The 93,916-nt window shown below is 69.2% G+C and carries 106 protein-coding genes, 2 tRNA genes and 1 pseudogene; 35 read left to right on the top strand and 74 right to left on the bottom strand.

Annotated elements, in window-relative coordinates:
• The 5 genes and pseudogenes from ABGB18_RS41675 to ABGB18_RS41695 all read right to left on the bottom strand — a co-directional run.
• Window positions 1–1,992, bottom strand: a pseudogene (locus tag ABGB18_RS41675) (DNA-directed RNA polymerase subunit beta); the annotation flags it as partial.
• 436 nt (window positions 1,993–2,428) lie between these two features.
• Window positions 2,429–2,926, bottom strand: a complete 498-nt coding sequence (locus tag ABGB18_RS41680; RefSeq protein WP_347701209.1) for a hypothetical protein — start codon at window positions 2,924–2,926, stop codon at window positions 2,429–2,431.
• The gene (locus tag ABGB18_RS41685; RefSeq protein WP_347701210.1) at window positions 2,923–3,423 is read right to left on the bottom strand and encodes a hypothetical protein; all 501 of its coding nucleotides are present in this window, start codon (window positions 3,421–3,423) and stop codon (window positions 2,923–2,925) included. The genes ABGB18_RS41680 and ABGB18_RS41685 overlap by 4 nt, the downstream gene beginning before the upstream one ends.
• A gap of 642 nt (window positions 3,424–4,065) precedes the next feature.
• Window positions 4,066–5,067, bottom strand: a complete 1,002-nt coding sequence (locus ABGB18_RS41690) for an ABC transporter ATP-binding protein (protein ID WP_347701211.1) — start codon at window positions 5,065–5,067, stop codon at window positions 4,066–4,068.
• Between the two features lie 118 nt (window positions 5,068–5,185).
• Window positions 5,186–5,752 carry a TetR family transcriptional regulator gene (locus ABGB18_RS41695; protein WP_347701212.1) on the bottom strand — a complete coding sequence of 189 codons (567 nt, stop codon included), beginning with the start codon at window positions 5,750–5,752 and terminating at the stop codon, window positions 5,186–5,188.
• Between the two features lie 88 nt (window positions 5,753–5,840).
• Between ABGB18_RS41695 and ABGB18_RS41700 the strand changes: the two genes are divergently transcribed.
• The gene (locus ABGB18_RS41700) at window positions 5,841–6,233 is read left to right on the top strand and encodes a nuclear transport factor 2 family protein (RefSeq protein WP_347701213.1); all 393 of its coding nucleotides are present in this window, start codon (window positions 5,841–5,843) and stop codon (window positions 6,231–6,233) included.
• 99 nt (window positions 6,234–6,332) lie between these two features.
• Here the strand turns inward: ABGB18_RS41700 and rplL are convergent, their stop codons facing one another.
• The 8 genes from rplL to ABGB18_RS41740 form a co-directional block, all read right to left on the bottom strand.
• The gene (gene rplL, locus ABGB18_RS41705) at window positions 6,333–6,728 is read right to left on the bottom strand and encodes a 50S ribosomal protein L7/L12 (RefSeq protein ID WP_347701214.1); all 396 of its coding nucleotides are present in this window, start codon (window positions 6,726–6,728) and stop codon (window positions 6,333–6,335) included.
• A gap of 73 nt (window positions 6,729–6,801) precedes the next feature.
• Window positions 6,802–7,326 carry a 50S ribosomal protein L10 gene (rplJ, locus tag ABGB18_RS41710; protein WP_347701215.1) on the bottom strand — a complete coding sequence of 175 codons (525 nt, stop codon included), beginning with the start codon at window positions 7,324–7,326 and terminating at the stop codon, window positions 6,802–6,804.
• 302 nt (window positions 7,327–7,628) lie between these two features.
• Window positions 7,629–8,447: a DUF1396 domain-containing protein gene (locus ABGB18_RS41715; RefSeq protein ID WP_347701216.1), complete on the bottom strand. Its 819-nt coding sequence runs from the start codon at window positions 8,445–8,447 to the stop codon at window positions 7,629–7,631.
• A gap of 539 nt (window positions 8,448–8,986) precedes the next feature.
• Entirely contained in the window at window positions 8,987–9,706 is a 720-nt protein-coding gene (gene rplA / locus ABGB18_RS41720; RefSeq protein WP_347701217.1) for a 50S ribosomal protein L1, read from the bottom strand.
• Window positions 9,707–9,774: 68 nt separating this feature from the next.
• Window positions 9,775–10,206, bottom strand: a complete 432-nt coding sequence (gene rplK / locus ABGB18_RS41725) for a 50S ribosomal protein L11 (RefSeq protein ID WP_347701218.1) — start codon at window positions 10,204–10,206, stop codon at window positions 9,775–9,777.
• A 215-nt stretch (window positions 10,207–10,421) separates the two neighbouring features.
• Window positions 10,422–11,186, bottom strand: a complete 765-nt coding sequence (gene nusG, locus ABGB18_RS41730) for a transcription termination/antitermination protein NusG (RefSeq protein ID WP_347701219.1) — start codon at window positions 11,184–11,186, stop codon at window positions 10,422–10,424.
• 78 nt (window positions 11,187–11,264) lie between these two features.
• On the bottom strand, window positions 11,265–11,513 hold the full coding sequence (gene secE, locus ABGB18_RS41735; RefSeq protein ID WP_347701220.1) for a preprotein translocase subunit SecE: 249 nt from the start codon (window positions 11,511–11,513) through the stop codon (window positions 11,265–11,267).
• Between the two features lie 77 nt (window positions 11,514–11,590).
• Window positions 11,591–11,663, bottom strand: a tRNA-Trp gene (locus tag ABGB18_RS41740).
• 157 nt (window positions 11,664–11,820) lie between these two features.
• On the opposite strand from ABGB18_RS41740, the gene ABGB18_RS41745 reads away from it, so the two are divergent.
• On the top strand, window positions 11,821–13,029 hold the full coding sequence (locus tag ABGB18_RS41745; protein WP_347701221.1) for a pyridoxal phosphate-dependent aminotransferase: 1,209 nt from the start codon (window positions 11,821–11,823) through the stop codon (window positions 13,027–13,029).
• 91 nt (window positions 13,030–13,120) lie between these two features.
• Here the strand turns inward: ABGB18_RS41745 and ABGB18_RS41750 are convergent, their stop codons facing one another.
• Together ABGB18_RS41750 and ABGB18_RS41755 are read right to left on the bottom strand one after the other, a co-directional pair.
• Window positions 13,121–13,630, bottom strand: a complete 510-nt coding sequence (locus ABGB18_RS41750; protein ID WP_347701222.1) for a hypothetical protein — start codon at window positions 13,628–13,630, stop codon at window positions 13,121–13,123.
• 72 nt (window positions 13,631–13,702) lie between these two features.
• The gene (locus ABGB18_RS41755; RefSeq protein ID WP_347701223.1) at window positions 13,703–14,296 is read right to left on the bottom strand and encodes a hypothetical protein; all 594 of its coding nucleotides are present in this window, start codon (window positions 14,294–14,296) and stop codon (window positions 13,703–13,705) included.
• Between the two features lie 330 nt (window positions 14,297–14,626).
• Between ABGB18_RS41755 and ABGB18_RS41760 the strand changes: the two genes are divergently transcribed.
• Window positions 14,627–15,643, top strand: a complete 1,017-nt coding sequence (locus ABGB18_RS41760) for an adenosine deaminase (protein WP_347701224.1) — start codon at window positions 14,627–14,629, stop codon at window positions 15,641–15,643.
• On the opposite strand, the gene ABGB18_RS41765 is transcribed toward ABGB18_RS41760, so the two are convergent.
• Both ABGB18_RS41765 and ABGB18_RS41770 read right to left on the bottom strand, forming a co-directional pair.
• A complete protein-coding gene (locus tag ABGB18_RS41765) occupies window positions 15,632–16,534 on the bottom strand; it encodes a hypothetical protein (RefSeq protein WP_347701225.1) in 903 nt (300 codons plus the stop codon). The genes ABGB18_RS41760 and ABGB18_RS41765 overlap by 12 nt on opposite strands.
• On the bottom strand, window positions 16,521–17,060 hold the full coding sequence (locus ABGB18_RS41770; protein ID WP_347701226.1) for an RNA polymerase sigma factor: 540 nt from the start codon (window positions 17,058–17,060) through the stop codon (window positions 16,521–16,523). The genes ABGB18_RS41765 and ABGB18_RS41770 overlap by 14 nt, the downstream gene beginning before the upstream one ends.
• A 363-nt stretch (window positions 17,061–17,423) precedes the next feature.
• On the opposite strand from ABGB18_RS41770, the gene ABGB18_RS41775 reads away from it, so the two are divergent.
• Complete coding sequence (locus tag ABGB18_RS41775) at window positions 17,424–18,158, top strand: class I SAM-dependent methyltransferase (RefSeq protein WP_347701227.1); 735 nt, start codon at window positions 17,424–17,426, stop codon at window positions 18,156–18,158.
• A 42-nt stretch (window positions 18,159–18,200) separates the two neighbouring features.
• On the opposite strand, the gene ABGB18_RS41780 is transcribed toward ABGB18_RS41775, so the two are convergent.
• From ABGB18_RS41780 to ABGB18_RS41825, 10 genes are all read right to left on the bottom strand, one after another.
• The gene (locus ABGB18_RS41780) at window positions 18,201–19,085 is read right to left on the bottom strand and encodes a carbohydrate ABC transporter permease (RefSeq protein ID WP_347701228.1); all 885 of its coding nucleotides are present in this window, start codon (window positions 19,083–19,085) and stop codon (window positions 18,201–18,203) included.
• Window positions 19,085–19,969: a sugar ABC transporter permease gene (locus tag ABGB18_RS41785; protein ID WP_347701229.1), complete on the bottom strand. Its 885-nt coding sequence runs from the start codon at window positions 19,967–19,969 to the stop codon at window positions 19,085–19,087. The genes ABGB18_RS41780 and ABGB18_RS41785 overlap by 1 nt, the downstream gene beginning before the upstream one ends.
• 61 nt (window positions 19,970–20,030) lie before the next feature.
• Window positions 20,031–21,296, bottom strand: a complete 1,266-nt coding sequence (locus ABGB18_RS41790; RefSeq protein WP_347701230.1) for an extracellular solute-binding protein — start codon at window positions 21,294–21,296, stop codon at window positions 20,031–20,033.
• 208 nt (window positions 21,297–21,504) lie between these two features.
• Window positions 21,505–23,391: an acyl-CoA dehydrogenase family protein gene (locus ABGB18_RS41795; RefSeq protein ID WP_347701231.1), complete on the bottom strand. Its 1,887-nt coding sequence runs from the start codon at window positions 23,389–23,391 to the stop codon at window positions 21,505–21,507.
• Window positions 23,392–23,815: 424 nt separating this feature from the next.
• Window positions 23,816–24,961: an acetyl-CoA C-acetyltransferase gene (locus ABGB18_RS41800; protein ID WP_347701232.1), complete on the bottom strand. Its 1,146-nt coding sequence runs from the start codon at window positions 24,959–24,961 to the stop codon at window positions 23,816–23,818.
• 68 nt (window positions 24,962–25,029) lie between these two features.
• Window positions 25,030–25,692 carry a hypothetical protein gene (locus ABGB18_RS41805; protein WP_347701233.1) on the bottom strand — a complete coding sequence of 221 codons (663 nt, stop codon included), beginning with the start codon at window positions 25,690–25,692 and terminating at the stop codon, window positions 25,030–25,032.
• A gap of 14 nt (window positions 25,693–25,706) precedes the next feature.
• On the bottom strand, window positions 25,707–26,468 hold the full coding sequence (locus ABGB18_RS41810) for a class F sortase (RefSeq protein WP_347701234.1): 762 nt from the start codon (window positions 26,466–26,468) through the stop codon (window positions 25,707–25,709).
• Between the two features lie 5 nt (window positions 26,469–26,473).
• Complete coding sequence (locus tag ABGB18_RS41815) at window positions 26,474–27,790, bottom strand: hypothetical protein (protein WP_347701235.1); 1,317 nt, start codon at window positions 27,788–27,790, stop codon at window positions 26,474–26,476.
• 133 nt (window positions 27,791–27,923) lie between these two features.
• Window positions 27,924–28,736 (bottom strand): class F sortase, encoded by an 813-nt coding sequence (locus tag ABGB18_RS41820; RefSeq protein ID WP_347701236.1) that lies wholly within the window; start codon window positions 28,734–28,736, stop codon window positions 27,924–27,926.
• A complete protein-coding gene (locus ABGB18_RS41825; RefSeq protein ID WP_347701237.1) occupies window positions 28,736–30,070 on the bottom strand; it encodes a hypothetical protein in 1,335 nt (444 codons plus the stop codon). The genes ABGB18_RS41820 and ABGB18_RS41825 overlap by 1 nt, the downstream gene beginning before the upstream one ends.
• Window positions 30,071–30,252: 182 nt before the next feature.
• Here ABGB18_RS41825 and ABGB18_RS41830 point away from each other — a divergent pair, with 182 nt between their 5' ends.
• Window positions 30,253–31,398 carry an acyl-CoA dehydrogenase family protein gene (locus ABGB18_RS41830; protein WP_347701238.1) on the top strand — a complete coding sequence of 382 codons (1,146 nt, stop codon included), beginning with the start codon at window positions 30,253–30,255 and terminating at the stop codon, window positions 31,396–31,398.
• A 74-nt stretch (window positions 31,399–31,472) separates the two neighbouring features.
• On the opposite strand, the gene ABGB18_RS41835 is transcribed toward ABGB18_RS41830, so the two are convergent.
• A complete protein-coding gene (locus tag ABGB18_RS41835; RefSeq protein ID WP_347701239.1) occupies window positions 31,473–32,669 on the bottom strand; it encodes a transposase in 1,197 nt (398 codons plus the stop codon).
• 174 nt (window positions 32,670–32,843) lie between these two features.
• Between ABGB18_RS41835 and ABGB18_RS41840 the strand changes: the two genes are divergently transcribed.
• Window positions 32,844–33,005 carry a hypothetical protein gene (locus tag ABGB18_RS41840; RefSeq protein ID WP_347701240.1) on the top strand — a complete coding sequence of 54 codons (162 nt, stop codon included), beginning with the start codon at window positions 32,844–32,846 and terminating at the stop codon, window positions 33,003–33,005.
• Here ABGB18_RS41840 and ABGB18_RS41845 read toward each other — a convergent pair.
• The 3 genes from ABGB18_RS41845 to ABGB18_RS41855 form a co-directional block, all read right to left on the bottom strand.
• Entirely contained in the window at window positions 32,980–33,774 is a 795-nt protein-coding gene (locus tag ABGB18_RS41845) for an alpha/beta fold hydrolase (RefSeq protein ID WP_347701241.1), read from the bottom strand. The two genes, ABGB18_RS41840 and ABGB18_RS41845, sit on opposite strands and share 26 nt — an antisense overlap.
• Window positions 33,775–33,790: 16 nt before the next feature.
• Window positions 33,791–36,013: a SpoIIE family protein phosphatase gene (locus tag ABGB18_RS41850; protein ID WP_347701242.1), complete on the bottom strand. Its 2,223-nt coding sequence runs from the start codon at window positions 36,011–36,013 to the stop codon at window positions 33,791–33,793.
• Window positions 36,014–36,136: 123 nt separating this feature from the next.
• Entirely contained in the window at window positions 36,137–36,841 is a 705-nt protein-coding gene (locus ABGB18_RS41855) for a metal-dependent transcriptional regulator (RefSeq protein WP_347701243.1), read from the bottom strand.
• A gap of 100 nt (window positions 36,842–36,941) precedes the next feature.
• Here ABGB18_RS41855 and ABGB18_RS41860 point away from each other — a divergent pair, with 100 nt between their 5' ends.
• Complete coding sequence (locus ABGB18_RS41860) at window positions 36,942–37,568, top strand: UdgX family uracil-DNA binding protein (protein ID WP_347701244.1); 627 nt, start codon at window positions 36,942–36,944, stop codon at window positions 37,566–37,568.
• Here ABGB18_RS41860 and ABGB18_RS41865 read toward each other — a convergent pair.
• Both ABGB18_RS41865 and pdxH read right to left on the bottom strand, forming a co-directional pair.
• Entirely contained in the window at window positions 37,534–38,781 is a 1,248-nt protein-coding gene (locus tag ABGB18_RS41865) for an MFS transporter (RefSeq protein ID WP_347701245.1), read from the bottom strand. The genes ABGB18_RS41860 and ABGB18_RS41865 overlap by 35 nt on opposite strands.
• A 10-nt stretch (window positions 38,782–38,791) precedes the next feature.
• On the bottom strand, window positions 38,792–39,445 hold the full coding sequence (gene pdxH, locus ABGB18_RS41870; protein ID WP_347701246.1) for a pyridoxamine 5'-phosphate oxidase: 654 nt from the start codon (window positions 39,443–39,445) through the stop codon (window positions 38,792–38,794).
• A gap of 181 nt (window positions 39,446–39,626) precedes the next feature.
• Between pdxH and ABGB18_RS41875 the strand changes: the two genes are divergently transcribed.
• Together ABGB18_RS41875 and serC are read left to right on the top strand one after the other, a co-directional pair.
• The gene (locus ABGB18_RS41875) at window positions 39,627–40,733 is read left to right on the top strand and encodes a citrate synthase 2 (RefSeq protein WP_347701247.1); all 1,107 of its coding nucleotides are present in this window, start codon (window positions 39,627–39,629) and stop codon (window positions 40,731–40,733) included.
• Window positions 40,734–40,941: 208 nt separating this feature from the next.
• On the top strand, window positions 40,942–42,051 hold the full coding sequence (serC, locus tag ABGB18_RS41880; protein WP_347701248.1) for a phosphoserine transaminase: 1,110 nt from the start codon (window positions 40,942–40,944) through the stop codon (window positions 42,049–42,051).
• 49 nt (window positions 42,052–42,100) lie between these two features.
• Here the strand turns inward: serC and ABGB18_RS41885 are convergent, their stop codons facing one another.
• The 8 genes from ABGB18_RS41885 to ABGB18_RS41920 form a co-directional block, all read right to left on the bottom strand.
• Window positions 42,101–42,730, bottom strand: coding sequence for a rhomboid family intramembrane serine protease (locus tag ABGB18_RS41885; protein WP_347701249.1), 630 nt, complete (start codon window positions 42,728–42,730; stop codon window positions 42,101–42,103).
• Between the two features lie 126 nt (window positions 42,731–42,856).
• Window positions 42,857–43,621, bottom strand: coding sequence for a crotonase/enoyl-CoA hydratase family protein (locus ABGB18_RS41890; RefSeq protein WP_347701250.1), 765 nt, complete (start codon window positions 43,619–43,621; stop codon window positions 42,857–42,859).
• 6 nt (window positions 43,622–43,627) lie between these two features.
• Window positions 43,628–44,401, bottom strand: coding sequence for an SDR family NAD(P)-dependent oxidoreductase (locus tag ABGB18_RS41895; protein ID WP_347701251.1), 774 nt, complete (start codon window positions 44,399–44,401; stop codon window positions 43,628–43,630).
• A 47-nt stretch (window positions 44,402–44,448) separates the two neighbouring features.
• Entirely contained in the window at window positions 44,449–44,787 is a 339-nt protein-coding gene (locus ABGB18_RS41900; RefSeq protein ID WP_090946873.1) for an STAS domain-containing protein, read from the bottom strand.
• Window positions 44,788–44,893: 106 nt separating this feature from the next.
• Window positions 44,894–45,637, bottom strand: a complete 744-nt coding sequence (locus ABGB18_RS41905) for an ABC transporter ATP-binding protein (RefSeq protein WP_347701252.1) — start codon at window positions 45,635–45,637, stop codon at window positions 44,894–44,896.
• Window positions 45,634–46,389 (bottom strand): cobalt ECF transporter T component CbiQ, encoded by a 756-nt coding sequence (gene cbiQ, locus ABGB18_RS41910; RefSeq protein WP_347701253.1) that lies wholly within the window; start codon window positions 46,387–46,389, stop codon window positions 45,634–45,636. The genes ABGB18_RS41905 and cbiQ overlap by 4 nt, the downstream gene beginning before the upstream one ends.
• Window positions 46,390–46,392: 3 nt before the next feature.
• On the bottom strand, window positions 46,393–47,400 hold the full coding sequence (locus ABGB18_RS41915; RefSeq protein WP_347701254.1) for an energy-coupling factor ABC transporter permease: 1,008 nt from the start codon (window positions 47,398–47,400) through the stop codon (window positions 46,393–46,395).
• Between the two features lie 76 nt (window positions 47,401–47,476).
• A complete protein-coding gene (locus ABGB18_RS41920) occupies window positions 47,477–49,291 on the bottom strand; it encodes a glycosyltransferase family 2 protein (protein WP_347701255.1) in 1,815 nt (604 codons plus the stop codon).
• Between the two features lie 333 nt (window positions 49,292–49,624).
• Between ABGB18_RS41920 and ABGB18_RS41925 the strand changes: the two genes are divergently transcribed.
• The 3 genes from ABGB18_RS41925 to ABGB18_RS41935 all read left to right on the top strand — a co-directional run bounded on the left by ABGB18_RS41925 (window position 49,625) and on the right by ABGB18_RS41935 (window position 51,559).
• Complete coding sequence (locus ABGB18_RS41925; RefSeq protein WP_347701256.1) at window positions 49,625–49,984, top strand: hypothetical protein; 360 nt, start codon at window positions 49,625–49,627, stop codon at window positions 49,982–49,984.
• An 18-nt stretch (window positions 49,985–50,002) separates the two neighbouring features.
• On the top strand, window positions 50,003–50,371 hold the full coding sequence (locus tag ABGB18_RS41930; RefSeq protein ID WP_347701257.1) for a ClpX C4-type zinc finger protein: 369 nt from the start codon (window positions 50,003–50,005) through the stop codon (window positions 50,369–50,371).
• A 243-nt stretch (window positions 50,372–50,614) separates the two neighbouring features.
• Window positions 50,615–51,559, top strand: a complete 945-nt coding sequence (locus ABGB18_RS41935; protein ID WP_347701258.1) for a D-2-hydroxyacid dehydrogenase family protein — start codon at window positions 50,615–50,617, stop codon at window positions 51,557–51,559.
• Window positions 51,560–51,565: 6 nt separating this feature from the next.
• On the opposite strand, the gene ABGB18_RS41940 is transcribed toward ABGB18_RS41935, so the two are convergent.
• The 3 genes from ABGB18_RS41940 to ABGB18_RS41950 form a co-directional block, all read right to left on the bottom strand.
• A complete protein-coding gene (locus tag ABGB18_RS41940; RefSeq protein WP_347701259.1) occupies window positions 51,566–51,694 on the bottom strand; it encodes a hypothetical protein in 129 nt (42 codons plus the stop codon).
• 3 nt (window positions 51,695–51,697) lie between these two features.
• Window positions 51,698–52,243, bottom strand: coding sequence for a dihydrofolate reductase family protein (locus tag ABGB18_RS41945; protein WP_347701260.1), 546 nt, complete (start codon window positions 52,241–52,243; stop codon window positions 51,698–51,700).
• A gap of 107 nt (window positions 52,244–52,350) precedes the next feature.
• Window positions 52,351–52,848, bottom strand: a complete 498-nt coding sequence (locus tag ABGB18_RS41950) for an NUDIX domain-containing protein (RefSeq protein WP_347701261.1) — start codon at window positions 52,846–52,848, stop codon at window positions 52,351–52,353.
• Between the two features lie 296 nt (window positions 52,849–53,144).
• Here ABGB18_RS41950 and ABGB18_RS41955 point away from each other — a divergent pair, with 296 nt between their 5' ends.
• Window positions 53,145–54,083 carry a TIGR01777 family oxidoreductase gene (locus ABGB18_RS41955; protein ID WP_347701262.1) on the top strand — a complete coding sequence of 313 codons (939 nt, stop codon included), beginning with the start codon at window positions 53,145–53,147 and terminating at the stop codon, window positions 54,081–54,083.
• A 2-nt stretch (window positions 54,084–54,085) separates the two neighbouring features.
• On the opposite strand, the gene ABGB18_RS41960 is transcribed toward ABGB18_RS41955, so the two are convergent.
• The gene (locus ABGB18_RS41960) at window positions 54,086–54,412 is read right to left on the bottom strand and encodes a putative quinol monooxygenase (RefSeq protein WP_347701263.1); all 327 of its coding nucleotides are present in this window, start codon (window positions 54,410–54,412) and stop codon (window positions 54,086–54,088) included.
• Window positions 54,413–54,471: 59 nt separating this feature from the next.
• Between ABGB18_RS41960 and ABGB18_RS41965 the strand changes: the two genes are divergently transcribed.
• Together ABGB18_RS41965 and ABGB18_RS41970 are read left to right on the top strand one after the other, a co-directional pair.
• Entirely contained in the window at window positions 54,472–54,825 is a 354-nt protein-coding gene (locus ABGB18_RS41965) for an ArsR family transcriptional regulator (RefSeq protein WP_347701264.1), read from the top strand.
• Between the two features lie 140 nt (window positions 54,826–54,965).
• Complete coding sequence (locus ABGB18_RS41970) at window positions 54,966–55,232, top strand: hypothetical protein (RefSeq protein WP_347701265.1); 267 nt, start codon at window positions 54,966–54,968, stop codon at window positions 55,230–55,232.
• A 32-nt stretch (window positions 55,233–55,264) separates the two neighbouring features.
• Here ABGB18_RS41970 and ABGB18_RS41975 read toward each other — a convergent pair whose 3' ends face one another.
• The 4 genes from ABGB18_RS41975 to ABGB18_RS41990 form a co-directional block, all read right to left on the bottom strand.
• Window positions 55,265–56,200: a metallophosphoesterase gene (locus ABGB18_RS41975; RefSeq protein ID WP_347701266.1), complete on the bottom strand. Its 936-nt coding sequence runs from the start codon at window positions 56,198–56,200 to the stop codon at window positions 55,265–55,267.
• Window positions 56,201–56,271: 71 nt separating this feature from the next.
• Complete coding sequence (locus ABGB18_RS41980; protein WP_347701267.1) at window positions 56,272–57,366, bottom strand: hypothetical protein; 1,095 nt, start codon at window positions 57,364–57,366, stop codon at window positions 56,272–56,274.
• Window positions 57,367–57,457: 91 nt separating this feature from the next.
• Complete coding sequence (locus ABGB18_RS41985) at window positions 57,458–57,976, bottom strand: hypothetical protein (protein WP_347701268.1); 519 nt, start codon at window positions 57,974–57,976, stop codon at window positions 57,458–57,460.
• A gap of 9 nt (window positions 57,977–57,985) precedes the next feature.
• Window positions 57,986–58,687, bottom strand: coding sequence for an HAD family hydrolase (locus tag ABGB18_RS41990; protein WP_347701269.1), 702 nt, complete (start codon window positions 58,685–58,687; stop codon window positions 57,986–57,988).
• Between ABGB18_RS41990 and ABGB18_RS41995 the strand changes: the two genes are divergently transcribed.
• Together ABGB18_RS41995 and ABGB18_RS42000 are read left to right on the top strand one after the other, a co-directional pair.
• The gene (locus tag ABGB18_RS41995) at window positions 58,596–58,934 is read left to right on the top strand and encodes a tyrosine-type recombinase/integrase (RefSeq protein ID WP_347701270.1); all 339 of its coding nucleotides are present in this window, start codon (window positions 58,596–58,598) and stop codon (window positions 58,932–58,934) included. The genes ABGB18_RS41990 and ABGB18_RS41995 overlap by 92 nt on opposite strands.
• A 272-nt stretch (window positions 58,935–59,206) precedes the next feature.
• Entirely contained in the window at window positions 59,207–60,028 is an 822-nt protein-coding gene (locus tag ABGB18_RS42000) for a histone-like nucleoid-structuring protein Lsr2 (RefSeq protein ID WP_347701271.1), read from the top strand.
• A gap of 245 nt (window positions 60,029–60,273) precedes the next feature.
• Here the strand turns inward: ABGB18_RS42000 and ABGB18_RS42005 are convergent, their stop codons facing one another.
• The gene (locus ABGB18_RS42005) at window positions 60,274–60,495 is read right to left on the bottom strand and encodes a helix-turn-helix transcriptional regulator (protein ID WP_347701272.1); all 222 of its coding nucleotides are present in this window, start codon (window positions 60,493–60,495) and stop codon (window positions 60,274–60,276) included.
• On the bottom strand, window positions 60,495–60,953 hold the full coding sequence (locus tag ABGB18_RS42010; protein ID WP_347701273.1) for a DUF2975 domain-containing protein: 459 nt from the start codon (window positions 60,951–60,953) through the stop codon (window positions 60,495–60,497). Before ABGB18_RS42010 ends, ABGB18_RS42005 begins: the two co-directional genes overlap by 1 nt.
• Window positions 60,954–61,059: 106 nt before the next feature.
• On the opposite strand from ABGB18_RS42010, the gene ABGB18_RS42015 reads away from it, so the two are divergent.
• From ABGB18_RS42015 to ABGB18_RS42025, 3 genes are all read left to right on the top strand, one after another.
• Window positions 61,060–61,311: a hypothetical protein gene (locus ABGB18_RS42015; protein WP_347701274.1), complete on the top strand. Its 252-nt coding sequence runs from the start codon at window positions 61,060–61,062 to the stop codon at window positions 61,309–61,311.
• A 408-nt stretch (window positions 61,312–61,719) separates the two neighbouring features.
• Window positions 61,720–62,106: a type II toxin-antitoxin system RelE/ParE family toxin gene (locus ABGB18_RS42020; protein WP_347701275.1), complete on the top strand. Its 387-nt coding sequence runs from the start codon at window positions 61,720–61,722 to the stop codon at window positions 62,104–62,106.
• Window positions 62,103–62,432 carry a helix-turn-helix transcriptional regulator gene (locus ABGB18_RS42025; RefSeq protein WP_347701276.1) on the top strand — a complete coding sequence of 110 codons (330 nt, stop codon included), beginning with the start codon at window positions 62,103–62,105 and terminating at the stop codon, window positions 62,430–62,432. The genes ABGB18_RS42020 and ABGB18_RS42025 overlap by 4 nt, the downstream gene beginning before the upstream one ends.
• A gap of 179 nt (window positions 62,433–62,611) precedes the next feature.
• Here the strand turns inward: ABGB18_RS42025 and ABGB18_RS42030 are convergent.
• The 7 genes from ABGB18_RS42030 to ABGB18_RS42060 all read right to left on the bottom strand — a co-directional run bounded on the left by ABGB18_RS42030 (window position 62,612) and on the right by ABGB18_RS42060 (window position 68,648).
• Window positions 62,612–62,684: transfer RNA gene (locus ABGB18_RS42030), tRNA-Thr, on the bottom strand.
• Between the two features lie 20 nt (window positions 62,685–62,704).
• The gene (rlmB, locus tag ABGB18_RS42035) at window positions 62,705–63,667 is read right to left on the bottom strand and encodes a 23S rRNA (guanosine(2251)-2'-O)-methyltransferase RlmB (RefSeq protein WP_347701277.1); all 963 of its coding nucleotides are present in this window, start codon (window positions 63,665–63,667) and stop codon (window positions 62,705–62,707) included.
• A gap of 458 nt (window positions 63,668–64,125) precedes the next feature.
• Complete coding sequence (locus tag ABGB18_RS42040) at window positions 64,126–64,419, bottom strand: DUF1330 domain-containing protein (RefSeq protein ID WP_347701278.1); 294 nt, start codon at window positions 64,417–64,419, stop codon at window positions 64,126–64,128.
• A gap of 33 nt (window positions 64,420–64,452) precedes the next feature.
• On the bottom strand, window positions 64,453–65,886 hold the full coding sequence (locus tag ABGB18_RS42045) for an MFS transporter (protein ID WP_347701279.1): 1,434 nt from the start codon (window positions 65,884–65,886) through the stop codon (window positions 64,453–64,455).
• Window positions 65,883–66,341, bottom strand: coding sequence for a MarR family transcriptional regulator (locus ABGB18_RS42050; protein WP_347701280.1), 459 nt, complete (start codon window positions 66,339–66,341; stop codon window positions 65,883–65,885). Before ABGB18_RS42050 ends, ABGB18_RS42045 begins: the two co-directional genes overlap by 4 nt.
• A 464-nt stretch (window positions 66,342–66,805) precedes the next feature.
• The gene (gene cysS, locus ABGB18_RS42055; protein WP_347701281.1) at window positions 66,806–68,197 is read right to left on the bottom strand and encodes a cysteine--tRNA ligase; all 1,392 of its coding nucleotides are present in this window, start codon (window positions 68,195–68,197) and stop codon (window positions 66,806–66,808) included.
• Between the two features lie 64 nt (window positions 68,198–68,261).
• The gene (locus ABGB18_RS42060) at window positions 68,262–68,648 is read right to left on the bottom strand and encodes a PPOX class F420-dependent oxidoreductase (RefSeq protein WP_347701282.1); all 387 of its coding nucleotides are present in this window, start codon (window positions 68,646–68,648) and stop codon (window positions 68,262–68,264) included.
• 53 nt (window positions 68,649–68,701) lie between these two features.
• Between ABGB18_RS42060 and ABGB18_RS42065 the strand changes: the two genes are divergently transcribed.
• The gene (locus ABGB18_RS42065) at window positions 68,702–69,805 is read left to right on the top strand and encodes a DUF2637 domain-containing protein (RefSeq protein ID WP_347701283.1); all 1,104 of its coding nucleotides are present in this window, start codon (window positions 68,702–68,704) and stop codon (window positions 69,803–69,805) included.
• A gap of 54 nt (window positions 69,806–69,859) precedes the next feature.
• Here the strand turns inward: ABGB18_RS42065 and ABGB18_RS42070 are convergent, their stop codons facing one another.
• From ABGB18_RS42070 to ABGB18_RS42085, 4 genes are all read right to left on the bottom strand, one after another.
• Complete coding sequence (locus ABGB18_RS42070; protein ID WP_347701284.1) at window positions 69,860–70,129, bottom strand: GlsB/YeaQ/YmgE family stress response membrane protein; 270 nt, start codon at window positions 70,127–70,129, stop codon at window positions 69,860–69,862.
• A 97-nt stretch (window positions 70,130–70,226) separates the two neighbouring features.
• Window positions 70,227–70,517, bottom strand: a complete 291-nt coding sequence (locus ABGB18_RS42075; RefSeq protein ID WP_347701285.1) for a GlsB/YeaQ/YmgE family stress response membrane protein — start codon at window positions 70,515–70,517, stop codon at window positions 70,227–70,229.
• A 179-nt stretch (window positions 70,518–70,696) separates the two neighbouring features.
• Window positions 70,697–71,179: a 2-C-methyl-D-erythritol 2,4-cyclodiphosphate synthase gene (gene ispF / locus ABGB18_RS42080; RefSeq protein WP_347701286.1), complete on the bottom strand. Its 483-nt coding sequence runs from the start codon at window positions 71,177–71,179 to the stop codon at window positions 70,697–70,699.
• Between the two features lie 17 nt (window positions 71,180–71,196).
• Window positions 71,197–71,679, bottom strand: coding sequence for a CarD family transcriptional regulator (locus tag ABGB18_RS42085; RefSeq protein ID WP_020544658.1), 483 nt, complete (start codon window positions 71,677–71,679; stop codon window positions 71,197–71,199).
• Between the two features lie 286 nt (window positions 71,680–71,965).
• Between ABGB18_RS42085 and ABGB18_RS42090 the strand changes: the two genes are divergently transcribed.
• A complete protein-coding gene (locus tag ABGB18_RS42090; protein WP_347701287.1) occupies window positions 71,966–72,550 on the top strand; it encodes a copper chaperone PCu(A)C in 585 nt (194 codons plus the stop codon).
• Window positions 72,551–72,602: 52 nt separating this feature from the next.
• Here the strand turns inward: ABGB18_RS42090 and ABGB18_RS42095 are convergent, their stop codons facing one another.
• A complete protein-coding gene (locus ABGB18_RS42095; RefSeq protein WP_080043325.1) occupies window positions 72,603–73,295 on the bottom strand; it encodes a response regulator transcription factor in 693 nt (230 codons plus the stop codon).
• Between the two features lie 67 nt (window positions 73,296–73,362).
• Complete coding sequence (locus ABGB18_RS42100; protein WP_347701288.1) at window positions 73,363–74,544, bottom strand: ATP-binding protein; 1,182 nt, start codon at window positions 74,542–74,544, stop codon at window positions 73,363–73,365.
• Window positions 74,545–74,668: 124 nt separating this feature from the next.
• Here ABGB18_RS42100 and phoU point away from each other — a divergent pair, with 124 nt between their 5' ends.
• Window positions 74,669–75,313, top strand: coding sequence for a phosphate signaling complex protein PhoU (gene phoU, locus ABGB18_RS42105; RefSeq protein WP_347701289.1), 645 nt, complete (start codon window positions 74,669–74,671; stop codon window positions 75,311–75,313).
• A 592-nt stretch (window positions 75,314–75,905) separates the two neighbouring features.
• Here phoU and ABGB18_RS42110 read toward each other — a convergent pair.
• From ABGB18_RS42110 to mshA, 3 genes are read right to left on the bottom strand one after another with little or no spacing between them, the layout of a single operon-like run.
• The gene (locus ABGB18_RS42110) at window positions 75,906–76,649 is read right to left on the bottom strand and encodes a phosphoglyceromutase (protein WP_347701290.1); all 744 of its coding nucleotides are present in this window, start codon (window positions 76,647–76,649) and stop codon (window positions 75,906–75,908) included.
• 56 nt (window positions 76,650–76,705) lie between these two features.
• A complete protein-coding gene (locus ABGB18_RS42115) occupies window positions 76,706–77,185 on the bottom strand; it encodes a YbjN domain-containing protein (RefSeq protein WP_347701291.1) in 480 nt (159 codons plus the stop codon).
• Window positions 77,186–77,206: 21 nt separating this feature from the next.
• Window positions 77,207–78,484 (bottom strand): D-inositol-3-phosphate glycosyltransferase, encoded by a 1,278-nt coding sequence (gene mshA, locus ABGB18_RS42120; RefSeq protein WP_347701292.1) that lies wholly within the window; start codon window positions 78,482–78,484, stop codon window positions 77,207–77,209.
• 151 nt (window positions 78,485–78,635) lie between these two features.
• Here mshA and ABGB18_RS42125 point away from each other — a divergent pair, with 151 nt between their 5' ends.
• Together ABGB18_RS42125 and ABGB18_RS42130 are read left to right on the top strand one after the other, a co-directional pair.
• A complete protein-coding gene (locus ABGB18_RS42125; RefSeq protein WP_347701293.1) occupies window positions 78,636–79,379 on the top strand; it encodes an SDR family NAD(P)-dependent oxidoreductase in 744 nt (247 codons plus the stop codon).
• Window positions 79,372–80,235: a class I SAM-dependent methyltransferase gene (locus ABGB18_RS42130; protein WP_347701294.1), complete on the top strand. Its 864-nt coding sequence runs from the start codon at window positions 79,372–79,374 to the stop codon at window positions 80,233–80,235. The genes ABGB18_RS42125 and ABGB18_RS42130 overlap by 8 nt, the downstream gene beginning before the upstream one ends.
• On the opposite strand, the gene ABGB18_RS42135 is transcribed toward ABGB18_RS42130, so the two are convergent.
• Entirely contained in the window at window positions 80,202–80,369 is a 168-nt protein-coding gene (locus ABGB18_RS42135; RefSeq protein WP_347701295.1) for a hypothetical protein, read from the bottom strand. The genes ABGB18_RS42130 and ABGB18_RS42135 overlap by 34 nt on opposite strands.
• A 280-nt stretch (window positions 80,370–80,649) precedes the next feature.
• On the opposite strand from ABGB18_RS42135, the gene ABGB18_RS42140 reads away from it, so the two are divergent.
• From ABGB18_RS42140 to ABGB18_RS42160, 5 genes are all read left to right on the top strand, one after another.
• Window positions 80,650–81,006, top strand: a complete 357-nt coding sequence (locus ABGB18_RS42140; RefSeq protein WP_347701296.1) for a BlaI/MecI/CopY family transcriptional regulator — start codon at window positions 80,650–80,652, stop codon at window positions 81,004–81,006.
• Window positions 81,003–81,908: a M56 family metallopeptidase gene (locus ABGB18_RS42145; protein WP_347701297.1), complete on the top strand. Its 906-nt coding sequence runs from the start codon at window positions 81,003–81,005 to the stop codon at window positions 81,906–81,908. Before ABGB18_RS42140 ends, ABGB18_RS42145 begins: the two co-directional genes overlap by 4 nt.
• Before the next feature lie 60 nt (window positions 81,909–81,968).
• Complete coding sequence (locus ABGB18_RS42150; protein WP_347701298.1) at window positions 81,969–82,460, top strand: helix-turn-helix domain-containing protein; 492 nt, start codon at window positions 81,969–81,971, stop codon at window positions 82,458–82,460.
• Window positions 82,461–82,463: 3 nt separating this feature from the next.
• Window positions 82,464–82,883: a hypothetical protein gene (locus tag ABGB18_RS42155; protein WP_347701299.1), complete on the top strand. Its 420-nt coding sequence runs from the start codon at window positions 82,464–82,466 to the stop codon at window positions 82,881–82,883.
• A 121-nt stretch (window positions 82,884–83,004) separates the two neighbouring features.
• Window positions 83,005–83,373: a DUF2516 family protein gene (locus ABGB18_RS42160; protein WP_347701300.1), complete on the top strand. Its 369-nt coding sequence runs from the start codon at window positions 83,005–83,007 to the stop codon at window positions 83,371–83,373.
• On the opposite strand, the gene ABGB18_RS42165 is transcribed toward ABGB18_RS42160, so the two are convergent.
• Window positions 83,374–84,006: an SGNH/GDSL hydrolase family protein gene (locus tag ABGB18_RS42165; RefSeq protein ID WP_347701301.1), complete on the bottom strand. Its 633-nt coding sequence runs from the start codon at window positions 84,004–84,006 to the stop codon at window positions 83,374–83,376.
• Between the two features lie 76 nt (window positions 84,007–84,082).
• On the opposite strand from ABGB18_RS42165, the gene ABGB18_RS42170 reads away from it, so the two are divergent.
• Window positions 84,083–84,817 carry an alanyl-tRNA editing protein gene (locus tag ABGB18_RS42170; protein ID WP_347701302.1) on the top strand — a complete coding sequence of 245 codons (735 nt, stop codon included), beginning with the start codon at window positions 84,083–84,085 and terminating at the stop codon, window positions 84,815–84,817.
• Window positions 84,818–84,916: 99 nt separating this feature from the next.
• Window positions 84,917–86,527, top strand: coding sequence for a DUF2207 domain-containing protein (locus tag ABGB18_RS42175; RefSeq protein ID WP_347701303.1), 1,611 nt, complete (start codon window positions 84,917–84,919; stop codon window positions 86,525–86,527).
• A gap of 88 nt (window positions 86,528–86,615) precedes the next feature.
• Here the strand turns inward: ABGB18_RS42175 and ABGB18_RS42180 are convergent, their stop codons facing one another.
• Window positions 86,616–88,013 (bottom strand): serine hydrolase domain-containing protein, encoded by a 1,398-nt coding sequence (locus ABGB18_RS42180; protein ID WP_347701304.1) that lies wholly within the window; start codon window positions 88,011–88,013, stop codon window positions 86,616–86,618.
• Window positions 88,014–88,091: 78 nt separating this feature from the next.
• On the opposite strand from ABGB18_RS42180, the gene ABGB18_RS42185 reads away from it, so the two are divergent.
• Window positions 88,092–88,619, top strand: coding sequence for a helix-turn-helix domain-containing protein (locus ABGB18_RS42185; RefSeq protein ID WP_347701305.1), 528 nt, complete (start codon window positions 88,092–88,094; stop codon window positions 88,617–88,619).
• Here ABGB18_RS42185 and ABGB18_RS42190 read toward each other — a convergent pair.
• Window positions 88,616–89,512 carry an NAD-dependent epimerase/dehydratase family protein gene (locus tag ABGB18_RS42190; protein WP_347701306.1) on the bottom strand — a complete coding sequence of 299 codons (897 nt, stop codon included), beginning with the start codon at window positions 89,510–89,512 and terminating at the stop codon, window positions 88,616–88,618. The two genes, ABGB18_RS42185 and ABGB18_RS42190, sit on opposite strands and share 4 nt — an antisense overlap.
• Before the next feature lie 71 nt (window positions 89,513–89,583).
• Between ABGB18_RS42190 and ABGB18_RS42195 the strand changes: the two genes are divergently transcribed.
• Complete coding sequence (locus tag ABGB18_RS42195; RefSeq protein ID WP_347701307.1) at window positions 89,584–90,525, top strand: helix-turn-helix domain-containing protein; 942 nt, start codon at window positions 89,584–89,586, stop codon at window positions 90,523–90,525.
• 72 nt (window positions 90,526–90,597) lie between these two features.
• Here the strand turns inward: ABGB18_RS42195 and ABGB18_RS42200 are convergent, their stop codons facing one another.
• Window positions 90,598–91,506 (bottom strand): asparaginase, encoded by a 909-nt coding sequence (locus ABGB18_RS42200; RefSeq protein ID WP_347701308.1) that lies wholly within the window; start codon window positions 91,504–91,506, stop codon window positions 90,598–90,600.
• 60 nt (window positions 91,507–91,566) lie between these two features.
• Here ABGB18_RS42200 and dtd point away from each other — a divergent pair, with 60 nt between their 5' ends.
• A complete protein-coding gene (dtd, locus tag ABGB18_RS42205) occupies window positions 91,567–91,992 on the top strand; it encodes a D-aminoacyl-tRNA deacylase (protein ID WP_347701309.1) in 426 nt (141 codons plus the stop codon).
• Between the two features lie 10 nt (window positions 91,993–92,002).
• On the opposite strand, the gene ABGB18_RS42210 is transcribed toward dtd, so the two are convergent.
• Window positions 92,003–92,941, bottom strand: a complete 939-nt coding sequence (locus tag ABGB18_RS42210; protein WP_347701310.1) for a folate-binding protein — start codon at window positions 92,939–92,941, stop codon at window positions 92,003–92,005.
• Window positions 92,942–92,950: 9 nt separating this feature from the next.
• Window positions 92,951–93,364 (bottom strand): Fur family transcriptional regulator, encoded by a 414-nt coding sequence (locus tag ABGB18_RS42215; RefSeq protein ID WP_347701311.1) that lies wholly within the window; start codon window positions 93,362–93,364, stop codon window positions 92,951–92,953.
• Window positions 93,365–93,916 lie beyond the last annotated feature (552 nt).

The raw sequence follows: 93,916 nt of genomic DNA on the forward strand, positions 1-93,916 counted from the left end.
AGCTGGTGCCCTGGTTGGACCGCTTGAACTTGGCCACCCGGTAGGTGTTGCGGGTGCCGTCGTCGTTCATGACGGGATGTAGTCGGCCGAGACCTCCTCGACCACACCGGCCTTCTCCGCGCTGATGACGTCACCGGCGTCGGTCGCGGCCCGGTATTCCATGCCGGTGCCGACCAGCGGCGCCTCGCTCTTGAGCAGCGGCACCGACTGGCGCTGCATGTTGGAGCCCATGAGCGCGCGGTTGGCGTCGTCGTGCTCCAGGAACGGGATCATCGCGGTGGCGACCGACACCATCTGGCGCGGCGACACGTCGATGTAGTCGACCTCGTCGGCCCGGGCCAGCTCGGTCTCACCGCCCTTGGTGCGGACCAGGACGCGAGCCTCGGCGAACGTGCCGTCGGCGTTGAGCGCCGTGTTGGCCTGCGCCTTGACGTAGCGGTCTTCCTCGTCGGCCGTCAGGTAGTCGATCTGTTCGGTGACCTTGCCGTCGACGACCTTGCGGTAGGGCGTCTCCACGAAACCGAAGGCGTTGAGCCGGCCGTAGGAGGCCAGCGAGCCGATGAGGCCGATGTTCGGGCCTTCCGGGGTCTCGATCGGGCACATCCGGCCGTAGTGGGACGGGTGCACGTCACGGACCTCGAAGCCGGCCCGCTCACGGGACAGACCACCGGGACCCAGCGCGTTCAGACGCCGCTTGTGCGTCAGACCCGCCAGCGGGTTGGTCTGGTCCATGAACTGCGACAACTGCGAAGTGCCGAAGAACTCCTTGATCGAGGCCACGACCGGGCGGATGTTGATCAGGGTCTGCGGCGTGATCGCCTCGACGTCCTGCGTGGTCATCCGCTCGCGGACGACGCGCTCCATCCTGGCCAGGCCCAGCCGGACCTGGTTCTGGATCAGCTCGCCGACGCTGCGCAGGCGGCGGTTGCCGAAGTGGTCGATGTCGTCGACCTCGACGATCACCTCGCGGTCATTGGCGCCCGGCATCGACTCCTCGCCCGCGTGCAGGCGGACGATGTATTCGATGGTGGCGACGATGTCCTCTTCGGTCAGAGTGCCCTGGGTGATCTCAGAGTCCACCCCGAGCTTCTTGTTGATCTTGTAGCGGCCCACCTTGGCCAGGTCGTACCGCTTGGCGTTGAAGTACAGGTTCTCCAGCAAGGTCTGCGCCGACTCCTTGGTCGGCGGCTCACCGGGCCGCAGCTTGCGGTAGATGTCCAGCAGCGCGTCATCCTGACCGGCCGTGTGGTCCTTCTCCAGGGTGGCCCGCATCGACTCGTACTGGCCGAACCGCTCGAGGATCTGCTCGCTGGTCCATCCCAGCGCCTTGAGAAGCACGGTGACGGCCTGCTTACGCTTACGGTCGATGCGCACACCGACGCTGTCGCGCTTGTCGATCTCGAACTCCAGCCAGGCCCCCCGGGACGGGATGACCTTGCAGCCGTACAGATCCTTGTCCGACGTCTTGTCGACCGTGCGCTCGAAATAGACGCCCGGCGAACGGACCAGCTGCGAGACCACGACACGCTCGGTGCCGTTGATGATGAACGTGCCCTTCGGCGTCATGAGCGGGAAGTCGCCCATGAACACCGTCTGGCTCTTGATCTCACCGGTGGTGTTATTGATGAACTCCGCCGTCACGAACATCGGGGCGGAGAAGGTCATGTCCTTGTCTTTGCACTCATCGACTGAGTACTTCGGCGGCTCGAACCGGTGGTCGCGGAACGACAAGGACATGGTCCCCGAGAAGTCCTCGATCGGACTGATCTCTTCGAAGATCTCTTCGAGGCCCGACTGGGTCGGGACGTCCTTGCGCCCGGCCTGGCGAGCCGCCTCTACCCGGCCCTTCCACTTCTCGTTGCCGAGCAACCAGTCGAACGACTCGGTCTGCAGGGCGAGAAGGTCAGGAACTTCGAGGGGCTCCTGGATGCGCGAAAATGAGACGCGACGGGGACCAGCGGGTACGGCGGAGGCGTTGCGCGAGGCTGCCAACAGATGTCCTTCCGAGGGCTCGCGGCGGACTGACTACACGCACGCCAGACAACCTCGCAACGTGAGCAAGCATCGCGGGTCGTCAAAGGGCAGCGCAAAGGGGCAGTGTAGCCGAACGGCACACGCCTGTCCACTTCGCCCTCGCTGCATGCTCCACGTTGGTCGCAGCATCGCCCGTTCAGACGGAAACGTCAAGCCCACAAGCCCGACTTTTAGCCGCCTTCGAGCCCGGACGCTGGGTTTTCTCCCCTACGTGACGGGTCGCTTACCGCCAGGCCCAAGACGATACCCGCGAACGGGGGCGGTTAACGCTCCGTCACACCGAGGGTCGAACCCATGCCGACAACCGGTGTAGCTGTGACTTGATTACCCTCGCCAAAGGCTTCGCTAAACCTGATTTTTGGTAACAATTGAAGGAAGCGGCGCGCCCGGCCGATCAGGCGGCCCCCAGCAGGGTGGACAGGTCGGCCACCAGCCAGCGGGAACCTTGCCGCACCATGACGAACCTGGCCCGATTCTGGGTGAACTGTTGCTGCGGCTCGGCCTCACCGGGGATCTCCTTGACCGTACCAGTGTTCACGAAGAGCAGAACCTCTACGCGGTCCGGCTCCGCCCGCTCGACCCCGACCCCCGCCACGGCCACGGTCTGCACGACCTTCTGGGCCTTGGCCCTGGGTGCCAGGGTGGTGGCCAGCTCCTTGTACTGCCCGGTCAGCGCGCCCGTGGTGTACTTCCCCGCCCTGGCCAGGTCCGCCTCCACCGTCCGGTAGTCGTAGGAGAGCAGGTCGGGCGCCGCCTGCCTGGCCGCGGCCATGGCCTGGGCGCCCGCCGCGTCGGCCTCCTGCAGGCGGCGCAGGTCGAACCACATCGTCGGTACGAGCACCCCCGCCGCGACCACGAGGATGCCCAGCAGCACCATCACGACTGCCCTCATCTGACCTGCACCGCCTTGGACACCAGCCAGCCGCCGCCCACCTTGGCCAGGTCCATCGACCACCGGTAGTACCGCTCCTGGGGCTTGCTGTCGGATCCGTCCCAGCGGATCTCCACGTCGGCCACGACCAGCACCTTGGCGCTGGCGCCGGCCAGGGAGACCAGCCCGGTGGCGCGCAGCACGCCGTGCTGGACGACCTTGTTCGCGATCGTGGTGGACTTGAGCTTGGCCGCGTTGGCCGCGTATTCCGCCCTGGCGGTCCCGGTCGAGGTCTGGAGTATGCGCTTCACGTCGGCGTCGGCGGTGCGGTAGTCGAGCGAGATCAGGTTCTTCGCGTGCGTGCCCGCCGCCAGCAGCGCGGCCTCCTTGTCGCCTGCCCTGCCCTGCTCGTCGCGCGCCTGCGCGGCGATCCACACGCCCGTGGCGACCAGCACCGCCAGCACCCCGCTGAGTGCCGAGATCACGATGCCGGCGGGGCGAACAGCAGGTCCAGCCACGTCCGCTCACCCCTTCCCTGGCCGGTCGCCGGATCATAACCCGCCACTCCCACGCCCAGCCCCCGAAACAACTCAGGGGGTCTGACCCGAACACAACCACCCCCAACCGCCCACACCACCGAACGGCGGCAAGAGGCCGTGCGCACCGGGGTCGCGGAGGCTGTGGATGCCTTCCACCGCGTCGAGGAGCCCTCCCAGCGAATCGGTCAAGGCCGGTCAGATCACCCGCAAATGCCTCCAGACGGCCCTCAGAGGCCCGCTGAGCGCCGAACGCGATCTCCCCCGCCCCGAAACCCGGCCCGGCCGCCACAGCCGCCTTCCGGCCCGCCCGAACAGCCCGCCGCAGACGCCCGACTGCGGCCCGCCGCTCGCCCTGTCCCTCACACCCCGCTCGCCCTGTCCCTCACACCCCGCTCGCCCTGTCCCTCACACCCCGCTCGCCCTGTCCCTCACACCCCGCTCACACCGTCCAGAACGGCCCCATGCGGCCCTCACACCGCCCGCCGAGCTCAATCAACGCCCGCCACGCTCACCGGCCTCAGAAAGGCTCAGCGGCCCCATGAACGCTTCCTGCCGACGCCACCCCACGGGTCGGCCCTCATGCCTCCGCCTTGGACCGCCACCCGCCCCGGTGGCGGTGAACTATCGCCTGCCGTGCAGGTAGGTGGTGACCAGGCGCGGGTATTCCTCCAGCCAGTTACGCCCCCGCTCGTCCACGAACGAGCCCGCCGGCGGGATCACCCCGTTGGCCGCGAGCCAGACGCCCGGCGGCTGCTGGGTGTGGCGGATCCGGTCGCCGCTCGGCATGAGCTGCGGCGGGATCGGCGGCAGCGCGCCGGGGTCGTGCCCGAGCAGCGCCTCGGCCGCCAGCTCGGACAGGTCCTTCTCCTCCGACATACCGATCGGCCCGTGCTTCCTGGCGTTGAGGAACTGCCGCACCACCGGCTCGTCGCTCGACAGCAGCATCTCCCGCGGCCCGAACATCACCAGCTCCCGCCTGAAGAGCAACCCGATGTTGTCGGGCACCGTACGGGCGGTGTTGATGTCATGCGTGACGATCAGGAACGTCGCCTCGATCTCGGCGTTGAGGTCGACGATGAGCTGGTTGAGGTATGCGGTGCGGACCGGATCGAGACCGGAGTCGGGCTCGTCGAACAGGATGATCTCCGGATCCAGGACCAGCGCGCGGGCCAGCCCCGCCCGCTTGCGCATGCCGCCGGAGATCTCGCCGGGCAACTTGGACTCGGCGCCGAGCAGGCCGACGAGCTCGATCTTCTCCATCACGAGCCGGCGGATCTGCGCCTCGCTCTTCCTGGTGTGCTCGCGTAGCGGGAAGGCCACATTGTCGTACAGGTTGAGAGACCCGAACAGGGCGCCGTCCTGGAACAGCACGCCGAACAGCCGGCGCAGCTCGTAGAGCTTGTTCTCGGGGCAGTTGGCCAGGTCGTGGCCGTCGATCCAGATGTGGCCGCGATCGGGCCTGAGCAGGCCGACCAGCGTCTTGAGGAACACCGACTTGCCGGTGCCCGAGGGGCCGAGCAGGACCGAGATCTCGCCCGGTGGCAGGGTCAGCGAGACGTCCTCCCAGATGACCTGCCGGCCGAACGACTTGGTCAGACCGTCGACCACGACCTCGACGCCCACTGGCCACCTTCCGATCGCAAGGAGTACACAGGGGATAACGTGCCGCACACTCTACTTGCCGGACGCTGCCGCCGGAATGGTGTTCCAGCGAATGGGAACTCGATCCAACGAACGAGAGTCATGAGGCTTCGGGCCCGGTGAGCGCCCGCAGGCTGGGGCGCAGCAACCGGGCGATGTCCTCCGGAGAGGCCCCACGCAACTCGTCGAGCTCCAGGAGCTGCCGCCCGACGGTGACGCCCACCATGATCATCGTCACCAGCGCCGCCCGCAGTCGCGCGTCCTCGCCCGAGATGGCCTCGGCCAGCCGGTTTATCTGGCCGTCCAGCGTCTCCTTGGCGGACGTCGCCGCCTCGGGGTGGGTGAGCATGGACCGCATCATGGCCAGCGTGCTCTGCGGCAGCTCGCCCATCTTGAGATTGAGCGTGCCGAGCAGCGTCTCGACCAGCTCCTCCGCGCCCAGCCCCGGCTCCGGGACCGGCGTCATCCGTACGGCCTCCTGGAAGAGCGCCTGCTTGTTGCCGAAGTACTGCATCACGAGGGCCGGATCGACACCGGCGGCCCTGGCGATGGCCCTGACCGTGGCGCGCTCGTAGCCCACCTCGGCGAAGAGCGCCCTGGCCGCGTCGAGGATCCGGCCCTCGGTCCTGCGCCGCCGCTCGGCTCTCGGAAGCAACCTCTCACCCACGGGCCGACTCTACACGCGTTGACCGTATCAACCTCTTCGTCCTACGCTCGTTGAGTCAACGCCCGTTGAGTCAAAGGGAGGGATCTTCATGTCCATCGAGGAGATCGTCGCCGGATATCACGCGGCCATGCTGCACAAGTCCGCCGACGAACTGGCCGACCTGTACGCGGTGGACGCGCTGCACGAGTTCCCGTTCGGGGGGCTGGCGCCGTACAAGGGGAGGGAGGAGATCCGCGCGGGCTACCACGCCATGTGGGACCCGGCCCCGATGCGGGTTCGCGAGGTGCGCCGGGTGGCGCTGCACCGTACCGAGGACCCGGAAGTGGTGGTCGTGGAGCAGAACGTCCTCGTCGAGGTCGGAGAGCACCAGATCACGGTCCCCGGCCTGCTGATCATCCGCGTCGGAAACGGCGAGATCATCCACACCCGGGACTACATGGACACCTCCGCCATCACCCAGGTACGCGCCGCCGCCGGCTAGGCCCCCGCCGCACAACCCCCGGGAACGCGAAAAGAGGCGGCACACCCGGCACCTGGGTGTAGCCGCCTCTTTTCGAAGAGCGTCGCGTGAAGGGGGAAGTTACTTCACGGTCACGGTGGCGCCGGCGCCCTCGAGGGCAGCCTTGGCCTTCTCCGCCTGCTCCTTGTTGACCTTGCCGTCGAAGACCGGCTTCGGAGCGCCGTCGACCAGGTCCTTGGCCTCCTTGAGGCCCAGGGACGTGAGGGCGCGGATCTCCTTGATGACCTGGATCTTCTTGTCGCCGGCGGCCTCGAGGACGACCTCGAACTCGTCCTGCTCCTCAACGGCGGCGGCCTCGCCACCGGCACCACCGGCGGCGGGCGCGGCGGCGACCGCGACCGGCGCGGCGGCCTTGACGTCGAAGACCTCTTCGAACTGCTTCACGAACTCGGACAGCTCGAGGAGGGTCATCTCCTTGAACGCGTCGAGCAGCTCGTCGGTGCTGAGCTTCGCCATGATTGTTTCCTTACGTTAGGGACGTTCTGCTGAATCTAGGAACGGGACCGCGGTGTCTGCGGCAACCCCCGTGTTACTCGCCCGCTTCTTCGCGCTTGGCACGCAGGGCGTCGGCCAGCTGGGCCATCTGCGTGGGCAGCGCGGCGAACATCGCGGCAGCAGCGCTCTGCTTCGCCTTCATGGCACCGGCGAGCTTCGCGAGGAGAACCTCGCGGGACTCGAGGTCGGCGAGCTTGGTGATCTCGGTGGCGTCGAGCGTCTTGCCGTCGAGGACGCCACCCTTGATCACCAGAAGGGGATTGGCCTTGGCGAAGTCACGCAGACCCTTGGCCGCCTCGACAACGTCACCGTTGACGAAGGCGATCGCGGTCGGACCGGTGAGCAGGCCGTCGAGGCCCGGCAGACCGGCCTCGTTGGCCGCGATCTTGGTCAGGGTGTTCTTCGCCACGGCGAACTTCGCATTCCCACCGAGAGAGGTGCGCAGCTCCTTGAGCTGCGCGACGGTGAGACCGCGGTACTCGGTCAGAACGGCGGCGGCGCTGCCTTCGAACTCGCTCTTGAGCTCGGCAACCGCTGTCGCCTTATCCGCCCTCGCCATGGGCCTCCTTCCAGATGTGCCACCGGTGAAGGCCCAGAAATGAGAACGGCCCCGGGCGCAGGGCGCACACGGGGCTCACGCACATGGATCACTCCACGTGGGAAACTCGCATCACACCTGCGCGGGTCGCCCACATGATGTGGATCCTTCGGTCACCGGGCTTTGCGCCCGACGACGACCGGCGGTCTTCGGCAACGACCAGACTACGTCCTGGCCGCCGAGTTTCCAAATCGTGCTCAGCCGTTCCCGCTGATCGTCAGCGGGAACGGGCTGCGCTTCTCGTACTTCAGTCCGGCTGGTTCTCAGTTCGTCGTCGTGCCCTTGGGCAGCTCTCCGATCTGGTCGGCGGGCGGGACCTCGATGTTCACCGCCTCGTTGAAGCCCTTGAAGAACAGGGTGGCGTCGAGCGTGGCGCCGTCCTTGGAGCCGTTCAGCGCCAGCTTGCGCGGCAGGCCGTCGGCGGCCACCCAGATGTCGAACTTGACGTCGCTGAGCTCCGCCAGGCTCGTCCGGGCCTGCTCCTGCTTGTCGGCGGGCAGGTTCTGCACGGCCGCGTCGACCGGGAAGGTGCCGCTGTAGTGGTTGGTGTCCTCGCCGTTGACACTCTCGTTGCCGACGGACTTCACGTTCTGCGAGGCCGTGACCATCTTGGTCATGTTGGCCAGGTCGAACTGCTGGATCTGGCTCAGGTACTGGTTCACCTCGGCGGACCCGGCGACCTCGGTGAGCGGGACCTTGATCCATGGCTTGGTGGTGCCCATGAGGTCCTTGAGCGCGTCGACCTTGACGTAGACGGCGTCGGACTGCAGCACGGCGTGCGCCCCGCCCGGCAGGCTCCGACCGGCCACGTCGACGGTGTCCAGGGTGAGGTCCATGGCGAGAGGATCACGCTGGTAGAGCATGCGCCCCTGCACCTTGCCATTGCCCTCGGAGTGCGCCATGTTCACCACGGCGTCGACCGTGTAGCTGCTGACCTGTGCGGTCTTCTGCGCAGCCTGCGTGAGCACTTCTGACGCGGCCAGGTTGACTTGGATGGGCTGGGCGTTCGATCCGCATCCGGCGACCGCGCCCACGACCAGCGCGGCTGCGACCGCGGTAAGACTTATCGTGCGCTTCAGCATGTCTTGACCCTACTTTTAAGTTCCGGCGCCGAGACGCCTTCCCCGCACAATTAGGTGAAAACCCAGGGTTATCCCCGACACTCCCCACACATTTCCTCCACAACCGCCCCAGCCTCCACCACCCCCAGAGCGCAAAACCCCAGGCAGCACCCCATCACCTACCCTCACCGACAACAGGGCAGACCCCAGCCCAGCGAGGCGCCTCCCGAGTGAGGACAGCGTGGATCCCGAGCCTGGATGTGCGCGTTCCGGGCCGAGAGCCTGTGTTCCAGGCTGGGCGGCGTGACGGATATGCGGGAACGGGGTGCCCGGTGTTGGGGTGATGAGGGTGATGGGCGTCCTGGGTGGGGTGACAGGGGCTGGGTGCCGAGTGGTCTGGGCGCACGTAACGGCGCCCGGCCACGCACCGGTCAGAGGCCGTTTTCCTGGAGGTCCTCAGCCCCGCACAGCGGGTGGCGGTCGCCACGGCTTGCCGTACAAGAAGAAAAGAAAGAAAGGCCCCGCCCAAACGGGCGGGGCCGGAGACCAAGAAAGAGAGATCAGGCCTCGAGCTCGGCGGTCAGGCCGCGGGTCAGGTTGGGGTCGACGGGGACGCCGGGACCCATAGTCGTGGAGAAGGTGACCTTCTTCAGGTAACGACCCTTGGCCGCCGACGGCTTGAGACGCAGCACCTCGTCCAGAGCGGCCGCGTAGTTCTCCACGAGCTGGCGCTCGTCGAAGGACGTCTTGCCGATGATGAAGTGCAGGTTGGCCTGCCGGTCGGTGCGGAACTCGATCTTGCCGCCCTTGATCTCCGTCACGGCCTTGGCGACGTCGGGCGTCACCGTGCCGGTCTTCGGGTTGGGCATGAGGCCGCGCGGGCCGAGCACCCGGCCCAGCCGGCCGACCTTGCCCATCAGGTCGGGCGTGGCCACCACGGCATCGAACTCGTTGAGCCGGTTGCCCTTGGAGATCTCGTCGATCAGCTCGTCGGCGCCGACGATGTCGGCGCCCGCCTCGCGGGCCGCCTCGGCACGGTCACCGGTCGCGAAGACCAGGACCCGGGCGGTCTTGCCGGTGCCGTGCGGGAGGTTGACCGTGCCGCGCACGATCTGGTCGGCCTTACGAGGGTCGACGCCCAGCCGCAGCGCGACCTCGACGGTGGCGTCGAACTTGGTGGTCGACGTCTCCTTGGCCAGCTTCGCGGCGTCAACGGGCGAGTAGAGCTTGTCGCGGTCGACCTTGGCGGTCGCGTCCTTGTGCGCTTTGCTGCGCTTCATTGCTTTGACTCCTGAGTGGTAGTGGGGTCCGGTCGCTCCCGCGGACCCTCCCACGGGTGGTATGGGTGTCAGTCGGCGACGGTGATGCCCATCGACCGGGCGGTGCCGGCGATGATCTTCTCGGCCGCCTCGACGTCGTTGGCATTGAGGTCGGGCATCTTCGTCTCGGCGATGCTGCGGAGCTGCTCGCGGCTCAGCTTGCCGACCTTGTCGCGGTGCGGGACCGCGCTGCCCTTGTCGAGACCGAGGGCCTTCTTGATCAGCTCGGGCGCCGGCGGCGTCTTCGTGACGAAGCTGAAGCTCCGGTCTTCGAAGATGGTGATCTCAACGGGGATGATGTTGCCCCGCTGGGCCTCCGTCGCGGCGTTGTACTGCTTGACGAAGTCCATGATGTTGACGCCGTGGGGACCGAGCGCGGTACCCACCGGCGGCGCCGGGGTGGCCTGGCCGGCAGGCAGCTGCACCTTGACCAGTGCGGCGATTTTCTTCTTCGGAGGCATTCGTCCTTCTCCGGGTCCTGATTGCGATGCCTGTCAGGGCCGCGGACGCGGCCCTGACATGTCGGAAGCCGCCTTTGTCCAACAGAAGACCGGCCATCGGCCCGCCGCCCGTTGTGGCGCCCCGTCCCCGGGGGCCGTGGCGGCGGTCCGTTGTGCAGATTTCCCGATGGTCGCGACAAGGCGGCCGACCGAACGTCTTAGTGTATGTGATCGACTCAGATCTTAGAGACCTGGTTGAACGAGAGCTCGACCGGAGTCTCGCGGCCGAAGATCGAGACGAGCACCTTGAGCTTCTGCGACTCGGGGCTGATCTCGCTCACCGAGGCCGGCAGCGTGGCGAACGGGCCGTCCATGACGGTGACCGACTCGCCGATCTCGAACTCGACCGTCGGGCCGGCGCTCGCCTTGGCCGAGGCCTTCTTGCTCTCCTCGGTCGGCTCCGGCGCCAGCAGCTTGGCGACCTCGTCAAGGCTGAGCGGGCTCGGCTTGTTGGACAGGCCCACGAAGCCGGTCACGCCGGGCGTGTTACGCACGGCGGCCCAGGACTCGTCGGTCAGCTCCATGCGCACCAGCACGTAGCCGGGCAGCACCCGCTCCTTGACCGGCACCTTCTTGCCGCTCTTGAACTCCTGGACGGTGTGCGTCGGCACCTCGACCTGGTAGATGTAGTCCTCCATGTTGAGCGACAGGTTGCGGCTCTCGATGTTGGACTTCACACGATTCTCGTAACCGGCGTAGGAGTGGATCACATACCACTCGCCGGGCAGGCCGCGCAGGGAGCCCTTGAACTCCTCGACGGGGTCGATGTCGGAAAGGGCCGCACCGTCCTCGACGGCGGGGGCCTCGACATCGGCCGCCTCGTCGCTCTCCGCGAGCTCGGCCTCTTCGACGGCCGCCTCGGCGGCCTCCTCAGTGGCCTCTTCCAGCTCGTCGCCCCACTCGTCGCGGGGCCCGTCGGCCGGAACTGAAGACTCGGACACGGTGACTCTTCCTCTTTCGTCTATCAATTGCCTCGTATCGAATGGCGACTCCGTCACGGGACCTCGGCGGCGTCCGGGTCAGGACCCGCCGAAGACCCTCAGGACCACCCAGCCGAGCGCGGAGTCGAGCCCGTAAACGATCGCGACCATGATCAGAACGAATATCAGAACGACCGTCGTATAGGTGACGAGATCCTTGCGTGTCGGCCAGATGACCTTCCGCAGCTCGTTGACGACCTGCCGATAGAAGAGGGCAGGTGAAGTGCGCTTCTTCTTCTCGCCGCCACTAGGCTTGTCTGCGGTCTCGCCGCGCGTGTCGATCGCCACAGTCCTCACCTGATCCGTCGTATCCAACGCAGCTTTGCGGCGCGCTTACACGCCAATTATTGCGCGGACCGCAATCGCAGGGCACGAGGGACTCGAACCCCCAACCGCCGGTTTTGGAGACCGGTGCGCTACCAATTGCGCCAGTGCCCTATGTCGTTGACCAGACTACCCTGATCGACTCACTGCCTGGACCGAACCGCTCGCCGACATGCGGCGGAAGGACCACGCGAAAGCATACGGGGGAATGCCTGGTACGTCGAACCGAATACCGATCCCGCAGGTCACGACCACGTGGGACCATGGACATATGTCCACCCGATCCCGAATCTCCGCAAGAATCTCCGCGATCTCCGAGTCCGCCACACTCGCCGTGGACGCCAAGGCCAAGGCGATGAAGGCCGCGGGACGCCCCGTCATCGGCTTCGGCGCGGGCGAGCCCGACTTCCCGACGCCCGACTACATCGTCGAGGCGGCGATCGAGGCGGCGCGCACACCGCGCTTCCACAAGTACACCCCGGCGGGCGGCCTGCCCGAGCTGCGCAAGGCGGTCGCCGACAAGACGCGCCGCGACTCGGGCTACGCGGCCGAGGCGTCCCAGGTGCTGATCACCAACGGCGGTAAGCAGGCGGTGTACGAGGCGTTCGCCACGCTGCTCGACCCCGGTGACGAGGTCCTGGTCGTGGCCCCCTACTGGACGACCTATCCCGAGGCCGTCAAGCTGGCCGGCGGCGTGCAGGTCGATGTCGTGACCGACGAGTCCACCGGCTACCTGGCGAGCGTCGAGCAGCTTGAGGCCGCGCGCACCGAGCGTACGAAGGTGCTGCTGTTCGTCTCGCCGTCCAACCCGACGGGCGCGGTCTACTCGCGCGAGGAGACCGTGGCGATCGGCCGCTGGGCGGCCGGGCACGGCCTGTGGGTCGTCACCGACGAGATCTACGAGCACCTCGTTTACGGCGGCACCGAGTTCACCAGCATCGCCACGGCCGTGCCGGAGCTGGCCGACCGGGTCGTGATCCTCAACGGCGTGGCCAAGACCTACGCGATGACGGGCTGGCGGGTCGGCTGGCTGATCGGCCCGGCCGACGTGGTCAAGGCCGCGACCAACCTGCAGTCGCACGCCACCTCCAATGTCTCCAACGTGGCCCAGATGGCCGCGCTGGCCGCGGTTTCCGGCGATCTGTCGGCGGTGGCGGAGATGCGCACGGCCTTCGACCGGCGGCGCCAGACGATCGTTCGGATGCTCAACGAGATCCCGGGCGTGTTCTGCCCCGAACCTAAGGGGGCGTTCTACGCATATCCGGCGGTCAAGGAGCTGATCGGCAAGGAGTTGCGCGGCCGCCGGCCCCAGTCCTCCGCCGAGCTGGCGGAGCTGATCCTGGAGGAAGCCGAGGTCGCGGTCGTCCCGGGTGAGGCTTTCGGCACGCCGGGCTACTTCCGCCTGTCCTACGCGCTGGGCGACGACGACCTGGCCGAGGGCGTCAGCCGCCTGGGCAAGCTGCTGTCCGAGGCCCGCTGAGGCCCCAGTGGCGCCGCTCCGCAAGGCTCGTTGAGGCCGTGGTGGCGCCCGAGCCAGGTGAGGCTCTGGTGGCGCCCGAGGCCCCGAGGTCTCAGTGCTCCGGGGTCTGCTCGACCCCGGCCGCGAACTGCTTGATCAGGGTGGCCAGGCCGGGCGTCGTGCCGATGTAGATCGCGGTGCCCGGCCGCTCCAGCCACATGAAGTTGCGCAGCCCCGTACGGGTCGTCCACCGCAACGCCGGCCCGCCCTTGTACGCCGTCAGCCGCGACCCGGCGACCAGCGTGGCGAACTGCTCGGCCGTCCTCACCCCGCACACCACGCCCAGGTACACCCGCTCCAGGCTCTCCTCCCAGATCACCCCCCTGACCTCGTGCCGCCGGGTGAGCGACCCGAGGCGGGTGAACGATCCGGCCCGGACCAGCCCCTTGGGCATGGCGGGAAACCGCACCCGGGTGGCGCCGCAGGCCAGCGAGCTGCCCTTGCGGGTGGCGGCCGGTTTGGGCGGTGGCGGCGTGTCGCGGTGCTCGGGCACCTCGCCACCGCCGCAGGCCGTGAGCCCGAACACGGCGAGCATGAGGAGCATCGCTGCCAGGCGCCGCATCGACCCCCCATGACGTAGACGGGATATCCGGTCCAACAGGACTACAGGAGCCGGACAGAGGCGGCCAGTCTCCTACAGAGTCTTGACCGAGGCGGCGATAGCGACCAAATCCCTGCTCAGGGAATCGCTGACGCGGATCCACGCGCCGGTGCCCGCGCGTTCCAGCCAGGCGATCACCAGCCCGCCGCGCGGATGCCGGCCGGCCACCGCGGGCCTGCCGCGTACGGTGACGGCCCTGCCCCCCCGTACGGCTACCCGCTCCCGGTAGCTCGCCCACCCGCCGGCCACGGCGCCGCGCTCGACCCGGGCCTCGACGAACCCGCCGGCCGACCGGAACCTGGCCCATTCTCCCGCCACACCCGGTTCCCGGCGGATCGCTCCCCCGCCGCGGCGTTCGAGCCCGTCGGGCAGGTAGGTGAGCCAGAAGTCGCCGGAGACCACCGCGAGCGCGGGCTCAGGGCGGGGCCGCCCCTCCGGAACGGGCGGCGGCGGTTGCCGTCCGAAGGCCGAGGGCGGCCCGGGCTGGGGCGTGCCGCGGCCGGCGGACGGGACCCGCCCGAACCCCGAGGCGAAGATGGCGTGGATGCACAGGGCCGTCAGTCCCGACGCCAGCACGGCGAGCACCGCACGCCATCCCGGCCCGAGTTCCCGCCCTTGAGGGATCATGCATGCGTGGTTCCCCATCCGGGCTGATCCCTATCGTGCGTTCCGCCGGCCTCCCTGCCCAAGACCACGGCCATCCCCGCCCGAAGTCATCCCAACGCCTTCCACGATCTTCTTCAGCTCGGCCGGGCCGTCGACCTCCTTGACGTAGCCGGGGCTCAGGCACACCTGCCCCATACGAGCCCTTCCGGCAGGCAGTCGAGGCAGCGCGGTGCTCCGAGCGGCGAGAAACTCCTCGCACGCCGCCTCGTCGTCGCCTGTCATGAGTGAGGGTCCCCTTTCGCCCTCCTCAACGCGCGAGTCCCGGCCGAGGTTGAGTGGCAAGATATGCCAATGGCACGGCCCCTGAACATGCTCCCCAAAGCCCATCTCCATCTGCACTTCACCGGCTCCATGCGACATTCCACGCTGATCGAGCTGGCCAGGGAGCAGGGGCTGCACCTGCCCGACGCCCTGGAGCAGGACTGGCCGCCCAAGCTGCGGGCGACGGACGAGCGCGGGTGGTTCAGGTTCCAGCGGCTGTACGACATCGCCAGGTCGGTGCTGACCCGGCCCGAATACGTCTACCGGCTGGTCCGCGAGACGGCGGAGGACGAGGTGGCGGCCGGGTCGCGGTGGCTGGAGATCCAGGTGGACCCGTCGGGATACGCGCAGCGGTTCGGCGGGCTGACGGCCACGCTGGAGCTGATGCTGGACGCGGTCCACCAGGCGGCGCGGCACGCGGGGATCGGGATGGCGGTGATCGTGGCGGCCAACCGGACCCGGCATCCGCTCGACGCGAACACGCTGGCCCGGCTCGCCGTCCAGTACGCCGACCAGGGCGTGGTGGGGTTCGGGCTGTCCAACGACGAGCGGCGGGGCGAGGCGCGCGACTTCGAGCGGGCCTTCAGGATCGCCAGGCGGGGCGGGCTGCTGTCCGTGCCGCACGGGGGCGAGCTGATGGGGCCGCGCAGCGTGGCGCAGTGCGTGGACGACCTGGGCGCCGACCGGGTGGGGCACGGGGTGCGCGCGGCGGAGGACGCGCGACTGCTGGAGCGGCTGGCCGACCGGCAGATCCCCTGCGAGGTCTGCCCGACCTCCAACGTGGGGCTGGGGGTGGCCGAGCGGGCCGCCGACGTGCCGGTGCGGCGGATGTTCGACGCGGGCGTGCCGATCGCGCTGGGGGCCGATGACCCGTTGCTGTTCGGCACGCGGCTGTTGCGCCAGTACGAACTGGCCCGCGACGTCCTCGGCTTCGGCGAGGCCGAGGTGGCCGAGCTGGCCCGCCAGTCCGTACGCGCGTCGGCGGCCCCCGAAGCGGTGCGCAACGAGTTGCTCAAGGGCGTGGACGAATGGCTTTCACCTGAGTGACCCGGCGATGCGCACGGCCTCCTCGCGGGTCTTGACGCCTTCCAGCCGGTAGCTGACGGAGCCCTGCTGCCAGATGAGGGTGGCGGCGGCCTGGCGCAGGGGCACCTCGGTGCCGTCCTGGCGCTTGATGTAGCCCAGGGGGTGCTCGCCGGACAACCACCAGGCCATGTACGGGCCGACCCTGGTGTACTCGGGCATGGGCGGGGCGAGCTTCTTGAAGAAGAACGCGTCCATCTCCTGGAACTGGTCGAACCGGATGCCGCCCGGCCAGAACATCGACACGATGCGGTTGCCGTCGGCGACCGTGGTCCGCTGCGGCGCGCCGAGCTCGGCCGGCCTCATGATCTGGAACGTCACCCCGCGGGGAGGCTCCTGCCCGGAGATGGTGCGCTCGCCGGGCAGGGGTGCCGTGGTGGTGACGGGCTCGGGCGGGGTGGCGCCGAGCTGGATCTCGATCCCGGCCAGGCGCAGGATGTGCGCCACGGCCGCCCGTCCCTGAGGGGTGGCGGCGGTGACGGCGATGACGACGATCACCACGGCCGCGACGATCTTCCACCGCGCCCGCCTGCCCCGCCGCGCCGGCGGCCGGCGGCTGTCGTCCCGCCGCCCCGGCGTCCCGGGGCGCGGCCCGACCGATCCGGGGCGCGGCCCGACTGTCCCGGTGAAGGGCCCGTGCTCCGGATCCGGCCCCTCGTCGTCCTCCGCGGGCTCCCGGGTTCCGTCCTCCGAAGTGGATTCGGGGGTGGATCCGGGGGTGGATCCGGGGGTGGATTCGAGGCGGGCGCGGACGGCGGCGGCCACGTCGGCCGGAGGCGGGCTGGGGACGTCGAGAAGGTCGCCCAGGGCCAGCAGTTCGGCCTCCAGGTCGTCGTAAGGCTCAGGCGAGTTCATTGCCCACCTCCTCCCTCAGCCGGGCCAGCCCCCGATGGGTGCTGGACTTCACGGTGCCGACGGGCCAGTCGAGCACCTGCGCGGTTTCCGCTTCCGTCAGTTGTAAGAAGTACCGGCAGACGACGGCCTGGCGTTCCCGCTCGGGCAACCCCCGTACGGCCGCCAGCAGGCGCGCCCGCCGGTCGGCGGCCACGGCCGCGCCCTCGGGGTCATCGGGGGCCGTGAGCTCGACCGTGGCGCCGAGCCGTACGGTGAGCTCGGAGCGGCGCCCCCGCGACCGGGTCAGGTTGTGCGTCTCGTTGGCCACGATGCGCAGCAGCCACGGCCGGAAGGGCGCGTCCCGGCGGAAGGACGCCAGATGCCGGAACGCCTTGACGAACGCCTCCTGCACCACGTCCTCGGCCTCGTCGCCCGCGCCGAGCAGGGCGGCGGTGCGGTGGGCGAGCACGCTGTAGCGGGCGACCAGCGTCTCGTAGGCCGAGAGGTCACCGTCGAGGGCGCGGGCGACCGCCTCGTCGTCGTTCATCGCGAGTCAGATTCCACCGCATCGGAGGCCACGCCGGGAAGGGTTCTGAGCTGTTGGTCATGTATTTATCAAGATTTGTCGGTGGTGGGTCGGTGGGGTGCGAAACGGCCGGTTGGCGTTCCTTGCCGCGCTGGTGGGGCGGCGTGTCGCCGGGAGCGGCCGGGAGACGTGAAGCCCGGTCGTGAGCCTCCTCCCGGCGGGGCTGGCGACCATGAAGAGTCAACCCCGCACCGGGATACCGGGCAAGATGGGAGACCTTCGTTCAGTGACGGGCGACTCACGGAGAACAGTCGAACCTCAGTGAACCGGCATTAGACTCGGGCAATCTCCAAAATCTCATGAGCCCCTTGAAGGAACGGGATTATGTCTTCTGGGTATGACCGTGTAGTGCAACCGGCGGCCGGTGACGAGGCCCTGGAGAACCACCTGGGTGGGGACGAGGCCAAGAACTACCGGCAGTACGAGTTCGACATGGTCGCACCCCATGTCGGCCGCTCGATGCTGGAGATCGGCTCGGGGCTCGGCCACTTCGCGGAGCAGTTCCTGCCCCGGCTCGACCGGCTGGTCGTGAGCGACTTCGACCCCTACTGCGTCGAGCAGTTGGAGAAGCGCTTCGCCGACCGCGACGAGATCGGGGTGCTGCAGTTCGGCCTGCCCACCGACATCCCGCTGGAGGACAAGGTCGACACCGTCGTCCTGATGAACGTCCTGGAGCACATCGAGGAGGACGCCGAGGCCCTGCGCTCGCTGGCGCGCGTCACGCAGCCGGGCGGGCGGATCATCATCTGGGTGCCCGGCTACCCGCAGCTCTACGGCGACTTCGACCGCAAGGTCGGCCACGTCCAGCGTTACACACCGAAGACGCTCGGCCGGACGGTCGCCAAGGCCGGGCTCGACGTCGACGTGCTCAAGCCGATCAACTTCCTGGGCGGCATCGCCTGGTGGGCGGCCGTGCGCCGGGGCGGTGTCGGCTACCCCGACCCGCGCCTGGTCAAGGTCTACGACCGTACGGTGGTCCCGCTGACCCGCCTGATCGAGCGTTTCATCCGCCCGCCGTTCGGCCAGACGGTGTTCTGCGTGGCCCGCGTGCCCGGATAGGCGCCCGCCCGGGCCGCCACCGCGTGACAGTGGCGGCCGGGGTCACTTGATCGAACCGGCGGTGAGCCCGCCGACCACCTTCCGCTCGATCAGGGCGAACAGGATGATCACCGGGATGGTGGCGATCACGGAGCCGGCGAACAGGTTCTGCCAGTCCACCTGATACTGGCCGATGAAGGAGTTGAGAGCCACGGTCAGCGGCTGGTTCTCCGGCGTCGTGGTCAGGGTCAGCGCGACCACGAACTCGTTCCAGGCGGCGATGAACGTGAAGATCAGCGCGGTGATGACCCCCGGCAGGGCCAGCGGCAGCGTGATCCGGAACAGCGCCCCGAAGCGCCCGTTCCCGTCGATGAACGCCGCCTCCTCCAGCTCCCGCGGGATCGAGGCGAAGTACGCGTTCAGGATCCACACCGCGAACGCCAGGTTGAACCCCCCGTTGACCAGGATCAGCGACCAGATCGAGTCCACCAGCCCGAACTGGAAGAACTCCCGGTAGATGCCGACCAGCATGGCCGTGGGCTGGAACATCTGGGTGATCAGCACCAGGATCAGGAACGCGGTGCGCCCCCGGAAGTTGTGCCGGGCCGAGTAGTACGCCGCCGGCAACGCCACCAGCAGCACCAGCACCGTCGAGCCCGCGGCGACCTTCAGCGTCACCCACAGGTTCCCGGCCAGCCCGCTGGTCCAGAAGTCGGCGAGGTTGGACCAGACCCACTCCTTCGGCCAGAACGACACGTCCCGCAGCGACTCCTGGGAGCGCAGCGAGGTGAGCAGCATCACCAGGTACGGGAATAGGAAGAGGAACGAGACGACGTAGGCGGCGGCCGCGACGATCACCGTCTTGAGCCGGGGCATCCGGCGCGGCGCGACCGGCCTGACGTGCGGGCGCGGCTCGGTGGCCCGCGCCGGTGCCGTGCCGACGGCCATCACGCCACCTCCTTGTTCCAGCGCGACACCTTGAGGAAGATCACGGTCAGCACGATCACCATGGCGAAGTTGACGACGGACATGGCGGCCGACTCACCGATGTCCGAGCCCTTGAGAATGAACATGAAGATGGTCGAGGTGGCCGTCGAGTAGCCCGGCTGGCCGTGGGTCATCGCCCAGATGATCGGGAAGCTGTTGAAGACGTTCATGATGTTGATCAGGGCCGCCACGGTGAGCGCTGGGCGCAGCAGCGGCAGCGTGATCGACCAGTACGTACGCATCCGCCCGGCGCCGTCCATCTTGGCCGCCTCATAGACGTCGGCGGGGATGGTCGCCAGCCCGGCCAGCAGCGCGTACGTGGTGAACGGCACCGACACGAAGATCGCCACGAACACCAGCCAGGGCATGGCCGTGGCGGCGTCACCGAGCTGGTCGGCCGCGGCCCCGCCCATCGCGTCGATCAGCCCCAGTTTCACCCGGATCTGGTTGATCACCCCGACCTCGGGGTCGAGCATCCACTTGAAGATGATCGCCGTCATCAGCACCGAGGCCGCCCACGGCGCGATCAGCGCCCAGCGGGCCACCTTGCGCAGCGGGAACCGCTGGTTGAAGAGCTGGGCGAGGGCCAGCGAGATCAGCACGGTGAGCACGACGACCGCTACCACCCAGATCACGCTACGCACCATGATGTCGGCGAAGTCCTGCTCGCCGAACAGCTTGTCGTAGTTGGCCGTCCCGTTGCCCCCCTGCACGATGCCGAACCGGCTGATCTTGAGGAACGACGACCTGATCATCTCGATCACGGGCCAGAGCACGACCAGCGCGATCAGCACCACGGCGGGCCCGACCCAGGCGAGGGGCTCCAGGGCGCGCAACCTTCTCATGTATTACCTTCCACGAGGGCACGGCCGGCGCGTCCGCCGGCCGTGCGCCTGCCAGCTCGGATCAGCCGGCCGCTTCGGCGGTCTTCTGCAGGTCACCGAGGACCTTGGCCGGATCGTCCGCGACGGCCCCGCCGATGGTCTGCTTGATCGCCGCGCTCACCGCGGGCCACTGGTGGTCCTGGAACGGGTAGAAGCTGGCGTTGGGCAGCGCGTCGAGGAACGGCTTGAGCTTCTCGTCGCTGCCCAGCTTCTGCAGGCCGCCGTTGGTGACGGGCAGCAGCTTGTAGAGGTCGGAGATCTTCTGCGCGGCGCTGCCGGTGTAGAAGAAGTCGAAGAACTTCTTGATCTCGGCGGCGTGGCCGTTCTTGTTGAAGGCCATGATCCAGTCCATGACGCCGAGCGTGGTGTCGAGCGGGCCGGACTTGCCGGGGATCGGCACGATGCCGTAGTTCTTCAGGCCGGCCGCGTCGAAGATCGGGATGGACATGGGGCCGCCGTTGACCATGCCGACCTTGCCGGCGCCGAAGTCCTCCCAGACGGTCTTGCGGTCCTTGGTGCCGGGGTTCGGGGTGGTCAGGCCCGCGTCGACGAGGCCCTTCAGGTAGGTGAACGTCTCGACGTTCTGCGGCGAGTTGATCGCCCACTTGCCGGATGCGTCCTTGTAGGCGCCACCGTTGCCGAGCATCCACAGGAACGACTCGGCCTGGGCCTCCTCCTGACCGAGCGGCAGGCCGAACGGCTGCGTCACGCCGGCCGCCTTCAGCTTCTCGGCGGCGGCCTTGAGCTCGTCCCAGGTCTTCGGCGGCTCGGCGACGCCGGCCTTGGAGAACAGGTCCTTGTTGTAGAACAGGGCGCGGGCCGAGGAGACGAACGGGATGCCGTACGCGGTGCCGTCCACCTTGCCGAACTCGGCGAACTTCTGCAGCATGTCGCCGGAGACGTTCGGGGACAGGACCTCGTCCACCTTGTAGAGCAGGCCGTCGGAGACGAAGCCGGAATAGTCGCCGGTCTGCAGGATGTCGGGCACCTGGCCGTTCTGGACCATGGTGGCGACCTGCTTGTCGATGTCGTTCCAGTTGATGACGGTGACATCGACCTTGATGTTGGGGTTGGCCGCCTGGAACTCGTCCACGACGCCCTTCCAGAACGTCTCGCCCGAGTTCGGCTTGCCGGGGCCGTCGCCGTAGTCGGCGGCGACCATCTTCAGCGTGACCTGGCCGCCGGCGGACGCCTGGTCGTCTCCCCCGCCACCCGAGCCGCCGGAGCCGCAACCGGCCAGGACCAGCAACGTGGCGAGGCCGAGCGCGGCGCCACCTGCAAGCTTCATGTTCACTGGAGATACCGCCTTCTCGTCGGACGGGCGACGCTGGTCCGTACCAGCCAACGGACCCCGCCCAGGGGAATGGGGCGTGCGAGCCACGGCTCAACACGTTTGCGCCAGCGTAAGCCCGGGTTCACGAGGCGGTCTATACCGGATCATCTCGGTTTGACAACACTCAGGCGGGATTGGAGGCGACCCCGGTCTAGACCGGATATCAGACGATCTTGCGCCGGACGCTCTCCCCTCCCTGCGGCGTGCCGATCCACGGCCCGTCCACGGACGGGTCGAGAATGCCCTCCTCCAGGAAGCCGTAGCGGCCCTCCAGCACGTAGGAGGCCAGCCGCACGTCCTGGGTGTCGCTGTTGTCCCAGAGCCGCTCGAACAGCGACTCCACGCGGCGGCGGGCCTGCTGGCAGAACGTGTCGGCCAGCTCGTACGGCCGGCGCCCGAGATCCCTGGAGTCCTCCTCCGCCTTGACGCAGGCGGCCGTCATGGCGAACAGCTCGGCCCCGATGTCCACGATCCGGCCGAGGAACGACTGCTTGTGCTCCAGCCTGCCCTGCCAGCGGGACATGCCGTAGAAGGTGGACCTGGCCAGCTTCCTGCTGGTCCGCTCCACGAAGCGCAGGTGCCCTGCCAGCGGGCCGAACTCCGCGTACGAGGTCGGCAGGTTGCCGGTGCCCGCCACCAGGGTCGGCAGCCACTTGGCGTAGAAACGGCTGGCCCGGCGCAGGGCCTGGGCGCGCTCCTGGCGGGAGGCCTCGGGGTTGATCAGCTCGCCGGCGGCCGACAGGTGGGCGTCCACGGCCTCCCGAGTGATCATCAGGTGCATGATCTCCGAGGAGCCCTCGAAGATGCGGTTGATGCGGGAGTCGCGCAGCATCTGCTCGGCGGGCACGCCGCGCTCGCCGCGGGCCACGAGCGACTCGGCGGTCTCGTAGCCGCGCCCGCCCCTGAGCTGGACCAGCTCGTCCAGCACCCGGTAGCCCATCTCGGAGGCGTAGAGCTTGGCCAGGGCGGCCTCGATCCTGATGTCGTTGCGCCGGTCGTCGGCCAGGCGGCTGGTGAGTTCGCAGACGGCTTCGAGCGCGTACGCGGTGGCCGCGACGAAGGCGACCTTGGTGGCCACGGCCTCGTGCCGGCCGATGTTGCGCCCCCACTGGACGCGCTCGCCGCACCACTCGCGGGCGATCTTGACGGCCCACTTGGCGTTGCCCGCGCAGGTGGCCGGCAGGGACAGGCGGCCGGTGTTCAGCGTGGTGAGCGCGATCTTCAGGCCCTCGCCCTCGCGCCCGATGAGGTTCTTGGCCGGCACCCTGACCTGCGAGAACTCGGTGACGCCGTTCTCGATCCCGCGCAGCCCCATGAAGCCGTTGCGCCGCTTTACCGTGATGCCCGGGGAATCGGCCTCGACCACGAACGCGCTGATCTTCTTGCCCGTCCTGGCCATGACGACCAGGAGGTCGGCGACGACGCCGTTCGTCGTCCACAGCTTGACGCCGTCGAGCACGTAGTCGTCACCGTCGCGGACGGCGGTGGTGGACAGGCGGGCGGGGTCGGAGCCGACGTCGGGCTCGGTCAGCAGGAACGCCGAGATCTCGCCCGCGGCGCACCTGGGCAGGAACTCCCGCTTCTGCTCCTCGGTGCCGAACAGCTTGAGCGGCTGCGGCACCCCGATCGACTGGTGCGCCGACAGCAGCGTGGCCAGCGCCGGGCAGTAGGAGCCGACGAGCATGAGAGCGCGGCAGTAGTACAGGTAGGGGAGCCCCAGGCCGCCGTACTCCTCGCCGATGGTGATCCCGAACGCCCCGAGCCTGGCCAGGCCCTTCACCACCTCGTCGGGCACCTGGGCGGTCCGTTCGATGAGCGCGGGATCGACGTGCGCGTCCAGGTAGCGCCGTACGGCCCGGACGAACTCCTCGCCCCGCTGGGCCGCCTCGCCGGACAGCGTCGGCACCGGATGCACCAGATCCAGCCGGAAGTCACCGAGGTAGAGCTGTTTGGCGAAGCTGGGCCGCGTCCACTCCTTCTCGCGGGCCTGCTCGCCGACCTCCCGCGACTCGGCGTATTTGGCGTGCTCGGCCTTGGCGTGCTGGGTCATGGCACCTCCCGACGATGCGCCCTCCTGTGCCCTGAGTACTGCCCGCTTGACGGCGGTCTGCGCCGCCGGGGCTGGATTTAATTCGGTTGCACGGGGTGGCGGCGACCCCCTACCGTCATGGACATGCGCCTTTACCTGTAATTCGCACCCTGACCCAGTCCATCGAGACGCGGGCTTGCCGACCGGCCTATCCATCGAGCCGGCGTCGTGAGTTACGTAAAGGAGCCTTCCGCATGCGAGTTCGTGCCAGTAAGAAAAAGGGCGTTCCGCACCTGCCCCTGACGCGGCCGATGCCCAAGATGCCGCAGCGGCCGATCATGCCGCCCCGCCGCATCCCGCCGAAGGGCCGCTAGACAACTACCGGGATGGTAGTTAGCGGGCGTCGCCTCCCCCGTACGCCTGGAGGCGGCGCCCGCACCCTTTCTCAGAGCCGTTCGATGATCGTGACGTTGGCCTGGCCGCCGCCCTCGCACATCGTCTGGAGTCCGTACCGGCCGCCCGAGCGCTCCAGCTCGTGCAGCAGCTTGGTCATCAGGATCGCGCCCGTGCCGCCGAGCGGGTGGCCGAGCGCGATCGCGCCGCCGTTGGGATTGACCCGGGCCGGGTCGGCGCCGAGCTCCTTCATCCAGGCCAGCGGCACCGGCGCGAACGCCTCGTTGATCTCCACGACGTCGATCTCATCGATCGACATGCCCGCCTTCTTCAGCGCCCGCTGGGTGGCGGGGATGGGCGCGGTCAGCATGTAGACCGGGTCGTCGCCCATGAGCGCGAGCTGGTGGATGCGGGCGCGCGGGGTCAGCCCGTGCTCCCTGACCGCCTGCTCGGAGGCGATCAGCACCGCGCCCGCGCCGTCGGAGATCTGCGAGGAGGTGGCGGCGGTGATCTGCCCGCCCTCCTTGAGGGTCTTCAGCCCGGCCATCTTCTCCAGGGTCGTGTCGGCCCGCGGGCCCTCGTCGTCCTCGACCCCGTTGACGGGCGCGATCTGGTCCCTGAAGTAGCCGTTCGCGACGGCCTTGGCGGCCCGCTGGTGGGACTCGAAGGCGTACTGCTCCAGCACCTCGCGCGTGTAGCCCCACTTCTCGCACATCAGCTCCGCGCCGCGGAACTGCGAGATCTCCTGCTTGCCATACCGTTCGACCCACTTGTCGCCGAACGGGAAGGGCATGCCCTTCTCCAGCGCGGCCGTGATCGGCGAGCCCATGGGGACGATGCTCATCGACTCGACACCGGCCGCCACCACGAGGTCCTGGGTGCCCGACATGACCCCCTGGGCGGCGAAGTGGATCGACTGCTGCGAGGAGCCGCACTGCCGGTCGATGGTCACCCCGGCGGTGGTCTCCGGCAACCCCGCCGACAACCAGGCATTGCGCGCGATGTCCATGCTCTGGGGGCCGAACTGCATGACGCACCCCATGATCACGTCCTCGACCGCCTCGGGATCGACCCCGGTGCGGTCGACCAGCGCCCTCAGCGTGTGAGCGGCCAGGTCAGTGGGGTGGACGGTGGACAGACCGCCCTTCTTCTTGCCGACGGGGGTGCGGACCGCCCCGACGATGTACGCCTCTGCCACGGTGCCTCCTGAAACCGAGCATTATTCGGTTACTAGGGGCAGACTACAGCAGAACGACGTTCTGGGCTTCAGGCGGGCGGCTCCAGGTCCTCCGCCACGTCGATCCTGAACCGCCACCGGTCCACGGCCAGGCCGTTCAGCGCCTCCGACAGCTCCAGGGCCAGCGTCCCCAGCTTGACCGGCTCGTCGCCGCGCAGCTCGATCGCGGTCAGTTCGGTGGCGAAGGGCAGCAGTTCCTGCGCGACCGGCGGCCGGCCCTTCTCCGGGACCAGTACGGCCTTGACGTCCCCCGCGACGAACGTGAACTCGTCGTCCTCCTGCGGCTCCAGCAGCGGGGCCAGCTCCTCGGCCGTGGGGCGGGCCGGGAGGATGACGGCGGGCCCGTACCCCTCGCCGTCGGCCGGGTCGCTCACCTCACCCCGGGTCACCGCCAGGCCCTTGAGCCGGAAGGCCAGGCCCTCGGCGAGGTAGCGGTCGAAGAAGTTCAGCGGGAGCGGCCCCTCGGCGGCCACCCTGACCGCCCAGGCATTCTCCAGCTCGCCGCCCGTCAGCTCGGCCTCGGCCTCCACCGGGGCGCACACCCGGACGTCGGACGCCACGATGTCGTCGCCGTCCTGCCTGGCGCTCGGGTCGGCGAGCTGGAGGATGCGCAACAGCTCGCCCGGATCGGGTTTGGCGGGCAGGACCGCCGTCGGGCCAGTACGCAGTCGCCGCTTCGCCATCCAGCCCATGCCCGCCTCCGCGCTCAGCTTCGATAGGACCTAGTCATCGTCGCGTAGACGATGATGTTGTCGTTGTAGTGCCCGATGCTGCGGTCGTACGTGCCGCCGCAGGTGATGAGGTGGAGCTGGGCGTTCTCCTGTGCCCCGTAGACGCGCTGCGTCGGGAACGTCTTCTTGCTGGCCTGCTCGACCCCGCCGACCGTGAAGACGGCGGTGGTCCTGTCCTGCCGCTTGACCTCGATGGTGTCGCCGTTCTTGATCTGGTAGAGACGGCTGAACACGGCGGGGCGCGTCCGGGTGTCCTTGTGCCCGAGCAGCACCGCCGGGCCCTTCTCCCCCGGGGTGGACATGTTCCGGTACCACCCGACCAGGTTGGGGTCGTTGGCCGCCGGCACCTCGATCGTGCCGTCCTTCTCCAGCCCGACGGACTCGACCGGGGCGTTGATCCCCAGCCGCTTGATCACGATCCGGACGGGGGTGGAGGGCAGCATCGGCGGGGCCGGGTGGATCTCCGGCAACGGCGGCGGCACATCCGGGTCCGCCTGGAACAGCGCCTGCTGCGGCTCCCCTGACGCCTTCCCGTCCGGCTGCACCTGGAGATCCAGGGTGTCCCTGTTGGCGGCCAGGCCGTACTCGTCGGGGGACCTGAGCACGATCAGCAGGCCGGCCACGACGGTCACGACACCGACGATGGCAGCCGCGATCAGCACGGTCCTCAGCGCCGTGCTGCTCTTGTCCTGCGGCGGCGGCACCTGCTCGCCGCCGTACGAGTAATGCCCGGCCACTTCCGTCAACCTCGGATGGAACGACGACGCATGATCAGACCGCCGGCCGCGGCGGCGCCGATCAGGACGGTGCCGGTCAGGATGAACATCCGACCGTCAGGACCCATCATGCCACCGCCACCGGTGTCCGCCCCGGCCTTGGGGGTCTGGGAGGTCCTCCGACTGGTGGGCGTAACCGTCACCGTCGCGGTGCTGGTTCTCGTGCCCGTGGGAGTGGGGGTGGTGTTGGTCGGGGTGGGAGTGGTGTTGGTGGGGGTCGGACTCGACGTGGCGGCCGCCACCTGGAACGTGAAGGTCGGGAGGTTGGTCGTGGGAGCCGTGCACTTGATCGCCGGAGCGGTCGTGGTGCCGGTCGTTGCGGCACCGAAGACCAGGTCACCAGGGGTGAGGGTCACCGTGCCGGTGCTGGTGGGCTTGAGCTTCACGGTGACGCTGGAGATGGTCCTTATTTCGTTGCCCGTAACGCCGGTGAGGCTGGCTTCCCCGCTCGCGCTGGCCGGCGAACCCGCACCGCTCGCCTTGACAGTGGCGAAGATCTTCGGGGTGCCGGTGGGGAAACCAGTGGGGATCGGCAGCGGGTCACTGCCAGTTTCGATGGTGTTCGTCCAGGTGATCTGGGCGTCCGCGTTGGCGGTGGCGTTGGTCGGCGTCGTCATTGCGACCCTGATGTCGACCTCAGCGGGATAGTCGTCCTCGGGGTCGCTGGCGGTGTCGGGAGAGAGGTTGCAGTTGTAGGTGACGACTTCATCCCCGTTGTTGCCACCGCCACCCGTCCCGATGGGCACGTCAAGGACCTCGGTGGTGGAGCTCGGAGTGCACGTTGTTGCGACGGTCGAAGCGTTTGCCAGAGCAAGCCGCAACTCACCGGGCCGCACGCTGACCTTGGACGTCGTTGCGGCGGCCACGGAGACCTTGTACACCACGCTGCTTGCCTGGACATCGGTCGTATTGGCCGGGACCTGCGCACCGGTCTTCGGACCTGTGTCGGTGACAGTGCCGCCCGTTGGCGTCAGCGCCAACGTGGCCTGCACTGTGGTCGCCGTCTGAGGACCGTCAGTGAGTGTGAGCGTTGGGATGTTCACCTTCAATTCGAAGGTCTGGCCTGCCGTTACCGAGTCCGGTGCACTGAGGCCGACCTGGAGCGTCGGGTTGGTGAAGGGCCCGTTACTACACGTGTAGCTGAACTGCTTGGTCACGTCTGCCGAGGCTGCTGTCGGCGTCGAGAGTATGAAGACCGAGCCGACGAAGGCGATGAGCGTGCTCGCGAGCCCCAGGGTCGAGGTCTTGTGGGCGAGGCGGCGCCACGCCTGGGACGTAAGCACGAGTCCATCTCCGTTTCACACCATTGGCAACAGTCGTGCCAGAATTCCAGCCGTTGGTCACAGCTAGGTAGAGATCCTACGAACTGTCCCTGTCAACTTCCGGTAAACGGCCAAAACCGCCCCAACTTCCTCCTCAGCCCTTCTTCTTCGACAACGTTGCGTACACGATGATGTTGTCCGAGTAGTGGTGGTCCTTGGAGCTGAAGACCCCGCCACAGGTGATGAGCCTCAGTTGAGAGTCATTCGTGGACCCGTACACGCGGGATGTCGGGAACGCCTTCTTGCCTGCCTGCTCGATCCCGCTCACCGTGAAGCGGGCGACCTTCTTGTCAGACCGGTAGACGTAGATCTGGTCGCCCTTGGCCAGCTCCCGCAGGCGCTGGAAGACGGCGGGGCCCTGGCGGGTGCTCACGTGGCCGTTGATGATCGCGGGGCCGATGTCGCCGGGCAGCGGCGCGGAGTTGTACCAGCCGGTCAGGCCCGGCTTGCTCAGCGGCGGGACGCCCAGCTTGCCCTTGGTCATGCCCACGGCGCCGATGGGGGCGTTGACCTTGATCTTGGGGATCTTGATGCGGATCGGCTTGACCTTGGCCTTGGCGGTCTTGGTCTTGGCCGGCGTGAACGGGGAGACGAAGGGCGCCGCCGCCAGCGGCGGGGATGCCTCCGGGCGGGCCGCGGTCAGGGGCACGTTCTCGCCGCCGGGGCCGACGGTCTCCGCGAGCACGAAGGCACCAGCGTTCACCACTTCTACCTTCGTCGGCTCGGTCTTGGCCGCCGCGAGCGTGCCTGAGCTGTCCTCCGCCTGAGGCGCCACCAGCGAGAGCAGGCTCACCATGACGATGCCGACGCCGCCCAGGGAGCCGGCGACCAGCAGCCCGGGCAGCGCCCGCTGCATCGGCGTCTGCTCCGGCTTCGCCGGCTTCTCCGCCTTCTCCTGCTCGGCCATCACTTCACTCCTCCCACGTGCGCGCCCGTGCGCCGGCGCAGCATCAGCCCGCCGCCGACGCTGCCCATCAGCAGCAACGCTCCGCCGGCCATGAACCCGAACGGCGGACCGACCGGATCCGGCGCCTCACCGGTGTCCACACCGCCCTGGGGTGTGTTGGCCACCTGCGCCCTGGCGTACCTGGTCGCGGTCGGGCCGGTGGCCCTGGGGGTGGGCGACTCCGAGCCCTGCACGACCACGCTTATGTGGCCGAGGGTGTCGGGGCTGCTCTGCGAGGCCGACTCGGACGCGGTGGGGTCCTCAGCGGGCGGGTCCTCCTCACCCGGGTCCTCCTCGCCGGGGTCCTCCTCGCCAGGCGGGTCCGTCGGGGGCGTCTCGGAGGGGCCCGGGACGGTGACATCGATGGCGTCAGGACCGCTCGTCCGCTCGCACGTTGCCTCGTTGTGGGTCGGCGGCGTGGTGATGCCCCCGGTGGTCACCCGGAACGCGTCCAGATAGGCGTCCTTGGCCTCGATGACATTCTCGATCCGGATGGTGTGCGGCCCATATGCGAGCTGCCCGGACTCCCAGAGAACCTCCTGGGTCTGGATCTCCGTCGCCTCTTCCCCGCCGACCTTGCCCGGCTCGATCTGGCCCTTGGAACTTCCGTCGAGGAACACCTCGACCGGCCCGAGGCCCGGGGCGCGCCTGCCGATGTAGGCCACCTTGGTGCCGGTGAACTCCAACTCCGCGATGGCGCCCGCCGAGCTGGTCTTGTGCAGGTCGTTGTCCCAGTCGTCGAGCGGGGCGTTGGTGCCTTCCTCCGCCCAGGACCCGGCGTAGTCGATCGCCTCGTTGTCGTTGTTGACCATCTTCTCGCCCTCGGCGGGCGTGAACCTGACGAACAGGGCGCCGGGCTTGAAGCGGATGGTTCCTCCGCGCTCGATCGAGCCCTGGTCCGATAAGCCCTCGGGAAGGTCGAGGATGTTTCCCTCCTCCAGGGCTTCCTGCTCCTTGCCGCCCTGAGGCCGGAGCTGACCGTTCCAGGCGCCGCTGATGTCCACGACGCCGTCGAGACTGAGCAGGGAGCCCGCAGGGGAGAAGCCGGGCGAGCCGAAGCCGTCCGCCGGGTCCTTGTAGGTAACGTTCCAACGGACGTTCATCAGGCCGCCTTCGATCTGCGGCGTGATCGCGGCTTCGAGGTCCACGCCGTCCCCCGCGACGCCTCCCGTGCAGTGGTACTCGGCGATCAGGGAGGCCTGAGCCTGGCCGGGGATCGAAGAGGTCACCACGAATGCCGCGGATGCGGCCACACCCACCGAAGCAGCGAGTAACGCCTTGCGCCATCGACTCACGGAAGACTCCGATCACCCAAGGAAGGACCGAGGGTAGATCTTAGGGTCGAAAACCCCTGCAACACATGGCAAAACTGGCTTCGTCCGGTACTTGTGATGAACCCGTGTCCGGGGCGCCCGCCGCGCCGGAAATCGGGGTATACCTGCGAGTAACAGAATTCCATTCGGGAGGCGAGGCACCGATGCAGCGAGACCTCTTCGACGAGGAGCACCTTCTCTTCCGCGAGACCGTACGGGAATTCATGGCCCGCGAGGTCGTGCCCCACCACGGTCAGTGGGAGCAGGACGGCATCGTGCCGCGCGAGGTCTGGAAGAAGGCCGGCGAGCTCGGCATGTTCGGGTTCTCGGTGCCGGAGGAGTTCGGCGGCGCGGGGATCACCGACTTCCGCTACAACGCGGTCATCGTCGAGGAGATCATGCGGCAGGGGGTGACCGGGCTCGGGTTCTCGCTGCACAACGACGTCCTGGCCCCGTACCTGGTGGATCTGACCGACGACGCGCAGAAGCAGCGGTGGCTGCCCGGTTTCGCCGGCGGGGAGCTGATCACGGCCATCGCGATGAGCGAGCCCGGGGCCGGCAGCGACCTGCAGGGCATCAGGACCACGGCGCTCCGCGAGGGCGACCACTACCTGGTCAACGGGCAGAAGACGTTCATCACGAACGGCGTCAACGCCGACCTCGTCGTCGTGGTGGCCAAGACCGACCCCGCGGCGGGCGCCAGGGGGACGACGCTGCTGGTCGTGGAGCGGGGCATGGAGGGCTTCTCCCGAGGGCGCAACCTGGAGAAGGTCGGCATGAAGGCCCAGGACACGGCCGAGCTGTTCTTCGAGAACGTACGCGTGCCCGCCGCCAACCGCCTCGGCCCCCGCGACGGCGAGGGCTTCGTCCAGCTCATGAACAACCTGCCCCAGGAGCGCCTGTCGATCGCCGTGGCGGCGGTGGCCGCTGCCGAGGCCGTGCTGAAGCAGACCGTCGAATACTGCAAGTCCCGCCAGGCGTTCGGCCGGAGCATCGGGTCGTTCCAGAACACCCGGTTCGTCCTGGCGGAGCTGGCCACCGAGACCGAGATCGCCCGCCACTACGTCGACAAGTGCATCCGCGCGCTCAACGCCCGCGAGCTGACCGCCGTGGACGCGGCCAAGGCCAAGTGGTGGACCACCGAGCTGCAGACCAAGGCCATCGACCGCTGCCTGCAGTTGCACGGCGGCTACGGCTACATGATGGAGTATCCGGTCGCCAAGGCGTGGCTGGACAGCCGGGTGCAGACGATCTACGGCGGCACCACAGAGATCATGAAGGAGATCATCGGGCGCTCGTTCGGTTTCTGACCGCCCGGTAAGGCCGCCCGCGCCGCATACTGGACACCGTGACTCCTCCGCTCCCTGAAGGAAGCGGCTTCTCGCTAGGCCGCTTCCGCAGCGTCGCGAAGGGCAAGCCCTGCCCTCAAGATGTTGACAGCCGCGTTCACGTCGGCGTACGCGGTGTGCCCGCACCCCGTACATCGGAACGCGGCCTGGGTGACGCGGTTCTCACGCGCACAATGCCCGCATGCGGCACACGTGCGGGAGGTGTCGGCAGGGTCGACCGCGATCAGCTCTCGACCGGCGCTTTCAACCTTGTGCGACAGGATCGTCAGGAACACCCCCCAACCCGCATCCAAGATCGAACGATTCAGCCCGGACTTCGCGGCGGCACCGTTGGGCAGGTAGCCGCCGTTGCCATCCGGTCGGGGTATGGCCCGCTTGGTCATGTTGGTGACCTTGAGTGCTTCGTGCACGATCACGTCGTGGTCGCGGACCAGCGCGAGCGCAGCCTTGTGCGCCCCGTCGAGGCGTTGCCGCCGCACCTTCGCGTGCAAAGCAGCCACACGAGCGACGGCCTTACGCCGCCGCTTACCGCCCCGTTTCTTACGGGCAAGGTCACGCTGTGCCGCCGCCAGACGATCAGCGGTCACGGCGAGATGGCGCGGGTTGACCAGATGTTCACCATCACTGGTCGTCACCAGCGACGCGACTCCCATGTCGATCCCGGCCACCGTCCCCGTCGCGGGCAGCGTCACGGCGGGCACGTCGGCACACGACAGCACGACGAACCAGCGGGCGCCTTCCCGCTTGATGCTGATCGTCTTGACGGTGCCCAGCACACGGCGGTGCTGGTGGACCCGGACATGCCCGACGCCCTGCAACCGCACGAACGTGGCGGTCGGGTGGCAGGGCTGGGAGTCCCACCGGCACCCGTCACCGTCCTTGGGCCACTCGACCGTGTCGAACCAGCCCCGCCCCTTGAAACGGGGAAACCCTGGCGTGCGGCCTGCTTTCACGCGGGCGAAGAACGCCTTGAATGCCTTGTCCAGCCGACGCAGGGTGGCCTGCTGGGAGGAGAACGACCACCGGCCCTGACCGCCGGGGTCGTCGGCGCGGATGTGCTTCAGCTCCGCCGACTGGCCGCCGTAACGCACCCTCACCCCGGCTTTGCGGTAGGCCGTACGGCGGTGTTCGAGAGCGGCGTTGCACAGCTCCCGGTGGTCTTCCAGGCACCGCGTGAGCGCGGCGGCCTGCCTGCCGGTGGGGCGCAGCAGGAACTTGAACGACCTGCGCACCCCACCTCCCACGCTCGGTAACGAGAACACCACGGTATCGGCCGGCACCGACAAACCCGGAAGGAAATCTGTGATGCGCGGACCTGACAGGTCAGGGCACACTCGGGCCTTGGCGGCCCTCCCGCTCCCGATTCCCCCGTCGCCTCAAGGCGACGATCCCCTCGGGAGACTCTGATGGACGGCGGCCTGATCCTCCTGGTCTTCCTGGCGTTGTTGTTCGCCTGGGCTCTCAACCGCGTGCGCCGGGCGATCCGCCTGGGGCCGGTCGGCTATGTCGGCGTGATGGTCGTGTTCATCATCGTCATGCTGCTCATCTGGGGGCAGACCCTGCGCTAGCGCCGGCCTCCAGGATGACGCTCGCCACCAGCTCGGGATCGTCGCTCATCGGCACGTGCCCGCAGCCCTTGAGCAGCTTGACCCGCTGCCCCGACCACCGTGCCGCGCGCACCGCCTGGCGGCGCGGCAGCAGCCGGTCGTGCTCGCCCCAGGCGATCGTGGCGGGCGATTTCGGCGGCGCCGGCGGCATCAGCCCGCCGAACGACTCCAGCGTCTCGTCGAAGCCGGCCGCCCCGCCCAGCGCCTCCGTGGCGGCGACCAGCGCGGCGGGCTCCAGCCTGGACGGGTGGGCCACCAGGAGCCCGGCCGACACGGCCCGCAGGATGCGGTTGTCCGCCATCCTGGCGTGCCGCTCGGCCGGCAGCGAGCGGGCCGAGGCCCGCAGGGCGCGCAGCACCGCCTGGCAGTAGACCAGCTCGGAGCGGGACCAGAAACCGACCGGCGACAGCGCCGTGGCCGAGCGTACGACGCCGCGCGAGGCCAGCTCCAGCGCCACGTAGCCGCCCAGCGAGTTGCCCGCCACGTGCGGGTCGCGCAGGCCGAGCAGCGCCCAGAACGACTCGACCGCGTCAGCCAGCGCCTCGGCGGTGTAGGACGTGCCGGCGGGCAGCCCGGGCGAGACCCCGAAGCCGGGCAGGTCGATCGCGACGACCGTGCGCACGGTGGCCAGCCGGTCGAGCACCGGCAACCAGGCCTGCCAGTGGTGGCCGATGCCATGGATGAGGATCAGCGGCTCGCCGGTGCCCCGTCGTTCGTAGGCCAGCTCCATGCCGCCAGCTAATCATTCACCTGCCGCGAGTGGGAATCTCGAACCAGACGGCTTTGCCTTCCCTGGTAGGACGCGATCCCCAGCGCCTGGCGAGCTGGTCGACCAGGTAAAGGCCGCGCCCGCCCTCGTCGTTCTCCCCCGCGCTGCGGATCCGCGGCAGGCGCAGGTCCTGGTCGAACACCTCGACCCAGACCGACTCCTCGCCCCTGCGCAGCCTCAGCGTGAACTCCTTGTCGCCGACCACCTCGTCCTCGAAGCCCGGCACGTCCCAGGACTCCTCGAACGGCAGCGGCGGCCCCTCCACGGTCAGCTCCCTGCGCGGCACGTTGGCGGAGGAGGCGTGCAGCACCACGTTGGTCACGACCTCGGAGACCAGCAGGCAGGCCAGCTCGGCCCGCTCCTCCGGCACGTTCCACCCGGAGAAGGCCTCCGCCGCCATCCGGCGCGCCTCGCCCACCATGATCGGCTGGGCCGGGAACGTGCGCTCCTCCACGTCGAGGTCGACGTCGCTGGAGCGGACGACCAGGATCGCCATGTCGTCGTCGATCTCGCCGGGCACCGCCACCGTGGCGGCGTCGGCGACGCGCTCGACCTCGGCGTCGGCCAGCTCGGCGAGCCTCTCGCAGAGCACGCCGAGCGTCTCCTCCTCGCTCGGCATCCTGCCGTCGCGGCCGGGCCGGCGGTCGACCAGGCCGTCGGTGTAGAACAGCAGCGCAGCGCCCGGCGGCAGGGTGCGGGTCTCCTCCTTGTAGACCAGGTCGGCGTGCAGGCCCTTGGCGCGCACCCCGAGCGGCTGGCCGACCTCCTCGATGTCGAGCTCGACGCAGCGGCCGTCGGCCAGCAGGAGAGGCGGCGCGTGCCCGGCGTTGGCGAAGGAGAGCTGCCGGGACCAGGCGTCGTAGACCAGGTATTGGCAGGTCACGATGGGCGGGATGCTGACGTCCGAGCCGCTGTCGTCCTGCTCGGGGGTGGCGATGATGCGGGTCCACTCATCGAGCCTGGCCAGGATGTCGGCGGGCGACTTGTCGTCCTGGGCGAAGGCCCGCAGCGCCGCCCTGAGCTGGCCCATGATGGCGGCCGCCTTGGCGCCCCGGCCCTCGACGTCGCCGATCACGATGCCGACGCGGCCGGCCGAGAGCGGGATCACGTCGTACCAGTCGCCGCCCACCTGCGTCTGGATGCCCTGCCCGTGGGAGGCCAGCGGGGCCGCCGGGTAGTAGCGCACCGCGATCTGCAGGCCGTCGAGCTGGGGCAGCGCCCTGGGCAGCAGGTGCTTCTGAAACGACTCGGCGGTGTGCCGCTCCTCCTCGAACAGCAGCGCGTTGTCGATCGCCAGCGCGACCCGGGTGGCGATGGCGCCCACGAAGTCGCGGTCGAAGGCGTCGTAGTGAGGGCTACGCCGGTCGGTGAGGTTGGACAGCCCGAGGTACATCAGCCCCAGCGTCTCGCCGCGCACCAGCAGGGGGGCGACGATGGCCGAGGTCATGCCGACCTCGCCGCACAGCTGCGCGCTGCCCTCGTGTGGCGAGGGGAAGCTGGTGGCCGCGAAGTCCTCGACCAGGATGGTCTCCTGGCGGCGGAGCGCCGTGTCGGCGTAGTGGCCGGCGGGGTAGCGGATCTCGGCACCCACCGGCTTCCATGTGCCCGACGGGGGCGTCCACCCTTGCACGTGCTGGGACGTCCGGCGGACGAGCCGGTCGCCCTCCATCAACTCGATGAAGCAGTGGTCGGCGAACTGGGGGACCAGCATCTCCGCGACGCGCTTGAGCGTCTCCTCGACGTAGAGGGAGCCGGCCAGCCGCTCACCGATGCGCTCCAGCAGCCCGAACCGGTCCTTCTCGCGCTCGTTGCTGCGCAGCGCCTCCCGGGCCAGGATGACGATCCCCGTCACCGAGCCGGACTCGTGGCGCAGCGGCACGGCCTGGGCCCGGACGTAGATGATGGTGCCGTCGCCGCGCCTGACGTCGAACGTGCCCTCCCACACGCCGCCCTTGAGCACGTGCTTGGCCAGCTCGATGGCCAGCGGGTGATCCTTCTCCATGATCCCGAGGGACAGGACCGACGCGTCGCGCAGCGACGACTTGCCCGGACGGCCGAAGAGCTGCTCGGCGAACGGGTTCCAGTAAAGGAGGTTGCCGAAACGGTCGGTGACGACCACCGCCATCTCAGCATGGTCAAGCACGGAACCGGCAGCAAGGTGATCAGCCGTCTCTTGTGACAGATCCCCCCATCGCTTCATCCGGGGACCACTCTTCGGGGTGGCGTCTCTGCAAAGCGGACCACGAGCGCTCCTGCAACATTCTTGGCCAGGGGAGAGTGGAGGGCCTCCCAAGAGGGATTCAACCAAGCGGCCGCGCGCGCGTCAGCGCTTGGAGACAAAAACGTGCGCGGCGACGTCCCGCGGTAGCTCCGCGGGAGTGTCGTTCGCGTCACCGTCACCTGTCACCCGCACACCGTCGTCGCTCGCCGCGAGCGTCACCTCGCGTCCGGGTTGTATCCCAACTTGCTTGAGTTTAAGCATCACCGCGGGATCCCTTTGCACTTGTTCGCTAATTCGGAGCACGACGACGGGCACGTCTCGCGGTCCCGCCACGTCGCACATCGAGATCAGCGTGTCGACCGCCACCTCCGCGGGCTCCCGCCCGCCCAGCTCGCCGAGCCCCGGGATGGGGTTGCCGTGCGGGCAGACGGTGGGGTTGTCGAGCAGCGTCACCAGGCGCGACTCGACCGAGTCCGACATGACGTGCTCCCAGCGGCACGCCTCCACGTGCACCTCTTCCCACGGGAGGCCGATGACCTGGATCAACAGGCACTCGGCGAGGCGGTGCTTGCGCATCACCCGGGTGGCGAGGGTGCGGCCCAGCTCGGTCATGGACAGGTGCCGGTCGCCCTCGACGCGCACCAGGCCGTCGCGCTCCATGCGGGCGACGGTCTGGCTGACGGTGGGGCCGCTCTGCGCGAGGCGCTCTGCTATCCGGGCCCGGAGCGGGACGATGCCCTCTTCTTCGAGCTCGTAAATGGTCCGGAGATACATCTCCGTGGTGTCGATCAGGCCGTGTGCGGTCAAGGCTCCTCCCAACTGAATGTTACGCCGGTCGTGGCGGGGACTGAGCCCGTCCGCGGCGGGCACAGGAATCACGAGAACCCTATTGGGAGAACGACCGACAATGGCTAAGGACGGCAACAACGGGGCGGCCGAGTTCCTTCCCGGCCGGCTCGACCTGGTTTCCCTGCGCCGGGCGGCGGCCTCCTGCCGGGGCTGTGACCTCTACCGGAACGCCACCCAGACGGTGTTCGGCGAGGGCTCGCGGGCGGCCGCGTACATGCTCGTGGGCGAGGAACCAGGGGACCAGGAGGACCGGCAGGGGCACCCCTTCGTCGGTCCGGCGGGCCACATTCTGGACAAGGGCTTGAAAGAGGCCGGAATCCGGCGAGAGGACGTATATCTCACGAATGCGGTCAAGCACTTCTCTTTCACCCTGAGGGGTAAGAGAAGGATCCATCAGAAACCGACGGCGGCCGAGATCGACGCCTGCCTGCCGTGGCTCGACGCCGAGCTGGCCGCGGTCAAACCCGAGGTGATCGTGGTGCTCGGCGCCACGGCCGCCAGGGCCCTGCTGGGGCGGGAGTTCCGGGTGACGCACCACAGAGGCGAGCCGGTGCCGCTGGGCGAGGCGCTCGCGGTGGCCACCGTCCACCCGTCGGCCGTGCTGCGCGCGCCCGACCGGGAGGCCGCGTACGCCGGGTTCCTAGCTGACCTCAAAGCGGCCGCGAGCGTGCGCGGTAGTTCCTGAACCCGGACACCGACAGCCCGACCACGATCACCGTGACGGCGCAGGCGATGCCGCCGCCCACCCATGCGCCGCCCAGCCCCAGCGCCGTCGCCATGGCCCCGGCCCGCAGCTCGCCCAGGCGCGGCCCGCCGGCCACCACCACCATGAACGCGCCCTGCAGCCGTCCGCGCATCTCGTCCGGCGCGTAGAGCTGCAGGATCGACTGCCGCCACACCGACGAGAACGTGTCGGCCACCCCTCCCAGGGCCATGAAGGCCACCAGGAGCCAGAGGTCGTGCACGAGCCCGGCCGCGGCCACGGACAGGCCCCAGAGGGCGATGACGACGACGAGCCCGACCCCCTGCCGCGAGACCCGGGTCGCCCAGCCGGAGAACACCGCGCCGACGACGGCGCCGATGGCCATGGAGGAGTTCATCCAGCCGAGCGCGATCAGCGAGTCGCCGAACCTCTCGTGGGTGAGCTCGGGGAAGAGCGCCCGCGGCATGGCGAACACCATCGCGATGATGTCCACGACGAATGACATCAGCAGCACGGGCTGACTCAGGATGAAGCTGAGCCCCTCGGCGACGGCGCGGGCACCCGGACGTTTCACCTCGCCCAGCGGGGGCAGGGACGGCAGCTTGAGCGCCGCGTAGAGGCTGGCGGTGAACAGCAGGGCGTCGATCGCGTACGCCCCCGCGAACCCGCCGACGACCATCACGACCGCGCCGACCATCGGCCCCGCCACCGCGCCGATGCTGTAGACCAGCGAGTTGAGCGCGTTGGCGGCGGGCACCATCTCCGGCCCCATGATCCGCGGGATGATCGCGCCCCTGGTCGGGCCGGTGATGGCGGCGCCGGTGGAGTTCACCGCCACCGCCGCGAAGATCAGGTAGACGTTGCCCAGCCCGAGCAGCGCCTGCGCGAGGATCACCAGGGTGGCACCCCAGGCGATGAGCGAGCCGACGATGAGCAGCTTGCGCCGGTCCACCGCGTCCGCGATGGCCCCGCCCCACAGACCGAAGACGATCAGCGGGAGCAGGGTGGCCATGCCGAGCAGCCCGACCCAGAACGACGACTTGGTGATCTCGAAGACCTGCTGGCCGACGGCGACCACGGTGACGCCGATGCCCAATTGCGAGACGGCCTGGCCCATCCAGATCCGCCGGTACTCAGGGATGCCGAGCGGCCTGGTATCTATGAGATGTCGCCGTATCAGCGCCCCGAATGCCACTTTAGGAACATTAGGGGGCAAGCCTCTCCAGCACCCATCCGGGTCGTGCCCGCCTGTACCTGAGCCTGTCGTGCATCCGATCGAGTTGCCCCTGCCAGAACTCCAGCTCAATTGGGGTCACCCGAAAACCTCCCCAGAAGTCGGGCACCGGCGGGTTCTCCGGCCAGCGCGCCGCCAGCTCCTCATAGATGGCGTCCAGCTCCTCCCTGGACCGCACGACCGCCGACTGGCGTGAGGCCCAGGCCCCGATCCGGGAGCCGTACGGGCGGGACTCGAAGTAATGGGCCGACTCCTCGTGGGAGATCCTGGTCACAGTTCCCTCGATGCGGACCTGGCGGCGGATGGGGTGCCAGGGGAACAGCAGGGACGCGCGGGGGTTCTCGGTCAGGTCGCGGCCCTTGCGTGACTCGTAGTTGGTGTAGAAGACGAAGCCGCGTTCGTCGTAGCCCTTCAGCAGGACGGTCCTGGCGCTGGGCCGGCCGCCGGCCGAGGCGGTGGCCAGCACCATGGCGTTGGGTTCGGGCAGTCCGGCGTCGAGCGCGTCCTGGAACCAGGCCGTGAACTGCTCGATCGGGTCGGATGCGAGGTCGGATTCGAGCAACGGCTCGCCCTCGTACGTACGGCGAAGCCCCGCCAGCGTGGGCGGGCGCGGGGTGGCATCCACGAGACGGTATTCTTGCGCGCTTGCGTGGCAGATCCCATGCACCCCCCTCACCAGCGGGTTTGTCCTTACGGCGGGTCCAGAGACCGACCATGACCAGGGAGGGGGTTAAATTGACCCGCCGGTATCTCGACATCAAGGCATCGCGTTGCCGAAACATGGCAAGAAAGGGAGGCGGCCGAGCATGTCCGACTTCAAACCCGGACTCGAAGGCGTCGTAGCTTTCGAAACCGAGATCGCGGAACCGGACAAAGAAGGGGGCGCCCTGCGATACCGGGGCGTCGACATCGAAGAGCTGGTCGGCCACGTCCCGTTCGGGGCTGTCTGGGGCCTGCTGGTCGACAACGCGTTCCAGCCGGGTCTACCCCCGGCGGAGCCGTACCCCATCCCTGTCCACTCCGGTGACATCCGCGTCGACGTGCAGAGTGCGCTGGCCATGCTGGCCCCCGCCTACGGGTTCAGGGCCCTGCACGACATCAGTGATGAGGAGGCCCGCGACCAGCTCGCCCGCGCCTCCGTGATGGCTCTTTCGTTCGTGGCGCAGTCCGCGCGCGGCCTCGGCCTGCCGATGGTGCCGCAGAGCCGGGTCGACGAGGCCGGGACCATCGTCGAACGCTTCATGGTCCGCTGGCGCGGTGAGCCTGATCCCAAGCACGTCAAGGCCATCGACGCCTACTGGACCTCCGCGGCCGAGCACGGCATGAACGCCTCCACGTTCACCGCCCGCGTCATCGCCTCCACCGGGGCCGACGTGGCCGCCGCGCTCTCCGGCGCCGTGGGCGCCATGTCAGGCCCGCTGCACGGCGGCGCCCCCGCGCGCGTGCTGCACATGATCGAGGGCGTCGAGCAGACCGGCGACGCCAAGAAGTACGTCCAGAGCGAGCTCGACAAGGGCAACCGGCTCATGGGCTTCGGCCACCGCGTCTATCGCGCCGAGGACCCACGCGCCCGCGTGCTGCGCCGTACCGCCAAGGAGCTCGGCGCGCCGCGTTACGAGGTCGCCGCGGCGCTGGAGCAGGCCGCGCTGGAGGAGCTGCACGCCCGCAAGCCCGACCGGGTGCTCGCCACGAACGTCGAATACTGGGCGGCCGTGGTGCTCGACTTCGCCGAGGTGCCCTCGCACATGTTCACCTCGATGTTCACCTGCGCCCGCACGGCCGGCTGGGCCGCCCACATCCTGGAGCAGAAGCGCACGGGCAGGCTGGTCCGCCCCAGCGCCACCTACACCGGCCCCTCCTCGCGCCCGCTCGGTGAGGTGCCGGGAGCCGACGCGGTGGCCGACAAGTTCTGATCCCCCCGCGGCTACCGCGCGGCCCGCGCCGCGCGGTAGCCCGCCCCCGGGCTCCGGCTGATCATCATCCCGAGCTCATGCCCGGCGGCCCGTCAAGCCCGTCCCGTCGGCTCCCTCCTGACCTGGCGCGGTCCGAGGGGAAAGTTTCACCGTCTCAGAACCCGGACCGCGTACAAGCCATCGCAGCGCGCTCGGTAGGCTCCATTACGTGGCTGACATCGTGATTCCCGCTGACATCAAGCCCGCCGACGGCCGATTCGGCTGCGGGCCCTCGAAGGTTCGCACCGAGCAACTGGCCGCGCTCGCCGCCTCCGGTGCGAGCGTCATGGGCACGTCCCACCGCCAGAAGCCGGTCAAGAGCCTGGTCGGCCGCGTACGCTCCGGGCTCGCCGACCTGTTCTCGCTGCCCGAGGGCTACCAGGTCGTGCTGGGCAACGGCGGCACGACCGCGTTCTGGGACATCGCCGCCTTCGGGCTCATCCGCGACAAGTCGCAGCACCTGTCGTTCGGGGAGTTCTCCTCGAAGTTCGCCACGGTGACCAAGAAGGCGCCCTGGCTGGCCGACCCGAGCGTCATCAAGTCCGAGGCCGGCAGCCACCCGGCGGCCGTCGCCGAGGACGGCGTGGACGCCTACGCGCTCACCCACAACGAGACCTCGACCGGCGTCGCGATGCCGATCAAGCGCGTGGGCGGCGACGACTCGCTGGTGCTCGTGGACGCCACCTCCGGCGCCGGCGGCCTGCCCGTCGACCTCGCCGAGACCGACGTCTACTACTTCGCCCCGCAGAAGAGCTTCGCCTCCGACGGCGGCCTGTGGATCGCGATCATGTCGCCGCGCGCCCTGGCCAGGGTCGAGGAGATCGCCGCGACCGGCCGCTTCGTGCCGGAGTTCTTCAGCCTGCCGGTCGCGATCGACAACTCCGCCAAGGACCAGACCTACAACACCCCGGCCGTGGCGACGCTGTTCCTGCTGGCCGACCAGCTCGACTGGATGAACTCGAACGGCGGCCTGGCCTGGACCACCGCCCGCACGGCCGACTCCAGCCAGCGCCTCTACACGTGGGCCGACAAGTCGTCCTACGCCACGCCGTTCGCCGCTCCCGAGTTCCGCTCGCAGGTGGTCGGCACGATCGACTTCGCCGACGGCGTCGACGCCGCCGAGGTGGCCAAGGTGCTGCGCGCCAACGGCATCGTCGACACCGAGCCCTACCGCAAGCTGGGCCGCAACCAGCTTCGCATCGCGATGTTCCCGGCCGTCGACCCGGCCGACATCGAGGCGCTGACGGTCTGCATCGACCACGTGGTCGAGCGCCTCTGACTCATCTGAAGGGGGGGAGGGCGAAGAACGCCCTCCCCCCTTTTGCCTGTCAGTACGCGCTCGCGGGCGGCAGGGCCCGCTTGCGGCGCAGCACCCAGCTGGCCACCACCCCGCCGATGAGCCCGAACAGGTGCCCCTGCCAGGAGATGCCCTGCTGGTTGGGCAGCAGGCCGGCCAGGATCCCGTAGTAGGCGATGCCCACGCCGACCGCGATGGCGATGTCGAGCAGGCGGCGGTCGAACAGCCCGCGCGCCAGGATGTAGCCGAAGTAGCCGAAGACCAGGCCGCTCGCCCCCACCGTGTAGACGCCCGGGCTGGTCAGCCAGGTGCCGAAGCCGCCGATGAGGATGATCAGCCCGCTGGCCCAGAGGAACTTGCGCAGGTCGCGCAGCCCGGCCAGGAAGCCCAGGACCAGCAGCGGCAGCGAGTTGGCCATGAGATGGCCGAATCCGCCGTGCAGGAACGGCGCGAACAGGATGCCGACCAGCCCGTCCGGCTCCCACCCGACGATGCCGAACTCCCGGTCGAGCGCGCCGTTGAGGAAGAAGTCGACACCCTCGACCGCCCACATCACGCTGAGCATCGCGACCACGATGATGAGCGCGCTCAACGCACCGGAAAGGAGGGCGCCGGCGCCGCGCTTGGCCGAGTCGAACCTGGAACCCGAATAGTCGCTCATGCGCTCTCCCGGTACGTCGTCACCTCTCCTTACCGTACGCAGGAAGGGCTATGCGCGCGCTAAAAGAGCCCCTCCCGCTCCCCGCGGGAACCGGGAGACCCGTCACCGCGGGAACCGGGAGGCCCGTCACTCGCCCTTCCACTGGGGCGCGCGCTTCTCGGCGAAGGCGGCGGCACCCTCCATGGCGTCCTTGGAGCCGAAGACCGGGCCGATGATCGCGCTCTGCTTCTTGAACATCTCCTCCTGCGACCAGTCCTGCGACTCGATGATCACGCGCTTGGTCGCGGCCAGCGCCAGCGGGGCGTTGGCGGCGACCTTACGGGCCAGTTCGAGCGCGCCCTCCAGCGCCTGGCCCGGCTCGGTGATCCGGTTGACCAGGCCCAGCTCGTGCAGGCGGGAGGCGGGGTAGTGCTCGCCGGTCAGGGCGATCTCCATGGCCACGTGGTACGGGATCCGGCGCGGCAGCCGCATGATGCCGCCCGCGCCCGCCACCAGCCCGCGCCTGGGCTCCGGCAGGCCGAACGTGGCCGCGGTGGAGGCCACGATGAGGTCGCAGGCCAGGGCCAGCTCGAAGCCGCCCGCCAGGGCGTAACCCTCCACGGCGGCCACCAGCGGCTTCTTCGGCGGCGCCTCGGTCAGCCCGCCGAACCCGCGCCCCTCCACCACGGGGAAGTCACCGCTCAGGAATCCCTTGAGGTCCATCCCCGCGGAAAAGGTGCCCTCGGCGCCAGTAAGGACATAAGCGGAAATATCGGGCCGGGCGTCCAGCGCGTCCAGTGCGTCGGCGATCCCCCGCGCCACCGCCCCGTTGACGGCGTTGCGCGCCCTGGGCCGGTTGATCGTGATGACCGCGACGTTGCCCGACTCCTCGATGAGCACTTCGTCAGACACGAGACCTCACTTGGGCTGGAAACGGATGCCGCCGTCGAAGCGGACGACCTCGGCGTTCATGTAGTCGTTCTCGATCAGCGAGCGCACCAGGTGCGCGAACTCGTCGGCCCGCCCCATGCGCTTGGGGAACACCACCGGCGCCACCAGCTTGGCCTTGAACTCGTCGGCGTTGGCCGAGAAGCCGTAGATGGGGGTGTCGATGATGCCGGGGCAGATCGTGTTCACGCGTACGCCGATGGCCGACAGGTCGCGCGCCGCGGGCACCGTCATGCCCACGATGCCGCCCTTGGAGGCCGAGTACGCCAACTGCCCCGTCTGCCCCTCCAGCGCGGCCACGGACGCCGTGTTGATCACCACGCCGCGCTGCCCGTCGGCGTCGGCCGGCTCGGTCTTGGCGATCGCCGCCGCGGCGATGCGCATGAGGTTGAACGTGCCGATCAGGTTGACCTCGATGACCTTGCGGTAGGAGGCCAGGTTGTGCGGGTTGCCCTCGCGGTTGACCGTGCGCTCGGCCCAGCCGATGCCGGCACTGTTGACGACCACGCGCAGCGGCTTGCCGGTGGCCACGGCGGCCTCCACCGCCGCCTGCACCTGCTCGTCGTCCGCCACGTCCGTCTTGGCGAAGACCCCGCCGAGCTCGTCGGCCACGGCCTTGCCGCGCTCCTCGTTGAGGTCGGCGACGACCACGGTGGCGCCGGCGCGGGCCAGCTCGCGGGCCGTCGCCTCGCCCAGCCCGCTGGCACCGCCGGAGATGATTGCTGCAGATCCGTTCACGTCCATATCCCGGACCTTAGCCGCCTACCGAATGAAGTTCTACTCGGGGGCGGTTAAATCTCCCCCACAGCGCTGTCCACGTCGGAATACACCTTGATCCGCCGGTCCAGCCCGGTCGTCCGGAGAATGCGCGCCACCGGCGCCTGGGGCGCCGCCAGGGACACGCCGCCGCCCTCCCCCGTGGCGAGGCGCCAGGCCTCGATCAACACCGACAGACCGCTGGAATCCATGAACGACAGCTGCTGCAGATCGAGCACGAGCCTGGCGCCGTCCTGCTTGATGGCGTCACGCACCTCGTCGCGCAGAAACGGCGCGGTGAACAGGTCAAGCTCTCCCTCAACGGCCACCACCACGGCATCGCCCAGGGCGTGTCGCGCAAGCCGCAGCTTCATTTGGCCCCTCCTCGATGAGCCACTGTACTTCGACATCCCCGGGTACCGGGCACGGACAAACCATGAAGAAGCCGATAGATCAGGACAAGGCAGGCGCAAATGGCTCTCAAACCGCGGGAATGGCGAAGCCGTACGGGAGTTCCAGGCGGTGCGCGGCCAGCAAATCGGCGTCCGAGAGCAGCTCCCGGGTGGGGCCGTCCGCGGCGATCACCCCGCCGGAGAGGATCAGCGCGCGCTCGCACAACTCCATCGCGTACGGAAGATCGTGCGTCACCATGAGCACCGTCACCTCCAGGGAGCGCAGGATCTCGGCCAGCTCCCTGCGGGCCGCCGGGTCCAGGTTGGAGGAGGGCTCGTCGAGCACCAGGATCTCCGGCGCCATCGCCAGCACCGTGGCCACCGCCACCCGGCGCCGCTGCCCGAACGACAGGTGGTGCGGCGGCCGGTCGGCGGCCGCCAGCATGCCGACCCGGTCCAGCGCGTCCTTGACCACCCGGTCCAGCTCCTCGCCCCGCAGCCCCGCGTTGGCCGGGCCGAAGGCCACGTCGTCCCGGACCGTGGGCATGAAGAGCTGGTCGTCGGGATCCTGGAACACCAGGCCGACGCGCTGCCTGATCTCCTTGAGCGTGTCCTTGCGCACCGGGGTGCCTGCCACGGTCACACTGCCGTGCCCGGCGGTGAGAATGCCGTTGAGGTGCATGACGAGGGTGGTCTTGCCGGCACCGTTCGGGCCGAGCAGGGCCACCCGCTCGCCGCGGGCGATCGACAGGTCCACGCCGAACAGCGCCTGCGTGCCGTCGGGATAGGCGTAGGCGAGCTGTTCGACTTCCAGGGAGTTGACAGGGGTCACAGGGCGAGTCCCAACACTGCGAGGGCGACGGCGGGCAGGGCGAGCGCGGCGCCCCACTGTTTTACGGACGCCGACATATCCTGAATTATTGGCATCTGACCCGAGTATCCCCGGCTCAGCATCGCGAGGTGCACCCGCTCCCCCCGCTCGTACGAGCGGATGAACAACGCCCCCGCGGACCTGGCGATCACCGGGACCTGCCGGAAGTCGCGCGCCTCGAACCCGCGTGACTCCCTGGCCACCCGCATCCGCCGCATCTCGTCCACGATCACGTCCAGATAACGCAGCATGAACATGGCGATCTGCACCAGCAGGCTCGGCAGCCGCAGCCGCTGGGCCCCGACGAGGATCGCCCGCGGCTCCGTGGTGGCCGCCAGCAGCACCGAGGCGATCACCCCGAGCGTGGCCTTGGCCAGGATGTTCCAGGCCGCCCAGAGCCCCGGCACGCTCAGCGAGACCCCCAGCACCGTGGTCCGCTCCCCCATCCCGATGATCGGGATGAGGAACGCGAACACCACGAACGGCAGCTCGATCGCCATCCGCCGCAGGACGTACGCCGCAGGCACCCGCGCGACCGCCGCCACCGCCATCAGCAGGACGGCGTAGCCGGCGAACGCCCAGAAGCGCTCGCGCGGCGTGGCCACCACCACGACGGCGAAGGCGAGCACGGCCAGCAGCTTGCACTGCGGCGGCAGCCGGTGCACGACGGAGTCACCCGGCCGGTAGAGCCGGTGATGATGCCCAGCGCCCACGAATCACACCTTGATCTTGTTCCGACCCCGCGAGGCGTAGGCCACCGCGCCGGCGATGAGCAGCACGAGCCCGACGCCGACGATCCCGGCCACGCCCACGGGGATCCCACCGACCTCACCGTAGTCGGCCAGCGCCCACGAGCCGAGCAGGTGGTCGGACGCCTGGCCGAGGAAGCCCTTGTTCTCGGCCACCGCCTCCAGCCCGTCGGGGGAGGAGGAGGCGAAGAAGGACACGAGCCCGGCCAGCACCAGGGTCACGCCGAGGCCGCCGAGCAGGAACGGCTTGAGCCGGCGGGTGGCCACGACCGGCTCGGGCGCGCCGACGGCCGTGCTCTCGCCCTCGGCACCGCGCAGGATCAGCGGCCGGGCCAGGCCGCGGGCGCCGTACACGAGGTCGGGGCGCACGGCGAGCACCGCTCCCACGGTCAGCGCCGTGATCACGGCCTCGCCGAGGCCGATCAGCACGTGCACGCCGCCCATCGCGGCCGCCACCGCCATCGGGTCGATCGGCGCGGTCCCGCCGATGGCGAACAGCACGGAGAACACCAGCGCGGCGGCGGGCACGGACACCAGCGCGGCCAGGAACGCCGCCGCCGTGATCCCGCCCCTGGTCCTGGCCACCCTGGTGATCAGCCGGAAGATCCCCCAGCCGACCAGCACGGTCACGAGGCCCATGATCGTGATGTTGACACCCAGCGCGGTCAGCCCGCCGTCGGCGAAGAAGACGCCCTGCACCAGCAGCACGACGGCCATGCACAACACGCCGGTATAGGGCCCGACGAGTATGGACGCCAGCGCGCCGCCCAGCAGATGGCCGCTGGTTCCCGCGGCGACGGGGAAGTTCAGCATCTGGACGGCGAAGATGAAGGCCGCGACCAGCCCGGCCATGGGCGCGGTCCGGTCGTCGAGCTCACGCCGCGCGCCACGCAGGCAGACAGCCACCCCGGCGGCCGCGACGGCTCCGGCTGAGATGGACGTGGCCGCGTTGAAGAAGCCATCGGGTACGTGCACGACTCTGCCTCCACATGGAACCGACGCAAACGCTCCTACCTTAGGACATCGTCTTGCACCTGCATATAGATGGCAATTACTGCATGATTCTTCTCACGATGGTCCTGGCCGTGAGCCGCCGCACCACCGCACTCAACCTCCCCTTCCCCGACGTCGCGTACGGCCGCACGCTCCGCAGCAGGGCCACCCACCACCACTTGCGCGGCGCGGCCACCGTCTTCGCGTCGGTCTCGATCCTGAACCGCGCGGGCGGCCCGCCCAGATCCAGCTCCAGGTAGGCGTCCCAGGTGCCGGGCGGGAACCGGCCCACGGCCGACCCGGCCGCGAACCCGCCCTCCGGCAACGCCAGCACCTTCTCCGGCCGCTCCCGTCCTGTGCGCCGCTCGCGCCAGACGACCCGCCTGAGCGCCGAGCTCGCCGGAGCGGCGCCGGCCACCTTGATCTCCCCATCGACGAGCAGCCGCTGCCCCAGCCCCCACCGGGTCCTGATCAGCCTGGCCGAACCCGGCACGGCCATCACGTGCCCGCCGACGTCGATGCTCAGGTTGCCGTTGTCCCGGGTGAAGTAGGGCAGGGCCGCGACGCCGTCGAGCAGCCGGGGCGGCGGGCGGGTGACGCCGCTGTCGCGATCCGCGCCCAGCCTGCCGACCCGCACCACGCCCTCGATCTCGACGGCCACCCGCAGGTCCCAGACCCCGGAGCCGAGCGCGGCCACGTTCACCCGGGCGGTGAAGTCGCCGCCCGCCCGCTCGGCCGCGACGACCAGCTCGGCGCCCGGGTCGTGCCGCGGGCGCAGCACCACGGCCACGCCGTCGTCCCTGCTGATGCCGTCGAGCCGGGCGGCGCCCGCGACCACCAGGTCGTCCCCCTCCCAGCGCAGCCCGGTCAGCCGGCGGCGCACGGTGGCGTTCTCGATGCGGGCCAGGCGCACGAGCCGGTCGATGTCGTCCAGCGCGTTCGCCCGCTGCCGGTCGATGCTGTTGAGCCGCTCGTGCACGCCGGGTGTGTACCACTCGTCACAGAGCACCGCCACCTCACGCGCGATGTCCTTGCGCCGTACGTCGTCGCTCTCCAGGAACGCGGTCCCGAGCTGGGCGAAGATGTCCAGCCGGAAGTGCCTGCGCAGCAGGTGGTCGCGGAGCGGGCCGGGCTCGACGTGCGCGGCCATGAGCCGGATCGGCCCCCGGATCATGGCCAGCCAGGCGAGCGGGTCGCGGCTGTCGGCCCGCTGCATGATGCTGCTGCCGTCGGGCCTGGACACCAGGTGGTAACAGTCGTAGTCGGCCACCACGGAGATCGCCCCGGCGTGGCAGTAGGCGTGCACGCTGAACAGGATGTCCTCGCCGACCGGCATCCCCTCACCGAACCTGATGCGGTGGCGTTCGAGCAGCTCGCGCCGGAACAGCTTGAAGCAGCTCAGGCTGTTGTAGACGGTGCCGGTGTCGAGCTCCGCCCGGTCGGCGCTGTGCTGGAACATCGAGGCCGGGGCCCGCCTGCCGTGTCCCACGATCTTGCCGAGCACGATGTCGGAGCCGTTCCTGTCGGCCACGGCGACCATGCGCTCCAGCGCCTCGGGGCCGAGGTAGTCGTCGGCGTCGCAGAAGAAGACGTACCGGCCGGTGGCGTGCTCGATGCCGACGTTGCGCGGCCGGCCCGGCCCGCCGCTGGCCGCGATGTGGACGACCTTGACGATGGCCGGATGATAGGTGGCGTAGAGGTCGAGCAGCTCGCCGCTGCCGTCGGTGGAGCCGTCGTCGACCACCACGATCTGCTTCTTCACCCGCTGTATCAGCGCCGCGGTCAGGCATCGGTCCAGGTAGGACCGGCAGTTGTGCGCGGGGATGACGACGCTGACGTCCACCGCGTCGTCATCGTTCCCCGTCGTTGACATCGCCACCACCGCCGCCGCTCAAGAGTCACGTTGCGCTGTCATTCGATTTCAGTATGTGACGAGCGCGCGTCCTCATGGGGGCCGATCGGACGTCTTCGTCCCCGGCTTTTGCTATCAACCGGCGATTCATCGCATTCCACCGACCGGCGGCGACAATGCCGCCAAATACCATATTTAACCCGCGCCGAATAGCCTTCGGGGAAGAGGATTTTCCTCTTGGGCATAGAAATCTCCACACCGGGGTCGCTCAGTTACACCGCGCCGTTCCCGGTGATCCTGGCGACGGGGTCGCGCGTCTACAGTTAGGCAACCTTGACCGGGAGGTGGCGCGAAATGGGATCAGATCTCCGCGGGTGGATGACGGAGGGCTCGGCCGTGCAAACGGCGGAGTTCATCGTCTCCTCGGCTCGGCTGGGAGAGCTGTACGAGTGCTCCGCCCTGCTCCGCCGGACCAGAATGCGGGCGGAGGAGATCGTGGACGAGGCCCACGCGTTGCTGGCCGAGGCCGAGCAGGGGGGCGACGCGGAGCGCGTCCTGAGCGCGCGCGATCAGCTCGAACAGGCGCGGGCGGCCTACCGCAAGGTGCTGATCGCCTACGTGACGCTCTGCAACAAGATCACCGAGGAGCGGCGAGCCATCCTGCGGACGCAGATGGAACTGGATCGCCGATCAGACTTGTCAGGAGCCGCCTGACGGGCCTATCGTCAGGGCATGCCTGACGACTGGAAGGAAAAACTCCACTGTTCCTTCTGCCACAAGAAGAGCGGGGAAGTGAACAAGCTGATTGCCGGTCCCGGCGTACACATTTGTGACATGTGCATCGGGCTGTGCAACGAAATCCTGGAGGAGGAACGGCGCGCCCAGACCACCGAGCCTCGTCTTCCGGCGTGGGAGAGCATGAGCGAGCAGCAGATTCTCGACCACCTGCCGAAAATCGCCGCCGTGCAGGCGCAGGTCGACGACAACCTGCGGGACTGGGTCGGCCACCTGCGCAGCCGGGACGTGAGCTGGGAACGCATCGGAGGGGCGCTCGGCATGACGCGGCAATCCGCATGGGAACGTTTCAGGAGCGAGACGTAATCTGTAAACCGTTGTTACTCCTGGGGCGTCTCATGGTCAGGGAGGCCAACCATGTACGCCCTAGACGGTCTCACCACATCCGGACTTGACGAGCTCCGGCTCGAACTGATGCTGATCCTGGCTCTGCATGAAGAAGCGGAGCGGCTGGCAGCCGAATGAGCGGGCTCCAGCTCCCCGGTACGGCCGGGGAGCTGGAGCAGGGGGTCGGCCCGGTGCGCCCGGCGCGGCGTAAGATGCCGGACCATGCTGCGATGTGCCGTTCTGGATGACTATCAGGGAGTCGCTCTCGGCCTGGCCGACTGGTCCAAGGTGCGGGCCACGAGCTTCCGCGAGCACTTCGCCGACCAGGACGCACTGGTGGCCGCCCTGCTCGACCACGAGATCGTGGTCATCATGCGGGAGCGTACGCCGTTCACCGCCGAGCTGTTCGCGCGGCTGCCCAAGCTGCGGCTGCTGGTCACCTCGGGGATGCGCAACGCCGCCGTCGACCTGGACGCCGCGCGGGCCCACGGGGTCACGGTGTGCGGCACGGCCAGCGGCTCCACCCCGCCGGTCGAGCTGACCTGGGCGCTGATCCTCGGCCTGACCCGCCACCTGCTCCCCGAGGCCGGCGCCATGCGCTCCGGCGGGCCGTGGCAGAGCACGCTCGGCACCGACCTGCACGGCCGCACCCTCGGGCTGCTCGGGCTCGGCAAGATCGGCTCCCGGGTGGCGGAGGTCGGGCGGGCGTTCGGCATGGACGTGGTGGCGTGGAGCCGGCACCTCACCGAGGAGCGCGCCACGGCCGCCGGCGCGCGGCTGGCCGCCTCGAAGGAGGAGTTGCTGTCCGGGTCGGACATCGTGTCCGTGCATCTCGTGCTGAGCGAGCGGACCCGGGGGCTGGTCGGCGAGCGCGAGCTGGCCCTGATGCGGCCCACCGCCTACCTGGTCAACACGGCGCGGGCGGCGATCGTGGACCAGGACGCGCTGGTGTCGGCCCTGTCGGCGGGGCGGATCGCGGGGGCCGGGCTGGACGTGTTCGAGGTCGAGCCGCTGCCCGCCGGCCATGCCTTCCGCAGGTTGCCGAACGTGCTGGCCACGCCGCACCTGGGCTATGTGAGCGAGCTCAACTACCGGACCTATTTCCGCGAGGCCGTCGAGGACATCGAGGCGTTCCTGGACCAGGCCCCGATCCGCCGGCTGGCGTAGGGTTCCTCACCTGTTCCTGGCGCGGAAGGCCGCTGTCTTGACGCGGTTCTGGCAGGCCGTGGCCGCGGTGTCGAGGTCGTCCGCGGCGACGGCGGCGAAGACCGTACGCAGGCGGGCGGCGACCGCCGCGGGCACCGGTCAGCCGGCGTCCGGGACGTAGGTCAGGTTGAGCACGCCGGTCTGGAACGTCTCGGACTCGACCAGCTTCAGCGGGTGCGTCGGGGTGTCCTCGAACAACCGCCGGCCCCGGCCGACGGCGATCGGGTGGACGAGCAGCTTCAGCTCGTCGAGCAGCCCGTTGGCGAGGAGCCAGCGCACCGTCGTCGCGGAGCCGGACATCTGGATGTCGCCGTCGATCTGCTCCTTGAGCGCGTGCAGCTCGGCCGCGACGTCACCCCGGATGACGGTGGTGTTCTGCCAGTCCGCCTGCTGCAGGGTGCTCGACACGACGTACTTGCGGGTGTCGTTGAGGGCCTTGGCGACCTCCGGGTCGCTGTCCGTGGACGTCCAGTACGAGGACCACTCCTCGTAGAGCCTGCGGCCCATCAGCATCGCCGCCGCGCTCCGCATGCCCGCCTCGACCACGGCGCCCATCTCGTCGTTCCAGTACGGGAAATGCCACTGGTCCGGGGACTCCACCACTCCGTCAAGGGAGATGAAGAAGCTGGAAACGATCTTGGCCATGGGGCTGCTCTCCTGAATGTCGTACGTGACCTGCGAGTAGAGATTAAGCGGGGGCGAACCTGGAGGTCTTGTACAGAAACGACACCGGCCCCGGCCCCTCGCCCGGCTCAGCCCGAGCCGACCCGGCCGTTAGGGACGAAGCCGAGGTCGATCGGCCGCGCGGGTGGGCCGTCACGCCGTACGCCGGCCAGCAACTCCGGTAACTGCGGCGGCCACAACGGCTCCGTGTCACCGGACAGGTCGCCGGGCGTCCACCATCGCCAGCGCTGGATCCCGTCCGCCGCGTGGGCGGCCGAGAGCTCGCCGACCGGCTCGCGGCGAGGGGCCCGGCCGAGGTAGATGTGCTCATGCTGCCGGACGGGGACGCCTTCCCTCGTGTAGTCGTGTTCCCAGAGGCAGAGCAGGGCGCCGATCTCGATGTCAGTCCACCCGGTCTCCTCCCGCAGCTCGCGCCGGGCCGCCTGGAGCGTTGTCTCGCCCGGGTCCATCCCGCCGCCGGGCATCGACCAGTGGACGCCGACCTCCTCGTTGTCGTACCGGAACATGAAGATCGCTCCGGCGGGATCCAGCACCGCGACCCTGGCCGCCCGCCTGGGAATCCGCATCAGCACACCCTCTGTCGCTCTTCCGAAGAATCCGGCACCACCATTACACCCCCTGCCGGGTCCCATGTCCGAGTACACCGAGGCGGCGACGGGATCGGCCACGATCGCCGAGCCGCGGTCGGCGACGCCCGCTCCCATGGACGCGGTTCACCGCGGTCGTGATCGTCCTGGCCACCTCTGCAGGTCGCGGGCCCCCCGTGTCGCCGAACCTGCCGACGGGGCGGCTCTGTGTCCGACCGCACTGCTGAACGCGTTCAAATCGGAGCTAGGCTCGTACCGACACCTGGGGGTATCTGATGAAGATAGTGATCCCTGGCGGCACCGGGCAGGTGGGCGCGATCGTCAAGCAGGCGCTGGCCGCCACAGGACATGACGTGGTGGTCCTGACCAGAAGGCCGCCGCGTGACCGTGAGGTCCACTGGGACGGCGCGACCCTGGGACCGTGGGCGAAGGAGATCGACGGCAGCGACGTCGTGGTCAACCTGGCCGGACGAAGCGTCAACTGCCGCTACACCCCGGCCAATCTGCGGGACATGATGGATTCCCGGGTGGACTCCACCCGGGTCGTGGGCGAGGCGATCGCCGCCGCCGCCCGGCCGCCCCGGGTCTGGCTGCAGATGAGCACCGCCACCATCTACGCCCACCGTTTCGACGCGCCCAACGACGAGGCGACCGGCGTGCTCGGTGGCGCCGAATCCGGCGTTCCGGGCTACTGGGCCTACAGCGTCAAAATCGCCAAAGCGTGGGAGCGGACGCAGGAACAGGCCGAAACCCCGTACACGCGCAAGGTCAGCATGCGCGCCGCCATGGTGATGAGTCCCGATCGTGGCGGCGTCTTCGACGCCCTGCTCCGGATGGCGCGACTTGGCCTCGGCGGGCCGGTCGCGGGCGGCGCCCAGTACGTGTCCTGGATCCACGACCGCGACTTCGTCCGCGCCGTCGAGTTCCTGGCCGACCGGGACGACCTCGCCGGCCCGGTCAACCTCGCCGCCCCCGCTCCCCTGCCGCAGCGCACGTTCATGCGCGTGCTGCGTGCCGCGTGGGGCGCTCCGGCGGGCTTGCCCACGACGAAATGGATGGCCGAGCTGGGCGCGTTCGTGCTGCGCTCGGATACCGAGCTCCTGCTGAAAAGCCGCAGGGTCGTCCCGGGCCGTCTGCTGGAGGCCGGCTTCACCTTCGCCCACGCGCAGTGGCCACAGGCCGCCGACGACCTCGTACGGCGCGTACGCGGGTGAGCTCAGCCCTTCGCGGTGAGGGGCGTCATCCAGTGGATCTCCAGGTCCTCGCGCAGGTAATCCATCCGGGTTCGCTGGAACCGGACGAGGTCGGCCTGGGCAAGGTGCCTGAGCAGGTCCTCCCTGGAGCGCCACAGCTCGTAGAAGACCAGCGTGGTGGGGTCGGCGGCGTCCCGGTGGACCTGGTACTGCCAGGCGCCCGGCTCGGCCCGGGTCGGCTCGACGAACGACAGCAGCAGGCGTTCCAGGTCCTCGGCGCGCTCGGGGCGGGGGCGGGCGAACCCGTACAGGCCGATGGGCCCGGTTCCCCCAGGTACGACAATGTTCATACCTATGGACGTTATCCATGCTCAAGGTATGATGCAAGTCGTACCTTGAGGAGGAGGACATGGATCTCGGCAAGGTGTTCGCCGCGCTCGCCGACGGGTCCCGGCGGCGGATGGTGGCCGAACTCGCGGCCGATCCCGAGGATCGGGAGCGCGCCTGCGGCTCGTTCGACCTGCCGGTGAAGAAGGCCACCCGCACCCATCACTTCCGGATCCTGCGCGAGGCGGGCCTGGTCGCGCAGCGCGATCACGGCAACGGGAGCACGCTGAAGCTGCTCAGAAAGGACATCGAGCAGCACTTTCCGGGCCTGCTGCAACTCCTCGTCACCGAGCTGAGCCAACCGGGCGAAGGCACACGAGGGATGGACCGGCGTCAGCCATCTGCACCTCGTCAAGTCGGCGAACGCACTCATTAGCGCCCCAGAATGGGGAATCCCCGCCCGACAGCGGCAAGCGCGTTCAGAAGGGGCGGGAGGTCCGTCTGATCCAGCCCCTCGATCTCGAAGCGTTTCCCGTCCTCGCTCGCGGAATCGACGAGCTTGAGATGCTTCGCCGGTTGGGTGCCGCTGCCGAGGACATCCGCGGCATCACCGACGAGGAGCACTCAACGCCTGAAGGCCCTCAGATCATCACCGCGCTCCAGATCGGCGACCGGGCCGTCGCCATCGAGGACACCGGCTGGCGTGGAGCCATCTCCGGGATCTCGGCACACGCACCCGCTCGCGCGGGCCTGTCGCCTGGCCGGTCCCATGCCCGCGGCGGACGAGTCCTGGCCGCCGCGAGCGGGAGCGCCACGCCCGGCGCAACCGAGGCCGGGCCGTGACGTCAGGCTGCCACTCGATGGCGGCCGGCGGTTCAGGCCGCTGGTACGGTCTGCTGCTCCCAGGAGAAGACCTCGGGTGACTTCGGCTTGACGGTGACGCGCAGCCACTGGCTCGCGGTGTCGCCGAACGTCTCCAGCCGGGTCAGGTTGGGCACGCCCGCGTAGTGGGGCTCCACCTCCTGGACATGCTCGTCGCCGTGCACGAGCAGCACCGGCTTGCCGTACGCACGGGAGCGCTCGATGATGCGCTCGCGGATCTCGGTGAAGCCGTCGCTCGCCGTGGGCTCGGCCTGCAGCATGAGCAGGACACCGGGGGCGTGCGTACGCTCGGCCGCATCGAAGGCCTCGTCGATCCAATCGAGCGCGGCGGCCTTGCGCGCCTCGTACTCCGCGAGCCGGGGCTCGGGCCGGTCGCCGCCGGGCAGTTCGTTCCACGGGGCCAGGCCGTTGGCGCTGCCGACCACGTGCGCGGTGGCGAAGACGACACGCTTCTCGGTGAAGCGCACGTTCTCGACGTAGTCGCTGTGCTCCCGGTCGCGGGCCTGGGTCTCGACCTTCATCGGGTGGCCGCCGAGGCTGCGCCCGGCCACCGGGTAGAAGATGCGGCGCACCGCCTCGAGCCGCTCCGTGGGCAGGAAGCCACCGGCCGCGGCACGGTGGCAGTCGGTCCAGTCGTTGTCGCCCGGGGTCAGCACGAAGGGGTCGTCGAAGGTCTGGTAGAGCTCCTTCGTCGCGGTCAGGTGGGCGTCCGCGCACGACGTGGAGCCGCTCTTGACGTCGCCCGCGTGCAGGATGAGCCGTACGTTCCCGTCGGCGTTGACGTCCTCGACCAGACGGGGGAATGCCGCCTCCTGCGCCTCACCGTAGGGGGTGTCGCCGAGCAGGGCGAAGGTGAAGGAAGGACCCTGGCCGGCGGCAGAGGCCGGGCCGGGTGAGACGACCCCGGCGGTCAAGGATGCGGCAACCATGGTGGCAGTGATGACAAAACTACGCATGTGACGATTTCCTACCACTCCCACCTCCACCCGGCGACAAATTACTATCGCCCCGGCGAACCTTGGCTGACGATTCTCGATCTGCCGAGCAGTGCCGGCCGACAAACCAAGGTCCGGAGGTACGCGGAACACGATCTAGCGCTGGCGGGCCGTGCCGCCTGCTGAGCCGGACCCGACGACGGCGGCCGGCTTCCGGCTGCCAAGGCCGAAGGCGAATCTGGTGGGGCCCCAACGCCGTACATCTCGTAGGTGGCCAGGCTCAGCGCGAACGACACGGTCCTGGTCAGCACGTACGGCAAAGGCCCGGCGCCGGCGTGCTCCAGGATGATCATGTGGATCATCCACGGCAGCGCCGCCCGCAGGGGGAGCACCACCAACTCCAGCACGAGGGCGTAGAGCACCGCGGCGGCCAGCCCTGCCACCATGCCCTTCGCGACCGGCGACGTCCCGGACAACCCGGCCACGCCGGCTGCTAGGGCGGCGCCGAAAGCGGCTCCGGCTGCGATGAAGCCCGACAGGGTGGTGGCGCCCGGGCTCTGGAAGATGTAGCCGTTGACTGTGCCCGACACCATCGCCGTGATCATCGCCGCGGCGGCTCCGCAGCCCAGAGCCAGGGCGATGCGCCCATTGCGGCGGGGCATCGGCGGCCGGCGTTCGCCGAGTGTGGCGAAACGTACCGCCATCGGGACCAGCATGAGCAGCACGATGGCGATCAGAAGCTGGACGCCCGACGTCAGCCGGGTGTCCAGCACGATCTGCGCGCTGATCAGGACGTGTGCCAGCGGGTCGGATACGACCGGATATTTCATGGCATGGGCGATGATGATGTCGGATTGGATGCCATAGAACGTCCGCGCGCTCAGCGTCACCACCGCTGCGATCAGCAACAGCGGCGCCAGCGCCGACCACAGGCCGTGCACCCGCGGCGCCCACACCCTCGCCACCCACCGCACCCAGACCCCCAGCAGCAGGCCCGTCACCGTCAGCACCACCAGCCCGGTGAGCTGCACCTGCCCGGGGAACGAGGCCAGCGCGTGGTCCGTCATCCTGCTCGGGGCCAGAACCCAGCCACTCGCCAGCCCCACGGCCAGGCCCAGCGGCACGTGCACGGCGTCGCTCTCCGCCCCCATGGCCGGCAACGCCCGCAATCCCAGCGTGACGGCCAGTAGCGGGCCGTCCGACCTGCCGATCCCTCATCTCAAAGCCAACCGGCAGGTCGTTCGTGGCTTCCTAGATCACCTGCCGCTCGACATCGCCTGAGGTAGTGCTCTCGTCGTCCACCACCATGAACGGTGTGTAGCCCAGTGGGAGCTCGGTCACTTGCAGGTCGGAGAACACCAGCGTGATGTCGTGGCCATTGGTCTCGAACCGCACCTCGTGGAAATCAGTGCCGACCGCCTCGGCCCACTCGCTCGCCCGCACCGAGTCTGCGACGATCTGGGCGCCGGGATAGAGCGCCTGCCACCTGACTCCCCACACGTACCCCTCAAGATCGTCACTGACAGGGTGGTCGAGTAGCCGGTCATCAAGCGATTTCCGCCACATATCTCGACGAACTGCGGTGCTCACGTTCGCTTCCACGCAGTATCGGAAGAGGTAGCGGACATGAGCGGGTGGGACCCCTGTGCGCGGATCGGCCGTCGCATAGATGATCATTTCGTAGTCGCGCATGTAGGGCGTGTACGCGTGATAGATAAGCGCCTGGTCGAACACGTCGTCCAGAGCCTGCTGGAGGGCCAGGACATCCATCTCTGCCTCCTACTCCGCCGCTGCGACCACAGCTGTCAGCTCGGCCATACGCTCAATCACCGCATCGGCTCCGGCCTGGGCAAGGACAACGTCCTTGCCTTCCTCGTCGGCGTAGGCGATGCTGCGTGCTCCAGCGTTCACTGCGGCTTCCATGTCGAACGCCGAGTCTCCGATCAGCACGGCCTCATCCGGCTGAACGTCGGCCAGTTCGCACGCTCGCAGCACCGACCTCGGGTGCGGTTTCATTTCAGCAGGATTGCCAACCGGGCGACCCACAACACCGGCCACCTCTTCAGCCAAACCGGCCCGGCCAAGGAACTTCTTGATGGCGGGCTCTGAGTTGTTGCTCACGATCACGACCGGTCGGCCCGTCTCGGCACAGGCTACCAGCAGCTCCCCCACCCCTGGCGTGATCTCGGCGGAGTCCGCGGCTTGGATCTCGTAGGCAATGATGGCGGCCTCGACCTTGTCCACCAGCTCGGGCGCGAAGTCCACTGTGCGGCGCAGGACCTTGAGCGGGTCGTCCAGGCTCCCAACGTCCGGGGGCAGCTCTGTGCCCAACTCCCGGAACAACTGCTTGAGCCCGTCGGCAACGATTGGCGCTGGGAGGCCAGCGAAGATGCGACATACCGGGCCGTCGGCGTCGAGCAGGACGGCTCGGGTCTGCCGGAAGATCTCGACCAGCGCGTCGGTCGGCAAGGTCGAGATCATCGACGTACCATGCGGGGCCACCCTCGACAGCAAGTGCCCGCCGTGCGCCAAACGGAACACGCCCATCGAACCGCGGAACCCCAACCGGGCCTTCGATGCCCACTGCAAGATCGCTCGTGTCCCGCGCATCCGCGTCCACGACACCCGGCACACATGTGCCTCGCTCCTCGCCGCTCTCGATGTCCACCCGCGCGTGGCAATGCGCATCCTTCGTCACTCGCAAATCTCTGTGACCATGAACGTGTAAACGCAGATCCCAAGTCCGGAAACCCGAAAGGCACTTGATCGACTTGCACTAAGCCTTGAGCCGCACGCCGACGACTAACGGCTCACTCGACTCAAAGCCGAAAGCCTCTCACGCTCTGCGAGAGGCTCTCGGCATGCTGAACGCACACATGCTCCATGATGTACCGTCGATCGATTCAACCGTCTGCGAGCCAGAGTCCCGCGAGCTGCCTCAGAGACCCCGGCATTCCCTCCGGGCAGACGCCGAGTTCCTCAGGGCAGTAGATTCCCCGCATGCCACAGCCGGGATTCACACCTCTGCGCATTACCCGCCTCCTCCCGGACAGATCCTTAGACCTCGCCATACGGGAATGGGCACAGGCAAATGGATACCCGGTGAGCGAGCGGGGACGGATCGCAGAGAAGATCGTCGAGGCCTTTTTCGCCGTTCATCCCGAGGCCTACGAGCAAGCCGGGAAGATCGAGCTCGTACGTGCTTCGGCGAGGACTCCGGGCCCATCGCCAGAGGACTTCGACTGGCAGAAGAATGGTCCGCCCGGCGCCATCTACACCATCGTCTTCGCTCGAGGAATCGACGAGCATGAGGTGCTTCGCCGGTTGGGTGCCGCCGCCGAAGACATCCGCACCATCACCGACGAGGAACACTCAACGCCTGAAAGCCCTCAGATCATCACCGCGCTCCAGATCGGCGGCTGGGCCGTCGCCATCGAGGACAGCGGCTGGCGCGGAGCAGACCACAAAAGGCTCGCAAGCCTGTCACGCGGCGGTGGCGAGGCCGTGGCAGTAATGCGGCATGACTTCGCCGCCCGGCACCACCTCGCCTACGCCGTCGACGGGGTGCTCGTCACCGACATCAACCCGAGATCCCCACATAACGACCGGCAGGGAAGCGACCCGAACCGGCTCAACGACCATCTCCGGGATCTCGGCATCGACCCGGAAGCCACCGACCAGATTCACAATGCCATCCAGGTGGCCCTAGCGATCGCAAGCCGTATCACGGGAGTCATGCTTACCCAGCAACATCTTCGACGGCCGATCCTTGGCGCGGCCATCCCGAGACCTTCTGACCCATCGCTCGAGGAATCCCGTTGAACTGACAGATCGTCACGAATCGGGCGTCAACTGACTACCGCGAGGCCCTGGCTGCCCGCCCAACGGCGAACCCCCGCCCTTCCGCGGTGGAGAGGGCGACCAGGACTGTGCGGTGCAGACCAACCGGAATCTACTCAACGGAGTCGAAACGGTGCTGCCAGCGATCGGCGATCACGTCCATGCGGTCCACGTGGCGTGTCAGGGGCCGGTGGTGCCAGGCGTTTTCATGCCCGCCCTGGGACACGTCATCCGCCCGCGGCGCCCTCGGCCTCCCAGCGCAGCAGGTCGCCCGGCTGGCACTGGAGTACCTCGCAGAGCGCGGCGAGCGTCGTGAAGCGCACCGCCTTGGCGCGGCCGTTCTTGAGTACCGCCAGGTTGGCGGGCGTGATACCTACGCGGTCCGCGAGGTCGCCCACGGACATCTTCCGCCTGGCCAACATCACGTCGATGTCGACGACGATTGGCATCAGATAACCTCGTCCAACTCGGCCTGCATCTGCGCCGCTTCGCCGTCGCGCGCGACAGCCTGGGCAAGCAGCATCCGCAGCACGAGCACGATGAGCGCGACCCCCAGGATGGCCAGGCCGATTCCGCCCATGATGACGGTGACGCCTGGGTCGTCCCGCTGGGCCGGCGCGTTGAGGGCCGTGACCGCGAACCACAGGAGGGCAGCCGCCACGATCGCGCCGATCACGGCGTCCACGTACCGGAAGGCGGCGTGGGAGAACACGGTTCCGCGTCGCACCATCGCCACCAGCCGCCATACACAGACCAGGGCGACCTGGCCCGACACCATGCCCAGGATCGTGATCACGCGCAGCGGAGTCAGCGGGAGTGACCCGTCCTCCGGGTCACTCCCGCTGACCAACACCCACAGCATCGATGCCTGTACGAACACGGTGCCAGCGAACACCACCACGAGCACGGCGCGAAGCGCACGCACTGCCAGCTTCCCCATGACCCATCCTCCCATCGAGCTACGATGGCAATCTATCGAATATCGATAAGTGAAACAAGAGTGAGAACGGAGGGTGAGCGGCGGTTTCGCACCGTGGTGGGACGCCGTCGCCCCCTCCCATGACCTGGCGTTCCACCCTGATGACCTTGATCTGCTGGGTCCGCTACTCCAGTGGCTTCAGGAACGGGCGACCGGCTACAGGGGCGGCCCTGCTTACTTCAGTTGCCACATGCGTTTCTTTGAGGACGACCTCGTCCTGAAGCCTGTCTCTGTCCACGGGTCGGACATCGTGGTCCACGAAATCAAGGTGGTCAAGAAGTCCTGACCAGGAGCATGCCGTGGCTCGCTCATCGCAGGGCCGTTGCGCCCACAGGCCGCACGGCTGGGACGACATGAGGGCCACGGCTTCCCTTCGCACTGATCAGGGTTGGGGCCGGGCATGGCCGAAGCGGCGACCGAAGGGAGTAGCCGGCGCCGTGGGCAGATTTCAGCCCACGCGTCATCCGGCCTAGAAGCCGCTGCCCGGTCCTCGTGCATTCGGCCGGTGTAAACCGTAGAGATATTTGGCTTCCGATCTTGGTTGACCCCCGGCCGCCCCCGTGTTGAGCACACGGTTATCCGACATGCCCGCCATGAGTCCAGCCGGTCACGGAAGCTCACGCCTCCGCAACTCGCATCAATGCCGTTGGACCATCCGCTAGCGTGGCCATAAGCCACACATTATACTGCCTGTATGGCCTGGGAGATCGTGCTGCTTGAGCCTGTCGAATCATGGTTCCTCAAGCTCTGCGAGAGCGACCCAGACTCCGCTGTTCTGATCGAGAGAGCCATCGACCGCCTTGCAGAGGTCGGCCCCGCCCTAGGGCGTCCACTGGTCGACACCCTGATAGACGGCGACATGAGTAACCTCAAGGAGCTACGCCCAGGCTCACGGAAGCGAAGCGAGATTAGAATCGTGTTCGTTTTCGATCCGGATAGGGAAGCTATCTTCCTCGTAGCGGGCGACAAAGCGGGCAGATGGTCGCGCTGGTACGAGGAAGCGATCCCACTGGCCAAAGCACGCTACGCCGAGTACCGCGCCGCGAAGTCGGCTGAGAAGAAGAGGGAGGACAAACAATGAGCCCAGGACGCAACTGGCGTGAGGTCAAGGCGGAAGCGCACCGGTTGTACCCCGAACTGGCCGACCCTCAGCGGCAGGCCGGCGCCGATGCCCACCTGGATGCCTATGTCGCAGGCCATCACCTGAAGGAACTGCGCAAGTCCGTCGGCAAGACGCAGTCTGAGGTAGCTGCCGCGCTCGGGATCTCGCAGGCGCGCGTATCCCAGATCGAGAACGGCGATCTGGACTCGATGGAACTCGAGACCATCCGCGCCTACGCAGCCGCTCTTGGTGGCCACGTCGATGTGACGATCAGCGTTGGGCCTCACTCGGTACGCGTCGCTTGACCATGAATCGCGGCCAGCAGTGGGGCGGCGTTGTCGGTGATGTCAGCCTGTGTTTGAACAGCTGGAACGCCTTACAAGGGCTCTTGGTTAGCAAGCCTGTTAGCAAGATCCCGATGTTGTCCTGACAAACCAGGAAGCCCCTGACGGCATAACGTCTGTTCAGGGGCTTCCTGTTGCAGAGCCGACGAGGGGAATCGAACCCCTGACCTTCTGTTTACAAGACAGATGCTCTGCCGATTGAGCTACGTCGGCACGGCCTACCAGTGTAGACGCTAGGGACGTCTGTGACGAGCGACTTCGTACAGGGCCACCCCGGCCGCCACTCCCGCGTTGAGTGACTCCGCTGCGGCTCGCATCGGGATGCGCGTCACCACGTCGCACTGCTCGCGGACCAGTCGCGAAAGCCCCTTCCCCTCCGAGCCCACGACGATCACCAGCGGCTCGGTCAGGAGCTCGACCTCGTCAAGGTCGGTTTTGCCGGCGCCGTCGAGGCCCACGACGAACAGACCGGCCTCTCGGTATTCGCGCAGTGCCGCCGTCAGGTTGGCCGCACGTGCCACGCGGAGGTTGGCCAGGGTGCCCGCGGACGTCTTCCAGGCGCCTCCTGTGACGCCGGCCGAGCGGCGGGAGGGGATGAGCAGGCCGTGGGCGCCGAAGGCGGTGGCGGAGCGGGCTATGGCGCCGAGGTTGCGGGGGTCGGTGACCGAGTCGAGGGCCACGATCAGGGGGATCTCCGCCGCGTCCTGCGCGAGGTCCACCAGGTCGGACGGGTGTGCGTAGTCGTAGGCCGGGATCTGGAGCGCTATGCCCTGGTGGACGGCGCCCTCCGTCATGCGGTCGAGCTTGTCGCGGCTGACCTCGAGGAGGGCGATGCCGCGCTCAGCGGCGATCTTGATGGAGTCGCGTACGCGGTCGTCGTTGTCGAGGCGCTGCGCGATGTAGAGCGCGCTGGACGGCACGCCCGCCTGCAGAGCCTCCAGGACGGGGTTGCGGCCGCCGATGTATTCGGGGGCGTCCTCGGAGCGCCGCTGCCTCACCGAGGCCGTACGCCGTGCGCCTCCCTGCTCCTCGCGGGCGATGCGCTGGGCGTGAGCCTTGTCCTTGTACCAATGGCGCATCTCGGCGGGCGGGGTCGCGCCCCGGCCCTCGAGCGCCCGGCGGCCCTGTCCTCCGGCGCCCTTGGAGGGGCCCTTCTTCTTCGCGGGCCTGCCCGAACCCCTACCGCCTGCTGCCATGCCAACAAGGGTACTCGGGACAACAGCCACCTCAGCCCACGTCATGAATCTGCACCGCCGTCGGACGTAAAGCACCGAGTACGTGGTGGTCTTGTGGTGGAAGCCGAGGGAGTTGGCGATGACTGGTGCGGGGGCTTGCAGGACGAGCTGGCGGAGCGCTGAGACTCTGGCCGTTCCGGTGGCGAAGCCGGCGGTAACGTCATCGCGGCCACGACGATCCGCCGCTGGACCGACGAGGTCGTCGCCCTGCTGACGGCCGGGGCACCGCGCCTGGACCGCGCCCTGGCCGAGGTCGCCAGACGCGGCGGGGAGGCCGTGCTGATCGACGGCACCCTCATCCCCACCCGCCGCCGCACCGGCAAGGACAACCGCAAGAACTATTCGGGGAAGCACAAGCGCCACGGCCTGCACTTCCTCGCGCTTGGTGGATCTTCAGTGAAGATCCGACTGGACCTCGGTCAGTCGATGCCTTCGACGATGCGGAAGTCGCGCTCGACGCCGTCGGAGAGGGCGACCAGCGCCTCCTGGTAGGCCGCACTCTCGTACGCCGCGACGGCCTGCTCGAAGCTGTCGAACTCGATCAGGACGGTGCGCTCGGCGATTCCGGCGTCACGCGCCTCGACCCGACCGCCACGGACGAGGGCCCGACCGCCCCCGGCCTTGACGGCCGGACCGGCCAGCTTGTTGTAAGCAGCCAGCTTCTCAGGATCTGAAATGGTGCGGTAGACGCTGACCCAGTAGCCCTTGGGCATGGAACCTCCAGTGTTGAGATGAGTGCATGTGACTTACGAGTTGGTCTCGGACGAGCGTCGGCGGGCGAGAGCGAGGCTTGTCAGCGTCGTGATCGCCATGGCGCCGATGCCGACCAGCGCCGCGGTGGTGTAGGCGCTGTCGTCGGGGAAGAGGTGGCCGGGGCCGGTGCCCGCGGCGAGGATCAGGCCGCCGATGGCGCTGCCCAGGGAGTACCCGACGCTGCGGACGACGTAGTTGAAGCTCATGGCGCTCGACGTCTCGCTCTTGGGGGTGACGGCCAGGATGACGCCGGGCATCGCGGCCGAGAAGCCGCCAACGCCGAAGCCGAGCACGCCCATCGCCGCGAACAGTTCGGCCAGGTCCGACCGGGCCGCCGCGAACAGGGCGAACCCGCCGCCGACCACGACGGCGCTGCCGGCCAGGAGCAGGGGGTCGGCGATCCGCGTCCGGACTCGCGGCGTGAGCTTGCCGGCGACGAACCCCAGCACCGAGAACGGGATGAGGACCAGCCCGGCGACGAAGGTCGTCAGCCCGAAGCCGTAGCCGGCGCCGTGCGGCGTCTGCGCGTACCGGGTGATGAGCGTGAGCAGGAGGTACATGCCGATCCCGCCGACGAACATGGCGAGGTTCGCCCCGGCGACCGCCGGGTGCCGCACCGCCCGCACATCGACCAGGGGCGTCGTGCTGCGCAGCTCGATGACGGCCCAGAGGCAGAGCAGCACCACCGCGACGACGGCGAGGCCCGCCGCCACGACGAGGTGCCGGCTCCACAGATTCCGTTCGCCGGCGAGGAACAGCACCAGGAGCAGCGCAGCGGCCAGGACGACCGCGCCTGCCACGTCCACGTGGGCGGAGCGGCCTTCGGGGGCTTCGGGCATGGAGCGCCACGCGGTCAGGAGGGCGGCGGCGGTGACGACCAGGCCGAGGCCGTAGGCGGCCCGTACCCCGCCGAGCTCGGCGAGCAGTGCGGCCAGCGGGTAGCCGACGCCGGCCCCGATGATCGAGACCACCGAGATCAGAGAGATCACGGCCGCGCTGCGCTCCTCGGGGAGGTGGTCCCGGGCCACGCCCATCATCAGCGCCGTCAACCCGAGCCCGACGCCCTGGGCCGCCCTGCCGGCCAGCAGCCACGCGAACGGCAGCGGCAGCACGGTGAGCGCGCTGCCGACGACGACGACCGCCAGCGTGACGAGGATCGCGACCCGCCGGTGCGGGCCGGCTCCGAGCCGGCCCAGGACCGGCGTGGCGACGGCGCCGCTGAGCAGCGCGACGGTCAGCGTCCACTGCGCGCTGCCGAGCGAGACGTGGAACGAGGTCGCCACGCTGGTGATGAGCGGCGTCCCGAGGCTGGCGACCGCCGCCACGACCAGAGCGATGAATATCAGGGCGGGGACCAGCAGCCGCGCTTCGGAACGCGCCACCGGGAACGCCTTCACCGCGCCCTCGCCGACCGGCTGCCCGGTCACTGCTTCGGCCCTTCGCGGTCCTGGCTTTCGAGCTCTGCCAGATGCTTCAGCGCCGGAAGGGCCGCCACCAGCGCCTCGACCTCGTCGCCGGTGAGCTCGCCGATCAACCGCTCGAACGCGTGGACGCCCGCCTGACGCCGCGTCCGGACATAGGAGGAGCCGGCCTCGGTCAGGCACACCAGCGTGACCCGCTTGTCGGACGCGTCGTCCCGCCGCTCGACCAGGCCGGACTCCTCCATCACCCGGACCAGGGCGGTCATCGCGGGCTGGGTGACGCCCTCGACCGCGGCCAGATCGGTGATGCGCCGCGGGCCGGTCCGGTCCAGGGTGGCCAGGGTGGCGGCGGACGTCAGGCTCATGTCCCGGGGCAGGCGTCTCGTGGCCCTGGTGGCCAGGCCGTAGAGGGCTGCCCCGATGGCGGCGGACGCGCCAGGAGCGGTGTCTTGACGACTCATACTCGAAGCATAACAGTTTTATATTCATAGTTTATGGAAGTGGCCGGCCAGCCGCGTCGCATGCCGGTGCGCAACGTGTCACGTTCCCGCCGCGGCCGGGTGATCTCAGCGCGGGCCGGAGCCAGATCGGTGCGCAGGCCAGCCGAGGCGCGCTCCAGCGGGGCCGAGCTCGCGAGAGCCGGTGTCGTGCGTTGACGGTCCCGGGCGGCCTGGACTGTCGCCTTGATGCCGGGCGAGTAGACGAGCCAGGAGGACGCCTGGGCGCGTCGGGCGACTGTGGCGAAGGTGATCGGCTCTCCGGCCGCTTCGAACTCGCTGACGGCTTGCAGACGAGCGTGCGGTCGAACGGCAACGGCGCGCCGTCCGGGCCGGGCAACTCGCTGTCGAGCCGGGGAGGGCATCCACCCAGGCGCGCGATAGGCGAGCCCTCCGGCCCACCCATCCCTGGACCGAGAACCGGGCCCTTAGCGGCTCAACTCCCACCGAGCCCCGTGCGGCGTGTCCTCCACCGTGATCCCCGCCGCCGCCAACTGGTCCCTGATCGCGTCCGCGGCCGCGTAGTCCTTGCGCTCCCGAGCCGACTTCCGCTGCCCCAGCGCCACCGCCACCAGCGCGTCCACCACCGGCGTAAGATCCGACCCGGCTCCCCGCCACTGCGGTGAACGCGGGTCGAGGCCCAGCACGTCCAGCATGTTCTGGGTTTCGGCCAGGAGTCGCGCCACGGCCTCCTTGTCCCCCTTGGACAGCGCCACGTTGCCCTCGCGCACCACCTCGTGCACCACGGCCAGCGCCTGAGGGGTGCCGAGGTCGTCGTCGAGGGCGTCGGCGAACGCCTGGGGCAGCGGCGCGTCGGCGTCCACGTCGTGGATGACCTCGGCGGCGCGCGTCACGAAGCCCTCGATCCGCTGGTAGGCGGCGGCCGCCTCGAGCAGCGCCTCCTCCGAGTAGTCGATCGAGGAACGGTAATGCGGGGCCGCCAGGTAGTAGCGCAGCTCGACCGGGCGCACCTTCTGCACCATCTCGGGGATCAGCAGCGAGTTTCCGAGCGACTTGCTCATCTTCTCCGCGCCGATCTTGAGCATGCCGTTGTGCATCCAGTAGCGCGCGAACCCGTCTCCGGCCGCCTGCGACTGGGCGATCTCGTTCTCGTGGTGCGGGAAGATCAGGTCGATCCCGCCGCCGTGGATGTCGAACGTCGGGCCCAGATATTTCGTCGCCATCGCCGAGCACTCCAGGTGCCAGCCGGGACGCCCGGGCCCCCAGGGGGTCGGCCAGGTCGGCTCGCCCGGCTTCTCGCCCTTCCACAGGGCGAAGTCGCGCGGGTCGCGCTTGCAGGTCTCGTCGTCGGTGTCGGCCGCCGCCCGCATGTTCTCCAGCTTCTGGTTGGAGAGCTTGCCGTAGTGGTCGGCGTAGGACCGTACGTCGAAGTAGACGTCGCCGCCGGAGGCGTAGGCGTGCCCGCGCGAGATCAGCCGCTCCATGAGCGTGATCATCTCGGGCACGTGGCCCGTGGCCCGCGGCTCGACGGTCGGCGGCAGGCAGCCCAGCGTGTCGTACGCCCACGTGAAGGCCCGCTGGTTGCGCTCGGCCACCACGAACCAGGGCACGCTCTCCTCGGCCGAGACCCTGATGATCTTGTCGTCGATGTCCGTGACATTGCGGCAGAACGTCACGTCATATCCGGAACGAGCGAGCCACCGCCGGAGCACGTCGAAGTTCACGCCCGAGCGGATATGTCCGATATGCGGTGGAGCCTGCACGGTCGCCCCACACAGGTAAATCGACGCCCGGCCGGCTTCGACCGGAACGAATTCACGGATGGCGCGCGTACTGGTGTCGTAGATGTGCAGGCTCACAAACGCAAGGCTAACGCCTCGGAGGGCTGGTCACGCCGATAAATCCCGCCGTCCCGGCGATAAATCAGCCCCGCAACGTCACCTTGTCCGGTGTGAGCCGGACGATGAGCCGCTCGGCGCCCGGGTGCTCCACCCACGCCTTCCCCTGGTACTTCTGCGAGAGCTCCTCGATGAGCGCCCCCGTCGGGTCGTCGGTCAGCGACACACGCCCCCGCACCTCCACGTAGCGGTACGGGTTCGCCGGGTCGATCACCAGCAGGCTGGCCCGCGCGTCACGCGCGAAGTTCCGTGGCTTCACGCGCCCCTTCACGGTCGAGAACAACACGTCGTCGCCGTCCGTACGCACCCACACGACCGTCGAGTGCGGCCCTCCGTCGGGGTTGATGCTGGTCACCGTGGCGAAGTTGGGTGCGCTCAGGAGTGTGCGGGCTTCTTCCGACAGCTCGGCCATGTCTCTCCCCTTGATCGGTCCTGGCCTCCATTCTTCTGTAGGCTCGAACCGCCATGGACGTGACTCCCCCCTCAATGCTCCGCCGCCTGGGCATCGCCCTGGCCGGGCTCGCGGTCGCGGCCCTGACCGGGGCGGCATGCGCGCTCTCCTTCGACGACCTGCGCGCGCTGGCCGTCACCGGTGAGGCCCGCCAAGACCTCGCCTTCCTCTATCCGGCGGCCTTCGACGCGCTCCTGCTGGTCGCGCTGATCGCCATGCTGCTGCTGCGCCCCGCCAACCTGCTGGTACGCGTGCAGGCGGCGTTCGTGCTCGTCCTGCTGATCGTGGCGGCAGCGGCGGTCAATGTGGCGACGGCGGTGCGTTTCACCTTCGACGTGCGTCAGACGGCCGTGGGCGTGGCCCTGGCACCCTGGGTCATGCTGGCACTGGCGTTGTGGCTCTGGCTGCTGTTGATCAAGCACGTCCAGGCCCGGCGGGATGCGGGGCCCGGCCCGGACGAGAGCACGGCCGAGCAGGACATCGTGCCCTTCCACCGCCTCCACCCGGCCGAAGCGCCCACCACCGAGCCGGTCGACGCCGCGACCCCGCCGATTTCGGCGCGGGTGACCGAGCGGGTGACCGAATGGCCCACCACCCCGGCCGACGGGCCAGACCAAGAGCCAGGCAACGAGCCAGGGCACGAGCCGGCACATCAGCCGGAGCCCTACCAGGAGCCGGAGCCGTACCAGGAGACCGTGCCACGGCCGCGGCCAGAGCCCGTGCCGCAGCCCCGATCGCACCCCGAGCCGCAGCCGTACAACGAGCCGGAGCCGGAGGCGGCCCCCGAGCCCGAGCCCGAGCCGGCACCAGCGCCAGAACCCGAGCCGGAGCCAGAGCCGGAGACGCGACCCGTCAGGTGGGGTGACCGGGTCAAGCCCACCGACGTCCTCGTCCACCCTCGCACCCCCGACGACAACCGGGACGCCGACACCCAGCCCCACCCCGTCATAGACGACGGACCCACCCACCCGGACCCGGAACACGGCCCGGAGACCGCGGACACCGCCGAGCGCCGCCAGAGCGAGTTAGAGGACACGGCCCCGCACCCCGTGGTCGGGGACGACACCCCGGCCCCCTCAGGCCGTCTCCGCAGCACTCCGCGCCGTCCGGAGGACTGACACGGGCCCCGCCCCGGGAGCGCCAGCAGCCCCGGGGCGGGCCGTGTGTCACACCTAGGTGCGGGAGCCGCGGCGCAGCCCCGCGACCAGTCCGACGCCGACAACGGCCAGCACCACCTGCATCACCAGTTCGATCCAGTCGATGCCGGGCGTGGTCTTCACGCCGAGCTGCTGGGCTATCAGCGTGCCGAGCAGTGCGGCCACGATGCCGACCACGATGGTGAGGATCCACCCGATCGCCTGCCTGCCGGGAAGGAGCAGGCGGCCTATTGCGCCAATCACGGCGCCAATCACGATGGCGCCGAGGATGGATTCGATGGTCATGTTACGAAACCTCCCCGTGAGACTGAGCGGTTCACTCTCACGGGGAGGTCGCTACCCGATCCGCAGCGATTAATCGCTGATTCAAAGAACGAGCAGGTCAGGTCGATTTTCTTCCGAAGCGCCCGGAACGCCCTGAGACTCCCATCCGCGTCACCAGGAGGACGCCGATGATCGCCAGGACGAGCTGGAGCAGGTGCTCGATCCAGTCGATCCCTCTGGTGTCGGCCAGGCCGGTCGCCTGCGCGATGAGCGTGCCGATCAGGGCGGCCACGATGCCGACGATGAGGGTCAGGCCGATGGACATCTTCTGCCGGCCGGGCACCAGCAGCCGGGCCAGCGCACCGACGATGGCACCGATGATAATCGCGGAAATGATCGCGCCGATCATGTGCAGCTCCCCCCGAGACGTTCACATCTCAGGAAATACCTACCCGCTGAGCTGGCCAAATATCCGAGGAAGGCGGCGGCCCGTACCGCGCCAGTGACGAACCGCCGCCTCCGAACTCGGCGGGCCGTGGACGCCCCGCCGGGACACCCTCACGCATCCCAACGTTTGACGCCCGGCCCTCAGGAAAGGTTGCCCGCGGTCTCGACCACCAGTGCGGTGGCGAGCGCCGCGATGCCCTCTCCGCGGCCGGTGAGCCCGAGCCCGTCCGTGGTGGTGGCGCTGACGCTCACGGGCGCGCCCACGGCCGCGCTGAGCGCTTTTTCGGCTTCCGTACGGCGCGGCGCCAGCTTGGGCCGGTTGCCGATCACCTGGATGGCCACGTTGCCGATCTCGTAGCCGGCGGCCCGCACCTGGCGTGCGGTCTCCCCAAGCAGGGCGGCACCCGAGGCGCCCGCCCAGCGCGGGTCCGCGGTGCCGAACAGCCGGCCCAGATCGCCGAGGCCGGCGGCCGACAGCAACGCGTCGCAGGCCGCGTGCGCGGCGGCGTCGCCGTCGGAGTGGCCTTCGAGCCCGATCTCGCCGGGCCAGTGCAGGCCGGCCAGGTTGAGCTCGCGGCCCGAGTCTCCCGAAGCGAACGGGTGGACGTCGACCCCGACGCCCACCCGTGGAAAGTTCGTGTTCAGGAGTTGAGGACCTCGTCGAGAAGGGCCTCAGCCTTGTCCTCATTGGTCTTCTCGGCCAAGGCCAGCTCGCTCACGAGGATCTGGCGTGCCTTGGCGAGCATGCGCTTCTCACCCGCGGACAGACCACGCTCGCGGTCCCTCCGCCACAGGTCCCGAACCACCTCGGCGACCTTGTTGACATCGCCGGAGGCGAGCTTCTCCAAATTGGCCTTGTAGCGACGAGACCAGTTGGTGGGCTCTTCTGTGTGCGGCATCCGAAGGACGTCGAAAACCCGCTCAAGGCCTTCCTGGCCGACAACATCGCGCACACCGACGAGTTCTGCGTTTTCGGCTGGCACCTGGACGGTAAGGTCGCCCTTGTCGACCTTGAGCACCAGGTAGGTCTTTTCCTCACCCTTGATGGATCGCGTCGTGATTGCTTCGATCCGAGCAGCCCCATGGTGGGGGTAGACGACAGTGTCGCCGACCTGGAAAGTCATGTGACAAGTACCCCTTCCGCTGTACTCCAGGGTACCACGCATCCACAGCCTCCCGGAACAGTGAAATCCTCATAACTGCAGGTCAAAGCCGCATATTGGGGCTTGACAAGTGGTCAACTCTATGAATCGCATATGCGGACATGGCTAATGACCTGCGGGGGCGCGGATATGACCATGCATTCAGATGGATATGGTGGGCGCTGCCCATCACGCATGCGCGAGACCCCCTCAAGATCCGCTCATCGGGCATGTGTGAGACCCGCGTAAGACCAAGGAGAACCCGTCCGTGACCAGCCGTCGCTGGATTGTCGTAGCCGCCGCGTTCTTGGCAGCCCCCGCGATCGCGGGCTGCGGGGCCGGATTCGACGCCACCACCAACAGGCCGTACAAGCCCAACGAGGCGCAGGTGCTCATCGAGCAGGGCAAGTACGGCGACGACAGCGGCATCAACATCCCGCAGGCGTTCATCCTCGGGCCCGACTCCGGGGCACAGATCGCCTGGCGCGGTTCCGTGCCGATCTACCTGAACATCCTCAACAACGCCGCCGCCCCCGACACGCTGCAGGCGGTCTCGGCGGGGACTATGGGCACGGTGAAGCTCACGGCCCCGATCCAGCTCCCGAGCAACCAGCTCGTGAACACCGGCAAGCCCACTCCGCAGATCATCCTGGAGGGGCTCCCCAAGAGCCTCAGAGGCGGTGAGACCATCCGCCTGGACCTCCAGTTCGCCAACGCCGGGAGCATGTCCATGGACGTGCCTGTGGTCACGCGCAGCCGCGAGTTCAAGGACTACCCCCCGGCCCCAAACGCCACCCCTGCACCGACGCCCGCGTCGACGCCCTCCGCCTCCCCGGCGGAAGAGGCTCACTGACCCGTGCGAAACCCTTGTTCCGGTACGGCTCCGCGCACCGGAACAAGGGTTGTCACTCTTCGACGGCGTCGAACTTGTAGCCCAGGCCGCGCACGGTCAGGATGCAGCGCGGGTTGGACGGGTCGGACTCGATCTTGGCGCGCAGGCGCTTGACGTGCACGTCCAGGGTCTTGGTGTCGCCCACGTAGTCGGCGCCCCAGACGCGGTCGATGAGCTGGCCGCGGGTCAGCACCCGGCCGGCGTTGCGCAGCAGCACCTCCAGCAGTTCGAACTCCTTGAGCGGGAGTTGCACCTGCTCGCCGCGTACCGCGACGACGTGGCGGTCCACGTCCATCCGCACCGGGCCGACGGCCAGCACCGCCGTCTCCAGCTCCTCCACGACGTCGCCCTGGCGACGCAGGACCGCGCGGATGCGGGCCACGAGCTCGCGTGAGGAGAACGGCTTGGTCACATAGTCGTCGGCGCCCAGCTCCAGGCCCACCACCTTGTCGATCTCGCTGTCCTTGGCGGTCAGCATGATCACCGGGACCTTGGAGCGCTGGCGGAGCGAGCGGCACACCTCTGTGCCAGGCAGTCCCGGCAGCATCAGGTCGAGCAGCACCAGATCGGCGCCGTTGCGGTCGAATGTGTCGAGCGCCTCGGGTCCGGTCGCCGCGACCGACACCTCGAAGCCCTCCTTACGCAGCATGTAGGACAATGCATCGGAGAAGGACTCCTCGTCCTCCACCACGAGTACTCGGGTCATGAGCGCTCCTTCGTCGGCCTCATGCCCAGCAGAGGGCTGCGTCCAATTGTTCCTTCGCTTCGCTCAGTCACAGGGCTGTCTCCAGGGGAATCGAGGGTGGTACTGGCACCGCCGTACCGCCGAAGGCGGGCAGGCGGAGTGTGAAAGTGGAGCCGGACCCTTCCTTGCTCCAGACGGACACCTCACCCGCGTGCGCGGCGGCGACGTGCTTGACGATGGCGAGGCCGAGCCCGGTCCCGCCGGTCGCACGCGACCTGGCCGCGTCAACGCGGAAGAAGCGTTCGAAGATCCGCTCCAGGGATTCCTCGGGTATGCCGATGCCCTGGTCGCTGACGCTGATCTCCACCGAGTCGCCCGCCGGCCGCACACTCACGACGACCCGGGTGTGCTCGGGGCTGTAGGCGACGGCGTTGTCGATCAGGTTGCGCAGCGCGGTGACGAGCAACTCGTCGTCGCCCCAGATGCGCAGGCCCTCGGTGCCGCCGGAGACGAGCGTGATGTCCTTGGCGACGGCCTTGGTGTTGCAGTGGTCGATGGCGTCATGAATGGACTCGTCGATCGAGACCTGGCCCGGCGTGGGGATGGGCTCGGCGCCCTGGATCCTGCTGAGCGTGATCAGGTCTTGTACGAGGTAGGTGAGCCGGGCGGCCTCGTGCTGCATGCGCCCCGCGAAGCGGGTGACCGCCTCGGGGTCGTCGGCCGCGTCCTGGATGGTCTCCGCCAGCAGGCTCAACGCGCCCACCGGGGTCTTCAGCTCGTGGCTGACGTTGGCGACGAAGTCACGGCGTACGGCCTCGACCCTGCGCCGCTCGGTCTGGTCCTCCGCGAGCACCAGCACCTGGCCGAAGGAGCCGAGCGGAGCCACGCGGACGGCGAAGTTCGTCGTCTCCTGGCCGAACTTGTGCCCGGCGACGTCGATCTCGCTCTCGCGGATCTCGCCGTCCCTGCGCACCTGCCTGGCCAGCGCGAGCAGCTCCGCCGCCATCAGCCGATCGCCCTTGACCAGCCCGAACGCCCGTGCCGCCGAGCTGGCTCGGAGCACCTTGTCATGCGCGTCGAGCACCACCGCGGACGACGGAAGCACGGCCAGCACGGACGCCACACCCTGTGGCAGCGCGGCTCCCGTCTCCACGGCGTCGGTGGTGTCGGTATGGTTCCGGGTCTCGATCTGATTGCGGAAGAACAGGATCGCCAGGGCGCCCACGACGAACCCGGCCAGGGCCGCGAAGCTCATGGCCATCTCACTCATGTCTTTGATGGTAGGTGGCGTTTTCCAAGCGACAGACCCTCCCATCAAGGGATGAACTCCCCTTTCCTGGAAAGTTCATCTAACTGTTGGGGTTCGTTCATCGATGGGCACGTACGGTGACGACATGCGCGACGCGTACCACGAAGAACTTGATTTGCTGACCGACAAGCTGGTCGAGATGACCAGGCTTGTCCGCTCAGCCATTTCGCGTGCCACCACGGCCCTCCTCGACGCCGACCTCCAGCTCGCTGAGAGCGTCATCTCCCGCGACGAGGAAGTGAACGCGGTATTCGCCGACATCGAGGCGTCGATCTTCGACCTGATGGCCAGGCAGCAGCCGGTCGCGGTGGACCTGCGGATGGTCATCACGGCGCTGCGCATGGGCACGGACCTGGAGCGCATGGGCGACCTGGCCGTCCACGTCGCCAAGGTCGCCCGCCTCCGTCACCCGGACTCGGCGATCCCGCCGGAGATCCGCTCGACCATCCTGGAGATGGGGCAGATCGCGGAGAACATCGTCACCAAGGCCGGCAGTTGCGTGGCCTCCCGGGACGTGGACTCGGCGCTGGAGCTCGAACAGGACGACGACGCGATGGACCGGCTGCACCGCCGCCTCTTCAGGGCCATCCTGAGCAAGGAATGGGCGCACGGGGTGGAGCCGGCGATCGACATCACATTGATCGGGCGATATTACGAGCGGTACGCGGACCACGCGGTGCGGGTGGCCGGAGACGTCGTCTACCTGGTCACGGGCTCCCGCCCGAGCTGACGGCGCGCGGCCCGCACCACTCGGCCTCACGGTTCACCACTCACCCTTCGCCGATCGTCGGCCGCCTGGCCGTCCCTGGCCGGTAATCAAAGTCTCATCTATAGCCCCACGGTGATCCAAGGGCCCGCCGATTCGCGGAATCGGCGGTGGTCATGGGCCTAGCATCGACCGCGGACAGACCGGCAACGAAACCGGATGGAGGAACGGCCTCCATCCGGTTTCGCCTTGTTCCGGCCGGTTCAGCACTCGCTGGACCCTGCCACGGGCGCCGGACGTCTCGCCGTCCCGGCGACGTCGGCCGCGATCATCGAGCAGTCGTTCTCCGCCGCCCTCGCGACGAGGGCCGATCGGGCCCTGACCGCGGGGACGGCTTGCGCACGACGCCCCCGAGCCGGGTCCGCCTGCAGCGCGGCCACCTCATCCCGTGCGGCGCCCCCACGACGCCACACGGGACCAGCCACCTGGCAACCCCGGCACGGCAGGGCACCGTGCGCGACCAGCGGCCCGGAAAGCCACGGCAGAACGCCGTACGAGACCAGCGGCCCGGAAAGCCACGGCCGCCCGAGCGACCCCGGCAGGGTGGCGCACCGGGTCAGCGGCCCTGGTTTGCCACGGCCTCGATGGCGGCCTTGGCGGCCTCCGGGTCCAGGTATTCGCCGCCGGGGCGGGTCGGCCGGAAGTCGGCGTCGAGATCGTAGAGCAGGGGGATGCCCGTCGGGATGTTGAGGCCGGCGATCTTCTCGTCGCTGACCCCGTCCAGGTGCTTGACCAGGGCCCGCAGCGAGTTGCCGTGCGCCGCCACCAGGACCGTACGCCCCGCCGCCAGGTCCGGGACGATCTCGTCGTACCAGTAGGGGAGCATGCGCTCCACCACGTCCTTCAGGCACTCCGTGCGGGGCATGAGCTCCGGGGGCAACAGGGCGTAGCGGGCGTCGCCGACCTGGGAGTATTCGTCGTCGTCGGCGATCGGGGGCGGCGGCACGTCATAGGAGCGGCGCCACAGCATGAACTGCTCGTCGCCGAACTCCTCCCTCGTCTGCGCCTTGTTCTTGCCCTGCAGCGCGCCGTAGTGGCGCTCGTTGAGCCGCCAGCTCCGCTTCACCGGCAGCCAGAGCAGGTCGGCCTCCGCCAGGGCGAGGTGGGCGGTCTGGATGGCCCTGGTCATCAGGCTGGTGTGGACGACGTCCGGGCGCAGCCCGTTGTCCATGAGGAGCCGGCCGCCGCGGCGGGCCTCGTCCTCGCCCTTGGCCGAGAGGCTCACGTCCACCCAACCGGTGAACAGGCCCTTCGCGTTCCAGTCGCTCTCGCCGTGCCTAAGCAGCACCAAAGTCGCCATGGGGCCAATCCTATGGTTTCCGTGTTCCGGGGCGGTTTCTGAGGTGCGCCGCCGCGTCACCGGTCCGGGTCGGCGAAGCGGGCGAAGGCCTGGAGGTTGGCCAGGGACTCGCCGCGCTTCGCGCGCCACTCCCACTCGCGCCTGATGGACGAGGCGAAACCCAGCTCCAGCGCCCGGTCGAACCATTCGTCCGCGTACGTCAGCACGCACCCGAGGAGCCGGTCCACCTCGTCCCCCGTGACGGCCGCCAGCGGGACCCGGCCCACCAGGTAGACGTCGCCGACGGGGTCGAGGGAGAAGTGCACGCCGTACATGGAGCCGTTCTTGCCGAGCAGCCAGCGGTAGAACTCGGTGTGGTTCTCGTCGGGCCGGCGGCAGAAGAAGGCCTCCACGTGCAGCGCCCGCTCCCCCACGATCAGCCAGGTCATGGTGGCGAGCTTGTGTTGCCCGGGGAGTTTCACGAGAAACGCCCCGGGCCGCGGCTCGTCGTAGGAGACGTCCGCGGCTTTGAGCGCGGCTTCGACGACATCACGCATGCCGACAGGATAGGAGCCGGGTCAGGAGTTCACGGCCACGGGCGTCTTGTGGAGGTTCGCGATGGCGCCCGCGTACACCTCCACCAGCCGCGAGGACGTCGCCTGCCAGCCGAACGCCGCCGCGTGGGCGCGGGCTCCCTCCGACAGCTCGCCGCGCAGGCTCGGCGTGGTGACGAGCCGGTGCAGCGTGCGGGCCCACTCCGCCGGGTCATGGCCGTTCACGAGCACGCCCGACACCCCGTCCCGTACGGCGGTGCGGAGCCCGCCCACGGCGGCGGCCGCCACCGGGGTGCCGCAGGCCTGGGACTCCAGGGCCACCAGCCCGAAGGACTCGCTGTAGGAGGGCACGACCGTCACCGAGGCCGCCCGGTACCAGTCGGCCAGCTCCTCCTGGGGAGCGGGCGGCACGAGGCGGACAACGTCGGAGATGCCCAGCTCGGTGGCCAGCTCGGTGAGGTAGGAGGGCCGGGCCAGGCCGTTGCCCGAGGGCCCGCCGACGCAGGCCACGACCAGGCGCTCGCGCAGCGACGGGTCGTCGATGAGCATCCTGGAGGCCGCGCGCAGCAGCACGTCCGGCGCCTTGAGCGGCTGGATCCGGCCCACGAACAGCAGCACGGGCGCGCCCTGCGGCAGCCCCAGCCGGTGCCGGGCGACCGCCTGGGAGCCGGGGCGGAAGACGGCGAGGTTGACGCCGGGGTTCACGACGGCCACCCGCTGCTCGGGGGCGCCGTACAGGTCGATGAGCTCGCGGGCCTCGTCCACGGTGTTGGCCACCAGGCGGTCGGCGATCTCCACCACCTGCTCCTCGCCCACCACGCGGGCCCGTGGCTCGGGCTGGTCGTCCTGGGCCAGCAGCAGGTTCTTGACCTTGGCCATGGTGTGCATGGTGTGCACGAGCGGCACGCCCCAGCGCTCCTTGGCCAGCCAGCCGACCTGGCCGGACAGCCAGTAGTGGGAGTGGATGAGGTCGTAGTGGCCCGGGTCGTACATCGCCTCGGTCCGCAGCACCCCTGACAGGAACGCGCAGAGCTGGGCGGGCAGGTCGGCCCGGTCCACCTCCTCGTACGGGCCCGCCGTGAGGTGGCGGACGAGGACGCCCGGGGCGAGTTCGGCCACGGGTGGCAGGTCGCGCGCCGTGGCCCGGGTGAAGATCTCGACCTCCACGCCGAGCTGGGCGAGCCGTTTGGCCGACTCGACGATGTACACGTTCATGCCGCCGGCGTCGCCTGTTCCGGGCTGGTCCAAGGGTGACGTGTGCATGCTGATGGTCGCGACCCTGTTGACCCGTCGTCGCCTCACTCGACACCACCTCCAATTTTGTAAGAACTGTCTAGATTTTTCCGACATTCCCGACTCCGAGTCACAATCGGGGGCCGGGGATGTCCGTTATTGGGGCTTTTGCCGACACCGCAGGCGGAGAGCCCCGATCCTGTTTGGCAGGATGTTCCGCATGCGGAAGACAGCCGTGGTGACCGGCGCGAGCAGCGGGATCGGAGAGGCGACCGCGCGGCGGCTCGCCGCCGAGGGATACGACGTGGTGGCGGGCGCCCGGCGCCGCGACCGGCTGGACGAACTGGCCTCAGAGGTGCCCTCGATCAGGCCGGTGACGCTGGACGTGACCTCTCAGGAGTCGGTCGACGCGCTCGCGGGCTCCCTGGAGCGCTGCGACGTGCTGGTCAACAACGCCGGCGGCGCCCTCGGCCTGGAGTCCGTGGCGGAGGCCCGGCCGGAGGACTGGCAGCAGATGTACGACACCAACGTGCTCGGCTCCCTGCGCGTGTCCCAGGCGCTGATCCCCCGGCTCGTCGAGTCCGGCGACGGCGTTCTGGTGATGCTGACCTCGACCGCGGCGCTGGTGTCGTACGAGGGCGGCGGCGGCTACGTGGCGGCCAAGCACGCCCAGCGCACGATGGCCGAGACGCTGCGCCTGGAGCTGGTCGGACAGCCGGTGCGGATCGTGGAGATCGCGCCGGGCCTGGTGCGGACCGAGGGGTTCGCGGTCACCCGCTTCCGCGGGGACCAGGCGGCGGCCGACCGCGTCTACGAAGGGGTGCCTGACCCGCTGACCGCCGACGACGTGGCCGACGCGATCGCCTGGTGCGTGACGCGCCCCGCCCACGTGAACATCGACCGCCTGGTCATGCGCCCCCGCGCCCAGGCCGCACAGCACAAGCTGCACCGCGTCGGTGATTGAGCCCGGCGGGCCGGGCGGGCGTTCCGCTTCCTCGACCGGCAGGCCGGTCGGCGCGATCACCCGGGGGACGACCGCGTACAACCGGCTGCGGCGCTGCGACCGGTGGATCGCCGCCGTGCACGGCCGCTCCCTGCGCGCCGCCGACCGGCCGCTCGTGGTGGACCTCGGATACGGCGCCTCCCACACCACGTCGCTGGAGCTGTTCACGCGCATGCGGCGGGTGGCGCCCGGGGTCGAGGTCGTGGGGATCGAGATCGATCCGGCCCGGGTGGCGCTGGCGAAGCCCTACGAGCGGCAGGGGCTGACCTTCCGGCTGGGCGGCTTCGAACTGCCGGTCCCGCGCCCGCCGACGCTGGTCCGGGCCTTCAACGTGCTCAGGCAGTACGGCGAGGACGAGGCGTGGCACTACTGGGACGTGCTCAGGGCCAGGCTGGCCCCGGGCGGTGTCCTGGTCGAGGGGACCTCGTCCGAGAACGGGCGGCGCGCGGTCTGGGTGGGACTCTCGCCGGAGGGACCGCGGACGATCACCTTCTCCGCCCGTTTCAGCGCTTTCGAGCGGCCTTCCGACCTGGCCGACCGGCTGCCGAAGACGCTCATCCACCGGAACGTGCCGGGTGAGCGCATTCACAGCTTCCTGCGCGACTTCGACCACGCCTGGGCGGTCAGCGCCCCTTACGGGGCTCATGGGGCACGGCAGCGCTGGCTGGCCTCGGTGCGGCTGTTGTCCGAATCCTGGCCCATTCCGGCGCGGCCCCCGCTCGGCGGACCGGGCCGGTGGCGGCTCGGCGAGCTGACCCTGCCGTGGTCGGCCGTCGATCCGCGTCAGCCCACCAGGCGCGCCTCGAACACGGCGTAGGCCGCGCTGTCGAACAGCACGAACCGCACGTCCTCGACCGAGGTCCCGGCCTGGCGCACCGTCTCCAGGGCGATCCGGGCGGCGGCGTCCGCCTGCTGGGCGGTGATGTCGCCCTGGACCAGCGTGATATGCATCCCACCGACCCTGTCAGCGACGAGCACCCACCGCAAACCCGCACACCGCACTGGCCCTCACCCCCTCACCCAGGGCCACCGTCCCACCTCACACCCGACCCGCCCCACCGGGTCGGCCGGGACGGCAGAGGGCCCCGCGTTACACGATTTTTCAGGATTTGCCGTGTATCTAGGTAGAGGCAAGTACCCGTATACGCGTTGCCATATAAGGTCGCGTGGACAGCAGGTCCATCGGTCCCCAGATGTCAGCTCGACAGGTCGTAGAGCTAGTCTGAAGGATGTGAAAGGTCTTGGCGAGCTTGAGCGCAGCATCATGGACATCCTCTGGGCGGAGAGCACGGCGCTGACCGCCCGCGAGGTCGGCAGGCTCATAGCCGACCGCGACCTTGCCCCCACCACGGTGATGACCGTCCTCGACCGCCTCACCCGCAAGGGATTCCTGCACCGCACCCGCGACGGCCGGGCGTGGAGGTATCAGCCCGCGGAAAGCCGTGACGCCTACATCGCCGAGCTTATGCTGGAAGCCTTGGACCTGACGGGCGACCGATCGGCCGCCCTGACCCGCTTCGCCCAGGCCGTGTCGGGCCCGGAGGCGGAGATCCTGCGCAAGGCCCTTACGGAGCTGGAGGACGAGTGATCACGGCAGCGGCGCTGGCAGCGCTCGCCATGGCGTGCGCGGTTGGCTCCTGGCGTTTCACCACAGCCCGGTGGACCTCACGCGCGCCCCGGCTGGCCATCATCGTCTGGCAGTCCCTGGGCGTGGCCTGGGGCCTGGCCACCACGGGCACCATGCTCGCCTACGCCGTCCAGCCTTTCGGCACGGGGGTGCTGCCCGGGCTGATCGTGTTCGCGCACGGGGAGCCGCCGCCGCACGCGTGGGACGCGCTGCACGTGCTGGCCCTGATCGCGGGGCTCACCTCGCTGGCCGTGCTGGTCGTGGTGCTGCTCACCGCGGGCGTGCAGGCGCTGCGGGCCCGCCGACGACACCGCATGCTGCTCGCGCTGATCTCCCATGACGACCCGGGCATGCCGGGCGTGCGGGTGCTGGCCCACCCCAGCGCCGCCGCCTACTGCGTGCCGGGGCTGCGCTCGCAGGTCGTGGTCAGCGAGGGCGCGCTCAAGTTGCTGTCGGAGGACGAGCTGGCGGCCGTGCTCGCGCACGAGGCCGCGCACGTGCGCGAGCGCCACGACCTGGTGCTGCTGCCGTTCGCCGCGCTGCGCCGGGCAATGCCCTGGTCCAAGGTCGTGTCCGACGCGCAGGCGCAGGTGGAGCTGCTCATCGAGATGGCCGCCGACGACCGCGCCCGCCGCTACTGCTCGCCGCGCAGGCTGGCGACGGCGCTGCTCAGGTTCGGTACGGCGGGCGCCATGCCGACCCCGCACGGCATGATGGGCCTGCACGCCCACAACGTCATGGCCAGGGTGGACCGCCTGATCAAGCCGGGTCCGGAGCTGGCCGTGTCGGCGCGTTATGGATTCATCGCACTGTCTGTGACTTTGCTCACCACTGCCCCCTTCCTCTGGGTTATCCAGCTCTGATGCTTGCTGCGGTTAATCGCCCTGTTTGCAATTGCAAGCACCGCCGGGCAGACTGGCCGTATGGCACTACCCAAGGTCGGCTCAATCGGTGAGTACATCCGCGAGCAGCGGCAACAGGCGAAGATCTCGCTTCGCCAGCTCGCCGCGGCCGCCGGGGTCTCCAACCCCTACCTGAGTCAGATCGAGCGCGGGCTGCGCAAGCCCAGCGCGGAGATTCTCAACCAGATCGCCAAGGGGCTGCGCATCTCGTCGCAGGCGCTCTACGTGCAGGCCGGCCTCATCGAGGACCGGGAGCCACCGAGCGATGTGATCACCGCGATCCGGGCCGACACGAATCTCAGCGAACGGCAACGCCAGGTGCTGATTGATATTTATGAGTCGTTCCGAAAGGAGAAGCGCGCCGAAGACGAGCAGACCTCCCAGAACGCTCGCCTCCGGCACGACTCCGACTCGGACGACGAGCCGCTGCCCGAGGAGTTTCTCGCCGCACTTGAGCCCTATGCGGCGACCTCACGCAACGGCAACGTCACCCAGGAAACCAAGGAAGGTTAACCCATGACGCTCGCCACCGAGGTAAAGAAGCTCACGGAGTCCAAGCCGTTCTACGCGGTCGCCGGCATGAGCGATTTCGCGTTCGAGAAGCTGCGTGAGCTGCCCGATCAGCTCCAGCGGCTCCAGACGCGCCGCACCGAGCTCGCCAAGGACCTGCCGGAGAAGGCCCGCACCTACGCCGACCTGGCCGAGGGCTTCGCCAGGGAGTTCCCCGTGAAGGCCCGCGACTACGCCGACCAGCTCACCCTCCGGGCCACCGAGGTCTACGAGGACTTCGCCACGCGTGGCCGCAAGGTGGTCAGCAAGGCGAGCGGCGAGGCCGCACTGGAGCTCGAAGAGGTGTCCGAGGCCGCCGAGCCGCCCGTCGCCGAGCCGGTCAAGAAGACCCGCACGACCAACCGCACCACCAAGGCCAAGGCCTGATTTCGCGTGAGGCCCGGCTCCCATCGGGAGGCGGGCCTTTCCCTTCGCGGGGTGCCCGCCCGTCGGCGGCGCCCATTAGGCTGAAGCCGCATTCCATCGCGCGTTGGGCGGAGCCGACAACATGAATCTGATCAACAGCGTCTTCAACCTTCTCTTCCTGGTGCTCGCCGCCATCATCTTCGGCATGTCGGTCTACGGGCTCGTGCACGCGCTCCGGGTGCCGACCGCCGCGTTCACGTCGGCGGGCAAGCTGCAGAAGAAGATCTGGTTGATCATCCTCGCGCTGGCCACGCTGCTGTCCGGCGGGGGGCTTTGGCAATACTTCACGGTGTTCCTGTTCATCGGCGGCGGCACGTTCATCGGCCTGACCAGCCTGGGCATCTTCTCCATCGCGGCCGTCATCGCCGCCACCATCTACATCGTGGACGTCAAGCCGGCGGTCAAGGGCATGGGCGGCCGGGGCAACAGCGGCCCCTACGGGCCCTGGTGATCAGGACAGCTTCGCGGCCAGCCAGGCGGCGAGGTGCTCGTGCCCGGCGCGCGTGGGGTGCACGCCGTCGGGCAACACCACCTTCGACCGCTTGCCCGTGACCCAGCGCCGGTCCAGCGGGTCGAGAAAGGCCACGCCCGCCCGCACGGCCGCCCGTGCCACGGCGTCGCGCACCTCGTAGGCCTTGCCCGGCGCGTCGGCCAGCCAGATGGGCCCGACCACGACGACCCTGGTGGCCGGCCAGTGGGCGCGCACCCTCGCCAGCAGGCGCTCGGCGGCGTGCCGGACGCGTTCGGCGCTCCAGCGGCGGTCGTTGTGCCCGCCGGAGATGACCAGCAGGTCAGGAGCGGGCCGCCAGGCCAGCTCCACCTCGAAGGATTCCCGGAACGTACGCCCCACGCGCCCCTCGTTGACGAACCCCGTGCCGCCCGCGCCCGCGATGACCGGCTGCCAGCCCAGCCGGCGCGCGGCCCCCGTGGCGTACGTCTCCCACTCCGGCACCGGCCCCGACCCGACGGTGAAGCTGTCGCCCACGAACATCATCACCGGCGCCTTGGCCGGCGCCGCAGACGTGCTGACCGGCCGCGACAGGCCGTTTCCCGCGACCGTGCCGCCACAGCCAGAGATCGCCATGAAGGCGATGACCGGCGCGATCCCGGACCGATGTCTCAGGCCACGCATTACCACCTCGGGGCACTAGGCTGCCGATATGACCTACGACCTCCACGGGCGCACACAGCGATTGGAACTCGCGGACCAGAACCTACGTGACTTCGAAGCCGTGGTGCTGGATGCCACGCCAGAGGGAATCGTGCTGAACAGGTCGGCATTTTATCCGGGCGGCGGGGGCCAGCCGGCGGATCACGGAGTTCTGATCTGGCAGGGCGTGGAGACCCGGATCGTGGGGATGCGCAAAGGTGACGACCTGGAGCTGATCCCGGCGGAGGGCGACCCGATCCCGCCCGCGGGCACCACCGTACGGGCGGCGGTGGCCGACGAGCGGCGTTCGGCCCTCATGCGTACGCACTCGGGGCTGCACGTGCTGTGCGGCGTGGTGTTCCGTGACTACGGCTGCCTCGTCACCGGCGGCAACATGGACGAGCTCAGCGCGCGGATGGACTTCAACCTGCCCGAGGTGCCGCCCGGGTTCAAGGAGGCCGTCGAGGCCGCCTGCAACGCCGAGATCGTCGCCGACCGGCGCATCGACGTGCGGGTCCTGCCGCGCAAGGACGCGTTCGAGATCCCCGACATCATCCGCACGGCCACGAACCTGGTGCCGGAGACCGTGCAGGACGTGCGCATCGTGGACATCGTCGGTCTCGACACGCAGGCCGACGGCGGCACCCACGTGGCCTCCACCAAGCAGATCGGGCACATCAAGGTCGCCAAGATCGAGAGCAAGGGACGTGGCTTCCGCCGCCTGCGCATCCAGATCTCCGGCTAGGCCGGCCGGGCGCCGAACGGCGGGACCTGGTGATCGTTCAGCAATCGGCAAACTACATCTCGCTGGACCGATGGGCACGAACCGCTACGATGTGCCGCCATGACGGGTTTCAGACTCACCTTGGCCGCCCTGAGTGTCACCGCGCTGGCGTTGACCGCCGCCCCCGCGGCGACAGCGGAGGCAGGGATCACGGACGAAGTGACGATGACCCTGGCCAAGGACGGCACCCTGCACGTCGTGGAGAAGATCACCGGGGCGTCGGCGGGACTCAAGCGCACGTTCACCACCAGAACGCGCTTCGACGACGACAACGACCGCCTCTACCAGATCGCCAACGTCAAGGGCGGCACGCTCGCGGGTGACGTGCTCACCGTCACGGGCCCGAGCGTCGAATACGACATCAAGGGCGCGGTCACCACCTCGGGAGCCGTCGAGGAGCTGCGCTGGTTCGCGGTGAACGGCTGGAACCAACCGGTCACCAAGGCCACCGTCACGGTGAGCGGCCCCGGCCAGGTGCAGAACCTGTCCTGCTTCGCCGGCGAGCTGACCTCGGCCATCGGCTGCACCTCGGCGTCCATGGACCACACGGGCACCCAGGCCACCTTCGAGCAGCAGAGCCTCGCCTCAGGCCAGGCCCTGACCGTGATCGTCGGCTACCCCAAGGGATCCAGCCAGGGCGCGCCCATCCTGGAGCGGCGCTTCTCACTGACCTCCGCCTTCACCCTGGACACCGTCACCGGCGGCGCCCTGGCCGCCCTGCTGGTGCTGCTGCTCGGCGGTATCGGCCTGCTCTACTGGACTCGGGGCCGCGACGCCAGGGTCGCGGGGCACGAGCAAGGCCCGGCATCATCTCCGGTGCAGAACGGCCATTTCGCTCCCCCAGACGGGGTTCGGCCGGGCCAGATCGGCACCCTCGTGGACGAGCAGGCCGACGTGGTCGACGTGACCGCCACCATCGTGGACCTCGCCGTACGCGGCTACCTGCGGATCGACGAGCAGCCCCGGCAGACGTACGACGCCCCCGACTGGATGCTGGTCCGGCTGCCGAACGCGCCCGTCAACGCCCTCCTGCCCTACGAGCGCGCGCTCTACGACGCCATCTTCGAAGGCCGGGACACGGTGCTGCTGTCGCAGCTCTCCGGCTCGTTCGCCAGCCACCTGGGCAAGGTGCGCGACGCCCTCTACGCCGACGTGGTCAAGCAGGGCTGGTTCGCCCGCCGCCCCGACACCGAGCGCACCCGGTGGACGACGATCGGCGTGGCGCTCATCGGCGTCGGACTACTGGCCACCGTCGCGCTGGCCTGGTTCACCACGTACGGGCTGCTCGGGCTGGCTGTGGTGATCGCGGGCGGCGCGCTGGCCATCGGCGGCCAGTACATGCCGGCCAAGACCGCCAAGGGCTCGGCGGCGCTGGCGCACACGATGGGCTTCCGCCAGTACCTGTTCTCCGGGGAACTGGGGGAAGTGCCCGAACAGCACCGGGTGGAGCTGTTCTCCCGCTATCTGCCCTATGCCGTGATCTTCGACGGCGTGGAGCACTGGTCGCGGGTGGTGGCCTCCGTCACCGGGAACGGGCACCAGGCGGACAACCTGTACTGGTATCACGGGCCGGCGGAGTGGGATCTGTCCAAGTTCGCCGGGTCCATGCGGACGTTCACCACGACGACCTCGGGAGCCATCTCCGCCACCCGCCAGTTCCGCAGCCTCTGACCGAGTTGTCGCGTTCGCACGCAGCGGCGTTGTCGCGTTCGCACGCAGCGGCGTTGTCGCGTTCGCACGCAGCGGTTACCGCACGGCCTCATGCGATACGTGGCATGGCGCGGCTGTTGTGCAGGATGCGGAAGCGCCCGTCGGCATCCGGGTCGAGGAAGATGAGGTCCCGGTGCTCGCCGTGGTCCGGCTCGACCTCGACGAAGTGGACGTCGTCGAGCGCGGCCAGCGCCGTGACCGGGTTGGTGACCAGCGCTTCGATGGCCGCGGCCCGCGGGATGACGGTCATGGTCAGCGGCCCCCGCCCGTCGTGACCGATCCTGATGGTGGCCAGGCCCATGTCGAAGTCGCCGACATACCGGTGGGGGTCGGCGGGCGGGCCGGCCGCGGGCGGTGTCACCGGCTCGGGGGCGCGCACGCCGGCGAGCTCGGCCAGCAGCGGGAGGACCAGGTCCGCGTAGAGCCCGTCCGAGCCGCCGCCGTTGGTCAGCAGCGCCACGGCCACGTCCGCGTCCGGGACCATGCGCAGGTATGCCTTCTGGCCGATCGTCGCCCCGGCGTGGCCGACCACTGTGCCGCCGTCCCAGTGGTCCAGATCCATGCCCAGGCCGTACGAGCCGGGGAAGGCCGACAGCGGTGGGGGCGCCGACTGGTGGGTGCGCATCGCCTCGGCCGAGGCGCGTGAGAGCAGGCGCGTGTCGTCGCGGGCGAGCCCGCGGCGCAGGTGCAGGCGGGCGAACTCCAGCAGGTCCCCTGCGCTCATGGCCAGCCCGCCGGCCGGGTCGAGCGCGCGCGGGAGCGACCAGACCGGAGCCGGGGTCAGCCTCCCTCCGCCTTCGACGTGGCCGACCGCGGTGCGGTGCAGGAGGGCCTGCTCCGGCAGGGTGACCACGGTCCCCAGCCCGAGCGGCCCGACCAGCCACCGCCGCGCCACCCGGCTCCAGGCGTCGCCCCGTAACACCTCGGCCAGGCGGCCAAGGACGACAAATCCGGCGTTGTTATACGAGAACAGCGCGCCGGGCTCGGTGACCTGGGTCGCGCCGGCCAGACCGGCCACGAGCGCGGCCACGGCTCCGTCGTCCCGGCCGTAGTCCGTGAGGTCCTCCCCGGCGAACCCCGCCGTGTGCGTCAGCAGGTGGCGAGCGGTGACGAGGGCCGCCGCCGCCTCGTCGGCCAGCGCGAAGGCCGGGAGGTGGTCGCGGATCGGCCGGTCGAGGTCCAGCAGCCCCTCGTCCACGAGCTGCATGATCAGCGTGGCCGTCCACGTCTTGGTGATCGATCCGACCTGGAAGACCGAGTCCGTGGTGGCCGCGACGCCGGTGCGCGTGTTGAGCACGCCGGTGGCCGCCTCCGCGACGACCCCGTTGCGCAGGACGGCGAGCGCGGCGCCCGGGACGCCGTGCCGCTCGGCCTGGGTGGCGAGGCGTTCGCGCAGGTCTGGCGTGGTGACGGTCATGGTGGCTCCCCCAGGGTCGATTGATTCCATATTTAAGACTATAGCCAATAATGGAGTCAATGGGGCGCTACGATGCCGGAGAGCGGCGATCGTCGGGGAAGGATGCACGTGAGCGATGTCGGTGTGCTGCACCCGGTCCGGATCCGGGTGGCGCAGGTCCTGGCCCTCGGCCCGCGCACCGGGACACAACTGCGCCAGGCCCTGCCGGACGTTCCGTACAGCAGCCTCTACCGGCACCTTCGCTGGCTCCTCGACGCGGGCGTCATCCGCGTCGCCGGCGAGCGCAAGGTGCGTGGAGCCGTCGAGCACACCTACGAGCTGGACGAGCACGCGGTCCAGGGCGCGGTGCCCGATCCTTCGGCGCTGTCCCCGGACGACCACGAGCGGGCGGTGACCGCGTTCGTGACGGGCCTGATGGCGCAGGCACACGCCTACCTGGAGGGCGCGGAGGATCCGGTCACCGAGGGGCTCACATACCTCTCAGCGCATCTGTGGGTGGACGACGATGAGCTCGCCCTCCTCAGGAGGCGCCTGCGGGAGCTGATCGACCCCCTCGCCCACGCCGTCCCAGGCCCGGGACGGCGGCAGATCACCCTGGGCGTCGTCGCGATCCCCCAGCCGGGCGACAGATCCTAGTTCGGGATCACCTCCCGGAGCACGTCGTCCACCGGCGTGGCGCTCACGCCGAGAAGCTTCTCCGTCTCGGAGTAGTCGACGACGAACGGATGGCCGGGCTTGATGAGCACCTCGTGCATCTCGCCCCAGAACGGCTCGGTCAGCGCGAGCAGGGCCAGGTCGCGTTCGGTCATCACCTCCAGCCGCGGCCTCGGCGCCCCCGCGAGCTCGGCCAGCCGCCCGGCCAGCTCCCGCACCGACCGGGTCGCGGTGGGCACGTGCCAGGCCCGGCCGTAGGCCTGCTCGTCGCGGCTCGCGGCGACCAGCGTGCGCGCTGTGTCGCCGATCGCCGAGTAACTGTGCGGCACGTCGAGCTCCTGCGGCACCAGGGCGAGGGTGCCGTCGAGGGCCTGCCGCTGCACCATGAGGCTGAACACCGAGTAGGCGCCGGCGCCGTAGAACTGACCGGCCCGCACCTCGGTGACCCGTACGCCGGAGGCTGCGGCCTCCTCCCACACCCGGGCCCTGGCCCGGCCCTTGGGCCCGGTGGCCGCCAGCGGGGAGTCCGGCCGGATCGGCCCGTCCACCGGCCCGTAGCCGTAGAGGTTGCCGAGCATGACGTAGCGGGCGCCGGTCCGCCGCACCACGGTGAGCAGCGCCGCCGACAGGACCGGAAACAGCTCGGGCCAGGTGTGGTACGCCGGCGCGGCGGTGGTGAACAGCGTGTCCGCCCCCTCCGCCAGCTCGGTGAGCCGATCGGCGTCGGTCGCGTCCGCGGCGACCCTCTCGACGAGCGGGTGGTCCGGCCCGCCACCCGTACGGCTGATCATCCGGACCCGCTCGCCGTCACCGGCCAGCAGCAGAGCGGTCCTCGACGCGGCGGCCCCACGGCCCACGATCACATGAAGTTTCATGAGGACAACGGTGCCGACCTGCGGCCTCGTGAGATAGTGGCCGGAATGCCGACTATCCGGAGGATCTGGCCATGCACCGCATCGCGGTCGTCGTCGTGTGCCCCGTGCTGAGCTTCGACGTCTCGATCCCCCTCATGGTGTTCAACAGCGCCGCCGACTATGAGGTGCGCGTCTGCACGGCGCGCCCCGGCCCGCTGGCGACCGTCGGAGGCCCCGACATCGTGGTGCCGGACGGCCTGGAGACGGTGGCGGGCGCCGACACGGTGATCGCCGTGGGCAGCGGCGGCGAGCCGGCTCCCCCGGAGGTGCTCGACGCCCTGCGGCAGGCCGCGGCCCGCAGCGCGCGCATCGCCTCGTTGTGCACGGGCGCGTTCGTGCTGGCCCAGGCCGGGCTGCTCGACGGGCGGCGGGCCACCACCCACTGGGGGCTGGCCGACGACCTCGCCGCCCGCTTCCCGGCGGTCGACGTCCAGCCCGGCCTGCTCTTCGTCGAGGACGGCGGCATCTTCACCTCGGCGGGCGCGGCCGCCGCCATCGACCTGTGCCTGCACCTGGTCAGGCTCGACTACGGCGCTGCGGTGGCCAACGCGGCCGCGCGGCTCGCGGTCGTCCCGCCCGTACGGCCGGGCGGCCAGGCCCAGTTCATCGAGACCCCGCTGCCTCCCGAGCGCGGCGCCTCGCTCGCCGCCACCCGAGCCTGGGCGCTCGCGCGCCTCGACCGCCCGCTCACCCTGACCGACCTGGCCGCGCACGCCAGCACCAGCGTGCGGACCCTGACCAGGCGCTTCCACGCGGAGACCGGGATGAGCCCGCTGCAGTGGCTGCTGCAGCGGCGCATCGACCGGGCCAGGGAGCTGCTGGAGACGACCGACCTGCCGATGGACCACGTGGCCGGGCAGAGCGGGCTGGGCGGTGCCGACTCCCTCCGCAAGCACATGATCGCCCGGGTCGGGCTCACGCCCACGGCCTACCGCGCGACCTTCACCCGGCTGCCCACCGGCAGCTCATCCTGAGTCCCGGTCCAGCGGGCGCGCAGCTCGCCCTGAGCCCGGATCAGCGGGCGCGCAGCTCGCCCTGAGCCCGGATCAGCGGACGCGCAACTCGCCGACCGGGCGGCCGCCGCCGAGCACCTGTGGGGTGCCCAGCTCGGCCAGTTCGGGCGCGTCCAGGCCGAGGGAGCGCAGCGCCGCCACCGTGACCGCGATGCGGGCCCGCGCCCCGCCGTCCTCGATCTTGACGGTGCCCGCCCGCCCGTCCTCGAACACGAACGCGTCGAACGCCTCCGCCCCCGACTTCAGCATGAGCCCGGGAAGCGCGCGCATGAGCCTGGCCTCGGGCCGGTCGGTGCCCGAGGTCCACTCGGGGTGGGCGGTCATGGCGTCGAAGATCTTGCGCTCGTACGAGTCGGGCGACGACCTCGGAAACGCCCGGAACGCCTTGGTCACCCCCAGCATCGACACGAAGAACAGCGGCGCCCCGCACCCGTCCACGCCCGAGGCGGCGACCCGCTCGCCCGTCATCTCCTCCACCGTCTCCCTGATCGCCCGCTGCAGCGGGTGGGTGGGCGCGGTGTAGGTGTCCAGCGGCCAGTCGTTCAGGGCGCAGGTAGCCAGCATGGCGGCGTGCTTGCCGGAGCAGTTCATGTACGCGCGGCCGCGCTCGGTCACCGCCCGGTCGTACGGGTAGTCCTCGGGGCACAGCAGGGCATCCTCCGGCAATCCCGCCCCCGCCAGGATCTTCCTGGCGCCCTCCACATGGAACTGCTCGCCCGAGTGCGACGCGCAGGCCAGCGCGAGCAACTCCCCTTCGAGCCGCAACCCGGCACGCAGCATGCCGAGCGCCTGCAGCGGCTTCATCGACGACCGTGGCGAGGCGGGAACGTGCACCGCGCCCCGGGTCTCGATCGGGCGCCCCTCGGCGTCCACCGTGAACATGCGAGCCTGATCCGTGGACTCCACGAACCCGGACCGGACGACTTCCACAACCAACGACATTGAGCTCCCCTTTCCGGCACGAGTCTACGAACGGCGATTTCTACGCCAGAATGGGATCCCATGCGAGCGGTTGTGCAGCGGGTGAGTTCGGCGTCGGTCGAGGTCGAGGGGCGCATTGTCGGGTCGGTCGCCGAGCCGGGGCTGCTCGTCCTGGTGGGCGTCACGCACACCGACACGCCCGCCGAGGCCGCCAAGCTCGCCGCCAAGCTGTGGGGGCTGCGCGTCCTGCACGGCGAGAAGTCCTGCTCGGACGTGTCGGCGCCACTGCTGGTGATCAGCCAGTTCACCCTCTACGGAGACGCGCGCAAGGGCCGTCGGCCCACGTGGCAGGCGGCCGCCCCGGGACCCGTCGCCGAGCCGCTGGTCGACGCGGTGGTGGCGGAGCTGAGGGCGCTGGGCGCGCACGTGGAGACGGGCGTCTTCGGGGCCGACATGAAGGTGTCCCTGGTCAACGACGGCCCGATCACGCTCATCCTGGACGTGTGACGACCCGCCCTCAGCGCAGGCGGCGGCGCAGGCTCGGGTCGATGGTGACGTTGCGGCCCGCGTCCGGCGGCACGACGATCTCCTGGGCCGCGGCCACGCCACCGGCCAGCAGTTGAGCGTCCACCGGCACCGTACGCTTGATCACGGCCAACGCGATCGGCCCGAGCTCGTGATGCCGGGCGGCCGAGCCCACCACCCCGATCTCCTGGCTCTCGAAGATGATCGGAGCCCCGTGCGGCGGCAGCGTGTCGACGCTCCCGTCGAGGTGCAGGAACACCAGCCGCCGCGGCGGATGCCCCAGGTTGTGCACCCGGGCCACGGTCTCCTGGCCGCGGTAGCAGCCCTTGCTCAGGTGGACGGCCGACCCGATCCACCCCACTTCGTGCGGGATCGTCTTGTGGTCGGTGTCGAACCCCAGCCGCGGCCGGTGCGCCTCGATGCGCAGCGCCTCGTAGGCCCACAGCCCCGCCAGCGGCCTGCCGAGATGCTCCGGCAACTCGGCGCGCGGCACCAGGAAGTCCTCCTCGGCCGTGGACAGCACCGCCAGGTCGTCGGCCCGCGACACCTCGACCCGCAGCATGAACCGCATGCGGTCGAGATAGTCGATCAGGCTCTGCGCGGTGCCCGGCTCGACGTGCGCCAGCACGCTCTCGCCATCGTCGACCAGCGTCAGGTGGTGCAGCACGTGGCCCTGCAGGTCGAGGTCGAGCGTCTGCGTCCACTGCCCGGGCGCCAACCGGTCGAGCTTCTGCGAGGTCAGGTCGTTGAGCCATTTCAGCCGGTCGGCGCCGGAGACGCGGACCACCTCGCGGTTGCTGCGGTCGACGACCGCCTCGCCCTTGGCCAGCGCGCGCTGCTCGGCGAACAGGTCGCCGTAGTGCGCGGCTATGTCGGAATCCGGCCCGTCGGCGGGCACCGCGCCGGGGAGGTCGAGCAGAGGGCTACGCATGCCTCCAGGCTAGCGGCAGTTGCGGCATCGCCCGAAAACGGTCAGGTGATGCACGTCGGCCACGAACCCCAGCTCCTTGTCCAGCGTGTTGACCAGCCCGTCCGCCACCTCGGGGCGCACCTCGAACACCTCGTCGCACCCCCGGCACACCAGGTGCACGTGGTCGGCCTCGGCGGCCAGGTGGTAGGTCGGCGCACCGTGCCCGAGGTGGGTGTGGGTGACCAGGCCGAGCTCCTCCAGCAACTCCAGCGTGCGGTAGACCGTCGAGATGTTCACGCCGCGGGCGGTCTCCCGTACTTTGACGCAGATTTCCTCGGGCGTGGCGTGCTCCAGCTTCTTGACCGCCTCAAGGACGAGCTGGCGCTGGGGGGTGACCCGGTAGCCCCTCGCACGGAGTTCCTCGTGCCACTGCGTCTCGGTCATGCCCCCGAGTGTATGGGCAGAATCCGCCCCTTGCGGTGGTCCATCACACAGCTCGGTGATATTCACTTGCCCCTTTTGCGGCCCAGCACATAGCTTCTTGAGTACGCGGAAAGGAGGTGGTCCGAATAATGGTTAGTCATAGTCGGACTAGCGAGGTGGTTGTCCGCTAACGACGCGGACTGTTGTCTCGTGCCGCTTGGCGAATTCGAGGCAACCACCGGGGCCCCTGGCAGCCGGAGGGCGGGATCCCATCCCGACCATGGTCCATCCGGCCCGCCTGCGCCGCAGGCGGAGTGTTGCCCGGGGCCCCTTCTTCATGCCCGGGGCCGTCAAGGCCACGCCCTCTCGCCGTCAAGGCCATGCCCCGACCCGTGCCCGGCACCGTCGAGGCCGGTCCGGCGGGGATCCGGGTCCGCCTCCGGTGGCTAGTACTACTCCGCTAGATCGCGGTCTGGTCTCATAGATTCTCCTGCGGGAGCTCGCCGATGGGTGCCACGGTATGTGAATGCCTGAACGCGCTGAGTGTGTCGGGGCTGTGACCCGCGCGGACCT

Source organism: Nonomuraea sp. B12E4, from assembly GCF_039871825.1.
In the GTDB taxonomy this organism is placed as follows: domain Bacteria; phylum Actinomycetota; class Actinomycetes; order Streptosporangiales; family Streptosporangiaceae; genus Nonomuraea.

Bases quoted from the DNA above. Each gene is read 5' to 3' on its own strand.
- ABGB18_RS41680 (WP_347701209.1), bottom strand. From the start codon at position 2,926: ATGAGGGCAGTCGTGATGGTGCTGCTGGGCATCCTCGTGGTCGCGGCG.
- ABGB18_RS41700 (WP_347701213.1), top strand. From the start codon at position 5,841: ATGTCCATCGAGGAGATCGTCGCCGGATATCACGCGGCCATGCTGCAC.
- rplL (WP_347701214.1), bottom strand. From the start codon at position 6,728: ATGGCGAAGCTCAGCACCGACGAGCTGCTCGACGCGTTCAAGGAGATG.
- rplJ (WP_347701215.1), bottom strand. From the start codon at position 7,326: ATGGCGAGGGCGGATAAGGCGACAGCGGTTGCCGAGCTCAAGAGCGAG.
- ABGB18_RS41715 (WP_347701216.1), bottom strand. From the start codon at position 8,447: ATGCTGAAGCGCACGATAAGTCTTACCGCGGTCGCAGCCGCGCTGGTC.
- rplA (WP_347701217.1), bottom strand. From the start codon at position 9,706: ATGAAGCGCAGCAAAGCGCACAAGGACGCGACCGCCAAGGTCGACCGC.
- rplK (WP_347701218.1), bottom strand. From the start codon at position 10,206: ATGCCTCCGAAGAAGAAAATCGCCGCACTGGTCAAGGTGCAGCTGCCT.
- ABGB18_RS41745 (WP_347701221.1), top strand. From the start codon at position 11,821: ATGTCCACCCGATCCCGAATCTCCGCAAGAATCTCCGCGATCTCCGAG.
- ABGB18_RS41750 (WP_347701222.1), bottom strand. From the start codon at position 13,630: ATGCGGCGCCTGGCAGCGATGCTCCTCATGCTCGCCGTGTTCGGGCTC.
- ABGB18_RS41755 (WP_347701223.1), bottom strand. From the start codon at position 14,296: ATGATCCCTCAAGGGCGGGAACTCGGGCCGGGATGGCGTGCGGTGCTC.
- ABGB18_RS41760 (WP_347701224.1), top strand. From the start codon at position 14,627: ATGGCACGGCCCCTGAACATGCTCCCCAAAGCCCATCTCCATCTGCAC.
- ABGB18_RS41765 (WP_347701225.1), bottom strand. From the start codon at position 16,534: ATGAACTCGCCTGAGCCTTACGACGACCTGGAGGCCGAACTGCTGGCC.
- ABGB18_RS41770 (WP_347701226.1), bottom strand. From the start codon at position 17,060: ATGAACGACGACGAGGCGGTCGCCCGCGCCCTCGACGGTGACCTCTCG.
- ABGB18_RS41775 (WP_347701227.1), top strand. From the start codon at position 17,424: ATGTCTTCTGGGTATGACCGTGTAGTGCAACCGGCGGCCGGTGACGAG.
- ABGB18_RS41780 (WP_347701228.1), bottom strand. From the start codon at position 19,085: ATGGCCGTCGGCACGGCACCGGCGCGGGCCACCGAGCCGCGCCCGCAC.
- ABGB18_RS41785 (WP_347701229.1), bottom strand. From the start codon at position 19,969: ATGAGAAGGTTGCGCGCCCTGGAGCCCCTCGCCTGGGTCGGGCCCGCC.
- ABGB18_RS41790 (WP_347701230.1), bottom strand. From the start codon at position 21,296: ATGAAGCTTGCAGGTGGCGCCGCGCTCGGCCTCGCCACGTTGCTGGTC.
- ABGB18_RS41795 (WP_347701231.1), bottom strand. From the start codon at position 23,391: ATGACCCAGCACGCCAAGGCCGAGCACGCCAAATACGCCGAGTCGCGG.
- ABGB18_RS41805 (WP_347701233.1), bottom strand. From the start codon at position 25,692: ATGGGCTGGATGGCGAAGCGGCGACTGCGTACTGGCCCGACGGCGGTC.
- ABGB18_RS41820 (WP_347701236.1), bottom strand. From the start codon at position 28,736: ATGGCCGAGCAGGAGAAGGCGGAGAAGCCGGCGAAGCCGGAGCAGACG.
- ABGB18_RS41830 (WP_347701238.1), top strand. From the start codon at position 30,253: ATGCAGCGAGACCTCTTCGACGAGGAGCACCTTCTCTTCCGCGAGACC.
- ABGB18_RS41840 (WP_347701240.1), top strand. From the start codon at position 32,844: ATGGACGGCGGCCTGATCCTCCTGGTCTTCCTGGCGTTGTTGTTCGCC.
- ABGB18_RS41845 (WP_347701241.1), bottom strand. From the start codon at position 33,774: ATGGAGCTGGCCTACGAACGACGGGGCACCGGCGAGCCGCTGATCCTC.
- ABGB18_RS41850 (WP_347701242.1), bottom strand. From the start codon at position 36,013: ATGAAGCGATGGGGGGATCTGTCACAAGAGACGGCTGATCACCTTGCT.
- ABGB18_RS41860 (WP_347701244.1), top strand. From the start codon at position 36,942: ATGGCTAAGGACGGCAACAACGGGGCGGCCGAGTTCCTTCCCGGCCGG.
- ABGB18_RS41875 (WP_347701247.1), top strand. From the start codon at position 39,627: ATGTCCGACTTCAAACCCGGACTCGAAGGCGTCGTAGCTTTCGAAACC.
- ABGB18_RS41885 (WP_347701249.1), bottom strand. From the start codon at position 42,730: ATGAGCGACTATTCGGGTTCCAGGTTCGACTCGGCCAAGCGCGGCGCC.
- ABGB18_RS41895 (WP_347701251.1), bottom strand. From the start codon at position 44,401: ATGGACGTGAACGGATCTGCAGCAATCATCTCCGGCGGTGCCAGCGGG.
- ABGB18_RS41900 (WP_090946873.1), bottom strand. From the start codon at position 44,787: ATGAAGCTGCGGCTTGCGCGACACGCCCTGGGCGATGCCGTGGTGGTG.
- ABGB18_RS41920 (WP_347701255.1), bottom strand. From the start codon at position 49,291: ATGTCAACGACGGGGAACGATGACGACGCGGTGGACGTCAGCGTCGTC.
- ABGB18_RS41925 (WP_347701256.1), top strand. From the start codon at position 49,625: ATGGGATCAGATCTCCGCGGGTGGATGACGGAGGGCTCGGCCGTGCAA.
- ABGB18_RS41930 (WP_347701257.1), top strand. From the start codon at position 50,003: ATGCCTGACGACTGGAAGGAAAAACTCCACTGTTCCTTCTGCCACAAG.
- ABGB18_RS41935 (WP_347701258.1), top strand. From the start codon at position 50,615: ATGCTGCGATGTGCCGTTCTGGATGACTATCAGGGAGTCGCTCTCGGC.
- ABGB18_RS41945 (WP_347701260.1), bottom strand. From the start codon at position 52,243: ATGGCCAAGATCGTTTCCAGCTTCTTCATCTCCCTTGACGGAGTGGTG.
- ABGB18_RS41950 (WP_347701261.1), bottom strand. From the start codon at position 52,848: ATGCGGATTCCCAGGCGGGCGGCCAGGGTCGCGGTGCTGGATCCCGCC.
- ABGB18_RS41955 (WP_347701262.1), top strand. From the start codon at position 53,145: ATGAAGATAGTGATCCCTGGCGGCACCGGGCAGGTGGGCGCGATCGTC.
- ABGB18_RS41960 (WP_347701263.1), bottom strand. From the start codon at position 54,412: ATGAACATTGTCGTACCTGGGGGAACCGGGCCCATCGGCCTGTACGGG.
- ABGB18_RS41965 (WP_347701264.1), top strand. From the start codon at position 54,472: ATGGATCTCGGCAAGGTGTTCGCCGCGCTCGCCGACGGGTCCCGGCGG.
- ABGB18_RS41975 (WP_347701266.1), bottom strand. From the start codon at position 56,200: ATGGTTGCCGCATCCTTGACCGCCGGGGTCGTCTCACCCGGCCCGGCC.
- ABGB18_RS41985 (WP_347701268.1), bottom strand. From the start codon at position 57,976: ATGGATGTCCTGGCCCTCCAGCAGGCTCTGGACGACGTGTTCGACCAG.
- ABGB18_RS41995 (WP_347701270.1), top strand. From the start codon at position 58,596: ATGCGACATACCGGGCCGTCGGCGTCGAGCAGGACGGCTCGGGTCTGC.
- ABGB18_RS41990 (WP_347701269.1), bottom strand. From the start codon at position 58,687: ATGATCTCGACCTTGCCGACCGACGCGCTGGTCGAGATCTTCCGGCAG.
- ABGB18_RS42000 (WP_347701271.1), top strand. From the start codon at position 59,207: ATGCCACAGCCGGGATTCACACCTCTGCGCATTACCCGCCTCCTCCCG.
- ABGB18_RS42005 (WP_347701272.1), bottom strand. From the start codon at position 60,495: ATGCCAATCGTCGTCGACATCGACGTGATGTTGGCCAGGCGGAAGATG.
- ABGB18_RS42020 (WP_347701275.1), top strand. From the start codon at position 61,720: ATGGCCTGGGAGATCGTGCTGCTTGAGCCTGTCGAATCATGGTTCCTC.
- ABGB18_RS42025 (WP_347701276.1), top strand. From the start codon at position 62,103: ATGAGCCCAGGACGCAACTGGCGTGAGGTCAAGGCGGAAGCGCACCGG.
- rlmB (WP_347701277.1), bottom strand. From the start codon at position 63,667: ATGGCAGCAGGCGGTAGGGGTTCGGGCAGGCCCGCGAAGAAGAAGGGC.
- ABGB18_RS42040 (WP_347701278.1), bottom strand. From the start codon at position 64,419: ATGCCCAAGGGCTACTGGGTCAGCGTCTACCGCACCATTTCAGATCCT.
- ABGB18_RS42050 (WP_347701280.1), bottom strand. From the start codon at position 66,341: ATGAGTCGTCAAGACACCGCTCCTGGCGCGTCCGCCGCCATCGGGGCA.
- ABGB18_RS42060 (WP_347701282.1), bottom strand. From the start codon at position 68,648: ATGGCCGAGCTGTCGGAAGAAGCCCGCACACTCCTGAGCGCACCCAAC.
- ABGB18_RS42065 (WP_347701283.1), top strand. From the start codon at position 68,702: ATGGACGTGACTCCCCCCTCAATGCTCCGCCGCCTGGGCATCGCCCTG.
- ABGB18_RS42070 (WP_347701284.1), bottom strand. From the start codon at position 70,129: ATGACCATCGAATCCATCCTCGGCGCCATCGTGATTGGCGCCGTGATT.
- ABGB18_RS42075 (WP_347701285.1), bottom strand. From the start codon at position 70,517: ATGATCGGCGCGATCATTTCCGCGATTATCATCGGTGCCATCGTCGGT.
- ABGB18_RS42085 (WP_020544658.1), bottom strand. From the start codon at position 71,679: ATGACTTTCCAGGTCGGCGACACTGTCGTCTACCCCCACCATGGGGCT.
- ABGB18_RS42095 (WP_080043325.1), bottom strand. From the start codon at position 73,295: ATGACCCGAGTACTCGTGGTGGAGGACGAGGAGTCCTTCTCCGATGCA.
- ABGB18_RS42100 (WP_347701288.1), bottom strand. From the start codon at position 74,544: ATGAGTGAGATGGCCATGAGCTTCGCGGCCCTGGCCGGGTTCGTCGTG.
- phoU (WP_347701289.1), top strand. From the start codon at position 74,669: ATGCGCGACGCGTACCACGAAGAACTTGATTTGCTGACCGACAAGCTG.
- ABGB18_RS42110 (WP_347701290.1), bottom strand. From the start codon at position 76,649: ATGGCGACTTTGGTGCTGCTTAGGCACGGCGAGAGCGACTGGAACGCG.
- ABGB18_RS42115 (WP_347701291.1), bottom strand. From the start codon at position 77,185: ATGCGTGATGTCGTCGAAGCCGCGCTCAAAGCCGCGGACGTCTCCTAC.
- ABGB18_RS42125 (WP_347701293.1), top strand. From the start codon at position 78,636: ATGCGGAAGACAGCCGTGGTGACCGGCGCGAGCAGCGGGATCGGAGAG.
- ABGB18_RS42135 (WP_347701295.1), bottom strand. From the start codon at position 80,369: ATGCATATCACGCTGGTCCAGGGCGACATCACCGCCCAGCAGGCGGAC.
- ABGB18_RS42150 (WP_347701298.1), top strand. From the start codon at position 81,969: ATGGCACTACCCAAGGTCGGCTCAATCGGTGAGTACATCCGCGAGCAG.
- ABGB18_RS42155 (WP_347701299.1), top strand. From the start codon at position 82,464: ATGACGCTCGCCACCGAGGTAAAGAAGCTCACGGAGTCCAAGCCGTTC.
- ABGB18_RS42160 (WP_347701300.1), top strand. From the start codon at position 83,005: ATGAATCTGATCAACAGCGTCTTCAACCTTCTCTTCCTGGTGCTCGCC.
- ABGB18_RS42165 (WP_347701301.1), bottom strand. From the start codon at position 84,006: ATGGCGATCTCTGGCTGTGGCGGCACGGTCGCGGGAAACGGCCTGTCG.
- ABGB18_RS42170 (WP_347701302.1), top strand. From the start codon at position 84,083: ATGACCTACGACCTCCACGGGCGCACACAGCGATTGGAACTCGCGGAC.
- ABGB18_RS42175 (WP_347701303.1), top strand. From the start codon at position 84,917: ATGACGGGTTTCAGACTCACCTTGGCCGCCCTGAGTGTCACCGCGCTG.
- ABGB18_RS42180 (WP_347701304.1), bottom strand. From the start codon at position 88,013: ATGGAATCAATCGACCCTGGGGGAGCCACCATGACCGTCACCACGCCA.
- ABGB18_RS42190 (WP_347701306.1), bottom strand. From the start codon at position 89,512: ATGAAACTTCATGTGATCGTGGGCCGTGGGGCCGCCGCGTCGAGGACC.
- ABGB18_RS42195 (WP_347701307.1), top strand. From the start codon at position 89,584: ATGCACCGCATCGCGGTCGTCGTCGTGTGCCCCGTGCTGAGCTTCGAC.
- ABGB18_RS42200 (WP_347701308.1), bottom strand. From the start codon at position 91,506: ATGTCGTTGGTTGTGGAAGTCGTCCGGTCCGGGTTCGTGGAGTCCACG.
- dtd (WP_347701309.1), top strand. From the start codon at position 91,567: ATGCGAGCGGTTGTGCAGCGGGTGAGTTCGGCGTCGGTCGAGGTCGAG.
- ABGB18_RS42210 (WP_347701310.1), bottom strand. From the start codon at position 92,941: ATGCGTAGCCCTCTGCTCGACCTCCCCGGCGCGGTGCCCGCCGACGGG.
- ABGB18_RS42215 (WP_347701311.1), bottom strand. From the start codon at position 93,364: ATGACCGAGACGCAGTGGCACGAGGAACTCCGTGCGAGGGGCTACCGG.